Below are 81,847 nucleotides of genomic sequence, written 5' to 3'. Positions count from 1 at the left end.
GGCTCGCGGCCGCCGCGGAGCTGCTGGCGCCGCACGCGGCGCTGGCCGCGGCCGCGCAGTCGATGCGGGACAAGGCGAAGCGGCTGCGGGACAGCCGCTTCACCATCGCGCTGTTCGGCGCCTTCAGCGCCGGCAAATCGTCGCTCGCGAACGCGCTGATCGGCGAGCCGGTGCTGCCGGTGTCGCCGAACCCGACGACGGCGGCGATCAACCGGCTCGTGCCCCCGACCGGGGAGCACGCGCACGGCACGGCCCGCATCGTCATGAAGTCGCGCGAAGCGATGCTGGACGATTTGCGCTATTCGCTTGCGCTGCTTGGCGAAGACGCGCCGGAAGCCTTGGACGCCGCCGCGATCATGCGGGCGATCGACGGCTTGTCGCCGGATGCGATCGGCGCGGGCGGACGTCCGCATTACAGCTTCCTGCGCGCGGCGCGCACGGGCTGGCAGGAGCACGAGGCGCTGCTCGGGCGTCATCTCGCCGTCGATCAGGACAAATATGAACGCTACGTCGCGGAAGAGGCCAAATCTTGCTTCGTCAGCGAGATCGAGCTGCATTACGATTGCGCGTTAACGGCGCAGGGCATCGTCCTCGTCGATACGCCGGGCGCCGACTCGGTGAACGCGAGACATACGGGCGTAGCGTTCAACTATATCAAGAATGCGGACGCCGTCCTGTTCGTCACCTACTACAACCATGCCTTCTCCCAAGCCGACCGGCAGTTTTTGATGCAGCTTGGCCGGGTGAAGGATCAATTCGAGCTCGACAAAATGTTTTTCCTCGTGAACGCAGCCGATTTGGCCGCGAGCGGGGAGGAGCTGGCCGGGGTGCTGAAGCACGTGGAGGCGAACCTCCTGCAGCATGCGATCCGAAACCCCCGGCTGTTCCCGGTATCGAGCCTGCTGGCGCTGGACGGCAAGCTGTACGGCGACGCGGCCATGCTCGCGAAGTCGGGCATCGAGGCGTTCGAGCAATCGTTCCTGTCCTTCATTCAGCAGGATCTCGGACGTCTCGCCGCGGAATCGGCGGAGCAGGACGTGCAGCGCGCGGCCGCGACGGTGGCGGGCTGGCTGAAGAGCGCGGAAGGCGACGAGGCGGAGCGTGAGGCGGAGCTGCGGGACTTGCTGTCTGCCGTGGGCAGGTCGGAGGAAGCGATCGACGCCTTCCGGGACGGCGCGCTGCCGGAGCAGCTGAAGCAGGAGCTCAGCGAGCTGCTTTATTACGTTGTCCAGCGGATTCAATTCCGCTTCGGGGAGTTCTACAACCTGGCGTTCAACCCGGCTTCGCTGCAGGATGACGGACGCGATTTGCGCAAAGCGCTCTGGACGTCGTGGCTCGAGCTGCAGCGGCTCGTCGGGCTGGAGCTGTCGCAGGAAATGCTGGCGACTTCTCTGCGGATGGAACGCGGCATACATGCCGTGCTCGGGAAGCGGTACGAGAGCTTCGCTTTGGAGCTGGAAGCTTCAATCGCCTCTTATAAGGCGGTGCCTTACGAGGAAGCGGAGCTGCCGACGCCGGAGGCGCCGAACGGCTGGGAGGCCGGGGGCATCGACGCGAAGCTGCTGTGGAGCCGGTTCAAGTCGCCGCGCCATTTCTTCGAAGGCGAAGGCAAGGCGCTCCTTCGCAAGGAGCTGGAAGCCGCGGTCGTGCCTTCCTTGAACGGTTGGATGGCCGTTCAGGCTTCCGCTTGGACGGAGCTGTACGGCGGCATGTGGAAGCTCGCTTCCGAACGCGCCGGCGGCGCGCTGCTGAAGGATATGCGGGCCTACGCCGACGGCAAGCGGAGCACGCTCGCGGGGAGCGCGGACACGGCGGTGCTGAAGGAGCTGCATCGCAAGCTGATCGATCTCTAAACGTCAATGAATTCGGCATGTTTCATCGCATTTATAGCTAGGTGCTTTTGCGGGTGCAAGTACGCCCCGCAAAAGCATTTTTTTATTTAGTGTGTTTCTGTGCAAAAAGCGAGCAATTCGCACATGTTCATCACGATTTAAGACCATTTGGGAGGATGCGGGGGTTCCGATTTCCATATCGCCACAATAAGCGGTTTCAATCAACTATTCGCATATTTCTACCGTTTGCTACCGTTTACCGATGCTGATAATATTCATTCATGCTTACAAAATAGATACGGGGAGATGGATTTACTTGGACGTGTTAAGGCAATTGAAAGCATTTTATTGGAGGGATCGAAAGTTTCTGTTCTCTTCGATTTTGTGCTTAATGTGCGCGACGGCGCTCGGACTGGTCTATCCGAATTTGCTGCGTTTCCTGATTGACGACGTCATCGCGCCGCAGAAGTTCGAGTTGGTGCCGGCGCTGGCGTTCACGGTCGTCGGCGTAGTTGCTTTTAAGGGGTGCATGCAGTTTTTGCACGGATTTTTCGGGGGACGGCTCGGCAACAGGGTCGCCTTCCATATGCGAGACGCGCTGTACGATAAGCTTCAGACGCTGTCCTTTCAATATTACGACAAAGCGAAGACGGGAGACCTCATGTCGAGGCTGACGGCAGACCTCGAAGCGATCCGCCAATTCATCGGCTTCGGCTTCGCGCAAATTTTGAACATGGTGCTGATGATCACCTTCGGCGGCGCGATGATGCTGTCGATCCACTGGCAGCTGACGCTCATCACGCTCGTAACGATCCCGCTGCTCGGCTTCACGGCCATCCGGTTCGAGCGCCACATCCATCCGGCCTTTCGCGAGATGCGCCAAGCGATGAGCAACCTGACGACGGCCGTTCAGGAAAATATTACGGGCGTCAGAACGGTCAAATCGTTCGCGAGGGAAGATCACGAGGTTTCGAAGTTTTCGGTGCGCAGCGAGGCGTACCAGACGAACCAGGTCGGGGCCGCGAAGATTTGGTCAAAATTTTTCCCGGTTATGGAGCTTGTCGCGAACCTCAGCGCCGTCATCCTGCTCGTCACCGGAGGCATACTCGTCATAAACGGCTCGCTGAAGCTCGGCGAGTTCGTCGCCTTCTTCAGCTTGATCTGGTATATTATCGGACCGATGTGGGGTCTTGGCTTCCATATCAACAACTATACGCAGTTTAAAGCTTCGGGCGAGCGCGTGCTGGGACTTTTGAACGAGCACGTGCACGTCAAGAACATTGAACATGCGGTCGAGGCGAACGCCGATACGGTCACAGGCCATGTCCGTTTCGACCAGGTTACGTTCAGCTATCCGGACAAGGCGCCGGCCTTAACCGAAATCAACATCGACGCGCCTGCCGGCTCCGTCATCGGCCTGCTCGGGGCTACGGGCTCCGGCAAATCGACGATCATCCAGCTGCTCATGCGCGCTTACAACGTGAAGAAGGGTACGATTACCCTTGACGGCATCGATATCCGCGATTTGGACGTCGAGAGCCTGCGCCGCCTGATTGCGCCGGTCTTCCAGGAAACGTTCCTGTTCTCCGCATCGATCCGCGCCAATATCGCCTACGGCGTCAAGGACATTACGCAGGAGGAGATCGAGCGCGCCGCCAGGCTGGCCAAAGCGCACGACTTCATCATGGAGCTTCCGCTCGGCTACGACACGATCGTCGGGGAGCGCGGCATGGGCTTATCCGGCGGCCAGAAGCAGCGGATCGCGATTGCGAGAGCGCTGATCAAAAACCCGCGCATTCTCATTCTGGACGATGCGACGAGCGCCGTCGACATGGAGACCGAGCACGAAATCCAAGCCGGCTTCAAAGAGCTGATGGCGGGCCGCACGACGTTCATCATCGCGCACCGGATATCGTCGCTTCGCCATGCCGACGAAATTATCGTTCTCGACGAAGGCCATATCGTGCAGCGAGGCACGCATGCCGAGCTGATCGCGCAGCCGGGACGTTACCGAGACACTTACAACATCCAATACGCTGACGTACCGCAGGGCGAAGCCGCGAAGCAGGCTGCGCCGGCGGCCGAACGGAAAGGAAGTACCGTATAATGAGCGCAAGCAGCAAAGGCAGTGCCATCAATAAAAACGAACGTTTCGTCTACCAGGACGACGAGCTGATCGAAAAGCCGTTTAACTGGGGACAGCTGCGCAGGCTGTTCACGTATATGAAGCCATACATGAGGCAGCTCTCGCCCGTCATCGCGATGATGATTCTCGGAACGCTTACCCGCCTCGGGGTCCCGGCGCTCGTCATTCTGGCGATCGACGAGGCGATCTCTCCGGAGAACGGGGAGTCCAGCATTCCGAAGCTGCTGTTGTTCGCCGGTCTTATGCTTCTTTTATATATTATTCAATGGGCATCTAACACGTACCGGATCAAATATACGAACATTATCGGACAAAAGGTTATTTACGATTTGCGCAAGCACCTGTTCCAGCACATTCAGAAGCTGTCGTTCCGCTTCTATGACAAACGTCCCGCGGGATCGGTGCTGGTCCGGGTGACGAACGACGTCAATTCGCTGCAGGACCTGTTCACGAACGGGGTCGTCAACCTGCTCATGGACTGCGTGCAGCTCCTCGGGATCGTCATTATTCTGCTCGTGTGGAATTTCAAGCTCGGACTCGCGGTTATGATTACGGTGCCGCTTATGTTTCTCGTCTCGTCCTCGCTGCGCAAGCGGATCCGATTTGCCTGGCAGGACGTCCGCATCAAGCAGTCGCGCATTAACGCCCATTTGAACGAGAGCATTCAAGGGATGAAGGTGACGCAGGCTTACGTGCAGGAGAAAGACAACATGGGCTTCTTCACCAAGATGAACGGAGTGAACATGAAGTCTTGGGATAGGGCTTCCGCGCTAAACCAGACGTTCGGTCCGGTCATCGAGATTACGGCGGCGATCGGCACGTTCATCCTGTTCTGGTACGGCGCCCACCTGATTCAGCAGGACGTGATCACGGTAGGCCTGCTCGTCGGCTACGCGAACTATATCGGCAACTTCTGGGAGCCGATCAACCGGCTCGGCCAAATGTACTCCCAGCTTCTGATCGCCATGGCCTCCTCGGAGCGCATTTTCGAATTTATCGACGAGGAGCCGACGGTCGCCGAATTGAAGGAAGCGAAGCCGCTTCCGAAAATCAAGGGCGACGTGAAGTTCGACCAGCTCGTCTTCGAATACGAGAAGGGAAGACCGGCGCTGAAGGGCGTGACGATCGACGTCAAAGCCGGGCAGTCCATCGCCCTGGTCGGGCATACCGGCTCTGGCAAAAGCACGATCATTAACCTGCTGTGCCGCTTCTACGATCCGGTGCAGGGCCGCGTCCTAATCGACGGCATCGACATCCGCGACGTATCGATCGAAAGCCTGCGCTCGCAGGTCGGCATCGTGCTCCAGGATACGTTCATCTTCGCGGGCACGATCCGCGACAATATCCGCTACGGCCGCCTCGACGCGACGGACGCGGAGATCGTGAAGGCCGCGCAAGCCGTTAACGCGCACGACTTCATCATGAATTTGCCCGACGGCTACGACACGCAGGTCGAGGAACGCGGCAACGTGCTGTCCATGGGACAGCGGCAGCTGCTGTCGTTCGCGCGCGCTCTTCTAGCCGATCCGCGCATCCTTATTCTGGACGAAGCGACGGCGAGCATCGATACGGAGACCGAGCTCAAGATCCAGGAAGCGCTCAAGGCGCTCCTCGCAGGCCGGACGTCGTTCATGATCGCGCACCGGCTGTCCACGATCCGCCACGCGGACGAAATCATCGTGCTCGATCACGGCCGAATCGTCGAACAGGGCAACCACGATGCTTTGATCGCGAAGCGAGGCGTCTATAACGGGCTGATCGAGGCGCAATACCGCTTTTTATAACGATCGCTCGAATAAATAAGTTGATTTTTGCCATGCGAACCTCCACAATGGAAGAAAAACGCGCCGATGCGCCCGCTAGCTGCTCACAGCCGCTTGCGCGGGGGCATCGGAACGCTTCCAGGAGGTTCTTTTTTTGCATATGTATGGATCACCGCTGACGACAAATGCCCGCAAGCTGCTGCTGCTGGGCGCAGGCGAGCTCGGCAAGGAGGTGGCGCTGGAGGCGCAGCGCCTCGGGGTGGAGACGATCGCCGTCGACCGCTACGACAACGCGCCGGCCATGCAGGTCGCCCATCGCGGCTATACGACGGACATGCTTGACGGGGAGGCGATTCGCCGCATTATCGAGCGGGAACGTCCGGATTATATCGTGCCCGAGATCGAAGCGATCGCGACCGAGACGCTGCTTGAGCTCGAGCGGGAGGGACACACGGTCATCCCGACGGCGCGCGCCGCGCGCCTGACGATGGACCGCGAAGGCATCCGCCGTTTGGCGGCGGAGACGCTCGGGCTGCCTACCGCGCCGTACCGCTTCGCCGATACGCTGGACGAGCTTCGCGGGGCATCGGCCGAACTGGGCTTTCCGTGCGTCATTAAGCCGATCATGAGCTCCTCCGGCAAAGGGCAAAGCGTGTGCCGCTCCGAGGCGGAGCTTGAAGCCAGCTGGAATTACGCGATGGAGGGCGGGCGGGCGAAGAAGCAGCGCATCATCGTCGAGGGCTTCGTCACGTTCGAATCCGAAATTACGCTGCTGACGGTTCGCTCGGTATCCGGCACTTCGTTCTGTCCGCCGATCGGACACGTGCAGAAGGACGGCGATTACATCGAATCGTGGCAGCCGCACGAAATGACGGAGCGGCAGATCGCCGAAGCCGAGAGAATCGCGCTTCGCATTACGGACGAGCTGGGCGGTTACGGCATCTACGGCGTGGAGCTGTTCCTGACGAAGGACGGCGTCCTGTTCAGCGAAGTGTCGCCGCGTCCGCACGATACGGGCATGGTGACGATGGCGACGCAGGACTTGTCCGAATTCGCGCTGCACGTTCGCGCCATACTCGGATTTCCGATCCCGACGATCCGCCTGCTTAGCCCGGGCGCTTCCCATACGCTCAAGGCGGACCGCGAATCCGCATCGTTCCGGATCGGTGGCGTCGGCGAGGCGTTATCGGTTCCGAATACGCAGGTTCGCGTGTTCGGCAAGCCGGAGACGAAGGTCGGCCGCCGAATGGCCGTCGCGCTCAGCACCGCACCGGACGCCGAACGGGCGCGCGAAGCGGCTCGCATGGCCGCTGAATCGCTGTTCATCGAATACGGCGAATAACGGAGTTCTATCCGGAGCTGTCTCAAAAGGCCGTTAAGCGGCCCGAGAGACAACTCCGTTTTTTGTCGTACCCGCACATTCGTATCCGCACATTCTACCCCGCTCATTCGTTCGCGACGCTTCCGGTATCATTCAATCTTGTGTATTCCGGACAGGTTTCCTTTCCTTGACGATGTTAAGCTGTGCGATCGCGACGCTAATTTCAATAAATGAAACAAAATCAACTCTAACTCCATTCGCCACCGATTCAATTTCAAATATTGATATTAAACGGTCCGATCCGAGCTTATCCTTATCATATTATCCGAAGTAGTTTCAAAATTTGAAACTAATTCCCCGATGTTGCACCATCATTTGCATTTAGTTTCAGTTTCTGAAACTTTATCTCTAAAAAGAGGAACCTGTAATGTGATCGACTGCTTGGTATCGGCGGAAAAGGAGCTCATGCGGCCGCTCCGAGACAAATCGGATCTAAAAATTAGATCTGATGCGCTAACATGGGCTCGATATGGCGAATCAGGTCTTATTCGGCTATTCGTTCGTCCGTCCCCCCGGTTTCTTCCTGATCAATCCGGCGGCAAGGAGGAGCAACGGCAGCAATAAGCCCGTCGATATCGCATATGGGATATATACGGTCGAGTCGAAATCCATCATGTAAACGACGTTCGGATAGACGACGAGCGAGTAGGCGATCAGGATCATTCCGCACGGGAGCGCCAGCGGCCGGTAATCTTTGCAGCCGCAAAGCCGAGCGAGGCCGGCGGCGAATCCGTAAGCGTAAAAGGCGGCTTTGAAAAAAATGCTCAGAAACCACATGCCGGCCATTAAAATTTCGACCCGTTGAATAAAATTTCCGATATTTATTTTTTTGGCGAGCGCATAGCTGGGATACAGGTTTCTAGACGAAAAATCGGCTCCGAGTACCGAAATGCTGAGGTAGGTTACGATGACAATGAAGAGTCCGCCGATCACGTTGCCGACGAGGAGCGCCTTGCCGGCGCCTTGCTTCCGGTTCAAGGCGGCCGGAAAGAACATGAGAAAGAGGACAAGCGGCAGCGTGGCCGTGCCCGTATAGGCCAAAGAGGCTTTCGCAATCGGCTTAAGGCCGATCCCGACAATCGGTTTCACGTTCGCGAGGTCGATCTCGGGCAGCAGGAACAAGGCGGATACGATAAACAGCATGAGAAACCACGGGAATAAAATTTCGGCGGTGCGGGCGAGCACCTCCAGGCCAAGCCGGACGCCGATGACGACAAGTCCTCCGAACAGGACGATGAAGGCCCCGATCGGCGTTTCCGGCATAATCTGCGTCGTCATGAAATTGCCCATATAATACAAGACGGCGGAACCGCCGACAAACGAAAAGAAAATAAACGCGAGGGTTGCGAGCTTGCCCAGCCATTTCCCGAACGCGGCTTCCAGCATGCCGGCAAGCGTAGTATTCGGATACAGCCTTCCGATGGCGATATATAACGCGACAATCGCCATGCTTGCAAGCAAGCCGGCAATCGACGCGATCCAGGCATTCTGCTTGGCATCGGAGGCAAGCGTCGACGGGATGACGAGTATCGTCGTGCCGATCGTATAGAACATCGCGAGCACAGTGAATTGACGAATCGATATTTTCTCGCCGCCGGCCATCGTTATCCGCTCCCTTGGCAGTTATGCGTTATTTTTGGATCAATGGTTTCGTTTTTTACGGATTAAGCCTGCAACAAGCAGCAGCAGCAGCGGAAGCGCCAGACCGATCGCGAAGGAAAACGGGACATAGACGGTGGAATCGAATTCCAGCATGTAGACGACGTTCGGATAGACGACAAGCGAGCTTGCGGCAAGGATCATCCCTGACGGCAGCACAAGCGGCCGATAGTCCTCGCATTCGAACAGATGAGCCAGACCCGCGACGAAGCCGTAAGCGTAGAGCACGGTTTTAAAAAAAATGGTCATGAACCAAATGCCCGCGATCAAAATCTCGACCCGCTCCACAAAGTTGCCGATGTTGATTTTTTTGGCCAAAGCGTAGCTCGGGAACATGTTCCGTTCCGTGAAATCGGCCCCTAGAATCGATATGCACAAAAACGTGACGATGATCACGAATATTCCGCCGACCAGCGTCCCGATCAAAAACGCTTTGCCCGCTTCGCGCTTACGATTCAGGTTCGCCGGAAAAATCATAAAAAATACGATAAGCGGAAGGGAGGAATAGCTTATGTAGCTGATGGCGCCGCTCAGAATCGGTTTGAAGGCGATCTCGGCAACGGGCCTTATATTTTTCATTTCGATTTCAGGGAGCAGGAAGATCGTCAGGACGACGAAGAGAACGACGAACCAAGGAAACAATATTTCGGCGGTCCGAGCGAGCACTTCGAGGCCCAGCCGCAAGCCGAATACGACGAGGCCCGCGAACAAGACGATAAACGCTTCGATCGGCGTTTCGGGCATGACCTGCGTCGTCATGAAGTTGCCCATATAGTACAGCACCGTAGCCGCTCCGACGAAGGAGTAAAAAATAAAGAGCAAGGAAATCGGCTTGCCTATCCAGCCCCCCGTGAGGAGCGCGGCATATTGAACGATACTCCTGCGGGGGAACAAGCTGCCGAGCTTGACATACAAAGCCGTAATGATCAGACTGAGCAGCCAGCCCGCGAACGCGGCAATCCAGGCATTTTGTTTGGCGGTCGCGGCCAAGGCGGCGGGGATGACGAGGATTGTCGTCCCGATTGAATAAAACATGACGAGCACCGTGAACTGCCGTAGCGATATTTGAACTTTGCCCGTCATCTCGAATCCATCTCCCGTCATTCCTTTAACAGCAACTCCAGCATTCGGCTCGATGGCCGAAAGAGGGCATAGATGAGATCAAGCGGATTCGGGACGGGCGCGTCGAGGGAAACCGCGATGCATAGTCCGGTTCCGGCCAGAAGCAGCAGCGCAAACAGCCAAAGTTCCTTGATCTTACCCGCTTTGGCGAGCGGACGCATTTCGATTAGCGCGAAACCGGCCGCCGTAACGACGATCCCGAAGATGACCCACATCCGCGTTATTCCTCTCCTTCTTTGTGAAACGAATTGGCGACCGTGCCGATGCGCCGGATTTTGACGTCGGCCGTGACGAACACGTCCAGATCGGAGAATCGCTCGTTCCAATTTTGCTTTAACTGATTCCAGGCCGCGGGATTCTCCATCCTCATCGCTTCACCGAATCCGAATATATCCACCTTCAAGTCGCGCTGCACCTTTTTGACCGTATTCATAATATTGTCATGAACCCGCCGTTCGGCGATCTTCTCGAGTTCGGCGATCGTTTCGCGCTTCGTGATATCGATTTGGCATTCGACCTCGCCTATGTTGTCCTCCATGCTCACCTTGATCTCGATCCTCGGATTGCCGTTCGACATTTTCGCTTTAACTTTCGTTTTGGATTTCATGATCTCGACCGCGATCTTCTCGCCGTTCGGACAAGCCATCGAGCCTACGGTGTTTTTCACGTTGTCGGTCACGTAGTTGTAGCCTTTGCTTTCCTTTTCGTTTAAAAAACCGATGAGCTTGTCGTCGCGAAATACGGCAATGCCGGAAAATCTCAAATGACCGGGAGGCTTGATGATCTCGATGTTTTTCTGCGTTTGCCCGATTTGCTTGTCGACCACCTTGACGGCGGAGAGCGCGGGATTCTTTCCGTCGCTCACAATGTCGGATATGAGCTCGTCGAGCGTAACCGTCGCCGCCGGGGCCCATTCCTTCTGCGAAGTGTCCAGAGAGAGATACAGATTGTTGGCGGGAATTTTCTCGATCGGCGTCAAGATTTTCAGCACGTTCGACGCGGTAGTCCCCTTCGCGACGATCACGAAATAGTCGGTCCGCACCTCGTGATCGCGCGAAAAATGGTCAAGCGGCTTATGGATGCCCTCCCTCGCCAACGCTTCTCCGATGACGAGAACGCGAAGATGGGCCAAATAGATCGGCCTGGAGCTCATCGTCGTAATTTTGCGGATCGCTTCGATTACCGTCTCTCCCGTCGCTTCGTAGACGGTCACCGGCGCGCGGTTGCCGCTCGGCTTGGCGGCCGCGATCTCTCCGGGGCTAACCACTTGCGTCGTTACCTTGTACCCTTTGCCCGCCTTGTCGATTCCGATGCCGACCGAAATGCCGAGCTCGTCGAGCTCCCGACGGCTCCAGCATCCGGCCAGCAGCATGAAGAACAGGGAGAGGCATAACAGCATGGACAGCATCCGGATCATGGATTCATCTCCTTCCTTGATTGTTCCTATCCGCCGGCTTCGTAGGCTTCGAGGTTTGCTCGCGATTGACGTTCCGCTGATTGATTAACCGCGGGCGAGTGGACATTGCCCAGTGCGGCAGCCGAAAGATCGTGTCCTTATGATCGGCAGGAACGAACGGGGCGAACGGACTCATATACGGAACCCCGAAGGAACGGAGGCTGCACAAGTGCATGACCAGGGCGATGAGCGCCACGACAATGCCGAAGATGCCGAACGCCGCAGCCAGTCCCATGATGACGAATCGGATCATCCTGACCGAGATCGCCATGCTGTAGCCCGTTATGACGAAGCTGGAGATGGCGGTTATCGATACGACGATGACCATCGATGCCGATACGATGCCGGCCTCGACGGCCGCTTGGCCGATGACGAGCGTGCCGACGATCGATACCGCTTGTCCGATTGGACGGGGCATTCGGATGCCCGCTTCCCGAAGCACCTCGAAGGTTACCTCCATCATCAGCGCTTCGATGAAAGCGGGAAAGGGAACGCCTTCCCGCTGGGCCGCAAGGCTGATTAGCAGCTGCGTCGGCAGCAATTCCTGATGAAACGTCGTGATCGCAATGTAGAGCGCCGGACCGACCATGGCGATAAACAGGCTGATAAACCGGATAAACCGCAGCAGGGTGCTTATATCCGCTCGTTGATAATAATCTTCGGCCGTTTGGAAGAAGGAAATGAACAAGGTCGGAACGATAAGCACGAACGGGGTTCCGTCGACGAGAATGGCGACGCGCCCTTCCAGCAGCTCGGCCGCTACGTTGTCCGGCCGCTCGGTGTTGTTGATGGTCGGAAACGGCGAGAAGGCTTCGTCCTGGATCAGCTCTTCGATGTAGCCGCTCTCCAGCACGCCGTCGATGTCGATGCGGTCAAGCCTTGCCCGAACCTCCTCGACGACTTTGTCGCTCACGATTCCTTTTATGTACATGATAGCGACGTCCGTTTTCGTTACTTTGCCGATCTGCATCGTCTCGAGCCATAGATTCGGGTCCTTGATCTTCCGCCTGATCATCGACGTGTTCGTGCGCAGCGTCTCGGTGAATCCTTCCTGCGGCCCGCGCACGACGCTTTGCGCGACGGGTTCCGATACGCTTCTGTCTTTCCAGCCCCGGGTGCTTGCCGCGATGCCGACCGAATAGCCTTCCAGCAGCAGCACCGTCTCGCCGGATAGGATCGCGTTATAGAGCGAACGGAAATCCGCGATCTCCTTATTGTCCCCCAAATTCAGCGCCAGCGCCTTCAACGCTTCGAGCAGATTATCGCGGTCCGCTTCCCGGTCCAGCTCTTCGGCATAGCTTTTTTGCGTCTGGGAATCTAAAATGAAATCGGTGATTAGCTTTTTGTCCGCCAGTCCGTCCGTGTAAATAATCGCCGCATGCGCGCTGTCGTCTTTGCCGAACGTGATCTCGCGGATGATGATATCGTCGCTCCCGCCAAGGTCTTGTTTGATTTTTTGTATATTTTCCTTTAGCTCTTCCTTGATAGGTTCCGCTTTGGTATCGTTGTTCTTCATAGGCGTCCGTTCTTTCGTGGGGTAATCTGCCCGCGTTTGCGGATTGCGGCATTCGCGGGCATTTGTTATAGTATCATTTCAATGACCATTTTTATGCAGGCGAAAGAAACGGTGACGGGAGGAGCGATAGCATGGGCAAAAAAAGAAAGGCGCCGCCGGCGCAGCCCGGGAGAAGCGCGGCGCAGGGCGAGAAGGATCAAGCGGTGCGGCTGAACGAGCTGCTGAGCGCGGATGTCGTGAAGAAGCTGAAGGCGCAGGCCGAGGAGCTGTCGAAGCGGGAGGCGGAGCGCAAGGAGGCGATCCGGAAGGAAGAAGAAGAGAAGAAGAAGCAGGAGCGGAAGCGGCTGGAGAACGACTTCTCGTATTTGCTTGAAAACAGCGACACGAATTGGTCGAAGTACAAGTGAGCGCTGCGCGCCCGCAGCGGGGAAGATGCCGAACCGACATCTTCTTTTTTATATTTGGCGGCATAATGCGAGGGCGAATTGCGAAACATGGTAACATCTATCATTTTTATAGAAAAATCGCACCGGGATTCCCTTGCGGCGCAGGCGATTTCGGCCATCGGCGCGCGCATCGATAGGCTTGAAGTCTTTACGAAACGGGACAACTTGAATTAAAATAGCTTGAAGATGCGGAAACGTGACTACAGATTGGGGGACGCTCATGTCTGAGCAATTGGATTTATTCGCGAATACCGCGGCCGCAGACCGAAATTACGAGGCCGATGATATACAAGTACTGGAAGGCTTGACGGCCGTGCGCAAGCGGCCGGGCATGTACATAGGGAGCACAAGCAGCTCGGGGCTGCATCATCTCGTTTGGGAAATCGTCGATAACGCCGTCGACGAGCATCTCGCCAAATTTTGCACGGCGATCGACGTCACGCTGCACAAGAACGGAGCCGTTACGGTGCACGACAACGGACGGGGCATTCCGACAGGCATGCACAAAGCGGGCATCCCGACGCCGCAGGTCGTCTTCACGATGCTGCACGCCGGCGGCAAGTTCGGGGGCGGGGGCTATAAGAAATCGGGCGGCTTGCACGGGGTCGGCGCATCGGTGACGAACGCGCTGTCGGAGTGGCTCGAGGTCGAAATTTTCCGCGACGGCAAAATTCATAAGCAGCGCTTCGAATATTGGGTCGACGAGGCGGGCAAGGAGCATGTCGGAGAGCCCGTCCGCGGCCTAGAAGTGACTGGGACGACCAACCGCACCGGCACGAAGGTTACGTTCAAGCCAGACGGCCGCGTGTTTCAAAGCGGCACGTCGCTGAACTACGACACGCTAGCCGAGCGTCTGCAGGAAATCGCCTTCTTGAACTCCGGCCTTAAAGTGGCGATCAAGGACGACCGGAGCGGCAAATCGGACGTTTTCCATTATGACGGCGGAGCGAGGCAGTTCGTCCAGTTCTTGAACGAGGACAAGACCGTGCTGCACGACGTCGTCCATTTCGCAGGGGAGCGCGACGACATCGAGGTGGAGATCGCGCTTCAGTACAATGACGGGTACACGGAGACGATCGCGTCGTTCGTCAACGCGATTCCGACGCGCGGCGGCGGCACGCACGAGACGGGCTTCAAAACCGCCTATACGCGCGTCATGAACGAATATGCCCGCAAGAGCGCGATGCTGAAGGAAAAGGACAAAAACCTCGAGGGCAACGATTTGCGAGAAGGCATGATGGTCGTCATCAACATTAAGATGGCCGAGGTGGAGTTCGTCGGGCAGACGAAGGATCAGCTTGGCAGCGCCTCTGCCCGGAGCGCCGTGGACGCGATCGTATCCGACAAAATGCAGGTGTTTCTCGAGGAAAATCCGCAGGTCGCCCAAATGCTGCTCAAAAAAGCGCTGCAGGCGTCCAAGGCGCGCGAAGCGGCGCGCAAGGCGCGCGAGGAAATCCGCAGCGGCAAGAAGAGGAGCGAGAGCTCGAACCTGAACGGCAAGCTGACGCCGGCGCAATCGAAGGACTACACGAGGACGGAGCTGTTCATCGTCGAAGGGGATTCCGCCGGCGGTTCGGCGAAGCAGGGCCGGGATTCGAAGTACCAGGCGCTTCTTCCCCTCAAGGGCAAGCCGATGAATCCGGAGAAGGCGAAGCTTATCGATATTTTGAAAAACGACGAGTACAAGGCGATCATCTCCGCGATCGGTGCCGGCGTCGGCTCCGAATTTTCCGCGGAGGAATGCAACTATAATAAGATCATTATTATGACGGACGCGGACACGGACGGCGCCCATATCCAGGTGCTTCTGCTCACCTTCTTCTACCGGTACATGAAGCCGCTTATCGATCAGGGACGCGTCTATATCGCGCAGCCGCCGCTCTACAAGATCACGCGCAAATCGGGCAAGCTGGAGACGGTCAGGTACGCCTGGACGGACGAGCAGCTGCAAAATTATTTGAAGGAATTCGGCAAAAACTACGAGCTGCAGCGGTACAAAGGTCTCGGCGAGATGAACCCCGAGCAGCTGTGGGAGACGACGATGGATCCGGAGAAGCGGACGCTGCTTCAGGTGCAGATCGAGGACGCGGCCAAGGCGGAACGCAGAGTGTCGACGCTGATGGGCGACAAAGTCGATCCGCGGAAGCGCTGGATCGTCGAAAACGTCGATTTTATGGAATACGAGGAGTAGGGGGATAACGCATGAGTATGCTGGAACAGTTTTTGCCGGCGTTTCTCGAGGAGGTCGTCGGCGACCGCTTCGGACGCTATTCGAAGTACATCATTCAGGACCGTGCGATTCCCGACGTCCGCGACGGCTTAAAGCCCGTTCAGCGCCGCATCCTGTACGCGATGTACGATTCGGGCAACACGCCGGACAAGCAGTACCGGAAATCGGCGAAGACGGTCGGGGACGTCATGGGCAACTACCATCCGCACGGGGACGCCTCGATCTACGAGGGCATGGTCCGCATGGCGCAGCCTTGGAAGATGGGCCATCCGCTGATCGACGGCCACGGCAACTGGGGGTCGCAGGACGACGATCCGGCAGCCGCGATGCGGTATACGGAAGCGCGCCTGTCGCCGATCGCGATGGAGCTTCTGCGCGACATCGACAAGCGGACGGTGCTGTTCAAGGACAATTTCGACAATACGACGAAGGAGCCGGTCGTGCTTCCGTCCCGGTACCCGAACCTGCTCGTGAACGGGACCAGCGGCATCTCGGCCGGCTTTGCCACGGAAATTCCGCCGCATAACCTGCGCGAAGTGATCGACGCCTGCATCGCGCTCATGGGACGGCCGGATCTATCGCTCGAAGAGCTGATGGCGCATGTGAAGGGACCGGATTTTCCGACCGGCGGCATCATCATGGGCGAAGATGGCATTCGGGAAGCCTACTCCACCGGCAAGGGACGCATCTACTTGCGCGCCAAAACCGCGATCGAGGATTTGCGCGGCGGCAAGACGCAGCTGGTCGTGACGGAAATTCCGTACCAGGTCGTCAAGTCGCGGCTCGTGACGGCCATCGAGAACATTCGGCTCGAGAAGAAGGTCGAGGGCATTGCCGAAGTACGGGACGAGAGCGGGCGCAACGGCCTTAGAATCGTCGTCGAATTCAAGAAAGACGCCGATGCGCAAGGGATATTGGCCTATTTGCTGAAGAAAACCGATTTGCAGGTGACCTATAACTTCAACATGGTCGCGATCGTTAACAAGACGCCGATGCAGCTTGGCCTGAAGCAAATGCTGTCGGCGTATATCGATCATCAGAAGGAAGTCGTAACCTTCCGGACGAAATACGAGCTGGAGAAGGCGGAGGACCGGGCGCATGTGGTCGAAGGACTCGTCAAGGCGCTGAACATTCTCGACGAGGTGATCGCCACGATCAAAGCCTCCAAAAACCGCGCCGACGCGCAGGACAACCTGATTGCGAAGTTCGGATTCTCCGCGCGGCAAGCGGATGCGATCCTGACGCTTCAGCTGTACCGGCTGACGAACTTGGAAATTACGACGCTCGAAAAGGAATTGAAGGAAACGCTGAAGAAGATCGCCCACTTGAAGTCGATTCTGGAGAGCGAGAAAAAGCTGCTGAGCGTCATCAAGGACGAGCTGTTCGAAATTCGCGACAAATACGGCATCGACCGCCGGTCCGATCTGCGCGGGGAGATCGAGGAGCTGAAGGTGAATCTGGAGGTGCTGGTCACGCCGGAGGACGTCCTGGTGACGTTCAGTCAAGACGGCTACGTCAAGCGGACAAGCATGCTTTCGTTCACGCGATCGGGCGGCGAGGTGGAGAGCGCGGGCGTGAAGGAAGGCGATTTCATCCGCGAGCTGCTCGAAGTGAACACGATCGACAATTTGCTGCTGTTCACGCGCAAGGGGCAATATTACTTGCTGCCGGTACACCAGATACCGGAGTTCAAGTGGAAGGATACCGGGACGGCCATCGTGAACGTCGTGCCGCTTCCGAAGGATGATTCAATCGTAAGCGTCATTCCGGTGAAGGACCTGAACGCGCAGGCCGCTTCCCTTGTGTTCGTGACGAGGCGGGGGCAGGTCAAGCGGACGGAGCTTAAGGAATACGCGACGACAAGATCGACCGCCGTCGCCGCCTGCAAAGTGTCGGAAGGAGACGAAATCATCCGCGTCGCGCTCAGCGACGGCGCGAAGCAGATCATGCTCGTCTCCAAGCAGGGAATGAGCATCCGGTTCGCCGAATCCGAGGTGAATGCGATGGGCAGGGTGGCCACCGGCGTCAGAGGCATGCAGCTGAAGGATGGAGACGAGCTCGTCGCGGCGGAATGGGTAGCGGACGACGAAGGGGAGCTGCTGGTCATCTCCGATATCGGATACGCGAAGCGCTCGCTGCTGCTCGATTATCCGATCCAGGGCAGAGGCGGAAAAGGGGTTCAGACGTTCGAGTTCAAGGAAGGCAAATGGGTCAGATCGAACGGCGATTCGCTCGTTGCCGCCTACTACTGCAAAGATGCAAGGGAGATTATAGCGGTTACGGCTTCCGGGGCGAAGCATGCGGCAAGTTCGGAGAAGGCGCCCATCGAAGACCGCAAATCGGTCGGAAAGCAGCTGTTCCCGGTCGAGAAGAACGACGTCATTGCCGATACGCTCGCCAAGTCCGAGGTCGACATTAATCAAAAGGCCGATTAGGCGGATCCAAGCGTTCGATGACTTCGACCAACGCTTCAAGCACGACCCACAATGGCACCAGCTCATCCGGCCGGTCCAGCCATTGCGGGTCTTTTATTATGCCGTAACGCTTAATTTTTTGCATAATTTCCGCTTGTCTCTCGTTCATCGTCGCACGCTCCTTACGCGATCCCGCATAAATAGACACCAAACCGGGCCTTCGCCACATTGTATGTCTAACGCTGTCAGAATGTTCGCGAATGTATCGATTAATCTCGCAAATTATTAATTGTATTAACCTTTTATTCGACATTGAACCTTGCTATAATTAGGGTTAAATAGGTAAATGACGACAGAGAGCGGGTGTGAGGTATGGTAACCGAAGATTTTGCCCGATTGTGGACGAAGCTTTCGCGGGATTGGAAGAATAACCTGGAACAATCGCTGGCTCCTTTGACGGAAGGGCAGCTGAACGTTCTTGAGCTGCTGCTGCAGCACCAGCCGATGAAACCGTCGGATCTGCTTCAATATTTGGCGACGACGCCGGCGGCGATCACGACGCTGCTCGATCGGATGGAGCGCAACGAGCTGATCGTGCGCAGCAGGGACGACAACGACAGAAGGATCGTATGGGTATCGGTATCCGAGAAGGGCAAGGCGGAAGCGGAACGCGGTTCGGCGATCCGGACCGAAATGATCGAGATGTCGCTGGACCGCATTTCCTCCCACAACCAGCAGCTGCTGGTGTACTTGCTTGGCAAAGTGGCCAATGCGTAAGGGACGGGGCTAAGACTGCCCCCGTCACTTCATGGACTCGAGCCGATTGCGCAATAAATCGAAGTTTTTTTGCAGACTCGCGTAGTCGGCTTGCGATAACATCGTATCGCTCTTGGCGGCGATCGTATCTTCGATAGGCAGCACGCGATAGCGGAAGGCATGATCCGGCTTATAGCGATGCACCCACGTCGGGATCGATTCGATTTCGGTGAAAGCGATCGTGCCGTCCGACATGTTCTTGCGAACGCCCACTTTGAAGATCACTCCGTAATCCTTCGTATCGCCCCTCTGGTTCGAGATGAAATTTCCCATCGAATAAATGATAAGTCCTTCTCTTGTCCGGCCGTTCCCGTCGGTCGCCTCGACGACCTCGTAAGGCTGTACGACATGCGGGTGCGAACCCGCGATAATGTCCGCGCCCGATGCAATGAGCGAGCGGGCAAGCCTCTTCTGCTCTTCGCTTGGCGTCGTCTGGTATTCGGTGCCGAAGTGGAGGGAGACGGTAATGAAATCGGCGCCGGCTTGCCGGAGCTTCGCGATGTCGTTCTTTATCTTCTGCTCGTCGATCAGGTTAACGAGATACGGCTTGCCTTCCGGAATCGGGATGCCGTTCGTGCCGTACGTATAAGCCAGCAGGCCCATCACGATGCCGTTCTTCTCCACGAGCAGCAGCTTGTCGGCTTCTTCCCGCGACACGGCGGTGCCGACGGACGGCAGGCCGAGCGCTTTCAAATTCGCCAGCGTCCCGAGAACGCCGCTCTCCCCTTGGTCGAGCGAATGGTTGTTCGCGTTCGTGATAAGGTTGAAGCCGGCCGTCTTCAGCGCTTCCGCCAGCTCGGCCGGCGCATTGAAGAGCGGATAGCCGCTGTAACCGAATTCCGCGCCGGCGATCGGCGTCTCCAAGTTCGCGATGACCCAGTCGCCTTGCTCGAGAATCGGCTTCACTTCGGCAAAAAACGGATCGAAATTATAGCGGTTGTTCGCTTTGTCGAAGGAGCCGGGCAGCTGCGGCTTGTGCATCATGACGTCGCCGACCGCCATCCATACGGCATCCGCGAATACCGGCTCCGGCGCCTTGGTCGGCGTTGCGGCCGCGCTCGGCGACGGAGAAGGGGGCGGCACGGACGCATTCGCGTTCTCCGAGGCGTCCGGTTTTCCTCCTCCGTCATCGTTGCCGCTTCCCGCTTGGCAGGAGGGCAGGACGAGTATAAGGATCAAGCCAATCAAGCTTAGCAGCAATAGAACGGCTTGAAATTGGCGTTGCCTGCTGCTTCGCATTAGCGATCCACCTCTCCCCGTGTTTCGATGGCCGGCATGGCCGACGCCGCTTCGAGCTGCCCGGGCGACCACCAGCCCCAAGCGCCGGACGTGTCCGGGACGGAGCGGAAGCTCATCGACTCTTTGCTCACCGGGTGAGGGACCGTCACGGAAGTCGACCATAACGCGATGTCGGCCATTCCGCTTGCCTTGCTTGCGCCGTATTTGAGATCCCCGACGAGCGGGCAGCCGATATGCGCCATTTGCGCTCTTATTTGATGAGGCCTTCCGGTATGGAGCCGAACGGCTACCAGCGAATGGCGGCCGGATGCCGCCGCGACTTCGTATTCGAGTACCGCCTCCTTCGCTTCGGGAGCGGGCTTGTCGTATACCGTCACAACGTTCAGCTTGCCGTCCTTGCGGATAAAATTCGTCAGCCGGGCCGATGGCTTGGCAGGGACGCCTTGCACGACGCAAACGTAGGTTTTGCCGAAGCTGCGGCTACGAACCGCTTCGGACAGCCGCGATGCCGCCTTCGACGTTTTGGCGAACAGCATAACGCCGCCCACGGTACGGTCCAGGCGATGAACAAGGCCGAGAAACACGTTGCCGGGCTTGTCGTACCTTTCCTTCAAATCCTGCTTCAGCAGCGTCAGCATATCCGGATCGCCGGTTTCGTCCTCCTGGGACAAGACGCCCGGCGGCTTGACGACGGCAAGCAGGTGATTATCCTCGTACAAAATCGGGATTGGCATCACTTCGACTCCCATCGTCCCAAAATGCCGCACGGGAGGTTCAGGCCGGACCTCGTTATCGGCAGTCCGATCTCGCCGCAGTTGATCTCCCCGCCGTACTTCGCGTGCATCGTCAGATGAAGCAAATTGTGAAGCACCGAAGGGGATAGGCCGGTCGTGTACGAGTTGATGAGCAGGAACAACGGATTGTCGGACAGAATCGTCGTGCAGGTTTGCAGGAACGGGAACAGATTTTCCTCGAGCTTCCACGTCTCGCCGCTCGGTCCGCGCCCGTAGGAAGGCGGATCCATAATGATGGCGTCGTATTGCTTGCCCCGTCGCTGCTCGCGCTGCACGAACTTGAACACATCGTCGGTAATGTACCGGATCGGCGCCGATTCGAGCCCGGACAACTGTGCGTTCTCCTTCGCCCATTGGACCATGCCCTTGGCGGCGTCCACGTGGCACACTTCGGCGCCTGCCTTCGCGGCCGCGACGGTGGCGCCGCCCGAGTAGGCGAACAGGTTCAATACGCGGATCGGCCTGCCGGCCGACCGGATTTTGTCCATCATCCAGCTCCAGTTCACCGCTTGTTCCGGAAACAGGCCCGTATGCTTGAAGTTCGTCGGTTTAATATGAAAGTTCAGCTCGCCGTAAGCGATGGTCCAGCGCTCCGGGAGCGACGGGCTCATCTCCCACTTGCCGCCGCCCGAGCTGCTCCGGTGGTAATGGCCGTCCGCCTTCTTCCAAAGTCCGGTCTCTTCCGCGATCGGCCAAATAATTTGCGGGTCCGGACGGCGGAGCGTATAGTTGCCCCAGCGTTCGAGTTTGTCTCCGTCCCCCGTATCGATAACTTCGTAATCGACCCATTTATCCGCTATGTACATGTTTCTCTTTACCCTTTCTTGACTCTTTTTTTATAATACGAATGTAAACGGCCGATGCTGCGCGCGAACCGCCAGCCGCATCTTGCGAAGCTCGGTAATGTACTCGATAATTATATCGAAGCTGTTACAATGAAGCAATGAAACGAAGCAATGGGGGATGGTATTTATTCGGAAGCAGCTGGTTGTATGGATGATCGTATTATTGGCAAGCGTCTTTTTGTTTGCCGTGCTGACGGCAAACGTTCAGGAGCAGGGCGGAAGCGCCTTTGACCGGAACGCGCAGGCGTTCGCCGCGACGTGGAAGAGCGAAGGGATGACCGCTTTGTTCAGGCTCATCTCCCATCTCGGTTCGACGGCGGCAATTGCGTGCATAACGCTCGTCTCGGCCCTGCTTGCCGGCTGGAGGTTCGGCTGGCTTCGCGGTGCTTCGATCGTGGCGGGAGTGGCGGCGGCATACGGGCTTAATACATGGCTCAAAATAAGCTTTGACCGCGCGAGACCGGATGCGGCATGGGGGATCGAAGCGGACGGAGCGAGCTTCCCGAGCGGCAGCGCGATGCTGGCCATGGCGATGTTCGGGCTGATCGCCTTGACGGTGCTGCAAGCTAGCCGCATCGGCCGCGGCGCGAAGGCGGCGACGGCCGTCGTCAGCGTAGTCCTGATCGCGCTGGTGGGGCTCAGCCGCATCTATTTCCATGTCCATTACCTGTCGGACATTCTCGCCGGCTATGCGGCCGGCATCGGCGTCATCAGCCTCGCGATGCTCGCCGTTCATGCGGCGCACAACAAGTAAAGGAGCTGTCAAACGATGTTGAACTATGAATGCGAATGCGGGAACACGACGAAATTGTTCGCGACGGGAGACCGCGACGAGCAGGGAAGGGAATACGTCGAAATCGAGGACGACGACCGTCTCGCGATCGTAATCGGCGAGCGAAGCGTACTGTTCCGCTGTTCCTTCTGCGGCTATACATACAGGCTGGACCAAATCTAGCGGCGGAACGTATTTTTTTGGACGGGATATTGAAAACATCCTTCGTACGGAGTATGATAAACGTACGTCAAGTTGTAAGTACAAGTAAACGTTAGTCATGCGATATTATGTTCGATATGTACGTACAAGTGTGGCGAACGCTTACGATGCGGTTACGCATCTCCACAACGCGAAGGAGGAGTTTGACTTGTTGCAAGTTAAGCCTTATCAATTTTGGTTCGTTACCGGAAGCCAGCATTTGTACGGTCCGGAGACGCTAGAAGAAGTCGCGCAGCATTCCCGCGTGATCGCCGCGTCCTTGAATGACGATTCCGTCATTCCGTTCGAAGTCGTATTTAAACCTGTCGTGACAACTCCGGAAGAAATTTTCAAGCTTTGCCTGGAGGCGAAGGCGGATGAAAGCTGCGCGGGCATCATCACTTGGATGCATACGTTCTCGCCGGCCAAGATGTGGATCCACGGCCTGTCCGAGCTGCGGAAGCCGCTGCTGCACCTGCACACGCAGTTTAACCGCGACATTCCATGGAGCGAGATCGACATGGATTTCATGAACACGAACCAGTCGGCCCACGGAGACCGGGAATACGGGCATATTTTCGCAAGATTGGGCCTCGAGCGCAAAGTGGTGACCGGCCATTGGGAAGACGGCGATACCCGGTCCCGCATCGCTGGCTGGATGGGCACGGCGGTCGCCTTCAACGAAGGCCGCCATCTGAAGGTTGCCCGCTTCGGCGACAACATGCGCCAAGTCGCCGTCACGGAAGGCGACAAGGTCGAAGCGCAAATCAAATTCGGCTGGTCGGTCAACGGGTACGGCATCGGCGATCTCGTCGCCCGCATGAACGAGGTTTCGGAGGCTGACGTGAAGCGGCTGCTGGACGAGTACGGCGAATTGTACGACATTTCGGCGGAAACCCGCGGCAACGCCGCAGCATGGGCTTCGATCGGCGAGCAGGCCCGCATCGAAATCGCGCTGAAGGCCTTCCTGCAGGAAGGCGGCTTCACGGCGTTCACGACGACGTTCGAGGATTTGCACGGCATGAAGCAGCTGCCCGGGCTTGCCGTGCAGCGCTTGATGGAACAGGGCTACGGCTTCGGCGGCGAAGGCGACTGGAAGACGTCGGCGCTGACGCGGATGATGAAGCTGATCGCGGGCAACAAGGGCACGTCCTTCATGGAGGACTACACGTACCATCTCGAGCCGGGCAACGAGCTTGTACTCGGATCCCATATGCTGGAGATCTGCCCGACGATCGCGGATAACCGTCCGAGGATCGAAGTCCATCCGCTCGGCATCGGCGGCAAAGCCGATCCGGCGCGGTTCGTGTTCGATGGCCGGACCGCTCCGGCATTGAACGCGTCGCTCGTCGATATCGGAAGCCGCTTCCGCCTGATCATTAACGAAGTGGACGCGGTCAAGCCTTCGCACGACATGCCGAAGCTGCCGGTGGCGCGCGTGTTGTGGAAGCCGCAGCCGTCGCTTCGCGACGGAGCGGAGAGCTGGATTTACGCGGGCGGCGCCCATCATACGGTATTCTCCTACGTCGTCACGACGGAGCAGCTCGTCGATTGGGCGGAGCTCGTCGGCATCGAAGCCGTCGTCATCGACAAGGATACGACCGTGCGCGGCCTGAAGAACGAGCTTCGCTGGAACGATTTAAGCTATCGCCTTCGCTAAACGAAATGTAAAAAGACCGCTTACGGCTACGGCTGGAGCGGTCTTTTACGTTGTCCGGAAGTATGATGCGTTGTCATTTTGGCCAAGCGGCGGTTCATATAATGGGGATCGAGTACCTTTAAGAGAGGAGACGACCTTCCGTGAATGACCAGGTGCGCTATTGGAAGCCGTACGTCAGTCCGTTAGATCCATGTCCGCCCATCCGAGTCAAGAGCTTCAGCACGCCGCCGCAATTGTTCATTCCCTTTCAGCCTCCCAACCTGCCGCAATTTACGCCGTTCGAAGCGTTGAAATACGGCACGTTATGGCCCGCATTATACAGCCCTTACGGCGGCCCCAAACAATTCAGGCAAGAAGAAGGTGAAACCTGATGCAAAAAACGGTTGACGAAAATTATTACAAGCTGCTGCATGAGCTTCAAGCCGTCGATTTCGTGTTAGTCGAGCTCAACCTGTATTTGGATACCCACCCCGGGGACGCGAACGCCATTCAACAATACAATCACTATTCCCAAATAAGGCACCAGATCGCGCATAAATACGAGTCCCAGTACGGCCCCTTGAAAAATTTCGGGCAAAGCTATGCCGGCACGCCTTTCAACTGGATCGACGCGCCGTGGCCTTGGCAGGTCTAAAGCGAGCATAAGGAGGAGGTTTGAGGGAATGTGGGTGTATGAGAAGAAGCTCCAATATCCTGTTCGCGTAAGCAAATGCGATCCGATGATGGCGAAATTTTTGCTCGAACAGTATGGCGGGGCGGACGGAGAGCTGGCGGCGGCTCTCCGGTACTTAAACCAGCGGTACTCGATTCCGGATAAAGTCATCGGTCTGCTGACGGATATCGGCACCGAGGAATTTGCCCACCTGGAAATGATCGCGACGATGGTATACAAGCTGACGAAGGACGCGACGCCCGACCAATTAAGGGCGGCTGGACTCGGGGATCATTACGTCGCGCACGACAACGCCTTGTTCTATCAGAACGCTTCGGGCGTGCCTTGGACCGCCGCTTACATTCAAGCGAAGGGCGACCCGATCGCCGACCTGTACGAGGACATTGCCGCCGAGGAGAAGGCGAGAGCGACGTACCAATGGCTGATCGACATTACGGACGACGTCGACTTGCAGGACGGCCTGAAATATTTGCGCGAGCGCGAAATCGTGCATTCGCTGCGATTCCGCGAAGCGGTGGAAATTTTGAAGGAGAAGCGGGACGAGAAGAAATATTACTGAAAGAGAAACTGACGCCCTAACGGAGCAGGCGTCAGTTTTTTTCATTTTCTCCCCGTCGGCTTGACTCGGGAACTAATTCAAACCGCTCGTTTTGCCGCCATGCCCGCCAGAGAGGTCGACCGCCTGTCCCGTCCCCGGCTCCGGCACTCGCATGAGAATGACGATGCCAATGATGAAAAGAATAACGAGGCTGAATACGCCCATGCTCGTACGGCCGGTGAGCTGCGCGGTTAAGCCGACGAGAAGAGGGCCCAGAATCGAAGCGAACTTGTCGAAAATATTGTAAAACCCGAAAAACCGGTTCGCGTTCTCCTTCGGCACAATCCTCGCGAAATAAGCCCGGCTCAGCGCCTGGATGCCGCCTTGCGAGGTGGCGACCAGCATCGCAAGCACCCAGAAGTCGAACGCCGACTTCATGAAATACGCGTAGATGCAAACGACGATATAGACGCAGATGCCGACGTACAGCATCGTTTTGCCCGAGTACCGGTCCGCCAGCCGCCCGTACAAGATCGCGAACGGGGCGGCGACGACTTGCGTGACGAACAGGATGATAAGCAGGTCGGTCGATTCGATGCCGAGATCGGTCCCGTAGGCGGTGGACATCGAAATGATCGTCCCGACGCCGTCGATGTAGAAAAAATAAGCGAGCAGGAAAAGGAATATCGTGCGATGCCGCTTGATCTGCTTCAAGGTTTCGAAGAGGCGCTTGAAGCTGCCGGCGACGATGCGGGGCTCGCGGTTCAAGTAATGCTTCTGGCGAACGTTGCGGAGCATGGGCAAGGTGAAGACGCCCCACCAGATGGCCGTAAGGAAGAACGCGATTTGGCTCGCCGCCGTAACGGTAATCGGCAGAACCTCCTGCTGGGCAAGTAGTATGATCGCGATGCTGATGATAAAAGGAATGGTGCTCCCGATATAACCGATCGCAAATCCGCGGGCAGACACCTTGTTCATTCTCTCGTCGTCGGTGACGTCCACGAGGAAGGCGTCGTAGAACACGTTGGAGCCCGCCGAGCCGATCGCGATGAACATATAACAGATGAGCAGCAGCTCCCAATTGCCGCCTGGAATGAACGCGAGCAGCCCGGTGGCGACGACGCCGAGCAGGCTGAAGCCGGCGAAAAAGGTTTTTTTGATTCCTTGGTAATCGGCAATCGTGCCCAGAATCGGGCCTAGCAGGGCAAGAATAAACGTCGAAATCGCAATCGCGTAGCCCAGGTATGCCGTGGAATTCGCGGCGCTGACGCCGGCGTTCTCGGCCGCCGCTTTGTAGAAGAGAGGGAAGACGGCCGTCGAAATGACGATGGAGTAGGCGGAATGGCCCCAGTCGTACCACATCCAGCTTTTTTCTTCCTTCGAAAATGACCTCATGCGCATGGCCTCCTGAATGAACCGAATGTTTCTATTGTATAAGAAATGAGCGCTACCGGGCGCAAAGTACAAAAAATTAACAAAACGCAGGGTTCGCCCGGATGCCGAGCCGAAAAGATTTTTATTGACGGGTCGATCGATATCCTATAGGATTACTTGTAATATATATATATCCACTACATAAGGAGAGACCAGAATGAACAACAAGAAACTCCGCACGCTGTTCGCCTCGATCATGGCGACCGTCATTGTCGCGACAGGCTGCGGACAAGCAAAAGACGGCGGCTCGAACGGAGGCAACGCCAACTCCAACGCCGAGCCCGCTGCCCAAACGATTGAAAATCTTCCGGCGGCGATCGCCGAGAAGGATGAAATTAAACTAATGGTCATCCGCAAAATCGGCGGCGACGACCATACGGCTCAGTTTCTTGCCGGCGCGAAGCAGGAAGGCGAGGCGCTCGGCTTCAAGGTCGACACGTTCTCCGCGAACGGCGACACGGCGAAATTCCACGACGCCATCGCCCAAGCGACGGACGGCGGTTACGACGGCGTCGTCATCTCGCACGGCGACGACCCGGCGACGGTCGAAGACGTTCAGAAGCTGACGGACAAAGGCATTCCGGTCGTCGCGTTCGATTCGGTCGGCGAGTTGACGGGCATTGAAGGCGTGACCTTGACCTCGCAGGACGACGAGGCTCTGGCGCAGTATGCGCTCGATCAGCTCGTGAAGGAGAAGGGCGATCAAGCGAAGATCGTCTACCTGTGGGTGGACGGGTTCCCGCCGATGGTGCGCCGCAACAAGGTGTATCAAGACACGCTTGCGAAGTATCCGGGCATTAAGGAAGTCGAGCGCTTCGGCGTCGCAAGCGAGAACACGTCGGTCGAAACGCAGAACGCGGTCGCCGCGATGCTGACCAAGCATCCGAAAGGCGAGATCGACGCGATCTTCGCGACATGGGACGCCTTCGCGATCGGAGCGGCCAGGGCGCTGATCGAAGCGGGCCGCACCGAAATCAAAATTTACGGCATCGACGTATCGAACGCCGACCTGCAAGTCATGCAGGAAGAGAACAGCCCGTGGGCGTCTACCGCGGCCGTCGATCCGAAGATGATCGGCGCGGTGAACGTAAGGCTGCTCGCGAAGAAGATCGCCGGCGAAGAAACGCCATCCACTTACAATCTGGAAGCCGCGCTCATTGATCAGGAGACGCTGAAGAAGTCGAGCGAGCCTGTCAATATGGTAAGCTTGGCCGACATCGTTCCGGGCTGGGGCACGACGGACGCCTTCGAGGAAGACTGGATGAAGGCATTGAAGGAAGCAAACGGCAAATAAGCCGCAAATTTTTTGATTATTAGGCGCGCCCTTATCCTCAGCGGTAAGGGCGCTCTATTCGGTATGGAAAGGATGGTGGGTCTGTTGACGGACTCGAAGGCAAGCTGGCTGGACATGAAACGGATATCGATCTCCTTTCCCGGCGTGAAGGCGCTGACCGAGGTCGACTTCCGCGCCGTCGCCGGCAGGGCGCATGCGCTCATCGGCGCGAACGGCGCCGGCAAATCGACGCTGATGAAGGTGCTGGCCGGTGCGTACGACCATTATTCGGGCCGTATTGCCATCGACGGAGAGGAAGTCCGGATCCGTTCGCCGAAGGACGCGAAGGATAACGGCATTCAGGTCGTGTATCAGGAAGTCGACACCGCCTTGATTCCTTATTTGTCGGTCGGCGAGAACATTATGATGGAGCGGACCGTGCACGGCATGGGCGGGCGACAGTTGATTCGCTGGGGCGAGCTGCACATGGAGGCGCAAGCGATTCTTGACCGGATTGGCGTTAAAGTTCCGACGAAGAAGCTCGTGCAGCAATTGACGCTCGCCGAGAAGCAGATGGTGCTGATCGCGCGTTCCGTCTCGATGAAATGCCGTTTCCTCGTGCTGGACGAGCCGACCGCGCCGCTCAGCCGGACGGAGACGGAACGATTATTCGCGCTGGTCCGGCTTCTCAAGTCGGAGGGCGTCGGCATTATCTTTATTTCGCACCGGCTTCCCGAGCTGTACGAGATTTGCGACGACATCACGATCATGAGGGACGGCCGGCTCGTCCTCCGGGACGAGATCGCCCGCCTCGAGCAGCATCAGATCGCCTTTCATATGCTCGGCGCGAAGCTGGACGGGCAGTACCCGCATGTCGGCCGGACGGCCGGCGAAATCGGGTTCGAAGCCAGGAACGTGCGGGACGGCGATAAAGTGAAGCATGCCGATTTGTATATCCGCAAAGGAGAAATCGTCGGACTCGCCGGGCTGGTAGGCGCGGGCAAGACGGAGCTGTGCCGGGCTCTGTTCGGGGCAAGCCCGAATGCGTCGGGCGAGCTTTATTTGGAGGGCAAAGCGCTGACCGTCCGCTCTCCGTACGAAGCCGTCCGAGGCGGGCTTGCGCTCGTGCCGGAGGAACGCCGCCGCGAAGGCGTATTCGTTGAGGAATCGGTTACGGTTAATTTGACCGCCGCAAGCCTCGCCGACTACGCGAAAGGGGGAGCATGGCTTAGCGCCAAGCTGGAAAAAGGCGCGGCGGCCGAGCTTATCCGCAGTCTCGGAATCAAGACGCCTTCGGGACAGTCCAAGGTAAAAAACTTGTCCGGCGGCAACCAGCAGAAAGTCGCGATCGGGAAATGGCTGCTCGTGGACGCGGACGTCTATATGTTCGACGAACCGACCAAAGGGGTGGACGTCGGGGCGAAGCGGGACATCTACGAGCTGGTAGCCCAGCTTGCCGCGAGAGGCAAATGCGTTCTTTACGCTTCCAGCGAGTTGTCGGAGATCATGGGGATTAGCGACCGGCTTTACGTCATGTACGACGGACGGATCGTGAAGGAGCTCGACACCCGGGATACGAACGAGGAAGAGATTTTGCTATACAGTACAGGAGGCTCGCCATCATGAATGCTGCCGATTCGGTTCGGGAGAAGAACGACTTTCGCCTTTTTCAAATGTTATACAAATACGGGACGCTGATTACGATTTTGCTGCTTATCGTCGTATTCGGCGCCTTAAACGACAATTTCCTGAGCGGGACGAACATCGTCAATATATTGCGCTCCATCTCAATCGTCACCATTATCGCGATCGGCCTTACGGTTTCGTTATCCGTCGGGGGATTCGATCTTTCGGTCGGCTCGGTCGCCTCGCTGGCCAACGCGCTGGTCATTTCGATGTACGTATGGCATGGCCAAAGCTTCGGGCTTGGCATTGCGGTCACGATCGCTTTCTGCCTGATCGTCGGGCTGGTTAACGCCTTTCTCGTCATTAATTTCAAAATCCAGGACATGCTGATGACGCTCGCGACGATGTTCGTGTTTCAGGGCGTGGCGCTTACCTATACGAGAGGGGCGACCATCTCCCAGAACATGATTATGCCGAGCGGGGACTTCGCGACGGGAGAAATTCCGAAGCTGTTCGCCAAGCTGGGGCAAGTGCCCTGGATCATCGTCATTATGCTGGTCATCGTTGCGGCGGTACATCTGTTCCTCACTTATACGAAGCATGGACGCTACATGTACATGATCGGCGGCAACCAAGAGGCGGCGAAGCTGTCGGGCATCGCGGTCGGCAGATACCGGCTGATCGCCTACCTCGTCTCGGCGCTGTTCGCGGCGATCGGCGGCATCGTGCTCGGGGCCCGCGTCATGAACGCCGAGGTGAACGCCGGCGGGCCGTATTTGATGGATGCGGTGGCGGCCGCTTTTATCGGCTATTCCGTCTTCGGCGCGGGCAAGCCGAACGCGTTCGGCACGTTCGCGGGCGCGGTGCTGATCGGCCTTTTGTCCAACGGCCTTATTATGCTCTCCGTGCCTTATTACGCGATGGATATCGTGAAAGGCTCCGTGCTTGCGCTGGCGCTGGCCATTACGTATTACAAGAGAACCCATTAACCTGACCGCTCTATTGGCTGTCTCCGAGGCTTTACGTCTCCGGGGCAGCCCATTTTTTTTGCTCCGGCAGGCAATCGGATGGTCCAGGAACGGCATCCGACCAAAGTCTGAATTGAAATCCAACCGAGGCGCGAGTACGTCTATTCGATCCTATGGCACAATAACGGTATACGGGATTATTCATAGGGGATGAAGACATGAAGGCGCGGCAAAAAAACGGAAAAAACCGCCTGACGGCCGCAGACGGTTTTTCCTTCCTAATGTCGGATCAATAGCAATAATATTTTTCCCACAGCTTGTAGGAATCGTATTTGTTGTCGTCCCACCAACAAATGTCATCCCACCAGTCATCTTTGTCCCACCAGTCGTCCTTATCCCACCAGTCATCGTTGTCGAACCAGTCCCACCAGTCGTTCTTGTCTTTGTTTTTATCGTTTTTGTTCTTGCTCGACTGATTCGAATGGCTGTTGTAGCCGCCGTAATCGTTATTGTTGCCGTAGCTGCTGGCGGAAGCGCCGAAAATCGAAAAAAAGTTCGAGAAGAAGCCGTTCTTGCCGTCCGACGATTTGCCGGATGATGCGTATGCGGAAGCAGGGATGATACATACATTGAGCAATACAAATAGGCAAAGTATCTTACTCCATTTGGACACGACATCTCACCCCCCAACTTCAAATGAGAACATAATGTTCGCTATAAAGAATTTTATTACAATTACGAAAATTTGTAAACGAGGAAATTGCGACGAATGGCGCATGTACGCGCCAATCGGACCTATAAGTTTATTCGACCAATCGGGTACAGGAGTGGGGATTCAAGATGAAAAAATTAGGAAAAGCAGCGTTGCGATCCGTTTGGATGGCTTGGGAGAGGGGGTTCGGGTGGATTTCGCGCGTGCGCAGTATCCACACGACCCGCTTCGGCATATGCACCGTGTTTATTAAAAGGCACGCCGGTCCCAGCATTATTTGCGAAGACGCGACCATGATCCGCAAGGGCGATTGGGTGGGAGAGCTCCATCTTCACAACGCATCCGTCCTGGAATTGCTGCAGACCGGCGGCGCGGACCGGACCGCGCTCAAGACGGCCCGGCTTGCCCGACAGTCGCTGGAGGAGATCAGCGAAGCGTTCGAGCGGCTGCCCGAGTTCAAGCAAGTGAAAGCGCTGATCGGCGTTACGCTGCTGCACCGAGGTTTGACGCATGGGCTTGGCTTCGAGCAGCATAAAATGAGATCGAGAGGCTTGGAGTGGCTTACGACCAAATATTTGAGATTGCTGCTGACCGTGCTTCATCCGGAAGGAAGCCGGCGGATGGGAAAGCGCGCCGAGAAGCTGGTTCCGATGATGCTGATCCATACGCGGGACTCGCTGACGAAGCGGTTTTCATTAAACCGGAATGCCGGGATTCCAAGCGATGCAAGCGCGGCGGCGGCAAGCTACCATTAATCGCGAACGGCGATGCGAAGAGGTGGACGGGCATGAAACCTTGTCAAAAAAATAAAATATTGATTCTTTCCGGCGCCCTGGGCGAAGGGCATGCGCAAGCCGCCAAAGCGCTTTATGAAGCTTCGGGCCTGTATGCGCCGGACGCCGAGGCGGAAGTGATCGATTTTATGAAGTGGACGCATCCTTATTTGGCCGGGTTCGGAGCGTTCTGTTATTTAACCTGGATCAAAAGCTTCCCGTCCATGTACGGCTATTTATTTCAAAAGACGCGAGCGGACAATCCGTATTCGCTGTTTCTGAAGCGGATGCAGCTGTTCAACCTGGAAAAGCTTCGAAAGCTGCTGCAGCAAGTAAATCCGACGGTCGTCGTTCATACGTTTCCTTCCTCGGCCGCGGCCATGTCCTTGCTAAAAGCGCATGGACTGTCCGATCTGCCCAGCGTCACGGTCATTACGGATCATACGGACCACAGCTACTGGATTCATGAACATACCGACCACTATTTGGTCAGCTCCGAGCATGTGCGGCAGCTGCTGCTCCGAAGAAGCGTGCCGGATCGTCAAATTACAGTGACGGGCATCCCCGTCCGCGACGCCTTCAGCCGTTCCCACGGGAGGAACGAGCTTCGCGACAAATACGGGATCGGCCGCTCCGAGTTCGTCGTACTCGTCATGGGCGGGGGACTCGGCATGATCGACGGCGATCTGGCGGATTGGCTGCGATCGCGCGAGCTTCCTGCCGATATGCGCTTCCTTGTCATATGCGGACGCAACGGGAGGCTGGAGCAAAAGCTTAGGGAGAAGCTGGCCGGAGGCCAGGCGAACGTCACGGTCGCGGGCTTCGTCGAGCACATCGATGAGCTCATGGCGCTCTCGGATCTCGTCCTGACCAAGCCGGGCGGTCTGACGACTTCGGAAGCGCTGGCCATGGAACTGCCGATGCTTCTCTTAAGACCGCTCCCCGGACAGGAGCAGGATAATGCCGCTTATTTGGTCCGTCAGGGCGTCGCGCTCGAAGCGGGCGAATCCGACTCGCTTCGAGCGCGGCTTATGACGCTGTATCATAATGACCAGCTGCTCGCGTCCATGAAGGAAAGAGCTAGACAGTGCGCCAAGAAGCAGTCCGCCCGAAGCGCGTTAATGAAAATCAGGGAAGTGGAGCATAAACCCGTTCATCGTATGGCGGAAGTGCCTCTCCACGCCTAATTTCATCGTGCTGAAAAAAATTATCGAGCCTCGCCTCCCCGTATAGGAGTCGGGGCTTGTTTGGTTCGATCGCCGTTCCTGCGGCGGTTGCGGACGGTAGAACCGATTCGCGGACTTAATCTTTACACGCAAAAAAAAGGAGTTGCGTTCGTCTTCATCGAAATGGTCAATAACACTTTCAAGGAGCTAATAATCATGGATGAACTACAGTTTCTAGTGACGCTTCGAAACAATAGGGATCAGATTATTCGGAATTGGCTGAACGAATTTCTTGAAAACGGGTTGGAAATATACGAAATGAAAAGTTTTTTGCAGGAAGCGAACAGTTATTTTACGTTCATGCTGGACATCGGCGTGCCGTTTGACGAGCATGAGCACGTAAGGGGCGTGCCCGGCTATTATAAAAAATTGTTCGAGAATAAAATTTCCAGCAGCGATCTGCTGCACAGCAACCATATTTGGCGCAATACGCTGATGCAGTTTATCGAAGAGCAAATGCAGGATAACCGGATTCCGATGAACGCCGTAAGAAAAATCAATCATCGGCTCGACCAATTCGAACGATACGTATTCGATTACTATAACGAGTGCACGAACCGCTTGCTTGCGGATCAGGAAAGCACCATATCGGAGCTGCACGAGGCCCGCATGACCATCATCGGGAAGATGGCCGCCAGCATGGCTCACGAAATCCGAAATCCGTTAACGTCCGTCCTCGGCTTTATCAAGATGATTCGCCACCAAATTTCCGAGCGATCGTACGATAAGCTCACTCCTTATTTGGATATTATCGAAATCGAATTTCAAAACATCCAAATGCATATTACCGGATTTTTAAGCTTTTCCAAAAAGGACGTCATCGAGGAGCCGGTCGTCGAGGTTTCGTCGAATTCCGTCATCGATACCGTCATATCCTTGATTCATCCCCGGATCATCGACGAAAATATCGAGCTCGATCTCGATTCCATTCAGGATACGAAATTACATATCCAAAAAATTGCCATTCAACAGGTTTTGTCCAATATATTGATCAACAGCATCGACGCGATGTATCTGGTGGAGGGCGTTCGTAAAATCCGGGTGTCGAGCCGGCTGGAAGGGGATTCGTATTTGATCGCGGTAACGAACAACGGCCCCGAGATCCCTTATGCTTTGCGGGATTCCTTGTTCACGCCGTTCGTTACGAGCAAGAAGGAGGGGACGGGGCTTGGCCTTGCCATCAGCAAGCAGATCATGAACCGGAACCAGGGGGACATCACGTTTACTTCGAACCCGAACGAAACCACCTTCGTCATGAAGTTTCAGCCCGTCCCAAGCCTCGTGAATATGAAGAAATGACCGTTTCCGGCGGCAAAAAACAAGAAGCATTCCGGATTCGAAATGCTTCCTGCTCATTAATCTGCGGGCACCGTTATGAATAGACGGTCTCGCCGTTATCGTAATTGAACTGCCAGTTGATGCCGAACTTGTCGGTCAGCATGCCGTAGCATTTGCTCCAGAACGTTTCTTGAAGCTCCATGCCGATTGTGCCGCCGTCGCTCAGTTTGTTGAACCATGACTTGATGTTTTCGAGATTCGTGTCGACGATCGCCAAGCTGACGTTGTTGCCTTCGACGAACGGCATGACCGGGAACACGTCGGAGAACATCACGTTGCTGCCGCTGATCGATAGTCTGGCGTGCATGACGAGCGGCTTCGCCTCTTCCGGAAGCACGAAATTCGGATCTGGGGGATTATCGCCGAACGTCATGATTTTCGGTTGTTCGGTACCGAATACTTGAGCATAGTACTGTACGGCTTCGCGGCAATTTCCGTTAAAATTAAGATACACATCGACTGACACAGCATTCGCTCCTTTGTTAAGGGTTGTCAAACATGGTTAACGTACAATCCGTATCATATCATTTCATGTTGAAAATTCAAATATTAATGCGGCACGAAAGCTGTTAAGTTATTATTTAGACGGGGATGTTGGGGAAATTCATATCCAAACGGAAAGCGGGAGGGAAGCATGGATAACGCGAATGAATGGCCTGCATGGGCGACGGAAACCGTGTCGATCGCGCCATACGATCCAACTTGGCAAGCAAGAGGCGAGGAAGCCGCAAAGGAGCTGCAATCGCTGCTAGCCGAGTTCGGCGTGCGCGAGATCGAGCATATCGGCAGCACGTCCGTCCCCGGTTTGCCGGCGAAGCCGATTCTTGATCTGATGGCGCGTGTCGATTCGCTTGAGAATATCGGGAAGATCGCGGAGAAGCTTGCTCCCTTCGATTGGCATTTTGTGCCCTACGAACTGGATAAACGAGCCTGGAGACGTTTTTTCGTTCGGGTGAAGGGAGGCAAAAGGGTGGCGCATTTGCATGTGATGCCGGAAGGGGAACCGCAGTGGGAGACTCAGCTTTCTTTCCGCGACCGGCTGCGGCTAAACAAGCCATGGCGGGAGGAATATGCCGATTTAAAAAGGGAGCTGGCCGATCGGTTCGAGGGCGACCGCGAAAGCTACACGGATGCCAAGGCAGCGTTCGTGCACCGGATAATCGGAGATCCGTTTGCGCATTTCAAGCATAAGCATTCCCGACTGATCGAAGGTCGGCGGCATATTTGGAACGTCGAGAAGCTGTGGCGGTTAGCCGATGAACGGCCGGTTATCCGGATTCGGCTGGATGACATTCCGGAGCTTGACCAAGACTGCTGGTTCGGGCTCGGGGATACGTCGGCACCGACTATACGGCATGTAGCCGGGCATTGCAAAAGGATACTTGACGCGGATATGTCTTATCCGATTTTGCTCGGGAGCGACGGAGCGTTAATGGACGGCGGTCACCGCGCGGCAAAGTCGTACATGCAAGGCGATACCGCCATTTCGGCGGTACGGTTTACGGTCATGCCCGATGCCGATATTATTTTACCGGAATGGCAGTCCGGGAAGGAGTGAGCGTGATATGGGAAAACCGCAAGCCTGGCCCGATTGCGACGATGACATCAAACGGTTCATCCTGCAATTGGCGGAGCGGCTGAAGGGAGAATTGGGCGATGCTTTGACGGGCATCTATCTCCATGGCTCGCTGGCCATGGGGAGCTATTATCGGCCCAAAAGCGACATGGACCTGATCGTCGTCGTCGAAGACGAATTGGAAGCCGGATTGGCCGAGGCGGTCGGCATCGCGATCGCGGAGGAAGCAGCGGACAGGCCGACGACCGGCAACGTCGAATTAAGCGTCATAACGGCGGAAACGGCAGCGCGCGTCCCCGTTCCGACGCCTTTTGAAGTGCATTACAGCGAGGTCTGGCACGACCGGATTTTAAATCGCGAAGTCGACTATACGGTTGAGAGGATCGATCCGGACTTGGCCTCCCATCTCACGTATGTCGCGCAGCGCGGCGCCGTCCTATGCGGCAAACCGATCGTGGAGACTTTCGGCCAAGCGGAATGGACGCGGTTCATGGATGCGGTACTGGGCGACCTGGATTGGATTCTCGAGGCAGAGCATCTCCTCGAATCGCCGTACTACGGCGTGCTGAACATATGCCGGGTATTTCAAATCATGAGCGAAGACAGTCGGCTTGTTCATAGCAAGGACGAAGGCGGGGAGTGGGGGCTTGAGCATTTGCCGCAACGATTCCGGCCGCTTATTCAGCAATCGATCGACATCTATCGTTCTTCGGACCCCGTGACCGAGGAGCTGCGGAAAACGGGCGGCAAGGAATGGGATTATGCGGCCTTGCTCGCCTTTCGCGATTACGCAAGATCGGAAATGTGCGGAAACGGGAGAAGAGGTGAGAGCGGGATGAGAGGCGAACAAGAAATGATGGACATGATCATGAACGTCGCCAATAACGACGATCGGATCCGGGCGGTCGGGATGAACGGCTCGCGGACGAATCCGAAAGCGCCGAAAGACCGGTTTCAGGATTATGACATCGTGTTTTTAGTAAACGATATGGCTTCTTTTATCGACGATAAAAAATGGGTGGATCGCTTCGGCAGCAGAATCATTATGCAGACGCCGGAGGACATGGGGCTGGTGCCGCCCGAGCGCGACGGCAGGTATGCTTACTTGATGCTGTTCGATGACGGGAACCGGATCGATCTGACGCTATGTCCGGTCGAGATGAAGGACAGCTGGAACGGCGGCGACAAGCTTTCCGTTATTTTATTGGACAAGGACGGCAATCTTCCCCGGCTTTCGGCGCCGACCGACGAAGACTACTGGGTCAAACGCCCGTCCCCTGAATATTTCGCCGATTGCTGCAATGAGTTTTGGTGGGTTTCCACGTATGTGGCCAAAGGCTTGTGGAGGCAAGAGATGCTGTATGCGCAGGATCATTTGAACCTCGTCTTAAGGCCCATGCTCATTCGAATGCTCGAATGGCAGGTTGGCGTCGATACCGATTTTTCGGTAAGCGCCGGCAAAAACGGCAAATATTTAGAGCAATATTTGCCGAGGAGGAGCTGGGAGGCGCTTATGTCCACCTTCCCGGACGGGACGTATGATGGCGTTTGGCGAGCTTTGTTCGCAGCCGGCGAACTATTCCGCAGGACGGCGATCGATGTCGCGGAACGAAAGGGTTACGAGTATCCGATCGAAGACGATCGGAACGTTACCGCCTATTTAAAGCGCGTACGGCAAATGGAGCCGAAGACCGGCGGAAGAAAATAAACTGGCAAGGCTATGGCTGCGATGCGTTCGTTCGCCCGCTTCGAGGGATAGGGCGGATCGCGGCCGTTAGCAGCCGTTCGCACGATGCCGCTTCGACGGCCGCGAAGATATCCCGCTTTGCCGGAATCCTGCCGGCAGGATTGGGCGGAGAAGCTACGGCACTGGAGGGGAAAGGCAGTCACGATCCGTGACGGGAGGGACTCTTGCAATTGGCATTGTTTTCATGTAATATTTTGTTTGAACGTTCAAACAAGGTTTTGGCCGCAACGAAATGATGGAAACGGGAGGAGCTCATGACGGAAAACGACAAACAAGAGAGAATTATCGCCGCCGCTTACAAGGTGCTCGCCGAACGGGGCTACGACGAGGCGTCCACGAAGGAAATCGCACGCGCAGCGGGCGTCGCGCAAGGGCTGATCGGTTATTATTTTTCCAGCAAGGATTTATTGTTCGCGGAAGTATTCCGGCGCGAATCGGAGAGGTATTGCGAATCGCTGCCGTTCGTCCGGCGTCACGGCGAACAACCGCTCGACTTGGGCTCGTTGAAATCGGCTCTCAGCGTTCCGAAGTCGCGTGCCGAGGATAATCCGTCCTGGATTAAGCTTCGCTACGAATTGTTCGCGCTTGGGCTGCGCAATCCGGCCGTGTCCGACAGCATCAAAGACACGCTCGCAAGCAAGCGCGCCCATCTGACCGAGCTGATCGAGACGGTGAGCAAGCTGCCGGAGGAGCAATCCCGCGCGCTCGCGCCGATATTGCTGTCCGTATTCGACGGCCTCGCCCTGCAGCGGCTGTGCGACAAGGAATTCGATTACGACGGCGCCTACGATACGCTTGCGGCGATGATTCACGCTTATTTGCAAACTTTGCAAAAATAGATTGATAAGGAGTTTGCAAAAAGCAGAGAGACAATTTTTTTTGGAGAGTATTGTTTGATTGATCAAACAATGTAAATCGAACCTTAAGGAGGAGAGACCATGAGCAAGCACGAAGCATTAAGCAAGCCGACGTCGGCGCCGGCAAGAAGGAACGTCATGCAGGCGCTCGGGAGCATCATCGTTAGAGGCAGATGGTTCGTCATCGTTATCGGCTTATTGGCTTTCGTCGCCTCGGCGGTCATCGGGGCGGGAACGGTCGGCAAGCTGTCGCTCAGCAGATGGGAGGTTCCAGGCTCCGAATCGTACGAGGCGGGCAGGACGCTGGAGCGCCAATTCGGGTCAGGAAGCCCGAACCTGGCGCTGCTTGTGACGGCCAAGAATGGAACGGTCGACAGCCCGGATGTCCGTCAGGCGGGACTTGCGCTGACCGAGGAGCTGGCTTCCGACGATGCCGTGAACGAAGCTTCGTCGTATTGGTCCCGGGGCGGGACGCGCACGCTCCGCAGCGAAGACGGGACGCAGGCGCTTATTTTGGCGCATTTGAAGGGCACCGTCACGGAAGCGAGGACTGCCCTTGCCGAGCTGTCGCCGCGGTTTACGAGAGACAACGAAGAGATCAAGGTAGAGGTGGGCGGTCAAGACGAAATATTCAGACAAGCCGCCGAGCTGGCCAGGCAAGATTTCGTTCGGGCGGAAATGATCATCCTGCCCGGCGTATTTCTGTTTCTTCTCCTACTCTATAGGCGATTTAGGGCGACGGCGTTAACGATCGGCGTGGGGCTGTTTGCCATGGTTGGCACGCTGGCCGGATTGGCGGCCATCGTCACCTTCACCGAAGTATCGACGTTCGCTCTGAATTTGACCCTCGTCATGGGCCTTGGACTCGGCATCGATTATACGCTGTTCATGATCGCCCGCTTCAGAGAGGAGCTCGACGCCGGGAAGAATGCCCGCGACGCGGCCGCGCGGTCGGTGGAAACGGCCGGACGCACCGTGCTTTTCAGCGGAATTACCGTGGCGGCTTCGTGCGCGGTATTGTTCGTGTTCCCTTTCCCGTTCCTGCAGTCGTTCGCTTACACGGGCGTATTGGTCGTCTTGACCGGCTTGATCGGCTCCGTTCTGATTGTGCCTGCATTCTTCGCCGTGCTCGGCCACCGGCTCGCCCCCAGGTTCAAACGGAATACGGCTGCCGCCGCCCTTGACGCCCAACCTGCAGCCATCCGTTCCGGCTGGTGGTACCGAACGTCGAAAACGATCATGCGTCGGCCCGTTCTGTATGGCGTATCCGCCTGCTTCGTCCTGCTGCTGCTCGGCTCGCCCGTTCTCGACCTGAAGTTCGGCCTTCCCGATCACCGGGTGCTGCCGGAAGTCGCGTCGAGCCGCCAGGTGGAGGATCAGAAGCTTGCCGGCTTCCCGGCCGAAGAGACGGACGCGATCCAAGTCGTGGCTCCGGCGGTTCAGGATCCGGCGTCCGTAAGGAATGTCATTGCAAGCTACGCGGAAAGGCTTTCGACGATCCCCGGCGTCATTCAGGTCGACTCCTTTGCCGGGTCGTATTCGGAAGGGAAGCTCGTGACGCCGCCGAACGAGTCGCATGGCCGATTCGCCGGTCCGGACGGCGGCACGTTTCTTTCGGTCATCCCCTACGCGGCTATCATCAATGCCGACGCACCGAAGCTGGTGAACGAAATTCGGACGGCGGAAGCACCGTTCGAGGTGTTGGTCGGCGGTTATCCTGCCGATTTGACCGATTTCCGCGAGAAGCTTCTGGAGCGGATACCTGCGGCGCTGCTGCTAGTATTCGCGATCACGTTCGTTATTTTGTTCCTTATGACGGGCAGCATCCTGCTTCCGCTCAAAGCGACGGTGCTCAATTTCCTCAGTCTATCGATCATGTTCGGAGCGCTCGTCTGGGTATTCCAAGACGGCAACTTGTCCGGTTGGCTTAACTTCACGCCGTCCGGCACGATCGAGCCGAGCATCCCGATCCTTATGTTCTGCATCGCATACGGGCTGTCGATGGATTACGAAGTGTTCATCCTGTCGCGCATCAAGGAAGAGTACGACCGTACCGGCGATTTGACGGAGTCCGTCGCGGCCGGCATCCAGAAAAGCGGTTCCCTCGTGACGGCAGCCGCGGCCATCCTCGCCTTCACGTTCTCCGCGTATGCGACGGGGGAGGTCGTATTCCTCAAAATGCTCGGCGTGGGCATGACTTTGGCCGTATTGGTGGATGCCACGCTCATACGAAGCGTGCTCGTGCCGGCGTTCATGAAACTGGCCGGCCGGGCGAACTGGTGGGCGCCGAAGGCGCTCCGCCGCTTTCATGAGCGGTACGGCATATCGGAGGGAGATCCGGCTGAGGCTCGGCGCGAAACCGAAGAAGCGCAGCCGAAAGCGATCGTGCATTAAGGGAGCCGAATCGTCGTCCTCTGGCTGCTCGCCAACGAATAACGAAAAGGCCTGACGCACATTGCCGGCAGGCCTTTTTTTCGAATCGTCGACGCAGTCCTTCCCTAACGTTCGCCGTTGAAGGAATACTCCCGTTCCACTTTGCAAATCCGGATCGTGTACGTTTGGTACCAGGATTGCCTTCCTTTCTCCTGAGCGGCCCGATGCTCTTCGTTTTTCTTCCAATTGCCAATCGCCTCGAGGCTCTCCCAATAGGAAACGGTAATGCCGGAACCCGAATGATCCCTAACGCTCTCCGCGCCGATAAATCCGGGCTGCTCGGCGGCCAGCCGTTCCATAAGATCGGCCATTTCGCCGTATCCGTTATCACCGGACGTTCTTTGGCTCGAGAAGATGACGGCATAGTACGTGCCGGAAGATTCGCTCGTTTGATGTTGCATTTGGAATTGCTCCTTTCAATGCTTGCGAATGTCTTTGATTAACTCGATTATAGCTCTATAATTAATATAAATAAAATGAATGTTTAACATCCTTTAAATGAATTATATTCATGAAAGAATGCGGAGGCAAAAATGAATTTGATGAAATACGAAATTTTTTGCAAAGCAGTCGAGCTGGATAGCTTGACGAAAGCAGGCGAACGGTTGAATCTTACTCAATCGGCCGTTAGCCATGCGATCGCCAGCCTGGAACGCGATATCGGATTAACGCTGCTTCGCCGGAACCGGTCGGGCGTCCGCCTTACGAATAGCGGGGAGCGATTGATCGGGCATTTCAGGGAAATGCTCCAGGCTCGGGAAAAGCTTGAACAAGAGATTGCGGCGATCAAGGGGGTCGAGCGCGGAAGCGTCACAATCGGTACGTTCTCGAGCGTATCGATTCATTGGCTGCCTGGAATTTTGAAGCTCTTCCGAGAGCGGCATCCGCTTATCGAGGTTAAGCTCATGGACGGCAACTACGATGAAATCGAACGGTCGATCGCAAGCGGCGTCTGCGATTTCGGCTTCGTTAATCTGCCCGTCTCGGAAGCGCTTCAGACCGTTCCGCTCCATAAAGACAGGATGGTATGCTTATTGCCTCCCGGTCACCCGCTCTGCCGGGAGCCGCTGATTCGGATCGAACAACTCGTAAACGAGCCATTCATTATGCCGATCGCGGGGTGCGACAACGATGTCTTGCGGATCTTCTCGCGATACAAGCTTGCGCCGGCCATCCGGTATGAGCTGGAGGACGACCAAGCGATCGTGGCGATGGTTCGGAACGGATTCGGGATTAGCATTCTCCCGGAGCTTATCCTGACCGGACTGCCGGGAGACTTCTGCATCCGTCCGCTGGAGGGCGAGCATCACCGGACGATCGGCCTTGCCGCCGTTTCGTTTAGAGACAATTCCCCCGCCGCCAAGAAAATGACGGCATGCGTAGAACAATGGGTTGCCGATTATGGTCGCGCATCGGAATCCGGGATGGATGCCGAGCGGTAAAAAATTAAGGAATAGATAACTTTCGTTAATATAATCCGATCCGATTTTTTAGTAGAATGGCGAGAAACGTCATTTTGTCGGTCGAAACCCGAACATTCGACGTTATTCTTCAAAAGATTGGATTGGAGGAAAGTGAACGATGAGGCGAACAGGTTTTCTGCTGCTTAGCGCGTTGCTCCTATTAAGCGCGCTTCATGTTCCCGCGGGACGAGCGGCAGCGGCGGCAGCGGCCGCTCCCCGGATCTATGCCGGCGATTACTTCAGCGTCGGTCTGATCAGCGACGGCACGGTATGGTCGTGGGGAAGGGGAGGCAGAGGCCAAATAGGCAATGGGCATGCCAATAATTATTCGCGTCCGGTCAGAGCAACGGGCCTGTCGGACGTGAAATCGATCGCCGTAACCTACTACAGCGTGTTCGCCGTACGAGAGGACGGCACGGTATACGCATGGGGAGCGAACGAGAAGGGCCAGCTTGGAGACGGCACCGAAGAGGATCGGCTTGCTCCGGTCGAGGTGCCCGGGCTTGAACTTATATCTTCGGTTTCGTCCGGTTCTGGCTTGCATACGCTCGCCGTAGGCAGCGACGGCAAAGTATGGGCATGGGGAAACAACGATGCCGGACAGCTGGGGGACGGAACGGCCGAGCAGCGGCATACGCCCGTAGAGGTACCCGGGTTAACCGATATCGTCGAGGCGGCGGTCGGCGGATCGTTCAGCCTCGCACTGGCTTCAGATGGGCGGGTATGGTCATGGGGATGGAACAAGCAGGGACAACTGGGCGACGGGTCGGCGGACGAGAAAAGGCTGACGCCGATGCCGATCGCCGGCCTTGGCGGCATCGTCGCCATATCGGCCGGTTACAATCACGCCCTCGCGCTGGACGGGAACGGCGATGTCTGGGCATGGGGCCAGAATACGAACGGCGCCGTTGGGGACGGAACTTACGCGGAGCGCAGAACGCCCGTGAAGATCGGTTCTTTGGGAGACGTCGTCTCCGTCTCGGCGGGCCATTTTCACAATTTGGCGATCAAAGTGGACGGCACGGTCTGGGCATGGGGGTACAACGCTCAATATCAATTGGGCAACGGGTCGATCGAGAAAACGAATGTCCCGATCCAGGTTCCCGAATTGGGAGGAATGGCCGCGGTCGCCGCCGGCCGCTATCACAGCCTTGCCATGGACAAGGACGGATTAGGCTGGGCATGGGGCTACAATGGCGGCGGATTGTTAGGCGACCGAACGGGAGAAGACAGGCCGCTGCCCGTCAAAAATGCGGCCGTAATGGACGTAACGCCTCCGGCCGTCGTTAACGGCGCGATTGCCGTGTCGGACCGGCAGACGCGAGCCTTGAAGCTAAGCTGGCCGAAGGCGGACGACAATATGTCCCGGCAAGGCGATCTGCGCTATCAGGTCATCCGCTCCGACAGCGGCAATATCGCCACCGTGAATCAAGCGATCCTGAACGGCACGGAGGCGGGATCATTAACGCGCGATACCGGATCGTTCGAGGCGACGGGCCTCGAGCCCGGCAGGACGTATTACATTAACGTCATCGTCGTGGACGGGGCCGGGAACAAGAGCGCCTATGCGATGCAGCGGGCGGATACGGCCGCCGAACCGGTACCCGATTCGGAACCGCCGCTCGTTCAGGCGCTTTCCCCGGCTAACGGCTCGTCCGGGCCGCTCCCGGCTGCCGGTCTGTCGCTCTCGTTCGACGAACCCGTCATTGCTGTCGCGGGCAAACAAATCGTCATCCGCCGCCCGTACGACGACGCCGTCGAAGCGACGATTGATGCAGCCGACTTGGCGAAGGTATCGGTAACGGGCGAGACGGTGACCGTCGTGCCGGAGGATTCGCTCCCGCTGGGCGCGGATTATTACGTCACGATTGACGCAGGCGCTTTCGAGGATGCGGCGGGCAATGCATACGAAGGAATAAGCGATGCATCGTCATGGGCCTTTGCCCTAGAGACGGATCCCGATATTCCGGTTCCAAGCGACGACGCGACGCTGCAGTCGCTGGTCGTGAATGCGGGGGCGCAGGCCGTGCCCATGTCGCCGGCCTTTTCGCCGAACGTAACCGATTATGCGATCGGCGTGCCGCATGCCGTCGATTCGGTAACGGTTACTGCTGAAGCAGGCGGTCTCGGTGCCAGCGTTGCCGCAAGCGTCTATGACGGAACAGGGAGAATCGTATATGGTCCTCTCGCGATAACGGGCGGACAAGCTAGCGAATCGCTGCCGCTTCAAGTCGGAAGCAGCCGGATCGAGCTCGCGGTTACGGCAGAGGACCGTTCCGTGAAGCACTACCGGATCTCGGCGGACCGAAGCGGAGCAGAGCGCCCGCCTGCGGTTCAGCCGGTCGGCGGGAAGCCGGCGCTTGCAAGCGCGACGGTCAACGGCGAGGAGATGGACGCGATAGCGTCCGGAACGCTGCAGGAGAGCGAAGGCCGTACGTCCGCGATCGTAACGGTGGATACGCAGAGGCTGGAAGAACATTTGGCAGCGGTGGGCGAATATCCGATTATACGTCTGGCGGTGGAAGAGGACGCGGATCGTACGGCCGTGACGCTTAGCGGCCATGCCGTCAGTCTGCTGCGGAGCAAGCACGCCGTAATTGAGATCGAGACGGGAATCGGCAGCTACAGGCTGCCTGCCGAACAAGTGCCGATCAATCGGATCTATCCGCAATTCGGCGCGCAGATTCAGCCTCGGGACGTTGCCGTAGAGATGATTATCGCAAACGGCGGCGAGAGCCGGTTGGCGGAGCTGCAAGCCTTATCGGAACGATCGGGATTTAAGATTTTGACTACGCCGGTCGATTTCAGCCTGCTCGTCTCCTACGGCGGAAGAACGATCGAAGCCGATCGGTTCGACGCCTATATCGAGCGGGAAATTCCGCTGCCCGATGGGGGAGGGCCTGCCGTTACGACGACCGCCGTCGTATTGGAGGCAGGCGGAGAGATCCGTCCCGTCCCGACGCGGCTTACGGTCCGGGAGGGCCGATACGTCGCGGTCGTCAGCAGCTTGACGAATAGCAGCTATGCCGTCGTTCAACATTCGAAATCATTCGAAGACGTAAAATCGCATTGGGCCGAATCCGCTGTGAACGAGATGGCCTCGCGAATGGTCGTGAACGGCGGGAATAACGGGCTTTTCCGTCCGGACGATTCCGTAAGCCGGGCCGAATTCGCCGCCATGATCGTGAGGGCGCTTGGATTGCCGGTCGGCGGAGCGGGACGGACGTTCACGGATGTCGATACCGGCGATTGGTTCGCCGGAGTCGCCGCCATCGCGCACGAATACGGAATCATCGAAGGCGGGCCCGGCGGCGCGTTTCGCCCCGACGCCTCCATTACGCGGCAAGAGGCGGCGGTCATCGTGGCGAGGGCGTGGAAGCTGGCCGGAGGGGGAGCCGAACGTAGCGAGGATGCCGCCTGGCGATCCGAGCCGTTTCAAGACGAGGCGCTGATCGGAGGTTGGGCGAAGCCATCGGTCGATTTGACCGTTCAAAACGGTTTGTTCAAAGGAGCCGGAGGCTTATTCCTGCCGAGGAACCATTTGTCGAGAGCGGAGGCGGCCACAACGGTTGATCGGCTGCTGAAGCTAAGCGGACTCATAGACGGGTAGAGGTGAGGCAAGCGATCATCGAACGCCTGGGGAAACGGCAGCAGCCGCTTCCCCAGGCGTTCGTTTTATTCGCTTTGCTGCTGATATCGCGCCTGGCTCGAAAGAATAAAAGGCTGCAAGCCGTGAAGCAGAGGCAGCTCGGACGGTAGGCTTTCGCATCGCATTTATAGCAAAATAAGAATGAACGGCCAATTATTTTTGTGTTAATATAGTAGAGTGGGCTTTAGTTCTCAAGTACTATGCATAGCAAAGCTAGTAAAGAGAGAGGACACCGATTGACACATATGGTAAACCAGTTGCTCTTACATCTCATTATCATATTGTTCCCCATATTTATCCAGCAGTTCTTTTATACGAGGAAAAGAGCCAACGACAGTCTTCGTTACCAAATCTTGAACGGCATCATGTTCGGCGGGGCGGCCGTCATTTGCATGACATTCCCGGTTAACATTGTTGCGGATTTCCAATGGGATCTGCGCAGCATCCCGGTCATCGTATCGATCCTTTACAGCAAAGGCTATTATATGCCGGGCATGATCGCGTCTCTCATTGCCGAGGCTTACCGGTATTATATCGGAGGGGACGCGGCTATTCTTTCCATGATCGGGTTCGTCTTTATGATCGGCCCCGCCATCCCGTTCGTCAAGGCGTTCGCCCGCTGCGTGCCGATCAAGAGAGTGGCGCTTTGCTTGGCGCTGGCGCTGCATTCCGTTCTCGTTACGGTAGCGCTTCTCTATCTCTACCTGCGACTGAACGGGTACATAATCGAGCAGCCCGATTACAGCGTCGTCGTCTTCTCCGCGATGGGGCTCGTGACGATTATCGGGATGGGAATCTCCTCGCTGCTTAACGAACATATCATCGAAAGCGCCGCGATGAGGCTCGAGCTGGAGCGAAGCGAGAAGCTGAAGATCGTCAGTCAAATCGCCGCTTCCGTGGCCCATGAGGTGCGGAATCCGCTTACCGTCGTGAAGGGCTTCATTCAGCTGCTGAGCGATTCGGTCGACCTGAAGCAGCGAAATTATTTAAAGATCGCGCTCTCGGAGCTGGATCGGGCGGAATACATCATTACCGACTATTTGAATCTGGCGAAGCCGCAGGTCGAACAGTTGGAAGTGATCGAGGTATCGGATTTTCTGAACCATACGTTCGAGATGATGAATTCGTACAGCCTGATCCAGAATGTCGAGATGCGCGTGAACTGCGACCGGTCCGATCTGTACGTTCTGGCCGACAAGCCGAGGCTGACGCAAGTTATTTTGAATATGATCAAAAACGGAGTGGAAGCGATTCCAGAAACGGGCGAAGTTTCCGTCAACGCTTACGCGCGGAATGATGAAGTGTACATCGAGGTGGTCGATACCGGCTCCGGAATGTCCAAGGAAGACCTGGACAATATCGGCAAAGCCTTCTTCACGACCAAGGATACGGGAACCGGGCTCGGCATATTGGTAACCGTCCGGATCATCGAAGCGATGAACGGCAAAATCGCATTCGAAAGCGAGCTTGGCAAGGGGACGAAGGTTACGATCCGCTTGCCCGCTTCGCCAACATTCGAATAAGGCTGCTCGGCGACTGCGCTGGCGGTCTTTTTTGTCGTTCGCGGAGCAGCGATTCGGATTCAATTTCCGCCTTCAGGGCAAGCATGATCCGCTGTCTAACGATTTGAACGGGAACGAAACGCGAATCCATAGCATGCTAAACCGTAAAGATCCCGGCTCCTCCGTTTGCGTGAGGGCCGGGATCTTCCTGCATCCGGCTATTATTTCATTTGCAGCATCGCCGTCCATAATTCGGAGCTTTCGTAGCCGAGCCGCCAAGCGGCGACGCCGGCAAGGTCGTAAGCTTTGGCGATGTCGATGCGGGCTTTGACCGTGGCTTCCGTCTCCGCCCAGAACAGATAAGTGAAACCGTCTTTCGCGTATTTGTATTTCATTTGGCCGGACTCGGGGTCAAGCACGCCTTGCGCGGCGGTATTCGCGATGAGTTCAGGCACTTCCTTCATATAAATCGCACGGTTGCCGACCAGCTTGCCGGAAGCGTCCAGCTTCCATTCCCTGACGTAGAACGGAATGCCGAGCATAAGCTTGCTGCGCGGTATGCCGTAGTTCAAAAATTGCTTGACGCCTTCCTCGGTCCATTCAAGTCCAGCGACGGAGCCCGGCTCCGTGCTGCCGGACCAATGCTCGTCGTACGCCATAATGATGACCGTATCCACGACGGCAGCGATCGCGGCATGATCGTAAGCGGTCTGATGGTTCCAGCTGACGCTGCCTCTCGGCAGATCGATCGAAATTTTCATGCCCTTCGCCTGCACCGCTTTCGAAAGCGCGGTTACGAAAGCGGTATACGCCGCCCGGTCGCTTCCGGCGATTTGTTCGAAGTCGAGGTTGACGCCAGCGACGCGAAGCTCCGACATCTTGCCGACGAGCCGGTCGATAAAAGTTTGCTGCGCCGCCTTGTTCTTCAGGAAGGCGGTCGTCATCGTTCGGTCGAACTGGTTATGGACAAGCGGCATGACTTCGATGCCTTGCTCGGTTAACGTCTCCACGACGCTTATGTCGGAGGTGTCCTTGATCGAGCCGTCGGCTGCCGCCAGCTCGAACCAGGTAGGCGAGTCGATCGTAAGTCCCTGCGTACCCGCGGCATGGTCAAGCACGGTCTGGCTGGTCGCGCTTCCGTTCCAGCCCAGGTAGATGAGCTTCTTCGCGTTGTTCCAAATCGAACGCCCGTCGGCCGTCCGGACCGAGGCGTCCGCATAGCCCTTCGCGAAGGCGATCGCGCCGCTGCGCGTGTTGAACATGCGGAGCTTGTTCTCGCCTTGGTAGACGGTTAAATAAGGCAGGCCGGACCAAATCGCCTTGCCGCCCGCATGCACTTCCGCGTACGGCGTTTTTTTGGCCAGCCCCACGGCGGCATCCAGGCTGACGAATGCTTTGACGGTCGCGCCGTCCTTCACGACGGTGTAGGAAGGAACGTTCGAATGCACGGTTTTTCCGGTTGCGGTATTCACGACTTCGCTGCCGGGTACCGTCAGCGATGCGTTAATCGCGTCGTAGAGGAAGGCGTGGAGCTTATCCTCCTGAGCCGGCAATCCGTCGACCGTCACCTGGTAGACCGGCTTCGCCGCGCGCTGCGCTTTGATTTGCGCGGAAGTCAGGTTGCCCCAAACCCACTTGTTCGTCGACAAATCGATAATGTGGGCGTTGCCCCATTTTTTGGCCTCCTGCTTCGCGGCCGCAAGGGTCGTAAACGACCATTTCTGCTGCGTTTTGTCCCCTTGGAACAATTGGAATCGGGCATAGGTCTCGTACTTCCAGCCGATGTTCTCTAGGTCGCGGATATGCGCGTTCTTCAGCTGCTTGGCAACGGCAAGCGCCTGCTCGTACGTCCGAAACTCCCATTTGGCGTTCGTCGCGCCGTTCTGATAAACCTTGTAACGCGGGAAATTGTCCCACACCCAATTCCGTCCGGCGATCGTTTCGACGCGGCTGTAGCCGAACTTGCGGGCGTAGGCGATCGCCTGCGCCTCGGTCGGAAATTCGCGCAGCGCCTTGTCGTTTTGATAGACGCGGAACTTGGTCATCCGCGCCTCCGCGGCGGCGCCGGCGATGCCCGCGGCTCCCGCCATGACGATTTGACAGACCAGAACGAGCAGCAGAGCCGCGCTTAGTTTACTCCTCATCGTTTCTTCATCCACTCTCCTCTCCGAATCTATCTATTAGACGCACGAAGAGGGAGGATGTTTCTCCGATTCTATCGAGAGCAGGCTGGAAATAAACGGGGACGAATATATTTATTGGTTTGGGTAATCTTAACAACGACTCATAAAATACGGCCAAAATGAGGGTATCATGAAAAACGACGCATTTCCCGATCATTCCAGCTCATCCGAACTTGAAGACAATTCCTGCATTCCGTTTAAATCCGGCCTCGGGGACAATCTTGAAACGATCCAAGTCGAGCTCGGATACAGCTCGGACCTGTCGATTCGCGAATTCAAGCTGGGGTCGGCGGCCGTCCCTGCCGCAATATTGTGGATCAACAGCATGAATGATGCGCATTCGCTGGATCAGAATGTTATTGCTCCGCTGCTTGAACGCGGCAGCCGAATGGAGATCGTCCCGACTGCAGACGGGATTTACGAGCAGCTTTGCGACTCGGTTATCTTTTCCGGAGAAGTCGCTTTAGCGGAATCGGTCGATTCCGTTCTAACCCGGTTATTATCCGGCGCTTCCGTCCTTCTGGTTGATGGAATGACGAAAGGCGTGACAATAGGAAATACGGGATACGAGACGCGGAGCATCCAGGAGCCTTCCTCGACATCCGTCGTACGCGGCCCCCGCGACGGATTTGTTGAATCCTTATCGGTGAATGTATCCCTAATACGCCGGCGAATCAGGGATAAGAGGCTCCATGTCGAAGTGATGACAGTGGGCAGCGTCAGCCATACCCAAATCGCTCTGCTCTATTTGCGGCATCGCGCGCCAAAACAGGTCGTAGAAGAAGTGCGTGAAAGACTGAAGCGGATACAAATCGATGCCGTGCTTGAATCGAATTACATTGAAGAAATCATCAAAGACGCTCCGCGATCCATTTTCCCAACGGTCTATATTTCGGAACGGCCGGATGACATTGCCGGCGGGGCGCTCGAAGGAAGAGTGGTCGTCATTGTCGATGGCTCGCCGTTTGTCTTGCTGCTGCCCTGCACGTTTTTTCATCTGATGCAAACCGCCGAAGATTATTATTTGGCTTTCCCGATCGCAGCGTTCGTCAGGTGGCTGCGCTTGATCGGATTATACATTACGCTGTTATTTCCCGCTCTCTACGTGGGCATTCTGTCCTTCCATCCCGAAATGGTCCCGCCGGAACTGTTAAGCAGCATTCTGGCCGCGAGGGAAGGGGTTCCTTTCCCTTTGCTTATCGAAGCACTGCTTATGGAACTGACTTTCGAAGGCTTGCGCGAAGCCGGGGTCCGCATGCCCAGAGCGATCGGTTCCGCGATCAGCATCGTAGGCGCATTGGTTATCGGCGAATCGGCCGTCAGCGCGGGAATTATTTCGCCTCCTACGATTATTGTCGTGGCAGGAACCGCTATCGCATCGTTTATCATCCCTTCGGTTGAATTATCGGGGGCTGTCCGGCTTCTTCGTTTTTTCATGCTGTTGTTTGCTTCCATTCTGGGATTGTACGGCATCGTTCTGGGAATGATGCTTCTCGGTATCCACTTGACCACGATTAAATCGGTAGGGACTCCTTATTTGGCTCCGATTGCGCCGTTTAAATCGAAGGAAGCTTTGAAAACGGTCTTCCGTCTTCCGTGGTGGATCGTACGGACAAAAAAGAATTAACGCTATTGAGCGCTTCCGACCTAGATCATGTTGCGATTGAGAGGCGAAAAAAGGATGAGATGCAAGCCGGTGCTGTCAGTCGGTTGTTTGCTCGTTTTCACTTTTCTTTTTACGAGCGGCTGCTGGAGTCAAAAAAATTTGGAATATTTAACGGTCGTCTCCGGGCTTGGGCTCGATGCCGCACCCGAAGGCCAGATCGAAGTGACCGTTCAATTGCTGAATCCGACGCCGCCGACGGGCGCGGGAGGCAGCGGAAAAGAGAAAAGGCCGTTCGCTATCTACTCCGCGACGGCCAAAACGATAAACGGCGCTTTGGATTTGATCCAGCAGCAAACGAAAAAGACCCTTTTTTTGACGCAAACCCGTTCGATCGTCATCAGCGAGAAACTTGCCAGGCGCGGCGTTCACGATCATATGGATTATTTTTGGCGGTCGGGAAATAAAAATTTGACGGCCCCGATCTTAATCTCGAAACGATCCGCCAAGGAGACGCTCCAATATGCAAAGGAACTGGAAAATGTTCCATCCGACGCATGGAGGCTTTATTTTATGAACGAGGAGAGGCGACCTTCTGCGGGAGAATTGCAGCTCTATTTATTTCTGCCAAGAATGGATCAGATCGGCCACGAGGCAATCGGAGCAGGTATCATTCCCGCCACGGGTGGAAATATTATGAAAATCAGCAACACCGCCGTTTTTCATCAGGGCAAAATGGTGGGGTGGCTGTCAAATAAAGAAACGGAAATGATGCGGTGGATAAAAAAGGAGATTGGGAGACGAACGGTTTTGGTTGATTTGACCTCCGACAATTCCGAAACCTTATCTTTCAGGCTTAGCGGGTTACGTTCGCGCTTTAACGCGAATGTTCAGGGGAAGCAAATTACAATAGAGATTCGCCTCAAAGCGAAGGCCGAGGCTGTTGAAACTGCGCTAAATATGGACTTTACGGATTTGGAGATCGTTAGGAAGTTTGAATCGCGGCTGAACGGGCTTTTGCAAGACCGGGTTCAACAAACCTTAACAAAAATCTACGCAAATTATCGGAGCGATATTATCGGTTTTGGAGAATTCATCCATCAAAGACATCCCGGGCAGTGGAAAAAACTAAAACCGAATTGGCGTAACCGTTTGCCGCAGCTGGATTTCAAGGTTGAAGTAAAGACGACGATTATCAACTCGGGTCTCGAACGCGTCTCCAAATCGCAGGCACGATAATAAAAGGAGTCCATCTTGTTGAACAAGGATCTGATATCCGACAGACAATTTTTCATGCTCATCTTCGTCTCGATCACTTCATTGACCTATTTTTCGGTACCAACCATGCTGGTTCCCGCCGTCAAACAGGATCTGTGGCTTTCCATGGTCATCGGCACCGTCATCGACATCTACGTGGCTTATCTATTAGCTTGGCTGGGACGGGCTTATCCCGGACAATCTTTGGTTCAATACTCCGTGACCATCCTGGGGAAGGCCGGATACGCGCTCGGGTTCATCTTCATCCTCTTCTTTGCCGTAGTGATTTGCTTGTCGCTGTTCATCTTCAGCAACTTCCTGTCATCGACGCTCTTGGTCGGAACGCCCCTCATCGTGTTGACCTCTACGATGGCTGTAGCAGCCGGGTGGGCCGCATACAACGGGATCGAAACGATCGCAAGATTGGCGGAAATCATCTCCGTTCTCATCCTGCTTGTCTCGGTTGCCGGCGTACTCATCTCCATCCCGCAACTCGAACTGAGCAATTTGCTTCCCCAATTGGAAAATGGAGCTTGGCCCGCCGTCAAAGCGTCCGTCTATCCGGCCAGCTGGTTCGGTGTATGCATTCTGATGGGAATGGTTATGCCGCACCATAACAATCCGAAGCGTACGTTCAAGCTCAAAGCATCGGCCGTATTGCTTGGTGCGTCGATCATGACCCTATGGCTGCTCAACAGCATCGCGGCGCTTGGACAGGAAGTCGTCGGACGTCTTTATTATCCGGTCTATGCCTTTACCCGTACCATTCAACTGGTCTTCCTAGAGCGGGTCGACATTTTAATGATGCTGGTCTATATCTCGGGCACTTTTATTACGTTGTCGGTCTTATATTATATCGCTGCCGAAGGAGCGGCACAGCTGTTCGGGACTCGTTCGCACCGCAAATGGATTTTGCCTTTTGGCGTGCTCGTTACGATTCTTCCGGTTCTGCCGCCTTTTGGCAAAAATATGCTCCACACGTTTAAGGTATTCGAATTTTGGTTCCCGTTGACGGCGCTACTGGTAGAAGGAGGACTGACTACTTTATTGTTCGTCGCCGCATTATTCAGGAACAGAAAAAAGAAGCCGTCTTGACGACAGCCAATCCTCATGCCGGACTCCCGCGATTAAAAAAAGCACTCCGGAGACGTCGACCGCTTCGATCGTTCGTCTTCCGGAGTGCTTTGCTTACAGGCCGATTAATCTTCGATTTCCGCCCAAAACTCCTCGTCCGCGTCCAGCTTAATGGAGGAGCGGAACACGCGGCGGTTGTATTCCTTGTACATGTACTGCTCGATTGCCTCAAGGATGTTCGATTCGATAATGTATTGGCTTCGCCCGCTCACCCATACTTCGGCGGTGAAGCCGTATTGTTCTTCCCAGGAAAGCTGCACCTCGACATCAGACGGTTTCACGCCTCTGCGTTCCGCCATGTGCAGGCAGATGGCGTTAATGATTTCGTCCGTGTAGATGCGCACGATCAATAAGGTCTCCGCGGATTCGGCGGGTTGCGCTTGCTGCGCAAGTAGACGAAGGCGACGCGGATCAGCATAATAATGGCGAAGATGGCGAGCAGGTTGATCATAAGGCCGAGAATTTGGCCGAATGCGCCCATTCCCGCGAACAAGCCGCCGAACATCAAGCCGGCCAAGCCGCCGATCATCAAGCCTTTCATCAGGCTGCCGCCGCCGAAGAAGCCCGGCTTCGTCGCGCCGGTCGTCGCTCCCGTTTTGGCGCCGGTGTTCGTCTGGCTCGTGTTTTCATTTTTTTTCGGGGTTTGCGTATAGCTCTGTTTCGGAGACTTGATTCCGCCCCTTGGCTTCGCGTCGGCATATTGGCCAAAGCCTAACGTGAAAAACAATGCGAGTGCGAGCATGACCATAAATCCCTTTTTCATTTGTCTTTCTCCTCCTGATATACGTTTTGCTGCATTGCGAACATAGTGAAATACGGCTAAGATAGACAAAGGTTTCATTTGAACGTCATTCCTTTTTTTACAATTAGCCTGGCGGGAGGAAGTTATGACCAATTTTCCTAATGCATATGTTTCCTATTTGACGGAATTTCATGCGTCGCGGGATTTTTTCGAATGCCACGAGCTGCTGGAGGAGTATTGGAAGGAGCATCCGGGCGATGCGCTCGCCGAGGCGTGGGTGGGCCTCATTCAGCTTGCCGTGGCGCTGTATCACCAGCGCCGGGGCAACTTCCGCGGCGCGCTGATGATGTTCGGGCAAGCGGAGCGCAAGCTGTCTGCGGACGCGCTCGATCGGCTGTGCATCGAACGGGAGAGCCTGCAGGCGGAGCTGGCGGAGAGAATCGAGGCATTAAAGGGCGGGGAGCCTCTCGTTTACGCCGATATGAACCTTCGAATCACGAGCGATCGATTATCGGCGCTCTGTCTTGCGCAATGCGAAGAGCGCGGCTGGACATGGGGAGCGCCGAGCCCGATGAAGGACGACTCGATCGTGCACCGGCATAAACTGCGCGACCGTACGGATGTCATCGCCGCCCGGCGGGAAGCCTACGATGCAAAAATAAAGGAGCGGGGCGGCTCGTCCTGAGCCTGCCCGCTCCCCTCGTTCCACAGCCGCCCGCATGTTTAGGTGCGCGTCAAACGATTAAACGGAGATGCGTCGTGTAGATTTGACCGTCGCTCTTCAGGCTGAAGCTGCCCTGTCCTTCGTCGTAATCGATTTTGAGCTTCGGCTCGTAATACACTTCGTGGCGGGGCTCATAATAGAAGGGCAGCGGATCGCCCTCGGCGAGCTTGTCGTCGACCGACGGACCGTCGATGAGCTGGAGCGCCGGGACGCCGCTAACGACGCAGCCGCAGCCCTCCATGTCGTGCAGCAGCTTGAGCCGCTTCGTTCCGTCGCCCAAGTAAGGGGAGAGCTTCTGTACGGCCGATTTCGAGAATGTAATGTGCATAGCGGTTCGCTTCCTCTCTTCGCGGGTGCGCCGGCTTGGCGGGCCGGCGGGTTTTATGTTGATTATAATGAGCGGAATAAGTAAGATCAAGTTACGTTCCAGCGATTGGAATGCGATCATTCAATGAAGAAAGGCGGAATAACGATGCCGGCAAACAAAGACGAAGCGCTGCAGCGCTTCAAAGAAAACGTAAGCAAAATAAAAAGCTACGAGGAAGCGCTCGGCGTCCTGTATTGGGATTTGCGCACGGGCGCGCCGCGCAAAGGGATGGATCATCGTTCCGAAGTAATCGGCGCGTTATCCGGCGACATGTTCAAGCTGTCCACTTCGCCGGAGCTCGGCGAATGGCTGGAAACGCTGGAGGAGAAGAACGTCTATGGCGGCTTGTCCGAAATCGACCGGCGGCTCGTGTCGGAGACGAGGAAGGAATACGACCGCAGCGTCAAAATTCCGCCGAAGCTGTATCAGGAATACGTCGTGCTCGCCTCGCAATCGGAATCGAAATGGGAGGAAGCGAAGGCGGACAACGATTACGCCGGCTTCCAGCCTTATTTGGAGAAGGTGATCGCGTATACGAACCAATTCATCGATTTGTGGGGACCGAAGGATACCCGCTACGATACGCTTCTCGATCAATACGAGCCGGGGATGACGGTGTCCGAGCTGGACCGCGTATTCGGCGGGCTGCGCGCCAAGCTCGTTCCGCTGGCCGCCGCCATCGCGGCTTCCCCGCATCAGCCGGATACGTCCTTCCTGAGCCAACGGTTCGATAAGCCGGCGCAAAAGGAATTCAGCCTATACATACTGAACGAGATGGGCTACAGCTTCGAAGCCGGCCGGCTGGACGAAAGCGTGCATCCGTTCGCGACGGGGCTTAGCCCCGGGGACGTCCGGATTACGACGCGGTACCTCGAGAACGACGTCACGAGCGCGCTGTTCGGGACGATCCACGAGGGCGGCCATGCCCTCTACGAGCAAAACATCATGGAAGAGCTGATCGGCACGACGCTGTGCACCGGAACGTCGATGGGCATACACGAATCGCAGTCCCGCTTCTGGGAGAACGTGATCGGCCGCAGCCGACCGTTCTGGGAACGCTACTTCGGCGAGCTTCAGAAGCGCTTCCCGGGCAAGCTCGACGTAAACGTCGATCAATTTTACCGCGGCAATAACGTCGTGAAGCCGTCCCTTATCCGGATCGAAGCGGATGAGCTCACTTACAACCTTCATATTATTATCCGCTACGAGATGGAGAAGCTGATCTTCAACGAAGGGGCTAAGGCTTCGGACCTGCCGGCGATTTGGAACGAGAAATACAAGGAATACCTCGGCATTACGCCGCCGAGCGACGCCGAAGGCGTGCTGCAGGACGTGCACTGGTCGGGCGGGGCGTTCGGCTATTTCCCGTCGTATTCGCTCGGGAACATGTACGCGGCGCAAATCGCGGATACGATGGAGCGGGAGCTGGACGGCTTCTGGTCGCTCGTCGGACGCGGCGAGCTGCAGCCGATCAAGCAGTGGCTGACGGAGCGGATATACCGGTACGGCAAGCTGAGGACCCCGTCCGAGCTCATCGAGAGTGTAACCGGCAAACCGCTCGATCCGCAGCATTTGGTTACGTATTTAACGAATAAATATACGGATATATACAAGCTTCAATAAGGAAAGGAAACCGAAGGCTGCCCGGTCGTCTGGAACGACTAGCGGGCAGCCTTCTTTTTGTGCCGCCATTCACCGCGGAGCCCAATCGCGCATAGGCTGGAGTACATCGAGAAGTCGCAAATGCGCAGGAGGGACGCTTAATGAAGAGACGCAATTTTATGTCGCTGCTGCTTGCGGCAGCGCTCGCCGCGACGGCCGTGCTGGCCGGCTGCGGCAACGGAGGTTCGGGGAAGGCGACCGTAAGGATCGGCGAGGTGACGCGCTCGCTGTTCTACGCGCCGGAATACGTCGCCATCGCGAAAGGCTTTTTTGAAGAGGAAGGGTTGAACGTCGAATTGACGACGACGCCGGGCGGCGACAAGACGATGACCGCGCTGCTCTCGAACGTGATCGACGTGGCGCTCGTCGGTTCGGAGACGTCGATCTACGTCTATCAGCAAGGATCCGACGATCCGATCATCAACTTCGCGCAGTTGACGCAAACCGACGGCACGTTCCTCGTGGCGCGGGAAGCGGACGACAGCTTCGACTGGAATTCGCTCAAGGGCAGCGTCTTTCTCGGCCAGCGCGTAGGCGGCATGCCGCAAATGGCGGGCGAATTCACGCTGAAGAAACACGGAATCGATCCGAAAGCGGATCTCGAGCTGATCCAAAACGTCGATTTCGCCAACATTCCGGCGGCTTTCGCATCCGGAACCGGCGATTACGTGCAGCTGTTCGAGCCGACGGCTTCGATCTTCGAGAAGGAAGGCCAGGGCCATGTCGTCGCTTCGTTCGGCACGGAGAGCGGTCTGCTGCCTTACACCGTCTTCATGGCGAAGCAGAGCTACATGAACAAAAACGAAAAGACCGTTCAGGCGTTCACGAACGCGATTCATAAAGCGCAGCTTTGGGTGGAGGAAAACAGCGCCGAGGCGATCGCGGACGCGGTGCTGCCGTACTTCGAAAACGTCGACCGCGATATTCTGATCAGCTCGATCGACCGTTATAAGCAGCAAGGCTCCTTCGCTTCCGACCCGATCATCGACGAAGCGGAGTGGAACAATCTGCTGGATGTCATAACGTCGGCCGGCGAGCTGGAGAAGCGGACGGAGCATAGCGAGCTCGTCGATACCAGCTTCGCGGAGAACGCGATCGAAGCGGTCAACTAAACGCCGTGCGGAAGGAAATGGGGGCTCTGGGCTTGAAACGGGATTCGGTGCTTGAGCTGCAGCGGCTATCGCATGTATACGTGAACGAGAAAGGAGCCTCGCTCGCCGTCGAGAACATCGATCTGACCGTCTCGCGCGGACAATTCGTCAGCCTTGTCGGCCCTAGCGGCTGCGGGAAGACGACGGTGCTCAGTCTGCTGGCCGGGCTGTTCCCGCCGACCAAAGGCCGGGTGCTGCTGAGCGGGGAACGGGTGCAAGGCCCATCGCCTAAAGTGGGCTATATGCTGCAGCAGGACTATTTGTTCCCATGGCGCACGATAAGGGACAACGCCGCCGTGGGTCTTGAAATTAGCGGACGCAAGACGAGAAGCTCGATGGAGGCGGTCGACGCGCTGCTCGAGGAGGTCGGACTGCCCGGAGCCGGCCATCGCTTCCCGCACGAGCTGTCGGGCGGCATGCGGCAGCGGGTGGCGCTTGCCCGTACGCTGGCGACCGATCCGGAGGTGCTTCTCCTCGACGAGCCGTTCTCGGCGCTCGATTTGCATATCAAGCTTCAACTGGAGGACTTGGTCGATCAAACGTTGAAGCGGCTGTGCAAAACGGCCGTGCTCGTGACGCATGATTTGGCGGAAGCGGCGGCGATGAGCGACCGCGTCATCGTGCTCGGACGAAATCCGGGCCGCATTCGCTGCGAGCTGGCCGTTCCGGATGAGATCCGGCTCGCTTCCCCGATGAACGCGCGCAAGCTGCCCGGCTTTCAAGAGCTGTTCGAGCGGCTGTGGTCGGAGCTGGACGCGCAGGACGAGGAAGGAGGGGAGAGCGATGGAGGACAATGACCGCAATCGGTCGGACGATGAGGAGGAGCTGGCGAATGTATCGGGCATCCGGGAGGACCGGCGGGATTGGATGAACGAGCTTCACGTCCGCTTCAAGCAGCGCGAGCTGCGCCTTACGACGGCGGTCATCGCGACGCAGATCGTATTGCTGGCGCTGTTCGTCGGCCTATGGGAGTTCGCCGGAAGGCGGAAGTGGATCGACCCGCTTCTGTTCAGCTACCCGACGAAGCTGCTGGACCAGCTGTGGCGGACGATGGCGGACGGCTCGATTTGGCCGCATGTCGGCGTGACGGTGTCCGAGACCGTCGCGGGCTTCGCGCTCGGCACGCTGCTCGGCACGCTGATCGCGGCCGCGCTCTGGTGGTTCCCGTTCTTGTCCCGGGTATTCGATCCTTACCTGGTCGTATTGAACAGCATGCCGAAGGTAGCGCTCGGGCCGATCTTCATCGTAGGCCTCGGGCCCGGCTTCATGTCGATCGTGGCCGTCACGCTGTCCGTCACCGTCATCATCACGACGATTAACATATATAACCGGTTCCGCGAGATCGACAGCGGTTACGTCAAGGTGGTCCGGCTGTTCGGCGCGACGCGCTCGCAGCTGTTCCGGCTCGTCATCTTGCCGGGCTCCTTCCCGGTCATTATCTCGACGCTGAAGGTAAACGTCGGGCTGGCCTGGGTCGGGGTCATCGTCGGCGAATTTCTCGTTGCGAAGCTCGGTCTCGGCTACTTGATCATCTACGGATTTCAAGTGTTCAACTTCACGCTCGTGCTGTCCAGCCTGATCGTGATCGCCGTCGTCGCGACGATCATGTACCAGCTCGTATCGGCGCTCGAGCGGAAGTTGACGGCGGGCTGGCGCGAGCGGTAGGATGGAGGAATAACTCTTACCGCTTGCGAGGAATGTTGTCATGGGAATTCGGATCGTCAAGACGGCGCTGGCAGCCATCGCCGCCATATATACCGCCGTTTATTTAGGGCTGGAGCCGCCGCTCGGCGCGGGGATTCTGGCCATACTCGGCGTCGAAGTGACGCGGATGAAGGGGCTGAAGAGCGCCTTCGTCCGCTTCGTCGCTTCCGTGCTCGGCCTTTTTTTCGCATCGTTCATCTTTACGGTATTCGGCTTTCACATTTGGGCGGTCGCGATCTTCATCCTGCTCACGTTCCCGGTATTGTCGCGGTTTCAGCTGAAGGACGGCATCGTGACCAGCTCGGTTATCGTCTTCCATCTGTTCGACCGAGCGGAGGTGACGACCGACGTCATCGCGAACGAAATTTTGCTGCTCATCGCCGGCCTCGGCTGGGCGACGCTCGTCAATATCGCCTATATGCCGAAGGACGAACGCCGGCTCTCCTCGTACCGCTCGCAGCTCGAGCAAAGTTTCGGAGTCATTTTCAAAGAAATGTCGCTGACGCTCCGGAATCCGGAGCATGTATGGAACGGCGGCGAACTGTTGGAAGCCATCCAGGCGGTGGAGGAAGGGGCGCAGCAGTCGGCGCGCAATCGGGAAAACCGGCTATGGGGCGGAGAGACGTACTGGCCGACCTACTTCGAAATGAGGCGCCAGCAGCTGGATTCGATCCAGCAGATGCTCGTATCGCTCGCCTGCGTCTTCGAGGAGGTCCCGCAGGCCGCGATGATCGCGGAGCTGTTCGAGCGGCTGTCCGGCGACGTGAAGTCCGATGTCTACGAAGGCTCCGTCGAGGTAAGCCTGAACCGGCTGTCGGAGTCGTTCCGGACGATGGAGCTGCCGAAGTCGCGGGACGAATTCGAGGTGCGGGCCGCGCTGCGCATGCTGCTGCACGAGCTGGAAAGGTATCTCGCCATCGCGAAGAGGCTGAAAAAAAGAAAGGTTCTGACAAGCGAGCTTCGGCCATAGAATATAGAGGGAAAAAATTCGTGCGAGGCGGGCGTAGACGGCTGCAGCGGCGCCATGGCGGCTAGCAACCGTTTCCGCGGAGAGATATAGGAATCGAGAGAGGAATATCGCTTATAGATTCTTATATTTCGGAAAAAGAAACAGTCACCCTAGACGAATGTCCTGCATACACTTTAAATGAATGATTGTATGGAGGAGGTTAAATCAATGACTATTGCAGATAAACAGCTCCAGTACAGAGAAATAATGACGAAAGCTGTCTGCGGCAAGGGTCGTAAGTTTTCCACCGTAACTCATACCGTGACTCCGCCTCATCATCCGACCAGCATTTTGGGCGCATGGATCATCAACCATCAGTACGAGGCGGTTCGTTCGGGAGACGGCATTGAGGTAATCGGTACTTACGATATCAACATCTGGTATTCGTACAGCAAAAATTCGCAAACGGACGTCGCAAAGGAATCGGTGCACTACGTCGAGCACGTGAACCTCTCTTATGTAGATCCGAAGCATCGGCCTTCTACCGAGGAAGTTTCCGCCGACGTGCTTCAGGAGCCGAACTGCATCGAAGCGAATATTTCTTCGAACGGCGCAAACGTCGTCGTCCGCGTCGAACGGGAGTTTGCGGTGGAGCTCGTCGCCGAGACGAAAGTATGCGTCGCGGTTCTTCCAGGCGGTTGCGGCGACCTGGACGGCAAGGACATGGAGTTCAGCCTCGGCGACAGCGATTACGAGGATTTGGATCCGGATTTGCTGGACGACGAGCTTTAAGCCTCCGGAAGGCTTTGCGGTTAATGTATCATATGCTGCGCGAGCGGCAAAATCGAGGGCGAAAGCCCTCCTCTTTTTTTATTTTTCGCGTTAGCGATTACATGGATAAAGGAAGGGGCGCCTGATGGCTTCTACCTGGATTTGGCGCGGCAGCTACGACCGGTTGGAGCTGATCGCCCGGGAAGCGGGGCAGGCTCATGCGGCGGGGGAGATGAACGGAATGCCGCTTGCGGCGAAGCCGTGGTCGGCCGTCAAGCCCGGCGACGCGGTGCTTGCCTGGTCGGACGCGCGGAAGCTGGACGGCGGCCGCATGCCGGGCGTCTGGGTGCTGAACGAGAACGGCTCGCTCGCGGCGCGGATGACGGAGGAGGAGAAGCGGCTCGTCTGGCGGCGCGCCGGCCTGTGCGGCGGCAAGCCGCTGCAGAGCGAGCGGCTGTACCGGATCGCCGTCGTCCATTTGGAGCCGGCGAGCATGGTCCGCGTCGACCGCTCGGGCAAGCCGCTTGGGAGGCCGAGCGAGCGGGAGGCGATGCCGGCGGCCGGCATGAACTCGAGCGGCGGCAGGGAGCGTAGAGGGCACGCGGACGCGGAAGCGCTGCCCGCCATGGGGCAATGGCCGGACGATCCGGCGATGCGGCGGGTTGTTCGCACGGCCGTCCAGGCGCTGTATGCGCTCGGCCTCGATATCGGCGAGGCCGAGGTGGCGCTCGGCGGGGACGGGCGCACGGCCGTCCGCGACGCGTGGCCGAAGCTGAGCGACGCGAGGCTGGAGGCGGCGGCTTTGCGGCGGTTCGCCGCCTGGCACGCGGCGGCGGGAGCCGGCGATGCGGATCGGCGGGAGCTGCTGATCGGCGCCGATCCGGAGTTCGTGCTGGTGACGCCGGCCGGAAAGATCGCTTCGGCGTCGCGTTTTTTCGGCGCGGGCGTCGGCGGGGCTGCCGGCGCCGACGCCGTGCTCGTGAGGCGGCGGGTGCTGTTCCCCGTCGCCGAGCTGCGGCCCGAGCCGGCCCGGGAACCGGCCGAGCTGGCCGCGAACTTGCGGCGGCTCATGCTGCGCGCCGCCGAGCGGATCGGCGAGCCCGCGCTGCGCTGGGCCGCCGGGGCGATGCCCGTGCCGGGGCTGGCGCTCGGCGGGCACATCCACATCAGCGGAGCGCCGCTTACCGCGCGCTTGCTCCGCCTCTTGGACAGCTTCGCGGCATTCCCGCTCGCGCTGGTGGAGGACCCCGCCGGGCGGGCCCGCCGTCCCCGTTACGGAACGCTCGGGGACTTCCGGCCGCAGCCGCATGGCGGGTTCGAGTACCGGACGCTGCCGAGCTGGCTCGTCTCGCCGGCAGCGGCCAAAGCCGCCTTCGCGCTTGCGCTGCTGTGCGCGCGCGAAGCGATGAACCTGGCCTACATACCGGCTCTGGAGGAGCGGTATGCGGCGGCCTATTACGCCGGCGACCGCGAAGAGCTGGCCGGCTGCCTGGACGGCGTGGCGTCGTCGCTTGCCGCCACGGCGAGCTACAGCGGGCTCGAGCGGTACATCGAGCCGCTGCTGGAAGCGGCGCGGCGCGGGTCGCGCTGGGACGAGAGCGCGGACATCCGCGCGAAGTGGCGCATTCCGATGCCGGAGTGAAGGCGGCACTAGACGTTCTCTAGTGCCGCCTTATTTTTGCCGCGTATGCGGTTTGGTTTCATCTCCAGTTTCTTTGTCGCAATGAATCCGTTTATTGAAGCAGGATGTTGCTGTATCGTCCAACTTTCACCGCTCTGCCTCCATCTCTCGACGATTGCCTTCGCTCGCGCACCGCTCCCAGCTCCCAACGTATTGCCTCTATCGAACGCCGCCCGGTCTCCCAGCTTTCACCGCGCCGCCAGTCGATACGACCAGCCTTCGAGTCTCAGAGACTCCCTTGTATGGCGCACGTCTGTTCCGCTTGCTATAATAGATATCTGATGTGTTTAGTTGCGAGGAGGATCGGGATGGCTGGCTATACTCCGATGATTTTGCAGTACCTTTCGGTAAAGGAGCAAGCGAAGGACGCTTTTTTATTTTTTAGACTGGGCGATTTTTACGAGATGTTTTTCGAAGACGCGATCCATGCTTCGCGCGAGCTCGAAATTACGCTGACCGGGCGGGAAGGCGGCGGCGATCGGAAAATACCGATGTGCGGCGTGCCGTATCATTCGGCCGAGAATTACATAAGCAGGCTGGTCGATAAAGGCTACAAGGTCGCGATTTGCGAACAAGTGGAGGACCCGACCGCGGCCAAAGGCGTCGTTCGGCGCGAAATCGTACGCATCATAACGCCCGGTACCGTCATGGAGACGAAGGCGCTCGACGGCAAAACGAACAACTTCATCGCCGCGGTCGTGCGCGTGGGCGGCATGCTCGGCTTAGCGGCCTGCGACCTGTCGACGGGCGAGCTGTACGTTACTTCTTTCCCGGAGCAGATGGAATCGCTGATCGACGAGATTAACGTGTATCAGCCGTCCGAGCTGATCGGCGACGGGAGCCTGCTTGACAAAGTGCAAGCGGCCGCGGTTTGGAGCCGGCACCTTGCGCTGACGCCGCGAGAGCCGATGGAGGAAGACAAGCTCGCCGCGCAGTACGGAGAGGAAGAGCTGAGCCGGCTGTCCGGCGCCCGTTACCGCGCGGTCAGCGTCCTGACCGGCTATCTGGACGAGACGCAGAAGCGCTCGCTGGGCCATGTCCGAACCATTCATTCCTACGAGCCGAACCAATATATGATTTTGGATCATTATACGCGGCGGAACCTGGAGCTGACCGAGACGGTTCGCGACCGGAACAAGAAAGGCTCGCTGCTGTGGCTGCTCGACCGGACGCAGACGTCCATGGGCGCCCGGCTGCTCCGCCGCTGGATCGACAAGCCGCTGCTGAGCAAGGCTTCCGTCGAAGCGCGGCTTGACGCCGTCGAGACGCTGTACCTGGATCTCATCTTAAGGGACGATATCCGGGCAGAGCTGCAGCCGATCTACGATTTGGAGCGGCTGGTTGGCAGAGTGGCGTTCGGCAACGCGAGCGGGCGGGACCTGAACGCGCTGCGCAGCTCGCTTCGCCGCATCCCGCGGCTCACGGCGCTGTGCGGGCAATCGGGCTCGAAGACGCTGCAAGCCGTCGTGGAAGGGACGGACGATTGCGCCGACCTGGCCGACTTGATCGAGACGGTGATCGTCGACGAGCCGCCGGTTTCCATCCGCGAAGGCGGCCTCATTCGTTCCGGATACGACGACTATCTGGACCAGCTGCGCGAGGCAAGCACGAACGGGAAGAAGTGGCTCGCCGAGCTCGAGCGGCAGGAGCGCGAGGCGACGGGGATCAAGTCGCTTAAGATCGGCTATAACAAAGTGTTCGGCTATTACTTGGAGGTGTCCAAGGCGAACCTCGGCATGCTGCCGGAAGGCCGGTACGAGCGGAAGCAGACGCTCGCCAACGCCGAGCGGTTCGTCACGCCGGAGCTGAAGGAGAAGGAGAGGCTCATTCTCGAGGCCGAGGACAAAATGATCGACCTGGAGTACGAGAAGTTCATCGAGCTGCGCGACCATCTGGCGCTGCATCTGCACCGGCTGCAGAAGGCTGCCGGCGTCATCGCCGAGCTTGACGCCTATCAATCGCTCGCGACCGTAAGCGCCGAGCGACGGTTCGCACGGCCTCGGATCAGCGAAGGGTACGACTTGCATATCGAGGAAGGCAAGCATCCGGTCGTCGAAGCGATGATGGACGGCGCGCCGTTCATCGCGAACGGCACCTCCCTGCTGAAGGACGAGCAGTGGATGCTCCTCATCACCGGCCCGAACATGGCGGGCAAAAGCACGTATATGCGGCAGGTCGCCCTTATTTGCGTCATGGCGCAGATCGGCTGCTTCGTGCCGGCGAAGTCGGCGGTCGTTCCGTTAATCGACCGGATCTTCACCCGCATCGGCGCCGCCGACGACCTGATCGGCGGACAAAGCACGTTCATGGTCGAGATGAAGGATATCCAGACGATGACGGAAAAGGCGACCTCGAACAGCCTCGTCATTATCGACGAGCTTGGGCGCGGCACGTCGACGGGCGAAGGGATGGCCATCGCGCAGGCGGTCATCGAATACGTGCATCATCATATCGGCTGCAAGGCGCTCGTATCGACGCATTTCCACGAGCTCGCCCATCTCGAGGAGTCGCTTCCTTCGCTCGCGAACGCGCGCATGGCCGTCGAGGAAAGCGGCGACAACGTGACGTTCCTTCGCAGGCTCGTGCCGGGAGCGGCCAGCACGAGCTACGGCATCTATTGCGCGCAGCTCGCCGGCCTGCCGCAGTCCATTATCGGCAGGGCGTACGAGCTGCTGGACGGAAGCGAGTCGGCGCGGATCGCCCCCGAACCGAAGAAGCTGCCGGATGGCGTGGCCGAGGCGCGGGCCATCGTCCAGCTGTCGATGTTCGACGAGCCGGCCGCGGCAACCGAGTCCGGGTCCGGCCGCCGCAAGGCGAGCCCGAAGGCCGAGCAATTGGCCGACGAGCTCCGCAAGCTCGATTTGTTCAACCTTACGCCGATGCAGGCGATGCAGTGGCTGAACGATATGAAGATCAAGCTGAACCAATAACCGGGTTCGGAACGAAAGGAGGCGCCCCATGGGTAAAATCAAAGTGCTGGACGAGCAGCTGGCCAACCAGATCGCGGCCGGCGAAGTCGTCGAACGCCCCGCGTCGGTCGTGAAGGAGCTTGTCGAGAACGCGGTCGACGCCGGAAGCACGACCGTCGACATTACGATCGAGGAAGGCGGGCTGGCCTTCATTCGCGTCGCCGATAACGGCTACGGCATCGAGGCCGGCGACATCGCCACCGCCTTCCAGCGGCATGCGACGAGCAAAATCGCGACGAGCAGCGATTTGTTCCGCATCGCCAGCCTCGGGTTCCGTGGAGAGGCGCTCCCGAGCATCGCCGCCGTGTCCCGGCTCGAGTGCGTCTCGGCCGATTCCTCCTCCGGCCTCGCCCGGCGCATTGTCATCGAGGGCGGCGCCATTACGGCGGACGAGCCGGCGAACTCGCCTCAGGGCACGGACATGACGGTGAAGGATTTATTTTACAATACGCCTGCCCGCCTCAAATACATGAAGGCGATCCAGACGGAGCTCGGGCACATATCGGATTACGTCAATCGGATCGCCCTCGCGCACCCGGGCATCGCGTTCACGTTCAAGCATAATGGCAACGTGCTGCTGCGGACCCTTGGCACGGGGGACAGGCTGCAGGTGATCGCCGCCGTCTACGGGAGCAACACGGCCAAGGTCATGCTTCCCGTCGAAGCGGAAAATTCGGATTACGAGCTTCGCGGCTTCATCTCGAAGCCGGAGCTGACGCGGGCGAACCGGAACGGCATTACCGCGATCGTCAACGGACGCTATATCCGCAGCCATGCGGTGAATCAGGCGCTGATGCAGGCGTACCATACGCTGCTGCCGATCAACCGGTACCCGCTGGCCGTGCTCGAGATCGGCATGCATCCGGGCTTGCTGGACGTCAACGTCCATCCGTCTAAGATGGAGGTCAGATTCAGCAAGGAGGCGGATCTTCGCTCGCTGATCGAGGACGCCGTGAAGCAAGTGCTTTCTCGCCAAAGGCATATCCCCGGACCCGAATCGAGCCGCAGGCAGGACCGTTCGAAGCCGCTGTTCGTGCAGGACGCGATTTCCTTCCACCGGCCAGAGCCCGCGGAAGAACAGGTCAAGCCGTCGCAGCTAAGTAACTTCGGCTCGTACGGTCAACAAAGCCAATCCGCGAATCGCCCCAGTGCCGCCTATCCGGCCGTACCGAAGGCCGAACGCGAGCAGATCCCGCCCCAGGCGATGGAGAAGCTGTACGCGCCGCCGTCGCCGGCGAAGACGGAGCCCACGGCCCTGCGCGAAGCCGCGGCGGTCTGGGCGCAGGCCGCTCCCGCGGCTTCGCACGATACGCCAGCGGAATCTGCCGGCGAGACGCCTGCCTATCTCGATACGCTGGCGCCGCCCGATGCATATCCCGTCTCCGAGCCGGCCTCCTTGGATCGGCCGTCCGGCGAACCGGAAGAGGAGCCGAAGAAGCCGGCCTTTCCCGAGCTGCACTGGATCGGGCAGCATCACGGCACGTACATCGTCGCCCAGTCCGAGGATGGTCTGTACCTCATCGATCAGCATGCCGCGCACGAGCGGATCAATTATGAATACTTCTTTCATAAATTTGGGAATCCTGAAGCTGCAAGCCAGCAGCTGCTCGTCCCGCTGACGCTGGAATTTACGCCTGGCGATGCGGCGCAGCTCCGCGAGCTGCTCCCGCTATTCGCGCAAGCCGGCGTAGAGCTCGAGCCGTTCGGCGCGCAGACGTTTCTCGTCCGCGCCTATCCGGAATGGATGCCCGCGGGCGAGGAGAAGGCGCTCGTCGAGGAGATGGCGGAGCTGCTCATTGCCGAGCGCAAATCGATCGACATCGCCAAGCTGCGCGAGAAAGCGGCGATTATGTGCGCCTGCAAAGCGTCGATCAAGGCGAACGACCGGATGAGCCGGGAGGAGGGCGAAGCGCTTCTCGGACGATTGTCGCGCTGCGGGCAGCCGTATACTTGCCCGCACGGACGCCCGATCATCGTCCATCTGTCGACCTACCAGCTCGAAAAAATGTTCAAGCGGGTGATGTCGTGATCGTAACCACAACCGCGCAGCCCTCCGAGCGCATCGCTAGACAGGCTTCCCATCTGTCGCGGGAGCTGTCCGCGACGCTTAAGCCGCGCGGCAACCTGACCGTACGCAAGCTGATGGCGATGAGCGAGGACGGGAGGCTCATCGTCGTGACGGAGCAAGAGGTCCGTTATTACGAAGGACAGACGGACAGCCCGTTTTATTTTCATCCCAGCATGGCGTTCGTCCGCGTGAAGCGGCTGCGCAGAGGGGACACCGATCCGCTCATCGAGCTGTCCGGCTGCGAGGCGGGGGACCGCGTCATCGATTGCACGGCCGGCTTGGCCGCCGATTCGCTCGTATTCTCCTACGCGGCGGGACCGCAAGGAAGCGTGACGGCGATCGAGAGCGAGCCGGTGCTGTGCGCAATCGTCCGATTAGGGCTCGCCGGGTACGAGACGGGGCTACCGGACGTGAACGCGGCGATGAGGAGAATCGAGCTGCGCTGCATGAATCATGGCGACTATTTAAGCTCGCTTCCGGATAAGAGCGCGGATATCGTCTATTTCGATCCGATGTTCCGGCAGCCGATCCGCGAATCGAGCGCGATGGAGCCGCTGCGGGCGATGGCGAACATGGACGCGCTCTCCGAAGAGGTGGTCGAGCATGCGAAGCGCGTCGCCCGCAAGAGCGTCGTGCTTAAGGAGCATCAGGCAAGCGGCGAATTCGCCCGTCTCGGCTTCGAGCGGAAGCACGTGAACTCGTCCAAAATCGCATATGGAGTGATAGAGCTTTGATCGAACAAAACAACGAGCGGCAGCCGGCTGCGGGTGAAGCGAAGCGCAAGCAGCCGCTGCTCGTTCTCATAGGCCCTACCGCGGTAGGGAAGACGCGGATGAGCCTGGATATCGCCAAAGCGTGGAACGCCGAGATTATTTCCGGCGATTCGATGCAGGTATACCGGGGCATGGACATCGGTACGGCCAAGATCGCGCCGGAAGAACGCGAAGGCATCCCGCATCATCTGATCGACATTTGCGACCCGGAGACGCCGTTCTCCGCCGCCGATTTCCAGGCCGAAGCGACGCGGGCGATCGCCGGGATTGCGGCGCGCGGCAAGCTTCCGTTCATCGTCGGGGGAACGGGTCTCTACGTCGAATCGGTATGCTACGATTACCGGTTCGCCGACAACGGCTCCGACGAGGTTTTTCGCGAGGAACAGGAGCGCTATGCGTCGGAGCACGGCAACGAAGCGCTGCACGCGCGCCTCGCGGCGATCGATCCGGAGGCGGCCGAGCGGCTTCATCCGAACGATACGCGCCGCGTCATCCGGGCGCTCGAGGTGCATCATTTGACGGGGCTGACGTTCTCCGAGCAGCAGGCGGGACAGAAAAAAGAATCGCCCTACGAACTTTGTATCGTCGGACTCACGATGGACCGCGCGGAGCTGTACCGCCGTATCGAGCTGCGCATCGACCTGATGCTGGAGCAGGGACTCGTGGACGAAGTAAGGAGGCTGCTGGCGTCGGAGAGGCCGCCGAACGCCGTGGCGATGCAGGGTCTCGGCTACAAGGAGATCGCGGAATATTTGCGCGGCGAGTGCACGCTCGAAGCCGCAGCGGAGCGCCTCAAGCGGGATACGCGCAGGTTCGCGAAGCGCCAGCTGTCCTGGTTCCGCCACATGAAGGATATTCATTGGATCGACATGCGGGAAAATTTTCACAACAATTTGCTCTCGATTCATGGTATAATAGCAGGAAAGTTTCAAGTTGATCTTGAATATACTTCTAATCAATCTTTTTTAGACGGGGGTAACGTCCAATGAACAAAACAATCAATATTCAAGATACGTTCCTGAATCAGCTGCGCAAAGACAATATACCGGTCACGGTTTTTTTGATGAATGGATTCCAAATCCGGGGCGTTATTAAAGCTTTCGATAATTTCACGATCATTATCGACAGCGAAGGCCGTCAGCAAATGGTGTACAAGCACGCGATCTCCACGTTCACTCCGCAGAGGAACGTATCCTTGATGCAGCAGGATAACGGAGGCGTCGAATCCTAGGCGGCGGCAGCAAGTGAAACTTTCTAATATGAAGCTTCGTTTAACTAGATAGCGGCATGGAAGAGCAACCCGCTCCAAGCTGGGTTGTTCTTTTCATTTCGCGGCAAAATATAGAGCGGACGGAATTTGGATTAGAGCAGGAGGGGAGTCGGCTATGGCTGATCGACCACGCAGCAAGACTGCAGCGAAACAGAAGAAGAAGAAAGCGTCGGGACGCAAATGGTTCTATGGCTTGTTTTTTACGGCGGTCATCGCGATCGTTTGCGGCATCATCGGGTATTTGCTAATTATTTTGAACGGAGAACGAATTTTGGCCGAGAACGGCAGCAAGCTCGACTTCGGAGAAGCGTCAATCATCTTCGACGCGGATGGCAACGAGATTTCAAGATTGTACAACGCGGAGGAGAACCGCGAGGTTGCCGAATTTTCGGAAATACCGGAGCAGCTGCTGAACGCGATCGTCGCGACGGAGGACCAGCGCTTCTACGAGCATTCGGGCATCGACTTCTTCGCGATCGGCCGCGCCGTCGTGAAGGACGTCATCGCGCGCAGCGCGGTAGAGGGGGGCAGCACGATTACGCAGCAGCTGGCGAAGAACGTGTTCCTGACCGCGGACAAGACGTTTTTCCGCAAAGCGACGGAGGCGTCGATCGCCGTCGCGCTCGAGCATCAGATGTCCAAAAACGAAATTTTGACGATGTACTTGAACCGGATATTTTTCGGCAAGAACATATATGGCGTCAAGCATGCGGCGAGCTATTATTTCGATGCCGAGCTGAAGGATCTCGAGCTGTGGCAGGCGGCGACGCTGGCGGCGATGCCGAAGGCGCCGAACCGCTACAATCCGATCAAAAATCCGGAGGATTCGATGAACCGCCGCGCGGTCGTCTTGAAGCTCATGTATGACCAAGGCTACATTACGGCCGAGGAGATGGAGCAGGCGAAGGCCGTCGTGTACGAGCCGCCGGCCCATATCGAGGAGAACACCGGAGACCCGTACCCCGCGTTCGTCGATTTCGTCGTCGATGAGGCGATCGAGAAAATGAACGTTACCGAGGAAGAACTGCGGATCGGCGGCTACCGGATCTATACGACGCTCAACCAGCAGGCGCAGAAGTCGATCGAGAAGCAGTTCGACGACGACGACAACTTCGAGAAGAGCGAGGACGAACGCCAGGTCGAGGCGGCGATGATCATCATCGACCATCGCGACGGCACGATCAAGGGCCTCACCGGAGGCCGCGACTATGTGAAGAAGGGACTGAACCGCGTCAACGTCACAAGGCAGCCGGGCTCGTCCTTCAAGCCGATCGTCGCGTACGGACCTGCGCTCGAGTCGGGCGATTACTTCCCTTGGACGACGCTGGCCAACGACAAGAAATGCTTCGGCGACTATTGTCCGTACGACCGGTGGGGGGCGACGCCCGTATCGATGACGCAGGCGATCAAAGATTCCCGAAACCTCGCGGCCGTCTGGATGCTGAACGAAATCGGCCTCGGCAAAGGGAAGGCGTTCGCGGAGAAGCTCGGCTTCAAGATTACCGACAACGACTCGAACCTGACGCTGGCGCTCGGCTCGAACGCCGCGACGCCGTTCCAGATGGCGACCGCGTACAGCGTGTTCGCGAACGGGGGCAAATCGGTCGACCCCCACTCGATCACGAAGATCGAGGGCAAAGGAAACACGACGCCGTACACGTATAAGGCACCGGAAGCGAAGCCATTGATGTCGCCGCAGACCGCCTGGTATTTGACGGAAATGATGCAGACGGTCGTTCAGAAGGGCGGATCGGGCGCGAGAGCGGCGATCGACCGTCCGGTGGCGGGCAAGACGGGAACGACGCAGTTCGGCGTCAGAGGCTCCGGCGTGCGGGACGCCTGGTTCGTCGGCTACACGCCGGAGTGGACAGCGGCGGTCTGGATGGGCTACGATAAGACGGACGAGAACCATGTTCTGGATAACGGCAGCGTGCAGTCTGCCGCCCTGTTCTCGAAAGTTATGCGAGACGCAATGAAGGGCGTGAAGAAAGACGCCTTCAAGAAGCCGCAGGACGTTCAGGAGGAAGAGCAGCCGCCGGCGGCAATCGAGAATTTCAACGCCGTCTACTTGCCGGAGGAAGCGAAGGTTCACCTCTCCTGGGATCCGCTGCCTGACGGCGAAGTGACGTACGAAGTGTTCCGGAAGGAAGCTTCTGAGCCGGATTTCATTCGGTTCGTCGATTCGTTGGAGACCAGCGTGGACGACATGAGCGCGTTCCCGGGCATGACGTACCAATACTACGTCGTCGCCTACGATGCGAAGAACGATCGGAAGAGCGATCCTTCACCGACGATAACGGTCCAAATTCCGGAAACCGAGATCGACATTCCGGAAATTCCGATGGAGCCCGATCCGCATGATCCCGATGGCGGAGAGGCTACCGATCCGGGCAACGGCGGCGAGCTGCCGCCGGATGAAGGCGAGACGCTTCCTCCGGAGCTTCCGGACGGCACGGATCCCGGAGGCGGCGAACAGCCGAGTACGCCTACCATCCCTCCGGATGCGGGCGGGGACGGCGGCACTGGCGACGGTAACGCCGGCAATGCGGACGGCGGCGCTATCGATGGAGGCATAACGCAAGGAACGGGTGGTTAGAGTCATGACGTTAAGCAATCAAAGGAAATTCCGGCTGCTTGCGGCAGCGCTCATTATGGCGCTGCTGCTCGCAGGCTGCGGCGGCAAGGATGACGGCTCGAAGCAAGGCGGCGACAGCGCCGCCGACGCCGTCAAGACGATGAGCTGGAGCAAGATGCCCGAGATGACGATTGACCTCGATAAGACGTACAAAGCGAAGTTTCGGACGAGCAAAGGCGATTTTACCGTCCTTTTGTTCGCTGACGAGGCGCCGGTCACGGTGAACAATTTCGTTTTCCTTGCGCGCGAAGGGTTCTATGAGGGCTTGACGTTCCATCGCATTATCGAAAAGTTTATGATTCAATCCGGCGATCCGCAAGGGAACGGGACCGGCACGCCGGGCTATTCCATCCCCGACGAGCTGGACACGGATCGGAAGTACGAGGAAGGCATCGTCGCCATGGCCAATCTCAGCAAGCCGAATTCCGGCGGCAGCCAGTTCTTCATCTGCACCGGCGAGGATGCCGAGAACTTGAACCGCGAGCCGAACTATACGATCTTCGGCAAGGTGGAGAGCGGGATGGACATCGTGATGGAAATCGCCAAAACGCCGGTGAAAGACAACAAGCCGAGCGAGCGCGTCATTATTGAATCGATCGCCATCGCCGAGAGCTGAAGAGTAACCGCCGCCCCCGACCGGGCGGCGGTTTTTTTGGCGTAAGGCGGGCGCCGGCTTGGTTTATTTTGACTGTCGGCTGGAGATGGACGTTAAGATATGGTAATCTTTTTTTATAGGATGTTGTCAATCGTCGTTAGTCGCTGCATGACCGAATATTTGGGCAATACAACGAGGAGCAGTCGCATATTTCTGCGGGCTTTTCCAAAATGACCGGAAAGGTACGTTCCGTATGAAGAGAAAATTTTCCGACCGAGCGAACTGGCGGCGTATCTTGCGCAAGAGCTATACGTGTCTGGCGCTTGACGGCGAGGAGTTCAAAGGGCTCGTAACGTTTTACCGGATTCACGAATTGCGGGAACCGCTTTGGAAAGAATACAATGGACGCCGTCTATGCCTTGCCGATCGAGGTTACTTGTGGATGCAGCATTTTCCGAGGGGCGAGCATTTCGTCGTGACGACGATGTTCGACGATAAGGGGCGCGTCGTGCAGTGGTACATTGACGTATGCAAGACGCAGGGCTTGACCGATCAGCAGGTGCCCTGGTTCGACGACCTGTACCTGGACGTCGTCGTGCTGCCGAGCGGGGAAGTGTTCCTCATGGACGAGGATGAGCTGGAGGATGCGATCCGACAAGGCGACGTGAGCGGCAAGGACGCGGCGCTGGCCCGCAAGACGGCGGGAAGGCTGCTCTCAAGCATCCGCAACGGAAGGTTCCGTTACTTCACGCTCAGCCTTAAGCATAGGAAAAGCCTGCTCGAGAAGACAGGGGAGCTGAGCGAATCATGATGGCCGCGACCGGCCGCAGGAGCAGACCGCGCAAACGTGCCAAAAAAACTCGTTCGTGGCTGCTCCTTTTTCGTTTGGCTGCTTGGCTCGTCGTAGCGGGCGTCTTCTGGTGCGGCTATTTGCTTTGGCTGATCAACGGGTTTCCGTCGGACAAACCGGTCGCCAAAGCGGAGGCGGGCATCGTGCTCGGGGCCGCGCTTTGGAACGACGTTCCCAGTCCCGCGCTGAAGGAACGGCTCGATTACGCCGCCGAGCTCGTCCAGGGCGGCATCGTGGACAAGCTGATTTTGACGGGCGGACTGGACGCGAACGGCGCGACGATAACGGAAGCCGAAGGCATGCGCGAATATTTGACGAAAGCAAAAGGTATATCGGCTGACAAGCTGTTGCTAGAGAATAAAGCGACCAGCACGTACGAAAATTTATTGTTCAGCAAAGCGGTCGCCGACGCGAGCGGGCTCGAATCGCTTGTCGTCATTACGCACGATTACCATGCCGCAAGGGCGAAGGAAGTGGCGAAGCGGCTTGATTACGGGCAATTTCAGGTTGCCGCCACGAAATCGAAGGTGTTGAATCCCGTCCTGAACGAAACGCGCGAGGTGCTTGCCTTCACGAAGTGGAAGCTGGATTCCTTGCTCCTGGCGCTAGGAATCGGTCCATCCGAATCGAAGCTGTGAATCTGCTAATATGCGGCTGCAAGCTAGAATAAACTTGTAGTGCGGTCAGCCGCCATAGCTTCGATGCAAAGGACAGGTGATGCGACAGATGAGTGGACACGTCATATCGGGACCCGGAAATGGATCCGCAAGGCCTTCCCGCCAAATCAACGTGGTGCTAAGAAGCCCAGATCCCATTCAAACCGGAGCATCCGCCCACGCGCTCGATTCCGAGCCGCTTCAGGCGGTTAAGCCGCTGCCGAGCATGGACCATTACGCCGATATCCAGAAAGAGCTGGAGACGATGATCGGCATGGATAACGTCAAAGCGCTCGTGTACGAAATCTACGCGCTGCTGTATATTAGCCGGATGAGAACCGAAGCCGGGCTATCCGGCGGTTCACAGGTCTATCATATGATTTTCAAAGGCAATCCGGGAACGGGGAAAACGACGATCGCCCGCATCGTCGCGAAGCTGTTCCAGAAGATGGGCGTACTTGCGAAAGGCCATCTCATCGAGGTGGAACGCGCGGATCTCGTGGGCGAATACATCGGGCATACCGCGCAAAAAACGCGCGACCTCGTGCGCAAGGCGATCGGCGGCGTGCTGTTCGTGGACGAAGCGTACAGCCTCGCCCGGGGCGGAGAGAAGGATTTCGGCAAGGAAGCGATCGATACGCTCGTGAAAGCGATGGAGGACCACCGCAACCAGTTCGTCCTCATTTTGGCCGGCTACCCGGCGGAGATCGAGGATTTTCTGCTGACGAATCCGGGCTTGCCCTCGCGGTTCCCGATCCAGATCGAGTTTCCCGATTACTCGATCGACCAATTGATCCAAATCAGCGAGCTGATGGCGAAGGAACGCGATTATATTTTGCAGCCGCAGACGATATTTAAATTAAGGCAGCATTTGATGCAGGAGAAGCAAAGCGCGATGTTCTCGTTCAGCAACGCGCGGTATGTCCGCAATTCGATCGAGAAAGCGATCCGGTATCATGCCGTTCGCCTGCTTACCCAGTACGCGAATTCGGTGCCTCCGAAGCAGGAGCTCATGTCGATCCGCCCGGAGGATTTGAAATGGGAGAACAGGCCGTAACGACTTAACCATGCGAAGGAGCATGCCATGAACGGCAAAACATACGAAACGAACATGAATATGGCGGAGAAAGCCATTCTGATCAGCTTGGTGACGCCGGACGACAAGCGCGGAGGCGCCGATCACGAGCATTCCTTGCAGGAGCTCGCCGCTCTTGCGGAAACGGCCGGCGTCGAGGTGCTGACCGCTCTGACGCAAAACAGGGAAAACGTCGATTCCAAATGGTTTATCGGCAAAGGAAAGGTGCAGGAGGTGAAGGCGCTGGCCGATGAGCTCGGCGCCACGACCGCCATCTTCGACCAGGAGCTATCGGGCGCCCAGGTACGGAACCTGGAAGAAGCGCTTGATTTGAAAATCGTCGACCGGACGCAGCTGATCCTGGATATATTCGCGGGGCGCGCCAAAACGCGCGAGGGCATCATCCAGGTCGAGCTGGCACAGCTCAGCTACTTGCTGCCGCGTCTATCGGGCCACGGCAAAAACTTGTCCCGCCTCGGCGGCGGCATCGGCACGCGCGGTCCGGGCGAATCGAAGCTGGAGACGGACCGTCGCCATATCCGGGGCCGCATTTCGGATCTCAAAGCGCAGCTGGAAGAAGTCGTCCGCCATCGAAAGCTGCACCGCGAACGCCGGAGGAAGTCCGGCGTCATCCAGGTCGCTCTCGTCGGGTATACGAACGCGGGCAAGTCGACGCTGCTGCGCGAGCTTACGCAGGCGGACGTGTACGTGGAGAATCAATTGTTCGCCACGCTCGATCCGACCTCGCGCGCGCTTACGCTGCCGAACGGTCGCGAAGTGGTGCTGACCGATACCGTCGGGTTTATCCAGAACCTGCCCCATGATCTCGTGGCCGCCTTCCGCGCGACGCTCGAAGAGGTGCTCGAGGCCGATCTCGTGCTGCATGTCATCGACGGCAGCTCGCCGATGCGCGACGAACAAATCCGCGTCGTGCATCATATTCTCGGCGAGCTAGGCGCGGCCGACAAGCCGATGGTCATGGTCTACAACAAGAAGGATCTGTGCCGGGAGAAGGGCATGTTGCCCAATCTTCCGATCACGGGCGGGGACAATCTGGTCATCAGCGCCTATGAGATAGAGGATCTGGAGCTGCTTCGGCAGACGGTTCAGGACAAGCTGAGCGGCGATACGCTTACGTTCCACCTTCCCGCGGAGCGCGGCGATTTAATCGCGCTTGCTTACCGGAGCGGCGAGGTGCTTCGGCAGGAAGTTAACGAAGATACGATGAAGCTGACGGTGCACGTCAGCAAGCAGCAATACGAGCAGCATGGCCGTTCGCTGCAGCCGTACGTCCATTAAGAGGCGAACGGATTGATCGACAATTACGTTCAGGGAGAAGATACGGACAATGAATGAGCAACCGGACAAGCAGACGATATTGAAGCGGCTCGAGCGGCTCGCGGAGGAAGCGGAGAACCGGGCGCATGAGGCGTTCCGCAGCGTGGAGAGGATCGCGGAGCGTAATCAGTGGAAGGTGATCGAGGCGTTCAAGCGGCATAAGGTCAGCGATTTTCATTTTGCCGGATCGACGGGATACGGCTACAACGACCGCGGCCGGGAAGTGTTGGATCTCGTCTACGCGGACGCGATGGGCGCGGAAGCCGCGCTCGTGCGTCCGCATTTCGTGTCCGGCACGCATACGATCAGCTGCGCGTTGTTCGGCGTCCTCCGTCCGGGGGACGAGCTGCTGTACGTTACGGGCAGACCGTACGACACCCTGCATAAAGTGATCGGAAAGCCGGGGGACGGAAGAGGGTCGCTGCAGGATTGGGGCGTCCTTTACAAGGAGGTTCCGCTTGCCGCCGGCGGCGGCTTGGACTGGGAGCAGATCGAACAAGCGATTACTCCGAGGACGAAAGTGATCGGCATTCAGCGCTCGCGCGGCTACGATTGGCGGGCTTCTTTTACCGTTGCCGAAATCGGCGAAATCGTGAAGAAGGTTAAAGCGCTAAAGCCGGATTTGCTCGTCTTCGTCGACAATTGCTACGGTGAATTCACGGAGCCGCTGGAGCCGACGCAGGTCGGCGTCGACCTGATGGCGGGCTCGCTGATCAAAAATCCCGGCGGCGGCTTGGCCGAGACGGGAGGCTACATCGCCGGAACGGCCGCCGCCGTGGAGGCGGCGGCTTTCCGATTAACCGCCCCCGGGATCGGCGGCGAGGTCGGCGCCATGCTCGGCACGATGCGCGCGATGTTCCAGGGGTTGTTCCTCGCTCCGCATTTGGTCGGACAAGCCGTCAAAGGAAGCGTGCTGGCCGCGGCCCTGTTCGAGGAGCTCGGCTTCGAGACGAAGCCGCGCTGGCATGAGCCGCGCACCGATTTGATCCAGGCGGTCCGATTCGGACAAGCCGAGCATCTCATCGCATTCGTGCAAGGCATTCAGCAGGCGGCGGCCGTCGACGCGCATGTCGTTCCGGAGCCTTGGGACATGCCCGGCTACGAGAACGAGGTCATCATGGCGGCCGGCACCTTCATCCAAGGAGGCAGCCTAGAACTGTCGGCGGACGCGCCCATACGCGAACCTTACATTGCTTACATGCAAGGCGGCCTGACTTACGCTCATGCGAAATACGGCATTCTTACCGCGTTATACCGGCTAGTGGAGAGCGGATTAATTGTGACTAAACCTTACATAACTTGACACATTTACGGTATATCGTATAGAATGAACTTATAAATGAGCGACTGGAAGGTTGATGCGACATGGCTGATGATATTCGCAGGAATATGGCCTTATTTCCGATCGGCATCGTGATGAAGCTGACGGATTTAACGGCAAGGCAAATCCGTTACTACGAGCAGCACGAATTGATCGTGCCCGCTCGGACGGCTGGGAACCAGCGGTTATTTTCGTTCAACGACGTGGAGAGGCTGCTCGAAATCAAATCCTTGATCGAGAAGGGCGTCAATATCGCCGGCATTAAACAAGTCATGAATCCGGTTTCGAAAGAATCCGAGGAAGCGACGATCGTCAGCGAACAATCCGAAGTGAAGCGCAGGGAGCTCTCCGATCAGCAGCTCCACCGCATGCTGAAGCAGCAGCTGCTGGAGAAGAGGCCGGGTCAAGCGTCGCTTATCCAGGGCCAGCTGACCCGTTTCTTAAATAAGCGTTAGGCGGCACGACCAATTCAATCGATTCGCATACAAAGGAGATGATTCTGTGGGTTTCACGAAAGAAGACATCAAGCGCATCGCGCAAGAGCAAAACGTCCGTTTCATCCGTCTGCAGTTCACCGATTTGCTGGGTACGATCAAGAACGTCGAAATTCCGGTAAGTCAGTTGGAGAAAGCACTGGACAATAAAATGATGTTCGACGGTTCCTCCATTGAAGGTTATGTCCGGATCGAAGAATCCGATATGTACTTATACCCGGATTTGGATACTTGGGTCGTGTTCCCTTGGGTTACGCAGGATCGCGTCGCACGTCTGATCTGCGACATCTACATGCCGGACGGCACGCCGTTCGCCGGCGATCCGCGCGGCATTTTGAAGCGCGTGCTCAAGGAAGCGGAGGAGCTTGGCTATTCGGCCATGAACGTCGGTCCCGAGCCGGAGTTTTTCCTGTTCAAGACGGACGACCGCGGCGAGCCGACGACCGAGTTGAACGACCAGGGCGGCTACTTCGACCTTGCGCCGATGGACATGGGCGAGAACTGCCGCCGCGAAATCGTGCTTACGCTCGAGGAAATGGGCTTTGAAATCGAAGCTTCCCACCATGAGGTCGCTCCCGGACAGCACGAAATCGACTTCAAATACGCCGATGCGGTCAAAGCGGCGGATCAGATCCAGACGTTCAAGCTGGTCGTCAAAACGATCGCGCGCGAGCATGGCTTGCACGCTTCGTTCATGCCGAAGCCGCTGTTCGGCGTGAACGGCTCCGGGATGCACTGCCACCAGTCGTTGTTCCAGGGCGACTCGAACGTATTTTACGACGAGAAGGACAAGCTCGGCCTGAGCGCTACCGCCCGCCATTACATGGCCGGCATTCTGAGGCATGCCCGCGCGATGGCGGCCGTCACGAATCCGACGGTCAATTCCTACAAACGTCTCGTTCCGGGTTACGAAGCGCCATGCTATGTCGCTTGGTCGGCAAGCAACCGCTCGCCGATGATCCGGATTCCGGCTTCCCGCGGCTTAAGCACGCGCGTCGAGGTCCGTAATCCGGACCCTGCGGCGAACCCGTACCTGGCGCTTGCGGTCATGCTCAAGGCCGGTCTCGACGGCATTGCTAACAAGCTGCCATTGCCTTCCCCGACAGACCGCAACATTTATATCATGTCGGAAGAAGAACGCCAAGACGCGGGCATTCCGAGTCTTCCGCTCGATTTGAAGGAAGCGCTCGACGAAATGCTAAGAAGCGACGTTGTCTGCGAGGCGCTGGGCGATCACGCGCTCGCGCATTTCTACGAGCTCAAAGAAATCGAGTGGGACATGTACCGCACCCAGGTCCACCAATGGGAGCGCGATCAATATTTGACGCTGTACTAATGACAAATCCCTTAACGCCTGTCGCGTTAAGGGATTTTTGATAGTCGGCCGCTCCCCGATCGCCAAATGAGCATGGAGATGACGGTCAGCGTTAAACCTGCAAGAATGGCTGCGATTCCGCAGATTCGCGTCACGAAGAATTGGCATCGCTAGGCTCCGATTCGCAGTCGGACGGCTTGAATATGCCGGTTTCATGTAACGGCCATGAAGAAGAGGCTGAATCCCAATATGACGATAGGGATTCAGCCTCTTCTTGCGTGAGCAATTCTCGATTAGTGAATGTCGCGGAACAGGCCGATAACCTTGCCCAGAATCGTAACGTTCGGCAAAATGATCGGTTCCATGGAGGAATTTTCCGGCTGAAGCCGGATATGATTCTTCTCCTTGTAGAACGTCTTGACCGTCGCTTCGTCGTCTTCCGTCATCGCGACGACGATCTCGCCGTTGTTCGCGGTCTGC

General features: G+C 57.5%; 69 protein-coding genes and 2 pseudogenes (1 of these 71 running past the window's edge). 53 read left to right on the top strand and 18 right to left on the bottom strand.

Annotation, left to right across the window (positions count from 1 at the left end):
* From IDH41_RS15015 to purT, 4 genes are all read left to right on the top strand, one after another.
* Window positions 1-1,853: dynamin family protein (locus tag IDH41_RS15015; RefSeq protein WP_190862357.1), on the top strand; the 1,853-nt coding region annotated here is incomplete at its 5' end.
* Window positions 1,854-2,148: 295 nt separating this feature from the next.
* Window positions 2,149-3,939, top strand: coding sequence for an ABC transporter ATP-binding protein (locus IDH41_RS15010; RefSeq protein ID WP_190862355.1), 1,791 nt, complete (start codon window positions 2,149-2,151; stop codon window positions 3,937-3,939).
* Entirely contained in the window at window positions 3,939-5,762 is a 1,824-nt protein-coding gene (locus tag IDH41_RS15005; protein WP_190862353.1) for an ABC transporter ATP-binding protein, read from the top strand. Before IDH41_RS15010 ends, IDH41_RS15005 begins: the two co-directional genes overlap by 1 nt.
* A gap of 139 nt (window positions 5,763-5,901) precedes the next feature.
* Entirely contained in the window at window positions 5,902-7,083 is a 1,182-nt protein-coding gene (purT, locus tag IDH41_RS15000) for a formate-dependent phosphoribosylglycinamide formyltransferase (RefSeq protein WP_190862351.1), read from the top strand.
* Between the two features lie 531 nt (window positions 7,084-7,614).
* Here purT and IDH41_RS14995 read toward each other — a convergent pair.
* The 5 genes from IDH41_RS14995 to IDH41_RS14975 are packed head-to-tail and all read right to left on the bottom strand — an operon-like array spanning window position 7,615 to window position 12,875.
* Window positions 7,615-8,724, bottom strand: a complete 1,110-nt coding sequence (locus IDH41_RS14995; protein ID WP_190862349.1) for a GerAB/ArcD/ProY family transporter — start codon at window positions 8,722-8,724, stop codon at window positions 7,615-7,617.
* Window positions 8,725-8,763: 39 nt separating this feature from the next.
* A complete protein-coding gene (locus IDH41_RS14990) occupies window positions 8,764-9,864 on the bottom strand; it encodes a GerAB/ArcD/ProY family transporter (RefSeq protein WP_190862347.1) in 1,101 nt (366 codons plus the stop codon).
* Between the two features lie 17 nt (window positions 9,865-9,881).
* Window positions 9,882-10,118 carry a hypothetical protein gene (locus IDH41_RS14985; RefSeq protein WP_190862345.1) on the bottom strand — a complete coding sequence of 79 codons (237 nt, stop codon included), beginning with the start codon at window positions 10,116-10,118 and terminating at the stop codon, window positions 9,882-9,884.
* 5 nt (window positions 10,119-10,123) lie between these two features.
* Window positions 10,124-11,320 carry a Ger(x)C family spore germination protein gene (locus tag IDH41_RS14980; RefSeq protein ID WP_190862343.1) on the bottom strand — a complete coding sequence of 399 codons (1,197 nt, stop codon included), beginning with the start codon at window positions 11,318-11,320 and terminating at the stop codon, window positions 10,124-10,126.
* 4 nt (window positions 11,321-11,324) lie between these two features.
* Window positions 11,325-12,875, bottom strand: a complete 1,551-nt coding sequence (locus tag IDH41_RS14975; protein ID WP_190862341.1) for a spore germination protein — start codon at window positions 12,873-12,875, stop codon at window positions 11,325-11,327.
* Between the two features lie 131 nt (window positions 12,876-13,006).
* Here IDH41_RS14975 and IDH41_RS14970 point away from each other — a divergent pair, with 131 nt between their 5' ends.
* The 3 genes from IDH41_RS14970 to gyrA all read left to right on the top strand — a co-directional run bounded on the left by IDH41_RS14970 (window position 13,007) and on the right by gyrA (window position 17,986).
* Window positions 13,007-13,282 (top strand): YqkE family protein, encoded by a 276-nt coding sequence (locus tag IDH41_RS14970; protein WP_190862339.1) that lies wholly within the window; start codon window positions 13,007-13,009, stop codon window positions 13,280-13,282.
* 259 nt (window positions 13,283-13,541) lie between these two features.
* On the top strand, window positions 13,542-15,512 hold the full coding sequence (gene parE, locus IDH41_RS14965) for a DNA topoisomerase IV subunit B (protein WP_190862337.1): 1,971 nt from the start codon (window positions 13,542-13,544) through the stop codon (window positions 15,510-15,512).
* An 11-nt stretch (window positions 15,513-15,523) separates the two neighbouring features.
* On the top strand, window positions 15,524-17,986 hold the full coding sequence (gene gyrA / locus IDH41_RS14960; protein WP_190862335.1) for a DNA gyrase subunit A: 2,463 nt from the start codon (window positions 15,524-15,526) through the stop codon (window positions 17,984-17,986).
* Here the strand turns inward: gyrA and IDH41_RS14955 are convergent.
* Window positions 17,967-18,134 (bottom strand): hypothetical protein, encoded by a 168-nt coding sequence (locus tag IDH41_RS14955; RefSeq protein ID WP_190862333.1) that lies wholly within the window; start codon window positions 18,132-18,134, stop codon window positions 17,967-17,969. The two genes, gyrA and IDH41_RS14955, sit on opposite strands and share 20 nt — an antisense overlap.
* Window positions 18,135-18,337: 203 nt before the next feature.
* Between IDH41_RS14955 and IDH41_RS14950 the strand changes: the two genes are divergently transcribed.
* Window positions 18,338-18,742, top strand: coding sequence for a MarR family winged helix-turn-helix transcriptional regulator (locus tag IDH41_RS14950; RefSeq protein WP_190862332.1), 405 nt, complete (start codon window positions 18,338-18,340; stop codon window positions 18,740-18,742).
* Window positions 18,743-18,766: 24 nt separating this feature from the next.
* Here the strand turns inward: IDH41_RS14950 and IDH41_RS14945 are convergent, their stop codons facing one another.
* Genes IDH41_RS14945 through IDH41_RS14935 form a run of 3 tightly spaced genes read right to left on the bottom strand, consistent with a single transcriptional unit; the run spans window position 18,767 to window position 21,620 of the window.
* Complete coding sequence (locus IDH41_RS14945; protein ID WP_190862331.1) at window positions 18,767-20,020, bottom strand: CapA family protein; 1,254 nt, start codon at window positions 20,018-20,020, stop codon at window positions 18,767-18,769.
* Window positions 20,020-20,754, bottom strand: a complete 735-nt coding sequence (locus tag IDH41_RS14940) for an RluA family pseudouridine synthase (RefSeq protein ID WP_223829739.1) — start codon at window positions 20,752-20,754, stop codon at window positions 20,020-20,022. Before IDH41_RS14940 ends, IDH41_RS14945 begins: the two co-directional genes overlap by 1 nt.
* Window positions 20,754-21,620: a class I SAM-dependent methyltransferase gene (locus tag IDH41_RS14935; RefSeq protein WP_190862329.1), complete on the bottom strand. Its 867-nt coding sequence runs from the start codon at window positions 21,618-21,620 to the stop codon at window positions 20,754-20,756. The genes IDH41_RS14940 and IDH41_RS14935 overlap by 1 nt, the downstream gene beginning before the upstream one ends.
* 157 nt (window positions 21,621-21,777) lie before the next feature.
* On the opposite strand from IDH41_RS14935, the gene IDH41_RS14930 reads away from it, so the two are divergent.
* The 6 genes from IDH41_RS14930 (at window position 21,778) to IDH41_RS14905 (ending at window position 25,524) form a co-directional block, all read left to right on the top strand.
* Window positions 21,778-22,413, top strand: a complete 636-nt coding sequence (locus tag IDH41_RS14930; RefSeq protein WP_190862328.1) for a phosphatase PAP2 family protein — start codon at window positions 21,778-21,780, stop codon at window positions 22,411-22,413.
* Window positions 22,414-22,428: 15 nt separating this feature from the next.
* Window positions 22,429-22,614: a hypothetical protein gene (locus IDH41_RS14925; RefSeq protein ID WP_190862327.1), complete on the top strand. Its 186-nt coding sequence runs from the start codon at window positions 22,429-22,431 to the stop codon at window positions 22,612-22,614.
* Window positions 22,615-22,801: 187 nt separating this feature from the next.
* A complete protein-coding gene (gene araA / locus IDH41_RS14920) occupies window positions 22,802-24,292 on the top strand; it encodes an L-arabinose isomerase (protein WP_190862325.1) in 1,491 nt (496 codons plus the stop codon).
* A gap of 140 nt (window positions 24,293-24,432) precedes the next feature.
* A complete protein-coding gene (locus tag IDH41_RS14915; protein WP_190862324.1) occupies window positions 24,433-24,663 on the top strand; it encodes a spore coat associated protein CotJA in 231 nt (76 codons plus the stop codon).
* Entirely contained in the window at window positions 24,663-24,926 is a 264-nt protein-coding gene (locus IDH41_RS14910) for a spore coat protein CotJB (protein ID WP_190862323.1), read from the top strand. The genes IDH41_RS14915 and IDH41_RS14910 overlap by 1 nt, the downstream gene beginning before the upstream one ends.
* A gap of 28 nt (window positions 24,927-24,954) precedes the next feature.
* Window positions 24,955-25,524, top strand: coding sequence for a manganese catalase family protein (locus tag IDH41_RS14905; protein WP_190862322.1), 570 nt, complete (start codon window positions 24,955-24,957; stop codon window positions 25,522-25,524).
* Window positions 25,525-25,596: 72 nt separating this feature from the next.
* Here the strand turns inward: IDH41_RS14905 and IDH41_RS14900 are convergent, their stop codons facing one another.
* Window positions 25,597-26,898, bottom strand: a complete 1,302-nt coding sequence (locus IDH41_RS14900; protein WP_190862321.1) for an MFS transporter — start codon at window positions 26,896-26,898, stop codon at window positions 25,597-25,599.
* 196 nt (window positions 26,899-27,094) lie between these two features.
* On the opposite strand from IDH41_RS14900, the gene IDH41_RS14895 reads away from it, so the two are divergent.
* From IDH41_RS14895 to IDH41_RS14885, 3 genes are all read left to right on the top strand, one after another.
* Window positions 27,095-28,231, top strand: a complete 1,137-nt coding sequence (locus IDH41_RS14895) for a sugar ABC transporter substrate-binding protein (RefSeq protein WP_190862320.1) — start codon at window positions 27,095-27,097, stop codon at window positions 28,229-28,231.
* A 114-nt stretch (window positions 28,232-28,345) separates the two neighbouring features.
* Window positions 28,346-29,836, top strand: a complete 1,491-nt coding sequence (locus IDH41_RS14890) for a sugar ABC transporter ATP-binding protein (RefSeq protein ID WP_190862389.1) — start codon at window positions 28,346-28,348, stop codon at window positions 29,834-29,836.
* The gene (locus tag IDH41_RS14885) at window positions 29,833-30,825 is read left to right on the top strand and encodes an ABC transporter permease (protein ID WP_190862319.1); all 993 of its coding nucleotides are present in this window, start codon (window positions 29,833-29,835) and stop codon (window positions 30,823-30,825) included. Before IDH41_RS14890 ends, IDH41_RS14885 begins: the two co-directional genes overlap by 4 nt.
* Before the next feature lie 268 nt (window positions 30,826-31,093).
* Here IDH41_RS14885 and IDH41_RS14880 read toward each other — a convergent pair whose 3' ends face one another.
* A complete protein-coding gene (locus IDH41_RS14880) occupies window positions 31,094-31,477 on the bottom strand; it encodes a hypothetical protein (RefSeq protein ID WP_190862317.1) in 384 nt (127 codons plus the stop codon).
* A gap of 167 nt (window positions 31,478-31,644) precedes the next feature.
* Here IDH41_RS14880 and IDH41_RS14875 point away from each other — a divergent pair, with 167 nt between their 5' ends.
* The 3 genes from IDH41_RS14875 to IDH41_RS14865 all read left to right on the top strand — a co-directional run bounded on the left by IDH41_RS14875 (window position 31,645) and on the right by IDH41_RS14865 (window position 34,814).
* Window positions 31,645-32,271 carry a YkoP family protein gene (locus tag IDH41_RS14875; RefSeq protein ID WP_190862314.1) on the top strand — a complete coding sequence of 209 codons (627 nt, stop codon included), beginning with the start codon at window positions 31,645-31,647 and terminating at the stop codon, window positions 32,269-32,271.
* Between the two features lie 32 nt (window positions 32,272-32,303).
* Window positions 32,304-33,476 carry an MGDG synthase family glycosyltransferase gene (locus tag IDH41_RS14870; RefSeq protein WP_190862313.1) on the top strand — a complete coding sequence of 391 codons (1,173 nt, stop codon included), beginning with the start codon at window positions 32,304-32,306 and terminating at the stop codon, window positions 33,474-33,476.
* A 195-nt stretch (window positions 33,477-33,671) separates the two neighbouring features.
* The gene (locus IDH41_RS14865; protein ID WP_190862311.1) at window positions 33,672-34,814 is read left to right on the top strand and encodes a sensor histidine kinase; all 1,143 of its coding nucleotides are present in this window, start codon (window positions 33,672-33,674) and stop codon (window positions 34,812-34,814) included.
* 73 nt (window positions 34,815-34,887) lie between these two features.
* Here the strand turns inward: IDH41_RS14865 and IDH41_RS14860 are convergent, their stop codons facing one another.
* Entirely contained in the window at window positions 34,888-35,319 is a 432-nt protein-coding gene (locus IDH41_RS14860) for a VOC family protein (RefSeq protein ID WP_190862309.1), read from the bottom strand.
* 168 nt (window positions 35,320-35,487) lie between these two features.
* Here IDH41_RS14860 and IDH41_RS31385 point away from each other — a divergent pair.
* The 5 genes and pseudogenes from IDH41_RS31385 to IDH41_RS14840 form a co-directional block, all read left to right on the top strand.
* A pseudogene (locus tag IDH41_RS31385) lies at window positions 35,488-36,015 on the top strand (GrpB family protein); the annotation flags it as partial.
* A 352-nt stretch (window positions 36,016-36,367) separates the two neighbouring features.
* Window positions 36,368-37,129: pseudogene (locus IDH41_RS31380) on the top strand (aminoglycoside adenylyltransferase domain-containing protein); the annotation flags it as partial.
* A gap of 135 nt (window positions 37,130-37,264) precedes the next feature.
* On the top strand, window positions 37,265-38,137 hold the full coding sequence (locus IDH41_RS31375; RefSeq protein WP_223829753.1) for an aminoglycoside 6-adenylyltransferase: 873 nt from the start codon (window positions 37,265-37,267) through the stop codon (window positions 38,135-38,137).
* Between the two features lie 293 nt (window positions 38,138-38,430).
* Complete coding sequence (locus IDH41_RS14845) at window positions 38,431-39,015, top strand: TetR/AcrR family transcriptional regulator (RefSeq protein ID WP_190862303.1); 585 nt, start codon at window positions 38,431-38,433, stop codon at window positions 39,013-39,015.
* Between the two features lie 99 nt (window positions 39,016-39,114).
* Window positions 39,115-41,427, top strand: a complete 2,313-nt coding sequence (locus IDH41_RS14840; RefSeq protein ID WP_190862301.1) for an MMPL family transporter — start codon at window positions 39,115-39,117, stop codon at window positions 41,425-41,427.
* A gap of 104 nt (window positions 41,428-41,531) precedes the next feature.
* Here IDH41_RS14840 and IDH41_RS14835 read toward each other — a convergent pair whose 3' ends face one another.
* A complete protein-coding gene (locus tag IDH41_RS14835; protein WP_190862300.1) occupies window positions 41,532-41,867 on the bottom strand; it encodes an antibiotic biosynthesis monooxygenase family protein in 336 nt (111 codons plus the stop codon).
* Between the two features lie 132 nt (window positions 41,868-41,999).
* Here IDH41_RS14835 and IDH41_RS14830 point away from each other — a divergent pair, with 132 nt between their 5' ends.
* The 3 genes from IDH41_RS14830 (at window position 42,000) to IDH41_RS14820 (ending at window position 48,101) form a co-directional block, all read left to right on the top strand.
* Complete coding sequence (locus IDH41_RS14830) at window positions 42,000-42,908, top strand: LysR family transcriptional regulator (protein WP_190862298.1); 909 nt, start codon at window positions 42,000-42,002, stop codon at window positions 42,906-42,908.
* A 139-nt stretch (window positions 42,909-43,047) separates the two neighbouring features.
* Window positions 43,048-46,539, top strand: a complete 3,492-nt coding sequence (locus IDH41_RS14825) for an RCC1 domain-containing protein (protein ID WP_190862296.1) — start codon at window positions 43,048-43,050, stop codon at window positions 46,537-46,539.
* A gap of 284 nt (window positions 46,540-46,823) precedes the next feature.
* Window positions 46,824-48,101 (top strand): ATP-binding protein, encoded by a 1,278-nt coding sequence (locus IDH41_RS14820; RefSeq protein WP_223829752.1) that lies wholly within the window; start codon window positions 46,824-46,826, stop codon window positions 48,099-48,101.
* Window positions 48,102-48,301: 200 nt separating this feature from the next.
* Here the strand turns inward: IDH41_RS14820 and IDH41_RS14815 are convergent, their stop codons facing one another.
* Window positions 48,302-50,224: a glycosyl hydrolase family 18 protein gene (locus IDH41_RS14815; protein ID WP_190862292.1), complete on the bottom strand. Its 1,923-nt coding sequence runs from the start codon at window positions 50,222-50,224 to the stop codon at window positions 48,302-48,304.
* Between the two features lie 169 nt (window positions 50,225-50,393).
* On the opposite strand from IDH41_RS14815, the gene IDH41_RS14810 reads away from it, so the two are divergent.
* Genes IDH41_RS14810 through IDH41_RS14800 form a run of 3 tightly spaced genes read left to right on the top strand, consistent with a single transcriptional unit; the run spans window position 50,394 to window position 54,218 of the window.
* Window positions 50,394-51,890, top strand: a complete 1,497-nt coding sequence (locus IDH41_RS14810) for a spore germination protein (protein WP_190862290.1) — start codon at window positions 50,394-50,396, stop codon at window positions 51,888-51,890.
* A gap of 27 nt (window positions 51,891-51,917) precedes the next feature.
* Window positions 51,918-53,105: a Ger(x)C family spore germination protein gene (locus tag IDH41_RS14805; RefSeq protein WP_317890753.1), complete on the top strand. Its 1,188-nt coding sequence runs from the start codon at window positions 51,918-51,920 to the stop codon at window positions 53,103-53,105.
* A gap of 18 nt (window positions 53,106-53,123) precedes the next feature.
* Window positions 53,124-54,218 carry a GerAB/ArcD/ProY family transporter gene (locus IDH41_RS14800; protein WP_190862286.1) on the top strand — a complete coding sequence of 365 codons (1,095 nt, stop codon included), beginning with the start codon at window positions 53,124-53,126 and terminating at the stop codon, window positions 54,216-54,218.
* 104 nt (window positions 54,219-54,322) lie between these two features.
* On the opposite strand, the gene IDH41_RS14795 is transcribed toward IDH41_RS14800, so the two are convergent.
* Both IDH41_RS14795 and IDH41_RS14790 read right to left on the bottom strand, forming a co-directional pair.
* The gene (locus IDH41_RS14795; protein ID WP_190862284.1) at window positions 54,323-54,601 is read right to left on the bottom strand and encodes a YxcD family protein; all 279 of its coding nucleotides are present in this window, start codon (window positions 54,599-54,601) and stop codon (window positions 54,323-54,325) included.
* Window positions 54,602-54,603: 2 nt separating this feature from the next.
* Window positions 54,604-55,020, bottom strand: a complete 417-nt coding sequence (locus IDH41_RS14790; protein ID WP_223829737.1) for a hypothetical protein — start codon at window positions 55,018-55,020, stop codon at window positions 54,604-54,606.
* A 124-nt stretch (window positions 55,021-55,144) separates the two neighbouring features.
* Here IDH41_RS14790 and IDH41_RS14785 point away from each other — a divergent pair, with 124 nt between their 5' ends.
* On the top strand, window positions 55,145-55,684 hold the full coding sequence (locus IDH41_RS14785; protein WP_190862282.1) for a DUF309 domain-containing protein: 540 nt from the start codon (window positions 55,145-55,147) through the stop codon (window positions 55,682-55,684).
* 49 nt (window positions 55,685-55,733) lie between these two features.
* On the opposite strand, the gene IDH41_RS14780 is transcribed toward IDH41_RS14785, so the two are convergent.
* On the bottom strand, window positions 55,734-56,051 hold the full coding sequence (locus tag IDH41_RS14780) for an iron-sulfur cluster biosynthesis family protein (protein WP_190862279.1): 318 nt from the start codon (window positions 56,049-56,051) through the stop codon (window positions 55,734-55,736).
* A gap of 144 nt (window positions 56,052-56,195) precedes the next feature.
* On the opposite strand from IDH41_RS14780, the gene IDH41_RS14775 reads away from it, so the two are divergent.
* From IDH41_RS14775 to glnA, 21 genes are all read left to right on the top strand, one after another.
* Window positions 56,196-57,713 carry a carboxypeptidase M32 gene (locus tag IDH41_RS14775; RefSeq protein ID WP_190862278.1) on the top strand — a complete coding sequence of 506 codons (1,518 nt, stop codon included), beginning with the start codon at window positions 56,196-56,198 and terminating at the stop codon, window positions 57,711-57,713.
* A 140-nt stretch (window positions 57,714-57,853) separates the two neighbouring features.
* On the top strand, window positions 57,854-58,864 hold the full coding sequence (locus IDH41_RS14770; protein WP_190862276.1) for an ABC transporter substrate-binding protein: 1,011 nt from the start codon (window positions 57,854-57,856) through the stop codon (window positions 58,862-58,864).
* Between the two features lie 32 nt (window positions 58,865-58,896).
* A complete protein-coding gene (locus IDH41_RS14765) occupies window positions 58,897-59,700 on the top strand; it encodes an ABC transporter ATP-binding protein (RefSeq protein WP_223829736.1) in 804 nt (267 codons plus the stop codon).
* Window positions 59,701-59,770: 70 nt separating this feature from the next.
* Window positions 59,771-60,568 (top strand): ABC transporter permease, encoded by a 798-nt coding sequence (locus tag IDH41_RS14760; RefSeq protein WP_223829751.1) that lies wholly within the window; start codon window positions 59,771-59,773, stop codon window positions 60,566-60,568.
* A 40-nt stretch (window positions 60,569-60,608) separates the two neighbouring features.
* Window positions 60,609-61,577, top strand: coding sequence for an aromatic acid exporter family protein (locus IDH41_RS14755; RefSeq protein ID WP_190862272.1), 969 nt, complete (start codon window positions 60,609-60,611; stop codon window positions 61,575-61,577).
* A 207-nt stretch (window positions 61,578-61,784) separates the two neighbouring features.
* Window positions 61,785-62,348, top strand: a complete 564-nt coding sequence (locus tag IDH41_RS14750) for an outer spore coat protein CotE (RefSeq protein WP_190862270.1) — start codon at window positions 61,785-61,787, stop codon at window positions 62,346-62,348.
* 124 nt (window positions 62,349-62,472) lie between these two features.
* Window positions 62,473-63,969: a putative amidoligase domain-containing protein gene (locus IDH41_RS14745; RefSeq protein WP_190862268.1), complete on the top strand. Its 1,497-nt coding sequence runs from the start codon at window positions 62,473-62,475 to the stop codon at window positions 63,967-63,969.
* 347 nt (window positions 63,970-64,316) lie between these two features.
* Complete coding sequence (gene mutS / locus IDH41_RS14740) at window positions 64,317-66,938, top strand: DNA mismatch repair protein MutS (RefSeq protein ID WP_190862266.1); 2,622 nt, start codon at window positions 64,317-64,319, stop codon at window positions 66,936-66,938.
* Window positions 66,939-66,966: 28 nt separating this feature from the next.
* Window positions 66,967-69,006, top strand: coding sequence for a DNA mismatch repair endonuclease MutL (gene mutL / locus IDH41_RS14735; protein WP_190862264.1), 2,040 nt, complete (start codon window positions 66,967-66,969; stop codon window positions 69,004-69,006).
* Window positions 69,003-69,779, top strand: coding sequence for a class I SAM-dependent methyltransferase (locus IDH41_RS14730; protein WP_190862262.1), 777 nt, complete (start codon window positions 69,003-69,005; stop codon window positions 69,777-69,779). Before mutL ends, IDH41_RS14730 begins: the two co-directional genes overlap by 4 nt.
* Window positions 69,776-70,807, top strand: coding sequence for a tRNA (adenosine(37)-N6)-dimethylallyltransferase MiaA (miaA, locus tag IDH41_RS14725; RefSeq protein ID WP_223829735.1), 1,032 nt, complete (start codon window positions 69,776-69,778; stop codon window positions 70,805-70,807). The genes IDH41_RS14730 and miaA overlap by 4 nt, the downstream gene beginning before the upstream one ends.
* On the top strand, window positions 70,804-71,049 hold the full coding sequence (gene hfq, locus IDH41_RS14720; protein WP_190862259.1) for an RNA chaperone Hfq: 246 nt from the start codon (window positions 70,804-70,806) through the stop codon (window positions 71,047-71,049). Before miaA ends, hfq begins: the two co-directional genes overlap by 4 nt.
* 154 nt (window positions 71,050-71,203) lie before the next feature.
* Entirely contained in the window at window positions 71,204-73,684 is a 2,481-nt protein-coding gene (locus IDH41_RS14715) for a transglycosylase domain-containing protein (protein WP_190862258.1), read from the top strand.
* Between the two features lie 4 nt (window positions 73,685-73,688).
* Window positions 73,689-74,339: a peptidylprolyl isomerase gene (locus IDH41_RS14710; RefSeq protein ID WP_190862256.1), complete on the top strand. Its 651-nt coding sequence runs from the start codon at window positions 73,689-73,691 to the stop codon at window positions 74,337-74,339.
* 232 nt (window positions 74,340-74,571) lie between these two features.
* Window positions 74,572-75,129, top strand: a complete 558-nt coding sequence (locus tag IDH41_RS14705; RefSeq protein WP_190862254.1) for a DUF402 domain-containing protein — start codon at window positions 74,572-74,574, stop codon at window positions 75,127-75,129.
* Entirely contained in the window at window positions 75,126-75,806 is a 681-nt protein-coding gene (locus IDH41_RS14700; RefSeq protein ID WP_223829734.1) for a YdcF family protein, read from the top strand. The genes IDH41_RS14705 and IDH41_RS14700 overlap by 4 nt, the downstream gene beginning before the upstream one ends.
* 88 nt (window positions 75,807-75,894) lie before the next feature.
* Complete coding sequence (locus IDH41_RS14695; RefSeq protein WP_190862252.1) at window positions 75,895-76,881, top strand: AAA family ATPase; 987 nt, start codon at window positions 75,895-75,897, stop codon at window positions 76,879-76,881.
* Between the two features lie 27 nt (window positions 76,882-76,908).
* A complete protein-coding gene (hflX, locus tag IDH41_RS14690) occupies window positions 76,909-78,198 on the top strand; it encodes a GTPase HflX (protein WP_190862250.1) in 1,290 nt (429 codons plus the stop codon).
* Window positions 78,199-78,247: 49 nt separating this feature from the next.
* Window positions 78,248-79,540, top strand: a complete 1,293-nt coding sequence (locus IDH41_RS14685; RefSeq protein WP_190862249.1) for a methionine gamma-lyase family protein — start codon at window positions 78,248-78,250, stop codon at window positions 79,538-79,540.
* A gap of 62 nt (window positions 79,541-79,602) precedes the next feature.
* The gene (locus IDH41_RS14680) at window positions 79,603-80,013 is read left to right on the top strand and encodes a MerR family transcriptional regulator (protein ID WP_114378487.1); all 411 of its coding nucleotides are present in this window, start codon (window positions 79,603-79,605) and stop codon (window positions 80,011-80,013) included.
* Window positions 80,014-80,059: 46 nt separating this feature from the next.
* Window positions 80,060-81,388, top strand: a complete 1,329-nt coding sequence (gene glnA, locus IDH41_RS14675; protein WP_190862248.1) for a type I glutamate--ammonia ligase — start codon at window positions 80,060-80,062, stop codon at window positions 81,386-81,388.
* 272 nt (window positions 81,389-81,660) lie between these two features.
* Here glnA and lexA read toward each other — a convergent pair whose 3' ends face one another.
* A protein-coding gene (lexA, locus tag IDH41_RS14670; RefSeq protein WP_190862247.1) for a transcriptional repressor LexA crosses the window boundary here: on the bottom strand, window positions 81,661-81,847 show its 3' end. It continues 434 nt past the right edge of the window; the window shows 187 of its 621 coding nt (coding positions 435-621); its start codon lies off the right edge, out of view; it ends in the stop codon at window positions 81,661-81,663.

The sequence above is a fragment of the Paenibacillus arenilitoris genome (genome assembly GCF_014705655.1).
Taxonomy (GTDB): Bacteria; Bacillota; Bacilli; order Paenibacillales; family Paenibacillaceae; genus Pristimantibacillus; species Pristimantibacillus arenilitoris.
The sequence above is the reverse complement of the archived record's forward strand: the minus strand, read 5'-3'. Positions and strand labels throughout refer to the sequence as shown.

Coding starts and splice junctions, on each gene's coding strand:
- IDH41_RS14890 (WP_190862389.1), top strand. CDS start 28,346: ATGAAACGGATATCGATCTCCTTTCCCGGCGTGAAGGCGCTGACCGAG.
- IDH41_RS14925 (WP_190862327.1), top strand. CDS start 22,429: ATGTTGAACTATGAATGCGAATGCGGGAACACGACGAAATTGTTCGCG.
- IDH41_RS14895 (WP_190862320.1), top strand. CDS start 27,095: ATGAACAACAAGAAACTCCGCACGCTGTTCGCCTCGATCATGGCGACC.
- IDH41_RS14885 (WP_190862319.1), top strand. CDS start 29,833: ATGAATGCTGCCGATTCGGTTCGGGAGAAGAACGACTTTCGCCTTTTT.
- IDH41_RS14900 (WP_190862321.1), bottom strand. CDS start 26,898: ATGAGGTCATTTTCGAAGGAAGAAAAAAGCTGGATGTGGTACGACTGG.
- IDH41_RS14905 (WP_190862322.1), top strand. CDS start 24,955: ATGTGGGTGTATGAGAAGAAGCTCCAATATCCTGTTCGCGTAAGCAAA.
- IDH41_RS14995 (WP_190862349.1), bottom strand. CDS start 8,724: ATGGCCGGCGGCGAGAAAATATCGATTCGTCAATTCACTGTGCTCGCG.
- IDH41_RS14790 (WP_223829737.1), bottom strand. CDS start 55,020: ATGAAAAAGGGATTTATGGTCATGCTCGCACTCGCATTGTTTTTCACG.
- gyrA (WP_190862335.1), top strand. CDS start 15,524: ATGAGTATGCTGGAACAGTTTTTGCCGGCGTTTCTCGAGGAGGTCGTC.
- purT (WP_190862351.1), top strand. CDS start 5,902: ATGTATGGATCACCGCTGACGACAAATGCCCGCAAGCTGCTGCTGCTG.
- IDH41_RS14990 (WP_190862347.1), bottom strand. CDS start 9,864: ATGACGGGCAAAGTTCAAATATCGCTACGGCAGTTCACGGTGCTCGTC.
- IDH41_RS14715 (WP_190862258.1), top strand. CDS start 71,204: ATGGCTGATCGACCACGCAGCAAGACTGCAGCGAAACAGAAGAAGAAG.
- IDH41_RS14980 (WP_190862343.1), bottom strand. CDS start 11,320: ATGATCCGGATGCTGTCCATGCTGTTATGCCTCTCCCTGTTCTTCATG.
- IDH41_RS14870 (WP_190862313.1), top strand. CDS start 32,304: ATGAAACCTTGTCAAAAAAATAAAATATTGATTCTTTCCGGCGCCCTG.
- IDH41_RS14830 (WP_190862298.1), top strand. CDS start 42,000: ATGAATTTGATGAAATACGAAATTTTTTGCAAAGCAGTCGAGCTGGAT.
- IDH41_RS14845 (WP_190862303.1), top strand. CDS start 38,431: ATGACGGAAAACGACAAACAAGAGAGAATTATCGCCGCCGCTTACAAG.
- IDH41_RS14840 (WP_190862301.1), top strand. CDS start 39,115: ATGAGCAAGCACGAAGCATTAAGCAAGCCGACGTCGGCGCCGGCAAGA.
- IDH41_RS14685 (WP_190862249.1), top strand. CDS start 78,248: ATGAATGAGCAACCGGACAAGCAGACGATATTGAAGCGGCTCGAGCGG.
- IDH41_RS14945 (WP_190862331.1), bottom strand. CDS start 20,020: ATGCGAAGCAGCAGGCAACGCCAATTTCAAGCCGTTCTATTGCTGCTA.
- IDH41_RS14875 (WP_190862314.1), top strand. CDS start 31,645: ATGAAAAAATTAGGAAAAGCAGCGTTGCGATCCGTTTGGATGGCTTGG.
- IDH41_RS14835 (WP_190862300.1), bottom strand. CDS start 41,867: ATGCAACATCAAACGAGCGAATCTTCCGGCACGTACTATGCCGTCATC.
- IDH41_RS14805 (WP_317890753.1), top strand. CDS start 51,918: ATGTTGCGATTGAGAGGCGAAAAAAGGATGAGATGCAAGCCGGTGCTG.
- hfq (WP_190862259.1), top strand. CDS start 70,804: ATGAACAAAACAATCAATATTCAAGATACGTTCCTGAATCAGCTGCGC.
- IDH41_RS14775 (WP_190862278.1), top strand. CDS start 56,196: ATGCCGGCAAACAAAGACGAAGCGCTGCAGCGCTTCAAAGAAAACGTA.
- IDH41_RS14785 (WP_190862282.1), top strand. CDS start 55,145: ATGACCAATTTTCCTAATGCATATGTTTCCTATTTGACGGAATTTCAT.
- IDH41_RS14950 (WP_190862332.1), top strand. CDS start 18,338: ATGGTAACCGAAGATTTTGCCCGATTGTGGACGAAGCTTTCGCGGGAT.
- IDH41_RS14930 (WP_190862328.1), top strand. CDS start 21,778: ATGGTATTTATTCGGAAGCAGCTGGTTGTATGGATGATCGTATTATTG.
- IDH41_RS14700 (WP_223829734.1), top strand. CDS start 75,126: ATGATGGCCGCGACCGGCCGCAGGAGCAGACCGCGCAAACGTGCCAAA.
- IDH41_RS14705 (WP_190862254.1), top strand. CDS start 74,572: ATGAAGAGAAAATTTTCCGACCGAGCGAACTGGCGGCGTATCTTGCGC.
- IDH41_RS14810 (WP_190862290.1), top strand. CDS start 50,394: ATGAAAAACGACGCATTTCCCGATCATTCCAGCTCATCCGAACTTGAA.
- IDH41_RS14680 (WP_114378487.1), top strand. CDS start 79,603: ATGGCTGATGATATTCGCAGGAATATGGCCTTATTTCCGATCGGCATC.
- IDH41_RS14935 (WP_190862329.1), bottom strand. CDS start 21,620: ATGTACATAGCGGATAAATGGGTCGATTACGAAGTTATCGATACGGGG.
- IDH41_RS14755 (WP_190862272.1), top strand. CDS start 60,609: ATGGGAATTCGGATCGTCAAGACGGCGCTGGCAGCCATCGCCGCCATA.
- IDH41_RS14745 (WP_190862268.1), top strand. CDS start 62,473: ATGGCTTCTACCTGGATTTGGCGCGGCAGCTACGACCGGTTGGAGCTG.
- IDH41_RS14770 (WP_190862276.1), top strand. CDS start 57,854: ATGAAGAGACGCAATTTTATGTCGCTGCTGCTTGCGGCAGCGCTCGCC.
- IDH41_RS14955 (WP_190862333.1), bottom strand. CDS start 18,134: ATGAACGAGAGACAAGCGGAAATTATGCAAAAAATTAAGCGTTACGGC.
- IDH41_RS14710 (WP_190862256.1), top strand. CDS start 73,689: ATGACGTTAAGCAATCAAAGGAAATTCCGGCTGCTTGCGGCAGCGCTC.
- IDH41_RS14865 (WP_190862311.1), top strand. CDS start 33,672: ATGGATGAACTACAGTTTCTAGTGACGCTTCGAAACAATAGGGATCAG.
- mutS (WP_190862266.1), top strand. CDS start 64,317: ATGGCTGGCTATACTCCGATGATTTTGCAGTACCTTTCGGTAAAGGAG.
- IDH41_RS14695 (WP_190862252.1), top strand. CDS start 75,895: ATGAGTGGACACGTCATATCGGGACCCGGAAATGGATCCGCAAGGCCT.
- IDH41_RS14975 (WP_190862341.1), bottom strand. CDS start 12,875: ATGAAGAACAACGATACCAAAGCGGAACCTATCAAGGAAGAGCTAAAG.
- IDH41_RS14985 (WP_190862345.1), bottom strand. CDS start 10,118: ATGTGGGTCATCTTCGGGATCGTCGTTACGGCGGCCGGTTTCGCGCTA.
- IDH41_RS15005 (WP_190862353.1), top strand. CDS start 3,939: ATGAGCGCAAGCAGCAAAGGCAGTGCCATCAATAAAAACGAACGTTTC.
- IDH41_RS14820 (WP_223829752.1), top strand. CDS start 46,824: ATGGTAAACCAGTTGCTCTTACATCTCATTATCATATTGTTCCCCATA.
- parE (WP_190862337.1), top strand. CDS start 13,542: ATGTCTGAGCAATTGGATTTATTCGCGAATACCGCGGCCGCAGACCGA.
- IDH41_RS14780 (WP_190862279.1), bottom strand. CDS start 56,051: ATGCACATTACATTCTCGAAATCGGCCGTACAGAAGCTCTCCCCTTAC.
- IDH41_RS14815 (WP_190862292.1), bottom strand. CDS start 50,224: ATGAGGAGTAAACTAAGCGCGGCTCTGCTGCTCGTTCTGGTCTGTCAA.
- IDH41_RS31375 (WP_223829753.1), top strand. CDS start 37,265: ATGAGAGGCGAACAAGAAATGATGGACATGATCATGAACGTCGCCAAT.
- IDH41_RS14940 (WP_223829739.1), bottom strand. CDS start 20,754: ATGCCAATCCCGATTTTGTACGAGGATAATCACCTGCTTGCCGTCGTC.
- hflX (WP_190862250.1), top strand. CDS start 76,909: ATGAACGGCAAAACATACGAAACGAACATGAATATGGCGGAGAAAGCC.
- IDH41_RS14750 (WP_190862270.1), top strand. CDS start 61,785: ATGACTATTGCAGATAAACAGCTCCAGTACAGAGAAATAATGACGAAA.
- mutL (WP_190862264.1), top strand. CDS start 66,967: ATGGGTAAAATCAAAGTGCTGGACGAGCAGCTGGCCAACCAGATCGCG.
- IDH41_RS14760 (WP_223829751.1), top strand. CDS start 59,771: ATGAACGAGCTTCACGTCCGCTTCAAGCAGCGCGAGCTGCGCCTTACG.
- IDH41_RS14970 (WP_190862339.1), top strand. CDS start 13,007: ATGGGCAAAAAAAGAAAGGCGCCGCCGGCGCAGCCCGGGAGAAGCGCG.
- IDH41_RS14910 (WP_190862323.1), top strand. CDS start 24,663: ATGCAAAAAACGGTTGACGAAAATTATTACAAGCTGCTGCATGAGCTT.
- IDH41_RS14825 (WP_190862296.1), top strand. CDS start 43,048: ATGAGGCGAACAGGTTTTCTGCTGCTTAGCGCGTTGCTCCTATTAAGC.